Origin of the sequence: Actinocorallia longicatena (assembly GCF_039534125.1) — a bacterium.
Lineage (GTDB): Bacteria > Actinomycetota > Actinomycetes > Streptosporangiales > Streptosporangiaceae > Actinocorallia > Actinocorallia longicatena.
In genome coordinates, this window is the sequence record NZ_BAAAUV010000001.1 from 56,136 (window position 1) to 171,478 (window position 115,343).

Genomic DNA, 115,343 nt, shown 5'->3' on the forward strand with positions numbered 1-115,343 from the left:
TCGACTGCACGGGCCCGGCCCGCCGGGCCGTCGCGGACGCGGTGTTCGCCGTGGGTGCCGACCTCGTGACCCTGGCGGGCGACTCCGCGCACGAACGGGTGCGCTCCTGTGTCCCCGCCGGGCGGCGGGCGGTCCTGTCGGCCGGATCGCTGCCGGGGCTGGCCGGGCTGCTGCCGCTGCTGGCCGTCGAGGGGCTCGGGCAGGTCAGGCGCCTGCAGTGCCTGTCCGGCGGGCTCGCCCCGCTCTGTCCCGAGACCGCGCGGCTCTTCCTGCCGGGCGGTCCCGCCGACGACGGGGAGCCGTTCGCGGAGCGGCGCAACGGACGGCGCCGGTCGTGCGCCCTGTCCCCCGTCCAGGGGGTCGCGCTGCCCTGCTTCCCCGACGGGCTCAGTGCCTGTCCCCGGCTGCCGGCCGAGCTGGACCGGACCGCCGCGAGCCTCGGCGTCCCGGACGCCCGCTGGTACGACGTCCTTCCGTCCGGGCGGGCCGACGCGGTGCTCGCCCGGCTGTGGAGCCCCACGGCCGCGGCCGATCCCGCCGACGTCCTGGAGGAGCTCCGGACGGCCGTCCGGCTCGACGCGATCGGCAGGGCCGGGTACCACCGGCTGGTCGTCCAGGCGGAGTCCGCCGCGGGCGCCTCGCGGACCCTGGTCGTCGGCTCGGCCGACGGCCGCGAACCGGCCGCCGTGGTGACGGCGGCCGCGGTCACGGCCCTCATCGACCGCCGAGTCCCGGCCGGCGCCCACCGGGCCGCCGAGGTCGTCGACCCGGCCGAGCTCCGCGCGGCCCTGCTGGAACGGCCCGGGATCACCCTGACCGAGTCCGCCGACCGCCTCGCCGTGATCGAACCCCCCGGCTGGATGCGCCCCCGCATCGCGGGGTGATCCCTCCTCGTCGTCAGGGGATCAGGAGCGTGCGAACACCCTTCTGGTCGAGGTTCCAGACCTCTTCGACCCGCGACAGGGGGACGCGGCCGACCGGGACGTCCAGCGCGCCCTCGGCAAGCAGGGCCGTCAGCCCGGACAGGCAGCGGGCGAGTTCCCCGGCGGGCGGGGCGTTGCCCGTGCCGAATCCGACGACCTCCAGGCCGCTGCTGCGCAGGATCTCCGCGGGAAGGGCCACCTCCGCTCCCGCCATCGTCCCGATCTGGACCAAGCGGACGCGCGAGGAGCGCAGCCGCATGTCGGTGTGGCCGAGGGTGCTGATGAAGGCCTCGGTGGGAGGCCCCCACAGATAGTCCAGGACCACGTCGAAGGGGCCTTCGGCGCGGAAGGCCTCGCGCAGCTCCGCGCCCGGCCGGTCCAGACGGATCGTCGCGTCGGCGCCGAGGGCGGGCAGCGACGCGAGGACGCCGGGATCGCGTCCGGCCGCCACGACGCGGCCCGCGCCGAGGCGCCTGGCCAGCTGGACGGCGATCCGGCCGGCGACCCCGGTCGCGCCGAGCACCAGCACGCGTTCCCCGGGTGAGAGCCCCGCCCGCCACTCCAGCGCCGCCCAGGTCGAGACGCCGGGGTTCTGGACCGCCGCGACCAGGTCGGGATCCACTCCCTCCGGGATCGGGGTGCACAGCTCGGGACGCGTCAGCGCCCGTTCGGCCATCGTCCCGCCGGGCGAGCGGAAGAGCACGGGGGCGCCGTCCGCGCGTTCCCCGGCGGCCAGGGAACCGCAGATCGCGGGAAGCTCGCGCGGCAAGGCGAAGTGCGTGCCCGCGGCGAGGACCCGGTCGAGGTTGGTCAGCGGGCACGCGGTGACGCGCACCGGCTCCCAGCCCTCTCCCGGTACCGGCTCGGGAACGTCCTCGAAGCGGGGCGGTTCCCCGAGGGAGCGCAGGACCGCGGCCTTCACGCGAGCCCCGTCTCGGGTCCGTCCTTGAACAGCGTCCGCGGGTCCAGCGGCGCGCCGTAGGTGTAGCGGCGCTCGTCGCCCCAGGGCTCGACGTGGCTGCGGCCGAGGAGGTCGACGGTCGTGTGCCGGGAGGCGAGGGGCGCGCCCGCCGCCCGGTCGGCTAGCCAGTCGGCGACGGCGGGGAAGACCGCGGGGCCGAGCCTGCCCGAGGTGCGGGTCACCGGCGCGTGGTGCTCCCCGGTGTAGAACAGCAGTTCCTTGGGTCCGGGAACCTTGTTGAGATGGTCGTAGGTGTCGGCCGGGTCGCAGAGCGGATCGTCCTCCCCCATGACCACCAGGTAGGGCATCGTGATCCGCTCGCCGAGCCCCGCGACGGTCATGCTCGACAGCTTCGCCTCGAGCTCGGCGACGCTCGACGTCCCGGTCATGTACATGAAGCGCTGCCGGAAGGTCGGTGAGTGGGTGGTGAGCATGGTGACGTTGCCCGGATCGAAGCAGGTGAACATCACCGCGCAGGCGCTGTAGCGCGGCTCCGCGGCGGCCATCTGGGTCGCCCAGAACGATCCCTGGCTCACCCCGCAGAGCATGATCCTCGACGGGTCGATCTCCGGACGGTCGGCGACGAGGGCGTAGGCGGCGGTGCCGACCCTGCCGTAGTCGTCCGGGTCGTACCAGATCTCCCGCACCAGTGAGGTGCCCTGGCCGGGACCGTCGAAGGAGAGCACGGCCATCCCCCTGCGCAGGTACCGGTCGGCGGCGGCGAAGACGTTCATCTCCTTGAAGCCGTCCATCCCGGACAGCATCACCACGCAGGGCAGGTCTCCCGGTCCTCCGGCCGTTCCCGCGGGCAGATGGAGCCAGCCCGCGAGCGTCCTGCTCCCGTAGGGGATCTCGACGGGCTCGACATGGTGGTCGGCGCTCTCGGTGTAGGCGCTGTAGCAGTCGGTCTTCTTCTGCTCGAGGACCACGTTGAGCTCGGTGTTGGCGAAGATGGGCCACTGGGCGCCGCCGTAGAGGATCGCGGCGGTGAAGTGGTCGTCGCCGGCGGAGACGGCATGCCCCGAGCGGCGCTTCCCGTCGCCGCGGCGCTCGAAGTGGCGGGCCAGCCGGACCATCTCGCGCGTGAAGTCGTCGAGCTTGCGGATCGAGTTCCGCAGCCCGAGGATCGCGCCCTTGTGGTCGGCGCTGACCGGGGCGGAGAGGTAGTGCAGACGGTCCTGGTCCCACTCCGGGCCCAGGAGCTCGATCACGAGGTCGAGCAGCCAGCGCTGGTCGGCGAAGCGGGGATCGCGATGGGCCAGGGCATGGGGGTTCACCGGCATGGTCGGTCGCTCCGGTCGGTCGGGGGCGGATGTCGGGCGGATATCGGGCGGGGCGGGTCAGTCCTCGGTGTTCACCGAGACCGCCTGGTAGGGGAATCTGCGGCGCCAGCGCCGCACGAACTCGGCCACCGGCGGATGCCTCAGGTACTCCCGCAGGGACTCGACGTCGGCGTACCTGATCCGCGCCATCGCGGAGGGGACGAAGACCGGCGCGACCTCGGTCGACAGCGGGATGCCCGGCCGGTGCTCGTAGGACTCGACCAGTCCCGAGTCCAGGGCCATGGCGGTCCCCTCGCGGAAGAACTCCGCGCGGTCGGCTTCGGACATCTCGTCGGGGAAGGCGAAGAGGATCGTGTGCGTCACCATGTCGTCCTCGCCCACAGATCGGCGCCGAACCGGTGATAGTGGCCGGACTGAAAGACGATCATCAGCTCGAGCAGCTTCGCCTTGTCCCCGGTCACCGCGAACTGCCCGCTGACGAAGGCCGTCGCGGCGTGCAGCTCACCGGCCTGGAAGTCGACCAGGTCCCGGTAGGCGGCGGTGATGGCGAGGTCCGCGCCGGCGATCCGGCCGCGGCCCGCGCCCACGATGATCCCCTTCTCGATCACGAGGTGGTAGTCGACCGTTCCCTCGGGGGTGTCCGTCGCGTGGAACTGCACCCGCACGTTCACGTGCGGGATGGGAGGCTGGTTCGCCGACGACAGGCTCTCCATTTCCGCGAGGTACTCCCCGGACAGGAACCGCACGGTCGTCCTCGACGCCGTCGTGGGCTTGGTCATCGCTCCTCACCCGCCGGACGGAACCTCAGGTGGAGGGCCTCGATCTGCGGGAACGCCACCCGGGTCCGGGGTCGCACCGGCTCGGTGATCTCGAGGCCGGTGAACCGGTTGAGCATCGCCGCGAAGACGATCTCGGCCTGGAGGTTGGCCAGCCGCCAGCCGAGGCAGAAGTGGATTCCCAGCCCGTAGGCCATCGGCGAGCCACCGGTGCGGGTGATGTCGAACCGGTCCGGGTCGGGGAAGTGCTCGGGATCGCGGTTCGCCGCCGCGATCAGGACCATGACCCGCGCGCCCGCGGGGATCTCGACGTTCCCGAGCCGGACGGGAGCCGTCGTCGTCCGGGGGATCATGTGCGCCGACGGCGCGTAACGCAGCACCTCGGTGACGGCCTGCCCGAGCAGGCCGGGGTCGTCGCGCAGCAGGGCCGCCTGGTCGGGATTCTCGGTGAACAGCTGGAGCCCGTTGGTCATGAAGAAGGTGGTCGTCTCGCTGCCCGCCGCGATGATCATGTGGCACATCTGGACGAGCTCGTTGAAGTCCAGGCGGCCGCCCTCGTCGTCGACGGCGTCGATCAGCGCCGAGAGCAGGTCGTCCTTCCGTTCGGCCTGCCGCTGCCGCACGAGGTCGCCGAAGTAGTCGTCGAGGTAGAGCGCGGCCTGATCGGCGGTGTGGAGCTCCGAGGCGGTCATCCCCACCTCGAAGACGCGCTGGAAGTCCCGGATCTTGTCGCGCAGCCGTGGCGCCTCCTCCTGCGGGACTCCGACGAGATGGGCCATGACGCTCAGGGCGAGGGGAAAGCAGACGTCGTTGCACACGTCGCCGCCGCCCGCCTCGGCGAGGGGGGCTATGAGCTCGTCGAACCGGCTCTCGATGTAGGCCCTGTGCTCCAGCACGCGCCTGGGGGTGAAGGCGCGGTTCACGATCCGCCGCAGCCGGGAGTGGTCCGGCGGGTTGGTCCAGAGCATGTTCGAGGCCAGCTTGCTCAGGGCCCGATGCTGTTCCCACTCGCCGCTGAAGCGGCCCGCCATGAAGGTGTAGATGTCCTTGTTGACCTCCTTGCTGCGCAGGAACTCGTCGACGTCGTCGTAGCGGGTGAGCACCCAGGTCCCCAGGGTGCTGCGGTGCACGGGGACGGCCTCGCGGAGCCGGTGGTACCGCGAATGGGGATCGGCCAGGCCCTCAGGGGAGAAGAGGATCTCCGCCAGCGCCTCGTTCGCGGCGTGCCCGGCTTCGGCGTCCGGAGCGGTGGTGTCTACGGTCATCGTGGCTTCCTCGATCGTGTGGGTTCTCGGGCCCGCGTGAATGACGTCCATATCTCGGAATGGAATTCAGGACCAATGATGACGCCCTCGATTAGAGCGTCACTAAAGCCGCACTAATGGCCCGATCAAAGGGATGAAAATCTATCGCCGCACAGATCTCCGTGATAGCTTCGGGAAAATTCAATCCAGCGATGTCCGGAGGTTTTCCAGTGAATTCCCTGCTCCTGCGCAACGGATTGGTCATCGATACCGAACCGGCACCGGTCGCGCACCACAACTGCGACGTCCTGATCGAGAATGGCCGCATCGCCGCACTCGGCCCGGACCTGCCCTCGCCCGCCGGAACGCCCGTGCTGGACGCGACCGACCGCATCGTCATGCCCGGCTTCGTGGACACCCACCGCCACGTCTGGCAGGCCGTGCTGCGCTCCATCGCGGTGGACATGGACCTGCCCGACTACTTCAACCTGGTCCGCCAGCAGCTCGGGCCGCGGTTCCGGCCGGCCGACGTGCGTGCGGCCAACCTGCTGGGCGCACTGGAGTGCCTGGACGCCGGCATCACGACCGTCCAGGACTTCGCCTACGCCCGCGCGGACCGGATCACCGCCGACGGCTACGTCGCCGGTGAGTCGGACTTCGACTACGCCGAGGCGGCCCTGGACGGCCTGCGCGACGTCGGGATCCGAGCGGTCTTCGGCTATCTGCTCACCCCGCAGGACACCGCGGCCGTCCGCAGGGCCCACGCGCTGTTCGGCGCGGACACCCCGCTGCTGACCATGGCCGCCGCCTCGCTCGGGCCGTCGAACCAGAAGATCGACGCCATCACCGCGGACTGGCGTCTGGCCGACGAGCTGGGTCTGCCCCTGGTCACCCATGTGGCCAGCGGCCCGGTCAACGAGCGGCCGATCGAGCTGCTGCGCGACAACGGACTGCTCCGCCCGGACATCCTCTACGTGCACGGCAACTCCCTCGCCGACGACGAGCTGTCGATGATCGGCGACTCGGGCGGCGCGGTGTCCATCACCCCGGCCGTCGAGGCCAGGCTCGGCCACGGCGGCCCGCTGATCGGCAGGCTCCGCACCGCCGGAGTGACCACCGGCCTCGGCGTGGACGTCGTCACCACCGTCGGCGGCGACATGTTCTCGGTCATCCGGGCGGGACTGCTGACCAGCTACCTGGTCCCCGGCCCGCACTTCACCCCCGCCGACCTGCTGAAGATGGCCACGCTGGACGGTGCCGTCGCGCTCGGCCTGGGCGACCGGATCGGTTCGTTCAAGATCGGCAAGCAGGCCGACGTGGTGCTCCTGCGCGCCACCGACGTCAACCTCGCGAGCGCGCACGACCCGATCGGTGCCGTGGTCAGCGCCGCGCACCCCGGCAACGTCGACACCGTCCTGGTGGCGGGCCGGATCGTGAAGCAGGACGGCCGGCTGCTCGACCACGACCTCGCCGGCGTCCGCGAGCGGGCGCAGGAGGCGGCCGACCACGTCACCGCCGAGACGATCCGCGCTTGAGCACCGCTCTATCGGACGGTGCCACTCTCGGAGCCGAGCGTTCACGACCACTCCGCGGAAGAGACCATCGCCAATCCTGATGAGGTCATCATGGGACGATCAGAACCCTTCGTGCTGGAGCCCTCGGAGGCCCGGCCGAATTCCCAGGGCGGTCAGGGATTCACGACCGCGTTCAAACTCCTCGGCCGCGACACCGCCGGTGCGTTCAGCCTTCTCGAATGGGCGCTGGAACCCTGGCAGGAAGGGCCGGGGCTGCACCAGCACGATTTCGACGAGGCGTTCTACGTGCTGTCCGGGCAGGTGGCGTTCCAGGTGAAGGGCGAACGCCATGTCCTGGGTCCGCGCCAGCTGGCGTGGATGCCCCGCAACACCCCGCACGCCTTCTCCAACGCCGGCCCCGAGCCCGCCTCCGGGCTCACCGTCTCCACCCCGGGCGGTCTGGAGGACGTCTTCGCCGCGCTCCGCGCCGGTGAGGCACCGCCCGACCGGTTCCGGGTGGAGCACCTCGGCCCGCCGTTCCGCGCGGCCGGGGCGCCCGAGTCACCCTCCGCGTCCTGACCGACGCCCCGCTGGGGCGCGGCCCCGCGCTCCAGCGCCATCACCGGCCCACAGCCTCTCGGGCGACCCTGGAAGGGATCAGCGCGCATGTCCGCAACAGCCACGCTCAACCGGTTCACCGACTTCATGGTGGGACCAGCGCGGTTCATGAACCTGCTGAGCTGTTTCGAGCTCGGCCTGATCGACGCGCTCCGGCAGCGCGGAGGCCAGACCGCCGCCGAGCTCGGTACGGCGGTCGGCGCCACCTCGAACGCCGTGGAACAGCTCCTGCTCCTGCCGGTCAAGGAGGGCTTCGTCGCCCAGGACGAGGCCACCGGCCGCTACTCCCTCGACGCGCTCGCGGAGGTCCCCGAGGCCGACGTCCAGCGGGTCCTCACCCTGATGAACATGATCAAGGTCACCATGGTCCGGCAGGTGTTCTACCTGACCGAGAGCGTGCTGACCGGCACGCTCGTCGGCCTGGAGAAGCTCTACGGCTTCCAGGGCGGAACCCTCTACGACGCGGTGGCCGAGCACAAGGACCTGCGGGAGTCCTGGGCGACCCTCATGGACAACGTCACCGCCCACATCGACCCCTGGTTCTTCGACAACATCACCGTCCCCGCCGGGGCGCGCGTGCTCGACGTCGCCGGCAACACCGGTCTCGGCGCGATCCTCACCCACAGGCTGAAGGGATCTCCGGGGCTCCACGTTACCACCTTCGACCTACCGGAGAAGGAGAAGGAGGCGCTGGAGAACTTCCGCGCCCACGATCTCGAGGGGCGGTGCGGCTTCGTCGGCGGCGACGTCTTCGAGGGCGTCCCCGCGGGGCACGACATCGTGCTGATCAAGCATTTCCTGGACATGTGGGATAAGGACGAGGTGCGGCGGATCCTGCGGAGCGTCCACCGGTCGCTGGACCACGGCGGCCAGGTCAACATCCTGGTGCCCGTCTACCCGGAGAACACCAGGGAGTCCGCCGCCGTCGACGTCGACTTCTTCCCCGCCTTCTTCCTCGGCTGCACCATGGGCCAGGGCGGACCGCAGAAGATGTCGGCCTACCGCGAACTGCTCGAGGAGTGCGGGTTCACCGTCACGAACACCGTGACCCAGGACCCCGCGAGGCTCCTGCCCGGCACCTTCGTCGTCCACGGCATCCTGTCGGCGACGAAGACCTCATGACCCGGACCGTCCGGGTCGGCGCGCACATCTGGCCGGGAGGCGTGCGCGACTATCCGACCTGGCGTGCGGCGGTGCTGCGGGCCGAGGAGCTCGGGGCCGATCTCGTCTTCGGCTACGACCACTTCCACCGGCCCGCCGTACGCCGCACCGCCACCGGGATCGCGATCGAACCGGTGCAGCCCGACGTCGCCAACTTCGAGGCATGGACGTCCCTGGCGTCCTGGGCGGAGATCACGAAGCGTGCCGAGATCGGCGTCCTGGTCACCGGGATCGGCTACCGCAACCCCGACCTCCTCGCCGACATGGCCCGCACCGTCGACCACATCAGCGGCGGGCGGCTGGTCCTCGGTGTGGGGGCGGGCTGGTACGAGAAGGACTACCGGGTCTACGGCTACGACTACGGGACGCTACGCGCCCGCATGGATCTGTTCGCCGAGGGCGTCGCCCGGATCGAGCACCGGCTGGAGAACCTGACGCCGCCGCCCCTCCGGCGGATTCCGATCCTCATCGGCGGGGCCGGGGAGCAGCGGACGCTGCCCCTCGTCGGCCGGCACGCCCACATCTGGCACAGCGGTCTCGACCTGGAGACCTTCCGCCGCAAGAACGATCTCGTCAAACAGCACGCCGCGGCGGCGGGCCGCGATGACGGGCTGATCGAACGGGCCACCAACTGGACCACCGCGCCCGCGGCCGACTCCCTGCTCTCCGAGGGCGTCACCCTGCACGTCACCGAGCTCAAGCCCACCGACGCGGGCTACGACTTCACGACACTCACCGAGATGCTGGCCTGGCGCGACGCCTGCCGGTAGAAAGGACGGCCGCCATGGAGTACCGCCGGCTGGGCAGGTCGGGACTCAGGGTCTCCGTGCTGACGCTCGGAGCGCTGACCTTCGGCGGACGAGGCGTCTTCGCCAAGGTCGGCACCACCGACGTCGCCGACGCCACCCGCCAGGTCGATCGGGCCCTGGACGCGGGCGTCAATCTGGTCGACACCGCCGACGCCTACTCCGGCGGCGCCTCCGAGGAGATCGTCGGTCAGGCCCTGAAGGGACGCTGGAACCGCGCACTCGTCGCCACGAAGGCCCGGATGCCCACCGGTGCGGGACCGAACGACGCCGGGCTGTCGCGGTATCACCTGATCGCGGCGTGCGAGGCGAGCCTGCGCCGGCTGGGAACCGACCACATCGACCTCTACCAGGTGCACGCCTGGGACGGAGCGACGCCGCTCGAGGAGACCCTCTCGGCGCTGGACGATCTGGTCCGCGCCGGCAAGATCCGCTACGTGGGCTGCTCGAACTACTCGGGCTGGCACCTGATGAAGGCCCTGGCGACGTCCGACAGATGCGGTCTGGCGCGGTTCGTCAGCCAGCAGATCTACTATTCGCTCCAGGCCCGCGAGGCCGAGTACGAACTGGTGCCCGCGGCCGTCGACCAGGGGGTCGGGGTCCTGGTGTGGAGCCCCCTGGCCGGCGGCCTGCTGTCCGGCAAGTACCGGCGGGGCGAGGCGCCTCCGGAGGGGACCCGGCGTTTCGCGGGGTGGAACGAACCCCCGGTGCGCGACGAGGCGCTGCTCTACGACGTCGTCGACGCGCTGGCCGGAATCGCGGAGGAACGCGGCGCCTCACCCGCCCAGGTGGCGCTGGCCTGGCTGCTGTCCCGGCCCGCCGTGACCTCTCTGGTCATCGGCGCCAGGACCGACGGCCAGCTCGCCGAGAACCTCGGCGCCGCCGACCTCGTGCTGACCTCGGGCGAGCTCGACCGGCTGACCGCGCTGAGCGCTCCCGCCCTGCTCTACCCCTACTGGCATCAGGCGAAGCTGGCGGCCGACCGGCTCGGCCCGGCCGACGAGACCCTGCTCCGCCCGCACATCGGTACCTAGGTGCGCCCGGGGCCGGACCGAACGCATCACGCGAACGACACTGTGAGGAGAAACGTCATGACGGAAACGATCGCCCAGAGGACGGCCGCCGGGGAGCCCGCGGAGGGCCCGTCCCTCTACGAGCGCCTCGGTGGGATCTTCGGTATCGCCGCGGTGATGGACGTGCTCACCGACCGGCTCTTCGACAACGTCTCGGCCAACCAGAACCCTTACGTGGCGAAGATGCACGAACGCAACGGGCGTCCGGGGTTCAAGTTCATGGTCACGGCGTGGTCGGTCGAGGAGACCGGCGGACCCCGCTGCTACCCGGGCCGCGACATGCACCACGCCCACGTCGACATGGAGATGAGCGAGCACGACTACGACGTGGTGGCGCTCGAGATCGCCGCCACCCTGAGCTACTGCGGCGTCGGCGTGCGGGAGCAGAAGGAGTACATGGCGATCGTCGAGCGCATCCGACGCGAGATCATCGACGCTCCGGCCAACGAGCGGGCGAAGGTCCTGTGACGCCCCGGCTGATGATCGTCATCGGCTCGACGAGGCCGGGGCGCGCCGGGGCGTCCATCGCGGAGTGGTTCACCGGGCGGGCGCGGGACCACGGCGGTTTCGACACCACCGTGGCCGACCTCGCCGAGCTGGATCTGCCGCTGCTCGACGAGCCCGCCCTCCCCCGGCTGCGGCAGTACACACGGCAGCACACCAGGGAGTGGAGCGCACGCGTCGAGGCCGCCGACGCGGTCGTGTTCGTGACTCCGGAATACAACTTCGGCTATCCGGCGGCCGTCAAGAACGCGATCGACTACCTTCACGCCGAATGGCACCACAAGCCGGTCGGATTCGTCTCCTATGGCGGCGTCTCGGCCGGTACGCGGGCCGTGCAGCAGCTGAAGCAGGTCGTGACGACCCTGCGCATGCTGCCCGTGGTCGAGGGCGTGAACATCGCCTGGCATCCCCGCTTCATCAGCGACGGCCTGTTCCACGCCGACGAGGAGCTGGAGCGGGCCGCGGCGGCCATGCTCGACGAGCTGGTCCGCACCGAGGCCGCGCTGCGCCCGCTGCGCCCGCCGGGCGATCGGGCGGCCTCCGGCTCCAACGGCGCGAAGCCCGCCGCCCGCTGACCGTCCCCACGGACGGCCACCGGGCGGCGGACCTTCTCTTCGGGTCAGCGGCGCTCCCCCGCGACCTGGGTCCCCCGGCCCGGGTCCGGGGCGGGCGCCCCCCGGTCGACCTCCTCGAACAGCTCCGCGGCACGGGCCGCGGTGCCCTTGGCCCAGGCTCCGGTGCTGATCAGCCCCAGCAGCAGAATGCCGGCGCCGAGTCCGGCCACCATCCACCACACGCCCCGTTCGGAGTCGGTGAAGGCGGTCCCTCCGCTGACCGAGCCCACGATCGCTCCGGCGATCGCGACGCCCAGGGTGGTCCCGGTCTGCCTGCCGGCGGAGGCCAGCGAGGTCGCGACGCCCGCCATCGAGCGGGGCATGCCCGAGACGGCCGTGTTGGTGATCGGCGGATTGATCGTGCCCTGGAACACCCCGAAGAGGAGGTAGATCGCGAGCACGAGCACCAGCGGAGTGGCCGGCTCGATCAGGAGCGACAGGACACCGCCCGCGGCCAGTGCGGTACCCGAGACCACCAGCGGCAGCCGGGGACCGCGGGCGCCGACGAGCTTTCCGGTGTACGGCGAGAGCAGGGCGATCAGCGCGCCGACCGGAAGGAGGCTCAGCCCGGCCTGCAACGCCGACATGCCGCGCACGTTCTGCAGGTACAGCGTCGTCACGAACAGGAACGCTCCGAAGGCGCACAGCGCGAACAGCGCCATGAGGATCGCCGAGCTGAACGGCACGCTGCGGAACAGCCGCAGCTCCAGCAGCGGATCGGTCCTGCGGCTCTCGTAGGCGATGAGGACCGCCGCCGACAGCGCCGCGACGGCGAGAAGAACAAGGATCTCCGGCGAGGTCCAGCCGTACCTGTTGGCCTCGATGATCGCATAGACGACACCGCCCAGCACGAGCACCACGAGGAGCTGCCCCACCGGGTCGAACCGGCGTGCCCTCGGCGCCCGGGACTCGGGTACGTACAAGGTGGTCAGGACGGCCGCGATGATCACGATCGGCACGTTGATCCAGAAGATGGACCGCCAGCCGAAGGCGTCGACGAGGGCGCCGCCGAGGATCGGCCCGAGCGCCAGCGACAGGCCCGACATCGAGCCGAACACGCCGATGGCCTTGGCCCTCTCGGCCGGGACGGTGAACGTCGTGGCGATGATCGCCATCGCCACGGGGTTGAGCATGGTCCCACCGACCGCCTGGATCGCACGGGCCGCGATCAGCCATTCGGTGTTCGAGGCCAGCCCGCACAGGAGCGAACCGAGGCCGAACGCGACGAGGCCGATCTGGAAGACGCGCTTGCGCCCCACCCTGTCGGCGGTGGACCCGGCCAGCAGCAGGAAGCTGGCGAGGACCAGGGTGTAGGCGTCGACCGTCCACTGCAGACCGGTCACCGAGGCGTCCAGTGAGCGGTGGATCGTCGGCAGCGCGGTGTTGACGATGGATATGTCCATCACCACGACGATCATGCTGGCGCAGCAGATGGCCAGCACCAGCGATCTCTGGCGTGAGCTGAGTTCGGTCATGGGAATCCCATCTGGTGATTGGTCACGATGCTAGTTTTTAGAGCGTGCTCGAAGTCAATCCGCAGCAGCCGAGGAAGCCCGCTCCCGCCGAGGGCGAGATCGGCGTGAGCATCGCCGAGGCCGCCCGCCGCACCGGGCTCAGCGTCCACACGCTCCGCTACTACGAACGCGCCGGCCTCGTCATCACCGGTGTCGGCCGCACGAACGGGGGCCGTCGGCGCTATCACCAGGTGGACCTGGACTGGATCTCGGTCTGCACCAAGTTGCGGGCCACCGGCATGCCGATCAGGACCATCCAGCGCTACGCGCGTCTCGTGGCCGAGGGCCACGGCAACGAGGAGGAGCGGCTGGCCCTCATGGAGGCCCACAGCGCCGACGTGACCGCCAAGATCGCTGAGCTTCAGGAGAACCTGAGACTCATCGACCACAAGATCGACGTCTATCGGGGCAGGCTCGCGGCGGGTGACGCCGACCGGCTGTGGGCGTCGGGGATCCGGCCCACCGGCGGCTGAAGGCCGCCCGGCGGGCCGGACCGGGCCTCAGCCGCCCTCCGGTCCCGGCTCCTCGACGATCGCCACGACCCTGGTCCAGCCCGCGCCCAGCCCTGCGAGCCGGACGGGGAAGCAGGCCACGGTGAATCCGGTCGCCGCCGGCAGCGCGTCGAGGTTCGCGAGCTTCTCCAGCTGGCAGTAGGGGCGTTCACGGCCGTACAGGTGCGCGGGCCACAGCACGGCGTTGTCGCCGTGCTCGCGGTAGTCACCGAGCATCGAGGCGAACGGCCTGTCGAAGCCCCAGGCGTCGATGCCGACGACCTTCACACCGCGCTCGACGAGGTAGGCCGTGGACTCCCTGGTCATCCCCGGATGCTCGGTCCGGTAGGCCTCGGTCCCCCAGAGCCGGTCCGCTCCCGTCCAGATCAGGGCGATGTCGCCCGCCCGGAGCTCATGGGGGATCTTCGCCAGGGCGTCCTCGACGTCGGCGGCGGCGATTCCGGCACCGGGCGGGACATGGCGCAGATCGAGCCGGACACCGGGGGCCAGGCACCACTCCAGCGGGACACCGTCGATGGCGGCCGCGGCCTTTCCGCCGCTGAGCTCGCCGTAGTGCAGCGGCGCGTCCATGTGGGTGCCGGTGTGCGTGGTGAGGGTGATCGTCTCATTGGTGATCGCCTCGCCTTCGGGGAAATCAGCCGGCGTGAGACCCAGGGCGGCGGGCGCCGCCTTGTGGTCGATGACGGAGATCTCGACCGGCGTCGCCTCACTCGGGCCGTCGAGGACCGGCACGCTGAGATCGATCAGCCGTCGGCTCACGCGGGGCTCCCGACCGTTTTCGCCCGCTTCTCCGACTCCGCCCGCACCGCGTCGAGGTCGGCGTGGCTGTTGCGGTCCACCGCGGCCCGCAGCAGTTCGGTGGCCTGCTCCTGGGACGGAACGGCCTCGGTGGGACGCGCGGCGAAGTCATGGGTGATGACGAGCTGGGTGCGCCGGTCACCGAGCGGGAGCGCCCGCCATTCACCGCCCATGAACTCGATCATCGCGGCGTTCTCCAGCTGCCGGTAGGCGATGGTGCGGCGCTCGGGATAGAGATCGCGGCGGGTGACCCAGCTCTGGATCTGCCCGCTGACGTCGACCACGAGCCGTGCGATCTGGTAGGCGTCGGTCTGCTCGAGCATCGTCGAGGACTCGGTGGGCGGGAACAGGTCGGCGTAGCCCTCGATGTCCTCCAGCACGGCGTAGACGACGTCCGCCGGTGCCTCGACGGTCACGGTGTGCTCGGTGTGGAACATGGCGTTCACCCTTCCGCCGCCCGACGGCAGCAGCTCCTCGTGATTGGCGTAAGCGCACTCGTAATCCAGTTCTCCACGCCATTTCCCGATGAACTCATGCACGGCCGGCGTTTCGGAGAACTTCCGCAGGGTCGCGACGTCCGCGCAGGAGAACTGCGCGATGTGCGTCGCCGTCATTCCCCTGGACCGTTCGTCGACGGGGAACAGAAGATGGGGTCCCCAGCCGAAGCCCGACACGAGACCGGAACCGATCGTGATGTCGCGGAGGCCGTCGAAGAAGGCCCGTACCTTTTCCTCGCCGGCCTCCGGAGAGAACCGGTAGATGAGTGTGTGCACGATCATGATCCGAAGCTAGGAGGGCGGCCTAGAAGCCCTCTCAACCGCCGCTGAAACCCCAGCCCGGTGGGCGGGCTCAGGCCAGGAGCACGGGCTTGAGCACCTCCTCGCACCAGGTGCGATAGGAGGTCGGTGTGGCCGACCGAGCGGTGCGCGGCTCCAGGGTGTCCAGGCCCTCGTTCTTGGCCGACAGCATCTCCGCGGTGCCGCGCGCCATCGCCTCCGACATCCCCGCCCCCGCCATCGCGGCCGCGAACTCCCCCGCCGGAACCTGCTCATAGCGCACCGGGACTCCCGCCACCTCGGCGGTGATCCGGGCGACGGCGTCGAAGGAGAGGTCCTCGGGGCCGAGAACGGGAACATCGGCCCGGCCCCGCCAGGAACGGTCGAGCAGCCACCGGACGGCGACGGCCGCGATGTCCCGGGTCGCGACGACGGGCAGCGCGAGCCCGGGGGCGACGGGCGAGGAGAACACGCCGCGCTCCCTGATCGACCCGGCGTGGGTGAGCATGTTCTCCATGAACGCCGGCATCGTCAGGGCCCGGTGGGGCACGCCCGTGCCGGCCATCAGGTCGTCCATCGCCAGCGACGCCGTGACCAGGCCCGCCCTCCCCGCGAAGCCGCGGCCGAGGGCGGAGATCCCGACCACGTGGCCGACGCCGTGGCGGACGAGCGCGTCGCAGGCGGGACGGGAGAAACCCGAGTAGGCGTCGTCGGGATCGGCGGCGCGCGGATCCGGCGGGACCAGCCAGAAGACCGCGTCGGCCCCCTCGAAGGCACGGTCGACGACGGCGGGGTCCCCATGGGAACCGGGCACGACCTCGGCGCGCTCGCGGGTCCCGCCGGGAAGCCGGGACGGGTCACGGGCGATCACCCTGACGGTTCGGCCCGCGCTGAGTAGGCGGTCGAGGACCTGGCGGCCGATGGCGCCCGTGGGCGCGGTGACGACGATCATGCGGAACTCCTCTGGATGCCGGAAGCGGGCACACCTTAGGCACGGACGGCCGCGTGCCGGGCGGCCGCTCGAGTGCGCGTTGAGCCGGCGGCGCCACAGTTCCCGGAGACCGATCACGGACCCGGGAGCGCGGATGCCTACCGAGAAGGACCTCGCCGGAACATGGCGGCTGGTGGCCCACTTCTATCTGGAAGACGACGGATCGACCAGCGAAGGGCCGATGGGCGAGCGGGCCGACGGCCTGCTCATCTACCACGAGGACGGGTACATGGCGGCGAGCCTGATGCGCACCGCGCCGCCGGCGGAGGACGGCTCCCCGCCCCAGGCCTACCTGGGCTCAGCCGACGACTACCTCGGCTATTCCGGACGCTGGCAGGTCCGGGACGGCGTCGTCGTCCACCAGGTCCTCATCGGGTCCCACGCCCGGGTGGTGAACACCGAGCAGATCCGTGAGATCTCGCTGGAGGACGGCGTCCTCCGGCTGCTGCGACACCTCGGCGGACCGCACGACCATGTCGTCATGGACTGGCGGCGAGTCCCGCCAGAGCGACCGTTGAGTGGGAGTTGAGCCGCCGCGAATAGCTTCCGGAGACGAAGAGAACCGTCCGAACACTCGAGTGCGGAGGCCGCCGATGAATTGGCAGGAATATGCCGGAGGTGCATCGTGAATCGTCGGGTCGTCATCACCGGAATGGGAGTCCGGGCGCCGGGAGCCCTGGGCAGGAAACAGTTCTGGGATCTGCTGTCGTCAGGACGGACCTCGACCAGGCGCATCTCCTTCTTCGACCCCGCCCCCTACCGATCGCAGGTGGCCGCGGAGGTGGACTTCGACGCCGCCGCCGAAGGCCTCAGCCCGCGGGAGATCCGGCGGATGGACCGGGCGACGCAGTTCGCCGTGGTCTGCGCCAGGGAAGCGGTCTCCGACAGCGGCATCGACCTCGCGGCGGGATCACCTCACCGCGTGGGGGTGAGCCTGGGCAGCGCGGTCGCCGCGGCGACCAGCCTCGAGCGCGAGTACCTGGTGCTGTCGGACTCGGGCCGGCGATGGGAGATGTCGGTCGACCATCTGTCCCCGCACATGTTCGACCACATGGTCCCCAGCATCATGCCCGCGGAGATCGCCTGGGCGGTCGGAGCCGAAGGACCCGTCGCCATGATCTCGGACGGATGCACCTCGGGGCTCGACGCCGTCGGCCACGCGGCCGCGTTGATCCGGGAAGGCAGCGCCGACATCATGATCTCGGGTGCCACCGACACCCCGATCACCCCGATCGTGGTGGCCTGCTTCGACGCGATCAAGGCGACGACCACCTACAACGACGACCCCGCCCATGCCTCCCGGCCCTTCGACGGCACCCGCAACGGCTTCGTGCTGGCCGAGGGGGCGGCCGTGTTCGTCCTCGAGGAGCTGACCTCGGCGACGAACCGGGGAGCGCACATCTACGCCGAGGTCGGCGGCTTCGCGACCCGGTGCAACGCCTACCACATGACCGGCCTGAAGACCGATGGCAGGGAGATGGCCGAGGCGATCCGGGTGGCCCTCGGCCAGGCTCGGCTGAACCCCTCCGACGTCGACTACATCAACGCCCACGGGTCGGGCACCAAGCAGAACGACCGGCACGAGACCGCCGCGTTCAAACGCAGCCTCGGCGCGTGCGCCTACAAGACGCCGGTGAGCTCGATCAAGTCGATGGTCGGCCACTCGCTGGGCGCCATCGGCTCGGTGGAGATCGCCGCGTCGCTCATGGCGATGGAGAACCACGCCGTCCCCCCGACGGCGAACCTGCGCACCTCCGATCCCGAGTGCGACCTCGACTACGTTCCCAACACGGCTCGCGAGCACCACACCGACACGGTCCTGACGGTCGGCAGCGGCTTCGGCGGCTTCCAGAGCGCGATGGTCCTCACCCGGCCCTGGTCGGCATGCTCATGAGCGTGATCACCGGGCTCGGTGTCGTCGCGCCCAACGGCATCGGGGTCAAGGAGTTCTGGGCCGCGACGCTGTCGGGCCGCAGCGGTATCGCCGACCTCGACCGGTTCGACGCGTCCGGATACCCCGCCCGGCTCGCCGGGCTCGTGAACGGCGTCGATCCGGCCGCCCTCCTGCCCGGACGCCTCCTGCCCCAGACGGACGTCTCCACCCGGCTCGCCATGATCGCCGCACAGAGCGCCCTCGAGGACGCCTCGGTCGACACCACCGCCGTACCCGACTACGACATGGGAATCGTCACGGCCAACGCCTCCGGCGGGTTCGAGTTCACCCACCGGGAGTTCAAGAAGCTGTGGAGCCTCGGCCCCGAGCACATCAGCGTCTACGAGTCCTTCGCCTGGTTCTATGCGGTGAACACGGGCCAGATCTCGATCAGGCACGGCATGCGCGGCCCCTCGACCGCCCTGGTCGCCGACCAGGCGGGCGGCCTGGACGCCCTCGGCCACGCGCGGCGCATCGTGCGCTCCGGCGTTCCGCTGGTGCTGAGCGGCGGCGTCGACTCGGCGTTCGACCCGTGGGGCTGGGCCTCGCACCTGGCCAGCGGCCTGGTGAGCACCGATCCCGACCCCACCACCGCCTACCGGCCCTTCGACGTGCGGGCGGCCGGCTACCTGCCCGGCGAGGGCGGCGGCATCTGCGTGGTCGAGGACCCCGCCGCCGCGCACGCCCGTGGCGCCCAGATCTACGGCGAGATCGCCGGATACGCCGCCACGTTCGACCCCGCACCGGACAGCGGACGCCCACCGGGCCTGCGGCGGGCCGCCGAGTCCGCGCTCGCGGACGCCGGGATCGGCCCCGCCGACGTGGACGTCGTCTTCGCCGACGCGGCGGGCGTGCCCGAACTCGACCGCTTCGAGGCCGGGGCTCTGCGCGAGATCTTCGGTGAGCGAGGCGTGCCGGTCACCGCTCCCAAGGCGCTGACCGGACGGCTGCTGTCCGGTGGCGGCGTCCTCGACGTCGTCTCGGCGCTCATGAGCGTCCAGGAGCAGGTCATACCCCCGACCTTCGCCACCGGCGACGTCCCCGCCGGCTACGGCATCGATCTCGTGCTCGGCGAGCCTCGCCCGGCCGCGGTGGACACCGCGCTGGTCCTGGCCCGCGGCCGCTGGGGTTTCAACTCGGCCATCGTCATCCGCAACCACAGGAAGGAAAACTGACATGACCCAGACCATGGACATCGACGCCCTGCGCGGCATCCTGATCGACTGCGCCGGAGGCGATGACGTCGACGCCCTGCGCGGCGACATCCGGGAGTCCTCGTTCGAGGAACTCGGCTACGACTCCCTCGCCCTCATGGAGACCGCGGCCAGGCTGAAGCGCGACCACGGCGTCGTCATCTCCGACGAGCGCCTCACCGAGGTCCGGACCCCGGTCGAGTTGCTCGTACTGGTCAACGACCAGATCGCGGCCGTCGCCGGCCATGCCGCCGACGGCTGACCCGATGCCGCCACAGAGGTCCACCGCGCGCCGGCGCCGCGTCGGCCGGGCGGCCGCGCGGGCGGCGCGCTCGGCGGCCCGGCATCTGTTCGCCGGGCTCGCCCTGCTCGGGAACGCCGCGCTGCAGCCTCCTCTCGAGCCCTCCGAAGACCCGCGCACTCCCCCCGTGAAGCAGGAGAGATGATCCCATTCACCGACACCTCCCCCTCCGGCGACGAACTGATCGCCCCGGTGACCTCGCTGCGCGAACTCGCGCTCGCGGCCGCGGCCCCCGCCGCCCTGCGGGCCGCCATCAGGATCGGCCTCGCCGACGAGCTCGGTGACGCTCCTGTGCCCGTCGACCGGCTGGCCCTGACCCTCAAGGTCGAGCCGGCCCTCCTCGAACGCCTGCTGCGCAACCTCGCGTGCTACGGCGTGTTCGCCGGGACGGCCGCCGGAGTGGCGCACACTCCCGTCTCGGCGCTGCTGCGCGAGGACCATCCCCAGAGCCTCAGGAACTGGGTCCTCTGGGTCACCGAGCCGTGGACATGGGAGCTGTGGCCGCTTCTCGAGCGGGCGGTCCGCGACGGCGGGCAGGGCCTGTTCGAGGACAGGTACGGCGCGTCCTTCTTCACGCACCTGCACCGGGAGTGGCCGGAGTCGACAGAGGTGTTCAACCGCTCCCAGACCGAGCTGAGCCGGATCACCTCCGCCGCGATCGCCGAGGCGCTGGACCTGAGCGACGTCACGACGGTCGCCGACGTCGGCGGCGGCCGGGGCCACAACCTGTCCGTCCTGCTGGAGCGCAACCCGCACCTGAGAGGGTTTCTGGTCGACCTTCCCGCGGCGATCGCCGACCCCGACCCGCGGCTGCGCTCCGGTGGCGCCCTCGCCTCGCGCTCCAGCGTGCTCGCGGGCGACTGCCTGGAGGAGATCCCCGTCGAGGCCGACGTCTACCTGTTCAAGAGCATCCTCGAATGGGACGACGAACTCACCGTCACCGCGCTGCGCAACGCCGGGCGGGCGGGCCGCTCCGGCGGACGGGTCCTCGTCGTGACCAACCTCGTCGACGACAGCCCCGAGATCAGGTACGCCACGGGGATCGACCTGCTGTTCCTGCTCAACACCAACGGCAGGAGGCACACGATGAAGGGCGTCACGCGGCTCGTCGAACGGGCGGGGCTGCGGCTCGACCGGGTCTCTCCCGTCAGGCCGCTGCTCCACGTGATCGAGGCGTCCATCCCCTGACGGCCCCGCCCGGGCCGCCGGGGTACCGGACGTTCAGCCGCTCCTGAGGATCTCCTGCTGGACCTCCCTGGCCTCGGCGGAGGGTCCGATCCCGAGATCACGGTCGAGGACCGCGCGGAGCCGGTGGTAGACGGTCAGGGCGTCACCGCGACGTCCTGACCGGTGCAGGGCCTGCATGAGACGGATGTGGAAGGACTCGTTCAGCGGGTGGTCGGCGACCAGGCGCCGCAGCTCGCCGACGAGCTCACCGCACCTGTCGGTGGCGAGGTCCGCCTCGATCCGTGCGGAGACCGCCTCGAGGCGCTGTTCCTCCAGGTACACCGAGAGTCCCTGGAGATGCGGCCCCGCGGTGACGTCCGCCAGGGCCGGGCCCCGCCAGAGCGCGAGGGCCTCGCGAAGCAGCTCCGACGCGTGGTCGGGCCGGCCCAGGCGCAACGCGGTCAGGCCACGTCCCAGCAGATGCTGGAACCTGAAGACGTCGACGTTGTCGCGCGGCACCGTCAGCAGGTAGCCGCCCGGACGGGTGACCAGCAGGGTCGTGCCGTTCGCCGACCTCGGCGCCTCCCTGAAGAGCTTGCGCACCTGGTAGACGTAGGTCTGCACGATGGTCTTGACCGAGCTGGGCGGACTGCACGGCCACAGCTCGTCGATCAGCTGCTCCATGCTGACCATGGTGTTGGTGTTCGCCGCCAGCATCGCCAGCATCTGCCGCAGCTTCGCCGCGGTGATCACCGAGCGGCGGCCCGTCGTCATCCTGGAGGTGAAGCCCACCTCCAGCGTTCCCAGAAGATCGATCCGAATCTGCTCGCTCAGCATGGGGAGTCTCTCCGGTAGCGTTCGCTGTGATCTCGAGGTTAAGCGGGCGCCCCGGTTCTTGATCAGTGCACCTAAGTGGGCCCCGATCGGTGTTCCCTAAGTGACATCGTGGTCGATGAGACCCACCGCGAGCGCCTTGTTGACCGCGTCGATCCGGGACACGGCACCGAGCTTCTCGAAGATGTTCTGCATGTGGCGCTTCACGGTCCCCTCGGCGATCCCCAGCCGGCTGGCGATCTGCCGGTTGCTCAGCGCGGACGCCACGAAGCCGAGCACCTGCTGCTCCCGGTCGGAGAGCGGCGCGGGCGGCCGCTGCTGTGGGGCGGCCAGGCTCTGCCGGGTCACCGCGACCGTGACCTGCGGTTCCGGCTCGCCCAGCGCCCTGATCGTGGCCACCAGCGTGGCCCGGCTGACGCTTTTGTGGAGGTAGCCGCTGACCCCCTCCCCCAGCAGCTCCCGCACCTGAGACTGCTCGTCATGAGCACTCAGGATCAGGACATGGGTGGCGGGGCTCTCCTCGCGGATCCGCTGGAGGGTGGTCAGCGCGCTCTGGCCCGGCATCTCGAGATCGAGGAGGACCAGATGGGGCCGCTGGGCGGCCACGGCCGCCACCGCCGCCTCGCCGCTGCCGACCTGCGCGACGACGACGAAGCCGGACTCCGCCTCCAGCGCGTCCGCGAGCACCCCGCGCAGCAGGGTGTGATCGTCGGCCAGCACGATACTGATCGTCTTGTCATCCGTGTCCGCCACGGCCCGCCCCCATCGCCGCCCGTCCGGAAGCATGTTGTATTTGACCAAATCATTGGCTCCCGGACAACCGCCCGGAGCGGACCGTGATCACCGTTCTTCTCAGTGTCGTGCCGCCGATGGTGCTTTGGTGGCATAGGGCAGGGGGACCGTGAGGCGCACCTGGTTGCCGCCGTCGGCGCGCGGCTCCCACACCATCTGGCCGCCGAGCAGTTCCAGCCGCTCGCGCAGCGAGACGACCGCGAGGCCCAGGGGCGTGGCCGACGAGGCGTCCCCCCAGGCGACGCTGCCGCCCAGCAGGCACCTGACCTCGCGCGGGCCGACTCTGACCTGCAGTTCGACCGCCGACGTACGCCCGTACCGCACCAGTGCCCCGGCGGCCTCGCTCAGCGTCATCAGCAGCATGTCCCGGATGTCCTGGCTGAGCAGGCTCTCGTCGCCGGTCACCGACAGGCGGGCCTCGACCCCACCGGCGCCGAGCACCGGGGTGTTCTCCCGCAGCGCCGCTTCGAGTGACGCCCCCGACAGCCGGCGCCGCAGTTCGACGTTGACGTCCCTGATGGTCTCGAGCGTGCCGGCGAGCCCTTCGATCGAGGCCTGGAGGCCCGCGGGATCGGCGTCCCGCTCGAACCGTTCAAGGTCGGCGAGGGCGTCCCACAGCCCGGGTACGAGCCGGCCCTCCAGGTCGCGGGCGATCCGGAAGCGCTCGTCACGGTCGGCGGTCTCCGCCCGCACCCGCAGGTAGTCGATGTAGAGGGAGGACATCGCCATCGCACGGTTCACCAGGTCGGCGTGGATCCCGGCCAGCACGTCGGCGCTGCGCTCCGCCGACGCACCGGAGGACACCAGGACCTCGAGGACGGTCGGGGAGATCACATCGAACAGCCTGACCGCGATCTGGAAGGAGTCCTCCGGATGGACCTTGAAGCCTTCGGGGCCCGGCGGCGAACCGGGCTCGCCGCGGAGGCCCGCCAGCACGTTGTCGAGAACCGTCCCGACGAACGCGCGCACCAGATCGGGATCGCCGATGGTGAACGTGGCCCGTACGCAGTCGTCGAGGAAACGGGTCCTGCCCCGTTCCAGGGCCCCGGCCAGGTCCCCGCGATCCCCCGCCATCGTCCCCCTCGGTTCAGTCGGCCATGCCCGTGCTCAAGGGAGCCGAGACCAGGATGCGTGTTCCCCCGCCCGGTCGCGAGTCCACCGCGAGGTCCCCGCCGACGCTGTGGGCACGTTCCCGCATCGACAGCAGGCCGGTCCTGCCGGTGGAGGACTCCACCGTATCCGGCCGGAAGCCCGAGCCGTCATCGGTGATCGAACACACGACCGTGTCCGGATGCGCGCCGACCTCGATCGTCACCGCCGTCGCCCCGGCATGGCGCAGCGCGTTGCGCAGGGCCTCGCGGATGATGAGGAACAGCTCGGCCCTGATCCGGTACGGGATCGCCGACTCGTCCCCATGCAGGACGGCCGTGACCGTGGGACGGATCGGCCCGAGCACCTCCAGATAATGGTTGACCAAGGCGTGGAGGGAATCCTCGTCACGGGGCAGCACCAGGTCGCCGCTGATCTCCTCGAGCGCCGTCAGGCTCTCGGTGAAGGCCGACCTGGCCGCCTGGAGCCGTTCCGCGCCGTCGGTCCGGCCACCGCAGCCCGACAGCGCGTACAGCTCGAGGCCGCGATGGGAGGCGCTCACCCAGCTGGCCACCCTGTCGTGGATCTCGCGGGAGACCCGCAGCCGCTCCTCGACGTGCGTGGTCTGGATTCCGCTGATCAGATAGTCGAGGTATCCGGCGGTCGCGGTCATGATGCGCTCGACGACGGTGCGGTTGAGGGCGGAGAGCACGGGTGCGACCAGAATCGGCCAGCGTTCCCTGTCCTCCAGCCGGGCCAGAAGGATCCCGGTCGCCACCTCGAAGAAGATGAGGCTCGCCGCCTTGGACTCGTCCAGGCCGAGGCCTTCGGCCGCGCGCAGCCTGCCGATGGATCTGCTGAGGGCGTTCTCCCGGTCGGCGCCGGCGCCGGGCTCGCCCCTCAGCTCGGCGCAGACACCGTCGATGCAGGTCACGATGTGCTCGGTGAACAGTCGGCGGGCCCCCGGGTCGAGGGCGACCCGGTTGCCGCGGCGCCGCGCCTCGTCGAGAGCGGAGGCGACGATCTCCTTCTTGCAGGACTCCAGGTACTCGGCCGCGCTCTCGTGGCTCATAGAACTATGATCACACCCGCCGCCAGGTACTGCGTAGCCATGAAGATCCGGTAAGGGCGGCGACGGACGGCACGCCCGCCCTCCGGATCGGCGCCGAGGCTCGTCGCGGCCACTGCGGCACCGCCCACGAGGAGCACCAGCGCCGCGGGCAGGACCGCGGGAGCCCGCCACAGCGCCCAGCCGACGGTGACGAAGCCGAGCGCGAGGGCCGCCGCCGCCAGCAGGCTCTGCGCGCCCCGCTCGGTCAGCAGGATCGGCAGGGTGCGCCGGCCCGCTAGCAGGTCGCCCTCACGGTCGCCGAGGTCCTTGGTCTGCCCGATCAGGCCGGTCCACACGCCGAGGGCGACCATGCAGGTCCAGGCCGCCGCCGACGGCCAGGAGCGTTGCAGTGTCAGCCAGCCCACGAGGAACGCGCAGAAAGAGAAACAGAATCCGAAGACGAACGCCCCCGCGACGCTCTTCTTGAGGGTCACCGGCCTCGCGGAATAGAAATATCCCAGTACCAGCAGGACCGTGACGGGACCGAGCAGGAAAGGCTCCACGACCATCGGCACGGCGAGCGCCACGAGAGTGCAGCAGAGCACGAGCGCCTCGGCCGCGCGCACCGGGAGAGCACCGCTGGCCACCGGCCTCATGGAGCCGTTCGCCCGGTCTTCCACCAGGTCGCGGGTGCCGTTGAACACGTAGACCGCGATGCTCGCGGCGACCCAGGAACCCACCCCAGTCGAGACCCTGGTGGCTCCGTGGAGGGTCATCGGGGTCCTGGCCAGCGCCGAGCCGGCGACGACGCGCAGCACGCACATGACCTGGACGGTGGGACGCGCCTCCTTCCAGCACAGGAGGAGGGTGCGGATCAGACGCGGTGCGCGGAAATCGTCGCGGGCAGGACCGTGCTCTTCGCTGTCAATGTCCATTGATGCACATTCCTAAAGTCCGGCCGGAACAATATGAATAACGTAGGACATTAGTGATCGTATAACTACAGCTGAGGTCGGTGAACATTTCCATGGTGAACGCACCGGACGTCCCTCTCGTTCATGACTGGTCAACGCCCCGCCCGCTCCATTCCGTCCAGGTCAGTGACGAGTCACTCCGAGACGGCCTGCAGAGCCCCTCGGTCCGGCAGCCGCCGGTCGAGGAGCGCGTCGAGTTGCTCCGCCTCATGGCCGGGCTGGGGATCGACGCAGCCGACATCGGCATGCCCGGGTCCGGCCCGGTGGCCTACGGCGCCGTTCTGGCCCTGGCGGGGGCCGTCGCGCGGGAGGGGCTCCCGATCGCACTCAACTGCGCGGCCCGCACCGTGGAGGAGGACATCAGGCCGATCGCCGAGATCTCCGCGGCGACGGGCGTGCCGATCGAGGTGATGGCCTTCATCGGCGCGAGCCCGGTGCGGCTGCACGCCGAGGGATGGTCGGTCGAGCGGGTCACCGCGGAGGTCGCCGCCTCCGTGCGTTTCGCCGTCGCCCAGGGCCTTCCGGTCTGCCTGGTCACCGAGGACACCACCCGGTCGCGGCCCGAGCTGCTCGCGGCCCTCTACCGGACCGCGCTCGACGAGGGCGCCACCCGGCTGTGCGCCGCCGACACCGTGGGCCACGCGACGCCGGAAGGCACCGCCCGTCTGGTCTCCTGGCTGCGGACCGAGCTGATCGACCGGCACGGCTTCACCGGGACTCCGCTCGACTGGCACGGCCACAACGACCGGGGCCTGGCCCTGGCCAACAGCCTCGCGGCGCTCGAGGCGGGCGCCGACCGCGTGCACGGCACCGCGCTCGGCATCGGCGAACGCTGCGGCAACACCGCCATGGAGCAGATCCTGCTCAACCTCCACCTGCGGCACGCCCCGCGCGACCTCACCACCCTGGCCGCGTACTGCGCGAGGGCCGCGGAGGTCTTCGGCCGCCCGATCCGGGACGACGACCCCGTCATCGGCCACGACGCCTTCCGCACCGGCACCGGAGTGCACGCCGCCGCCATCAGCAAGGCCCCGGACGACCGCACCGCGGGCCTCGTCTACTCGGCCGTCCCCGCCGCGGACCTCGGACGGTCCCAGCAGGTCGTGGTCGGGCCGGTCAGCGGCCGCTGGAACCTGCGGAACTGGCTGCGCTCCCACGGCCTTCCCGAAGACCCCGGCTGTCTCGACCGCCTCGTCGAGATGGCACAGCATTCCGACGGGCCGCTGTCGGACGCGGCGCTCCTCGCCCTCGTCGCCGAGCACGGCGGCCAGGCGGTGCCCGGGCGAACCAGATGACAACATCACGAAGGTGACACTTTATCAACGCAGATGGTTGCATTGTTTCTGATTGTTTCCCTAGATTTCCGGGATGGCACTGAGGCGAGCTTCGCGAGCAGGCACGGCGGGACCCGTTCTGGTGGGGGGTTGCCCCCGTTCGGGGACGACTCTGCTGAGGACGATGCTCAACAGCCATCCGTCGCTGGCCGTCCCGCACGAGACCCGGTTCGTGGTGCCCGCCTGGCGCCGCAGGGACTCCTTCGGTGATCTGCGGGATCCCGAGCGCCGCCGCGACGTCGCCCGGTGGATCATCGAGACGCCCAGCAGCAGGTCCGAACGGCTGGGGATTCCGGCCGGTGAGCTGATCGAGCTCTTCGCGGAGGCGCCGCCGACCCTCGGCTCGCTCATGGCCGCCGCCTTCTCCCGGCACGCCGAGCGCAACGGCAAGGAGCGGTGGGGTGACAAGCGCCCGCACTACGTGAAGAACATGAACGCCGTCCTCGGGTTCTTCCCCGACGCCCGGTTCGTCAACGTCATCCGTGATCCCCGCGCCTGCGCCCTGTCCATGGGCCGCATCTGGGAGAACTTCGGCGACATCTACTCGGCGGCGGAGGTCTGGGAGCGTTCGGTGCTGGCCGGCGAGGCCGCGGCCAGGAAGCTGGAACCCGGCCGCTTCATGACGATCCATTACGAGGATCTCGTCACGAAGCCGGATGACACCCTCGACCGCGTCTGCCGCTTCCTCGACCTCGACACCGCCCACATCGGCAAGATGCTCGACTATCCCGAGGGCCCCGGCCTGCCGACGGGCCAGATCTACGAGAAGGCCACCCGCGCCCCCGACCCGGAAGCCATGCACCAGTGGCGCGGACGCCTGGACGGGGCCGCCCTCGGCTTCATCGAGCACGTCCTGGCCAAGCCGATGGCCAGGCACGGATACCTCCCCGAGGGCGACGGCCGCAGGCCCGAGGCCGCCATGCTCCGCGACTTCGCCTCCCTGCGCTCCACCCGTGACTGGGAGGACAGGCGCCGTGACCTGGTCGAACTCAAGCGCCGCTTCACCCACCGGCAGCCCCCCGCCTCCCTCGTCCCCGGGCCGCGCCCCGCCACCGACGATCTCCACCACGAGCCGGGGACGCCCTCGAAGAACCGGTGAGCGTTGGCCCCTCGTGGCCCGTCCGATACGATCACCTCCTAGGTGAGCCGGGAAGTCTGGTCGGCAGGTCCTCGTCAGACGAGCCCGAAAGCCACCGCCATGACCCTCACCTCCCGCCCCGCCGGCCCCGTGCCGATCGCGCCGCGCCATGAGCGCACCAGAGGTGCACGGGCCCTTCGCATCCCGCGGATTCCGGTCCTCTGTGAACGCGGTGAGCCGCCCGACCAGGCGGGCCCCCGTCTCGGACGAACGGCCGTGCGGCCTCGTCGACGGACGGGATGACCAGCCCGCGACTTGGTGTGACGCATCCCGGTGGGAAACAATCGCCACCCCCGGGGCGCATGACCGTCCTGCGGATACTTCGACGGTGAGGGGAAAGAGATGGACGTGGAGCAGACGGCGCTGCCCGGGATCGGGCTGCGTCACGAGTTCACCACCCAGTCGGGACGGCGGATCGGCGTCGTGTCGCACCGGTCCGGCCGGCGCGATCTGGTGATCTATGACAAAAACGACCCGGACCAGGCGTGCGAGACGGTCAAGCTGAACGACGAGGAGGCCGACGCCCTCGTCGAGCTGCTCGGGGCGCCGCGCATCGTGCAGCGGCTGAACGCCCTGCACCGCGAGGTCGAGGGCCTGGTCAGCCTTCAGGTACCCGTCACGGCCCGCTGGGACGCCCGTCAGATGGGCGACGCGCAGGTCCGTACCCGTACCGGGGCGTCGATCGTCGCGATCGTCCGCGCCGGGCAGGTCAACGCGAGCCCCGGCCCGGACTTCGTGCTGGCCGAGGCCGACGTGGTCGTCGTCGTGGGCAGCCCGGAGAGCACCGAGGCCGCCAGCCAGATCCTGACGAGCGGTTAAGGGGAGCGAGTGCATCACACAGCGGTTCTGTTCCTGGAGCTGGGCGCCGTCCTCCTCGGTCTCGGGGTGCTCGGCGCCTTCGCCCTCCGCGCGGGCATCTCCCCCATTCCCCTCTACCTCATCGCCGGGCTGGCGTTCGGCCAGGGCGGTCTCGTACCGCTCGCCACCAGCGCGGACTTCATCCAGATCGGCGCCGAGATCGGCGTCATCCTGCTCCTGCTCACCCTGGGCCTGGAGTACAACGCCAGTGAGCTCGTCACGAGCCTGAAGGGCAACGCCCGCGCGGGAATCGTGGACTTCGTCCTCAACGCGGCGCCGGGCGCGATCGTCGCGCTCCTGCTCGGCTGGGGCCCGGTCGCCGCGGTGGCGATGGCGGGCGTCACCTACGCGACGTCGTCGGGCATCACCGCGAAGGTCCTCTCCGATCTCGGCTGGATCGGCAACCGCGAGACGCCGGTCGTGCTGTCCCTGCTGGTGTTCGAGGACCTCACCATGGCGATCTACCTGCCGGTCCTCACGGCGCTGCTGGCCGGAGTCAGCTTCGCCGCCGGAGCCGGGACGGTCGCGATCGCCCTGGCGACCGTCACCGTGGTCCTCGTGGCGGCGCTGAAGTTCGGCCGCTACATCGAGGCGTTCGTGTCCAGCCCGAACTCCGAGGTCCTGCTGCTCAAGATCGTCGGCCTGGCCATGCTGGTCGCCGGGATCGCCCAGCAGCTCCAGGTGTCCGCGGCCGTCGGCGCGTTCCTGGTCGGCATCGCGCTCTCCGGTGAGCTGGCCCACGAGGCGCAGGAGCTGCTCAGCCCGCTCCGCGACCTGTTCGCGGCCGTGTTCTTCGTGTTCTTCGGCCTCAGCACCGACCCCGCCAAGATCCTGCCGGTCGCGGGGCTGGCGGTACTGCTCGCGGTGATCGGCATCGCGACCAAGCTCGGGACCGGCTACTACGCCGCCCGCAGGGCCGGGATCGGCCGCTCGGGCCGGGCCCGCGCGGGCATCGCGCTGGTCCCGCGGGGTGAGTTCAACATCGTCATCGCCGGTCTCGCCGTCACCGCGGGGGCCCATCCCGACCTGGGCCCGCTGGCGGCGGGATATGTCCTCATCCTCGCCGCGTTCGGCCCGCTCGCCGCCCGGCTCCTCCAGCCGCTCATCACGGCCCTCGCCGATCACCAGGACGGTCACGGGCCGTTCCGCCGGCTGCGGCCGCGCCTGCCCCGCCCCAGGTCCGAACGGGAGCCCGACAGTAAGCCCGGTAAGCCCGGGACCCATGAGGACCTGTCCCCCGAGGACAGCCGTCCCGCGCCGGGCTGAGGCCCCTCATTCCCCGGGGCCATGGCCGCGCCTCAGCCGGTCACGGCCCCCGGGGCTTGCCCGCCACGAGCAGGCCGACCTCCACGATGCCCGCGACGGACGGCACCCGCCGGACCGACGTCACGGTCAGCCCCCGGGCGCGCATGGCCCGGCCGAGCTCTCCCGGGCACATGACGTCGGCGATCATGATGAGCGCGCCCGGCCGGCAGACCCTGCCGATCTCCGCGAGCCCCGCCCCCGGGTCGTCCCAGTGCGACAGCGACAGCGTGACCAGCACCACGTCGAAGACCTCCGCGGCGAACGGCAGCCGTTCCGCGCGCCCGACGACCACCCGCGCCGTTCCCGCCGCCGTCCGGGCGCGCGCCGCCATCGCCGTCGAGGCGTCGAGCCCGACCAGGTCGAGGCCCTGACGCCGCCCGGCGAGATACCGCAGCAGCCGCCCGGTGCCGCATCCGATGTCCAGGAGGCGCCCCCGGCCGTCGATCCCGGCCGCGACCTCCCGGTGCACCGGCTCGTACAGCACCCGCTGGAGCTGGCTGGCGTCGTAGTGCTCCGCCCAGCGCTCGAACCGGACGGCGGTACCGGAGGCCGGGGGTCCGGAGGCTTCCATCCCCCCACACTGCCATCGCCGGGGACCGCCCGGCAGGCCCGAAAACCCGCGGTCAGCCGACCTTGACCCACTTGGCGACGGACGGGACGCCGTCGGCGTTGACGACGAAGAGCATGTACCAGCCGGGCGGGGTCAGGTTGCGGTTGGGATCGAGGCCGAGCCTCGGCGCCGTACCGTTGTTCGTGATCTTCAGATCGACGTACCGCTGGTTCGGGTCCGAGGAGTGGGTGACGGCCGCGGGGCGGATCAGGGTGGCGCGGGCGATCGGCCCGCTCGTGCGGATCTCCCGGGTCTGGCCGTAGCCCCAGGACGCCGGCGCCGAAGTGATCACCGGCCTGTTGGTCTTGTAGAGGTAGGACGGCGAGTAGATCGAGATGCTCGTGTCGAAGGTGTTGCTCGCGGGGTTGCCTCCCGCGGCCAGCACCCGGCCGTCCGGGAGGAGCATCGCGGTGTTGTGGTAGCCGCGGCCGACCGGGTCCGCGGGGATGTTCCGCTGGAAACGGCCCGTCTCCGGGTCGAGGATGCTCGCCTCGTGCACGTCGTCGCGGCGGGTGTACTCCGAGCCTCCGGTCTCGAAGACCTTGCCGTCGGGCAGCAGGACGGCCGAGGGGTAGATCTTGCCCGCGGGCAGGTTCTCCACGCCGGGGCGGTACTGGGGGTCGGCGGCCTTGAGGTCGATGACGTCGACGTTGTCGTGGGCGTGGGGCTCGTCGCCGCTGCCCGAGGGGGTGTTGCTGCGCTTGTTGACGTCGCCGCCGCCCATCGTCAGGACCCGCTGGTCCTGAGCCGGGGGCAGCAGGACGCTCATGGCCTGGTCGCGCTGCTTCGGCCTGCGCAGGCCGGGGACCTCGGTGATCGTGCCGTCGCGGTGGTCGTAGATCGCGGCGGTGGCGAACCCGGAGTCCTTCGGGCGGAACTTGGGATAGCTGAAGACGTAGCTGCCGGTGTAGAACAGGCGGCCGTCCTGCATGAGGATCATGCCGGGGTAGGTGCCCCAGTCCACGTACTGCTTGGTCGCCTCCGGGCCGAGCCACTTCCGCAGCGCCCAGGAGAACTGCTCGGTCTGGCGGGAGTTCTCGGTGTGGTCCATGAACTCGCGGTAGCCGCCGAAGCTGAGGATGTCCCCGTTGCCCATGGCCGTGGCCGACGGGTACCAGTGGCCGGTGACCATGTCCCCCGCCGGGGTGTACTTCTCGGTGGCCGGGTCGAAGACATAGGACGACTTCAGGCCCGCGTAGGCGCTCTTGCCGTCGCCCCTGGCGTAGTTGCCGGTGCCGCCCATGATCAGGATCCGGCCGTCGGGGAGGTGGGCGTGGCCCGCGCAGAACATGTCCGACGGGGTGTTGATCACCTTGAAGGCGCCGGTCTTCGGGTCGTAGATCTGGGAGGTGAACTTTCCGGCCTTGAAGTTCCGGTCGCTGTTGCCGCTGCCCGCGATCAGCAGGACCTTGCCGCTGCCGGGAAGCACGACGGCGTGCATGGCCCTGACCTCGTCGGAGGCCTGCTGGACCGTCCAGGAGCCGGTGGCGCACAGCGCGCCCTTGCCGGTCTGGCAGACCGACCGCGGGACCGGCGGCGGAGTCGGCTTCGGGGTCGGTTTCGAGGTCGGCCGCGGGGCCGGGGGGACGCGGGTGACGGTGTTGTCGTCCACGATCAGGGTGCCCCGGCCGGTCGCCTCGATGGAGTAGCGCAGCCGGGTGGTGCCGGGCGGGACGGCCGCGGTCCTGCCCTTGGCCTTGCGGAAGCCCTTGCTCTTCTTCAGCGTGCCGAGGGTGTACCAGCGCCGCCAGTCGCCGCCGCCGGACTTGCGCCACAGGACCACCCGGCCGGCCGCGGTGGACCGGTAGTAGAAGGAGATGTCGTACCGGGCCCCTGCCGCGGTCTTCGGAGCGCAGGAGGCCGCCTGGGTGAAGCCGCGCGTCCCCTTGACCTTCTTGACGACCTTCACCTGGAGGGCGCGCTTGCCGCCGTGGCGCTTCCTGGAGACGCTCACCTTCCCCTTGCCCTTGCCGGTCGTGAACCGGGTCCAGCACTGGGGGAACCCCTTCGACAGGGTCTCGAACCCCGGCACCCGCACCAGGTTGGTGACGGCGGCGGCCGGAGCGGCCGGGACGAGGGCGGCCGCCACCAGGGTCGCGGCGGCGAGGACCGAGGGGGTGCGGCGGGCGCGGTATCTCATGGGGGAACTGCTCCTGGAGGGGTTCGAGGGCACGAGGACGTCGGCGGGGGCGGGCTCAGCTCTCGCAGGCGAGGCCGTCGCGGTCGGGGTCGAGGCGGTGGCGGTCCGCGCCGCGGACGGACAGGCCGGGCTCGAATCCGGCGCCCTCCAGCCAGGCGCACTTGGCCGCCGCGCCCCTGACCGAGGAGGGGAAGTCCCAGGGCACGCACTGCCCGGGCGCCCCGTAGCCGTGGTCGCAGCCGTCGTAGCCGGGTTCCACGGTCGCCTTGTCCGTGGGACGGGGGCCGGGCCGGTGGACCCGCCCGGAAAGGCCGGTGGCATAGGGCCGGACGGTGGGTTCCGTCGCGTCCGGCACGGGCTTCCCTGCCGCCGGCTCGGGCGCCGAGGCGGACGGCACGGCGGCCACCTCGGCTCCGCCCTCGTCTCCGTCCCGCTGGAGGAGGACCAGGACCAGCGCGGCGGCGATCACCACCGCCAGCACGCCGACCAGGCGCGCGACCGGCAGGCTCCGGCCCCGTCCGACGTCGTTCACACGGTCCCCGTTCGCGGTGTCAGCACTCAGCGCAGGGACTTTACCCGCTCCTGACCGATGCTTGACATCACCAGGAATCCCCGGGGAGGACCTCCTCGCGGCGAACGGCCAGCACCTCGTGCTCAAGATGCTCGACGCCACCGGCCCCTGCTCGCGGCTCGGCGAGGCCGAGGCGGCCGCGCCCGCCTTCCTCGACGCCGGAACGACCGGGCATGGGACCGCGTTGGAGGGGTAGACGGCCTTCACCCGCCGTACACCCCTAGCAGAGGGACCGAACATGGCCTCGCTCATCGCCCGCATCCGACGGTTCATCAACAGCCCCCAGGGCCGCCAGGCGCGCACCCGCGCCGAGCAGCTCGCCCGCGACCCCCGCACCCAGCAGCGCATCCGCGGTCTCCGCGACCGTTTCGCCCGCCGCCGCCACTGATCCGCGGCGTCAGGGGCGCAGCACGTCCGGGAGCCCGAAGGCCGGGAAGAGTTCCGGGGAGTGGAAGGCGTGCACACACCGGATCCCCGCGGGCGTCACGGTGAGGACCTTCAGGGAGTGGGGGCGGTAGGCGCCCCCGCCGTCGAGCACGTACATCCCCGCGGCCGGCTGGGAGTTGGCCGTCGTCGGAAGCAGCCGCGCGCCGCCGGGGACGCCCGGCCAGCGGGACGCGACCAGGCGGAGGACGGCGTCACGGCCGGCGAACCAGGCGGGGTTCGGCGGCATCTCCCAGGTCACGTCCTCGGTCAGCAGCGCCGCCAGCGCGGTCAGATCGGCGGCCTCGAAGGCCGAGACGAACCGGTCGAGCAGGTCGCGGCCGCGTGGATCCGACGGCTCCGCCAGGTCGCCGGGGGCGGCGGAGAGGCGTTCGAGCCGGACCCGGGCGCGTTGCAGGCCGCTGTTGACCGCCACGGGCGTGGTGTCGAGGAACGTCGCGACCTCGGCCGCCGACCAGGACAGCACATCGCGCAGGATCAGGATCGCGCGCTGCCGGACGGGCAGGTTCTGGAGCGCCGCGACCAGGGCCAGCCGCAGGTCGGAGCGGGCCGCGACGATCACCGCGGGGTCCGCGTCCGTGAGCGCGGCGTCGGGGAACGGCTCGAGCCAGGGCAGGTCATGGGCGCGGGGCGGCAGCCTGTCCGGATCGCCGAGCGGCCCGGACAGGCCGGACGGCAGGACGCGGCGGCTGCTGTGCCCGAGCGCGTTCAGGCAGGCGTTGGTCGCGATGCGGTACAGCCACGTGCGCAGCGACGAACGGCCTTCGAAGGAGCCGTAGGAGCGCCAGGCGCGCAGGTACACCTCCTGGACGAGGTCCTCGGCGTCGTGCGCGGAACCCGTCATCCGGTAGCAGTAGGCGAGGAGCTCGCCCCGGTAGCCGCCGGTCAGGCGGGTGAAGTCGGACTGCTCCACCATGGTCATTCTTTCCTCCAAAAGGGTCTGCTTCCTGTACGGACCGGCCGGACCCGGTGGATTCATCGGTTCCGGGCCGACCGATCCGGGCGGCCTCCGGGGTCTGTCCTCACATGAACTCACACACGACGGACCGCGGATCGGGCCGGATCCTGGGCCTGGCCGCCGCCGGCTCCTTCATGGTGGCCCTCGACGCGACGGCCGTCACGACCTCCCTGGCCCGGATCCGCCTCGATCTCGGCGCCTCGGTCTCCCAGCTGGAATGGATCGTCAACGCCTACGCTCTGAGCTTCGCCGTCCTGCTCATGACGGGTGCGGCGCTCGGTGACCGGTTCGGCCGCCGCCGGATGTTCGCCGCCGGGATCGGCCTGTTCACCGTGGCGTCGGCGGCATGCGCGCTGGCCCCGGACGCCGGGTGGCTGGTCGCCGTGCGGGCCGTCCAGGGGTGCGGTGCCGCGCTGGTGATGCCGCTCGCGATGGCGCTGCTCAGCGCGGCCTTCCCACCGGAGCGGAGGGCCGCGGCCCTGGGGCTGTTCGCCGGGCTGACCGGGCTGGCCGTGACCGCCGGGCCTCCCCTCGGCGGGGCGATCACGCAGGGCCTGGCCTGGGAGTGGATCTTCTGGTTGAACGTGCCGGTCGGCCTGTTCCTCGTCCCCGCGGTCCTGCGGTGGGTGCCCGAGAGCCGCGGCCCCGGCGGCGCGCTCGACCTGCCCGGGGTGGCCCTGGCGACCTGCGGCGCGTTCGGTCTGGTGTGGGGCCTGGTCAGGGCGCCCGAGGCGGGCTGGGGCGGAATCGAGGTGCCCCTCGCGCTGGTCCTCGGCGCCGCGGGGCTCCTCCTCTTCGTCCGATGGGAGCGGCGGGCGCCGTCTCCGATGGTGCCGATGGGGCTGTTCGGGTCGCGTCCTTTCGCCGAGGGCAACGTGTCCGGGTTCTTCCTGTACGCCGCGCTGTACGGGGCGCTCTTCTACGTGGCGCAGTTCCTGCAGACCGCCCAGGGGCACGGGCCGCTCTCCGCGGGCCTGCGGATGCTCCCCTGGACGGCGACGGTGACCGTGGCCGCCCCGCTGGCCGGGCGGCTGGTCAACCGGATCGGCGCCCGGAGGCTCACCGTCACCGGCCTCTCCCTCCAGGCCGCCGGGCTGCTGTGGCTCGCGGCCGTCGCCGCTCCCGGGACCGGCCTCCTGTGGCTGGTCCCGCCGATGATCGTCGCGGGATGCGGCGTCAGCATGGCGATGCCCGCCGCGCAGGCCTCGGTCATCAACGCGGTGCCGCCGCCCCAGATCGGCCGGGCCTCGGGCGTGTTCAACACCCTACGCCAGCTCGGCGGCGCCTTCGGGGTGGCGGTCACCGTCCCCGTCTTCACCGCGACCGGCGGCTACTCCTCCCCCGCCTCCTTCGCCCGGGGCGCGGGCCCCGCCTTCGCCGTCTGCGCGCTCCTGTCGCTGGCCGGGGCCGTCCCGGGGGTCCTCGCCGCGCTGGTCTCCCGCGCCGGCGCTCCGCGGGCACGCGTCAGGAGCGCTGCTTCTTGATCTTCCCGGCGAGTTCGAGGAGGACGGAGACGTCTCCGGGGTAGGCGGTGAGGAGGTGGAGGGTGCGGCCGTCGGTCCAGACGAGGGAACCGTAGGTGGTGGGGACCGGGCCGCCGACCTCGAAGGGATTGCCGAAGGCCGCCAGGCCGAAGTCGATGTGGACGCCGCGGATCGCGGGATCGTCGAAGGAGACGGAGGAGGTGCTGACGGTCCGGCGCCCGTAGCCGTCGATGATGCCGTCGATCTCGCGGACGACCTCGGCGGGCTTCTCACGGGTGCGCAGCCTGGCGCTCACGTAGAAGAAGCGGTCGATGAGCCGGGTGCTGCCGGGCTTGGCGTAGTACCCGGCCTTGACGCCCGTCAGCCGGTCGCGGACCTTCCGGGGCAGGCCCGAGGCCAGCCGGGTGAAGTCGGCAGGCTTCTCCAGCTTGCGGTCGCGGGGCCATCCGGCCAGCTCACGCGGGCCGTTGAAGGTGTAGGGGTCCACCGTGGGAAGCGGATCGCCGATGACCTCCTCGGCGATCTCGGCCGCGTCGCGGGGCGGGACCCTCTCGGCGGAGCAGCCTGTCATCAGCACGAGCGCCGCCGCGGCGCCCACCAGGATTCGCATCATTCCGTCATGCTGGAGGGACGTCCGACCCCCCGTCATGAGGCAGATGTCCCGTGGTGCGCCGGCGGCGGCCCCGCCGTCAGCCGAAGGCGATCCTCGCGGCGGTCAGCGGGTCGTGCTTCTCGGACAGGGACGCCAGGTCGTCCAGGGCCCCGTCCTCTCGGTGCGGTGCGTACGCCTCGCCCTCCTCCTCACGGGCGCGCATTCTCGCGAAGAGCTCCTTCAACGCGTCGAAGCTGACTTCGGACTCTCCAGACCACGCCAAATTCCTCACATTTCCACCTAACGCCACAGGGAGAACTTTCGCCGCATGACTAGCGAGTAGCCCCGAATCGTGACGTGAAAGCGCGCCGGCCCCGGGAATCCGGTGGCCGGCGCGGACGGGTTCAGCGAGCCGAGGGGGTGCGGCGGGCGGCGCGCTTCAGGACCACGAGGGTCACGACGGTGCCGAGCGCGGCGGCGGCGCCCTGCGCCCTGGGCTTGGCCTCGGGGGCGGCGGCGGCCTCTTTGGCCTTGTCGATCGCCTTCTGGGTCAGCGGGTGCGCGGCGATCGTCGCCGCGGCCTGCCTGGCCTTCTCGACGGTCTGCTCGGTCGCCGGATGCTGGGCGACCTGCTCCGCCCGCTTGCCCGCTTCGTCCAGGGCATCGGCGACACTGGCGAGGGTCTTCTCCCACTGGGTGGACGGCTGGGCGGTGCGGCGGCGGATCGCCCAGACCACGGCCGTCAGCGCGGCGGTGCCCGCTCCGGCGGCGGCGCCGCCCTTGACCTTGGGCTGGTTGGCCGGGTCGGCGGCGGCCTGGCGCGCCTTGGCCACGGTCTCCGCGCCCTTGGCCCGGAGCGTCTGCGCCTTGTCCGCCGCGGTCTGCCGGGCGGTGTCGAAGCGGTCCTTGACCGTGGCGGGCTCCTCCGGCTTGCCGGGGCCCTGCGGCGGCGGCGCGACCGCCGCGTCCCCCGCGTGTCTCCCGGGACGGCCGGCGGCGACGGTATCGGGGGCGGGCTTCTTGTTCGGTGTCGTCATGGAATTCGCGTTCCCGGGCACAGCAGCCTAAACAGGCTCGCGCGGAGGCCGAGGTCAGCGCGGTGGGTCAGGCCGGGCGAAGCAGCTCCAGGACCGTCGCCGACGGGAGGCCTGCCAGGGCCTTGCCGGGGACCAGCAGCTTCGAGCGGCGCAGCCCGCTGCCGATGACGATCTCGGGCAGGTCCAGAACCGAGGCGTCGACCAGGACGGGCCAGTCCGCAGGCAGGCCGACCGGGGTGATCCCGCCGTACTCCATGCCGGTGAGGGAGGTCGCCTCGTCCATGGGGGCGAAGGAGACCTTCCTGACGTCGAGATGCCTGCGGATCACCCCGTTGACGTCGGCACGGCCCGTCGCCGGGACCATGCAGGCGGCGTAGCGGACGGCGCCGTCGCGGCGTCCGGCGACCACCACGCAGTTCACGCTGACGTCGAGGCCGACGCCGTAGTGCGCGCAGAAGGCGGCGGTGTCGGCCAGCTCGGGATCGATCGGCGCGACCCGCGCCCCCTCGATCCCGCCGACGGCGGCGGCGACCGGTGCGGCCAGCAGTTCCAGCCGCCGCCCTGCGGGCGCCCAGTCCAGTGTCCCTGTCATCCGCCCACCCTATGACGCGCACCGGCTGAGTGCGGAACGGTCCGCTTCTGTCACCGCGCCCCGTATCACCGCGGATGAATCCGAGCGATCCTCACGTACAGCGGGACGGCGGACTGGACTGGAGACCCGATGCGCATCACGGGCATGGCTTTGGCGGCACTACTGCTCCTCACGGGATCGGCGTCCGCAGGTCCCGGCTTCCCCGAGGGCCCACCGGACGATCCCGGCTACGCGGGGGCCGAGAAGCCGGGCGCGTGCACCAAGGTCGCGGGCGACGAGCAGCACAACCTCTACTCCTTCATGCCGCGCTGCACCCCGGGGGCCAAGGACCCCGAGAACGCCTCGGGCATGTCGGTCGACACCGCCTGGCGCGACTACACGACCGGCTCCCCCGACGTCGTGATCGCCTATGTCGAGGGCGGTGTCAACTGGCACAACGGCGACACGGCCGAGCTCGCCGACAAGGTCTTCCTCAACACCGGCGAGCTCCCGAAGCCGCAGGGGTCGGACGCCTACGACAAGGACGGCGACGGCGCCGTCACGGCGGCGGACTACGCCGCCGACCCACGCGTCGAGGACGCCAACGGCAACGACCGGATCGACCCCGAGGACCTGATCGCCGCCTTCTCCGACGGCAAGGACTCCGACGGCAACGGCTTCACCGACGACGTCTCCGGCTGGGACTTCTACGAGCGCCAGAACGACCCCGCGACCTACGACTCCACCTACGGCCACGCCAACGGCCAGATGAAGACCCTCGCCGCCCAGACCGACAACGGCATCGGCGAGGCGGGGATCTGCCCCAGGTGCCGGATCCTGCCGATCCGGGCGGGCCAGGAGGCCCTCGACCGCACCGACGACCTCGCGCAGGCCTGGCTGTACGCCGCCCACATGGGCGCGAAGATCATCGTCAGCACGACGGCCGACCTCGGCTACTCCTCCTACATGCGCCAGACGGTCGAGAAGCTCTGGCGCGACGGCGTCATCATGATCGAGGCCAGCAACGACTTCGACTCCACCGACCACCAGGGCGGCATGTACTGGCCGCACGTCATCCCCGGCAACGGGATCGTCGCCAACACCGTCGGCGTGCCCGAGCAGCTCGCCAACTCGCTGACCACGACCTACCGCGCCCGGTCCGGCCAGACCTCGTTCGGCTCCAAGGCGATGTTCTCGGTCTCGACCCAGGGCGGCTCGACCTCGGAGTCGACGCCGACGACCGGCGGGGTGTTCGGGCTGGTGCTGTCCTACGGGATCGAGCTGGGACGTCCGCTGACCAACGCCGAGGCGATCCAGGTCGTGCGCGCCACCTCCTCCGACATCGACGACCCGTCGCTGCCGTGGCCCGGCAGGCCCGGCTGGGACCGTCAGTACGGCTACGGGCGGCCGAACGTCGCCAAGGCGCTCCAGGCCGTCAAGGACGGCGCCGTCCCCCCGGTCGCCACGATCACCGCCCCCGACTGGTACTCCCTCTACGACCCTGAGGACACGGACGAGGTGAGGATCACCGGTCATCTGGAGGCGCCCCGGTCGAAGAGCTACCGCTACGACCTCCAGTGGGCGCCCGGCATCGAACCGGGCGAGAAGGACTTCGCCTCGGCCGGTTCGGGCACCGGTGAGCGGCCCTTCGACGGCGAGGTCGGCAGGCTCGACCTGGACCGCGTCCCCGCGTCGGTGTGGGACCAGGCCTACCGGCTGTCCTCCGACAAGGCCCTGTCGGGCAGCGAGCGGTACACCGTCACGCTGCGGCTGCGCGTCTGGGACGCCGAGGGCCGCATGGGCGAGGAGCGCCGCACGATCGCCGTCCACCACGATCCCGCGCTGCGCCCCGGCTTCCCGAAGAAGCTCGGGATCGGCAACGAGAGCCAGCCCGCGGTCGCCGACCTCCAGGGGGACGGGCGCCAGGACATCGTCTACGCCGACGGCGACGGCCGGATCCACGCCCTCGACGGGACGACGGGTGAGGAACTGCCCGGCTGGCCCGCCACCACCCGGGCGACCGAACCCGAGCGCTCCTACCCCGGGATCGCTCCCGGCCACGAACCGGTCGTCGCGCCGGTGGCCGTCGGCGACCTGTTCCACGACGGCACCCTCAAGGTCGTCGTCACCAGCAGCACGGGCCGGACCTACGTCTTCGACGCCCGGGGCGGGCTGCTGCCCGGCTGGCCCAGGGCCCTCGACACCGGGGTCACCGCACCGCCGATCCCGCGACCCGCGCTGAAGTACACCCGGCTGCCCGCCCGGGGATCGACCTCCTCCCCCGTCCTCACCGACCTGGACGGCGACCGGCGGCTGGAGATCGTCCAGACCGGCTGGGACGGCCGGATCCACGCCTGGCGCACCGACGGCTCCGATGTGCCCGGCTGGCCGGTCGAGGTGACCCTCGACCAGGCCCCGCCGTCCGGCTCCATCCGGATCGACGACCACAAGCTGCCCGGTACCGCCGCGATCGCCGATTTGGACGGCGACGGCAGGCCCGAGATCGTCGTCCGGTCGCAGCGCTTCGACAGCAAGGGCGCCGGCGAGCAGTTCTACGGCGCGAACTACGCCTTCGCCTACCGGGCCGACGGCCGTCCCTTCCCGGGCTGGCCGGTGCGCATGGCCTCCACGATGACGTTCTATGGCAGCGCCCAGGAGTTCGTCACCGAGGGCGTCAACCAGCCCGCCGTCGCCGACGTCGACGGGGACGGCAAGGACGAGGTCGCCACCGGCCCCTCGTTCTCCCCCACCTATCTCATCTCCGGCGCCGGAAAGATCATCAAGAACTTCGGGCCGCTGGAGAACCCCGCGACGCTGCTGTCCCCCGCCTCGGTCCTGCAGGGCGGGCTGCCGCTCGACGCTCCGCTGTCCTTCACCACCACGGGCGCGTTCGGCCGGTTCGGCCCGTTCAACCGGCTCGGCTACACCGAGGCGGGATCGGGGGCGGCCTCCCTCATCGCCTCGCTGCTGTTCCCCGGCAGCGGCAACGCGGTCGGCAACTACCAGCGCGGCTACGACGCGGCGACGTCACTGCCGATGCTCGGCTTCCCCCAGACGCGCACCGGCCTCGGCTTCCTGGGCAGCCCGATCGTGGTGGACGTCACCGGCGACGGCTCGGCCGAGGTCGTCGACGGCGGGGACACCTCGACGCTGCACGCCTTCGGAACCTTCGGCCAGGCGGCCGGATTCCCGCTGTTCACCGGCGGCTGGCTGCTGTGGTCGCCGACCGCCGCCGACCTCGACGGCGACGGGAGGACCGATCTGGTCGCCACCACCCGCGAGGGTCACCTGTTCGCCTGGAGGACCGCGGGCAGGGCCTCGGCCAACGGCGAATGGTGGACCTACCACCACGACGAGTGGCGCACCGGACGCTACGGCACAGACGCCCGCCCGCCGGGACCGCTGCTCGGCCTCACCCGCAAGGACGCCTCCGTCACCTTCACCGCGCCCGGCGACGACGCCAGGGCCGGACGGGTCACCTCCTACCTCGTCACCACGGCGACGGCCACGGTGAGCCTTCCCGCCACGGCCGCCGCGGGGGCGTCCCAGACCCTGGTCCTGCCCGAGGGCGCCCGTGCCGTCCAGGCGGTCGACGACGCGGGCAATCTCGGCCCCGCGGCCTCCGTCGCAGGCTGAGGCCGGGAGCCGTCAGAAGGAGCCGGAGCGGCGCGGCGACCGGGGACGGCCGTCGGGGTCGTAGAAGGCGCGGTAGAGCGGCGCCGCCCAGGCCAGGGTCGGCCGGGACACGCGGGGCACCTCGTAGGTCCTGAGCCGTCCCGGCGGGCGGGCGCCCCTCTCCCCCGTGGCGTGCCAGGCGTCGAGGGCGGCGGCCGAGCGGGCGCGCCCGAGGACCTTGAGGTAGCCGCGCGCGATGCTCCGCTCGCCGGCGGGGGCGAAGGAGTGGCCGTGCCGCCGGGCGGGATAGGTGCGCAGCAGCTGCACCGTGTGCGGACCGCGCGGCTCCGGGTCGGGGAGCCACTCCGGTCGGTGAACATGAGCACGTCGCCGGCCCGCTGGCGGCGGATCCCCTCGAGCAGCTCGGCGAAGTAGGCGGCACCGTGCACCAGCGGCCGCACCTCGTTCTCCGCGTTCCCCGCCGACCAGGCGGCGCCGTCCGGATGGCGCGCGTCGAGGCGCGTGGCGGGGTTGCCCCGCTCACGCGCCGTCAGCAGCCATTGTCCGCGATCCCTGGTCATCACCGGCCCCGTCCGATCCGTTCCGATGCCCGCTGCCCGGCCGCCGAAAGCGGTGTTCCCCGGGCCGGGGTCAGAGGGCCTTTCCGGGGTTGAGGACGCCCGCCGGGTCGAAGGCCTCCTTGATCCGGCCCATCAGGGCCCGTTCCACGGGGCCGACCATGGCCGTCAGGTAGGGGGTCTTCAGCGTTCCGACGCCGTGCTCGCCGGTGATCGTGCCGCCCAGGGTCAGGGCCGCGTGGACGATGTCGACGAAGGCGGCCCGCGCCGCGGCCTCGGTGTCCGGGGTGAAGACGATCGTGGGATGGAGGTTGCCGTCGCCCGCGTGCCCGAACGTGCCGATCGTGACCGCGTACCGCTCCGCGATCACCTGGATCTCAGTGATCATCTCGGCCAGCGCGGTCCGTGGGACGGCGACGTCGTCCAGCAGGGTGGAACCGAGCCGTTCCAGCGCGGGCAGCGCCTGACGGCGGGCCGCGAGGAACTGCTCTCCCTCGGCCGGGTCGGTCGTGTGGGCCAGATCGGTGGCCTTGGCGCAGGCCTCCGCGTAGCTCCGGAGCGCCGCGGCGGGATCCGGCTCGTCGGTCTGGACGATCAGGAGGGCGCCCGCGTCGGTGTCGAGCCCCATCCGGGTGGCGCGCTCGACCGCGCCGACGGTCGTGCGGTCCATCAGCTCCAGCAGCGAGGGTTCGCCGCGTGCCTCGATCGCGTCCACGGCCTCGGCCGCGTCCTGGACGGTGCCGAAGAACGCCACGAGCGTCGCGGGCGGGAGCGGTGCGGCCCGCAGCCGGAGCGTCGCCTCGACGATCACGGCGAGCGTCCCCTCCGAGCCGACGAGCAGCCGGGTCAGGTCGAGTCCCGCGACGTTCTTGCGCTGCCGTCCCCCGGTGCGGATCACCTCTCCGGACGCCAGCACGGCCGTGAGCGCCGCGACGTGGTCGCCGGTCACGCCGTACTTCAGGCAGCATCCGCCGCCGGCGTTGGTCGCGATGTTCCCGCCGATCGTGGAGAAGGCCTTGCTGGCGGGGTCCGGCGGGTACCACAGGCCCCGTTCCGCGACGGCCACCGCCAGATCGCCGCCGAGCACGCCGCACTGGACGGTCGCGGTCCGCAGCCCCTCGTCGATCGAGAGGATCGCGTCCATCCCCGCCACCGACAGCACGATCCCCCCGTCGACGGCGTTGGCCCCGCCCGCGAGGCCCGAACCAGCGCCGCGCGTCACGACCGGCACCCGGTGCGCGGAGGCGAGGGCGAGGACCGCCGAGACCTCCGCGACGCTCCCGGCCCGCACCAGCGCCAGCGGGGTGCCCGCGGTGCCGAGCGGCATCTGGTCGAAGCTGTATCCGGTGAGGACCTGGGGGTCGGTGACGACGTCGGAGGCGGTCCGCCGCAGCTCGGAGAGGAAGCTCATGACAGCGCCGAGGAGTAGAAGTCCCAGATGTGGGCCCGCATGAGCCCGGCGGCGCGCTCGCCCGACCCGTTCTCGACGGCCTCCAGGATGGCGGCGTGCTCGGCGGCCAGCCGGTCCAGGGTGGGGCGCGGATCCTCCAGGCCCTTGAGCGCGTCCAGGAGATGGCCGCCGATGGCCTCGCGCAGAGCGGTCATGACCAGCGCGAACGCGGTGTTGCCGCCCGCCCCCGACAGGCAGATGTGGAAGCGGACATCGGCGTCGTGGAACTCGGCCACGCCCACGCCGGGCGTGCGCATGGTCTCCAGCGCCGCCCTGGCGTCCTCGAGCGCCGCGGCGCCCGGCTTGGCGACGGCCGCGCCCTCCAGCACCAGCCGCAGCTCCACCAGGTCGCCGAGCGGGACGCTCCCCAGCCTCAGCGCGCTCTCCAGCGCCTCCGACGCGCTGCCCGAGGCGAGCGCGCCCGAGACCCGTGGCTTCGCCGTCGACACGGTGTCGCCGCCGCTGAGCAGCCCCTTCGCCTGAAGGATCCGGACCGCCTCGCGCACCGTCGAGCGAGACACCCCGAACTGGTCGGCCAGGTCCTTCTCACTGGGCAGCTCGGTTCCGACCGGCAGTTCACCGGACAGGATCAGTTCACGCACCTGCCCCGACACCAGCAGGCTGAGCGGAGCGCGGGTCACCGCGCGGAAGACAGTCGGGTCCATGACCACGATCGTAGCGCTTGCCCGCTTGTCTGATAAGTGGTTAAGTGAGGCACCTCACACCCTCGGAGGAACGCATGGCCATCGACCCGAAAACGACCGCCCTCGTGCTCATCGAGTACCAGAACGACTTCACCTCCGAGGGCGGCGTGCTGCACGGCGCGGTCCAGGAGGTCATGGACAAGACGAACATGCTCGGCAACACCCGCGAGCTCGTGGAGCGGGCGCGCGCGGCGGGTGTCACGATCATCCACGCCCCGATCACCTTCGCCCCGGGCTACTACGAGATCACCTCGCACCCGTACGGCATCCTCAAGGGCGTCGTCGACAGCTCGGCCTTCGTGAAGGGCGAGTGGGGCGCGGAGATCATCGACGTGCTCGCCCCGCACGAGGGAGACATCGTCGTCGAGGGCAAGCGCGGCCTCGACACCTTCGCCAGCACCAACCTGGACTTCATCCTGCGCAGCAAGGGCATCACCACGATCGCCCTCGGCGGCTTCCTCACCAACTGCTGCGTCGAGTCGACGATGCGCAGCGGCTACGAGAACGGCTACCGGGTCATCACCCTGGCCGACTGCGTCGCCGCCACCTCGCAGGAGGAGCACGACAACGCGCTCAAGTACGACTACCCGATGTTCTCCACCCCGATGACGGCGGCCGAGTTCGCGAGCGGCCTGGCCTGACCCGGCGGCGCGTCCCGGCGGGTAGCGTGAGACGGATCCCGCTCCCGGCCAGGAACCACGATGCCCGAATCGCCCTCGTCCGACGCCCGCGGGCCGCTCGCCCGGTACCGGCTGGTCCCGGTGGCCCTTCCGTTCCTCCTCCTGACGCCCCTGGTGCTGCTCTCCGGCGGCCGTCCCCTCGGCCCGGACCTGCACGTTCACGAGTGGTCGGTGGAGCGGCGGGCGTCGGCGGCGGTGACGGCCGCGCACTGGCTGACCGCAACCGGGATCGGGCCGATCGTGGTGGTCCTGACGATCGTCGCCGGGGTCGCCCTGGCCGGTCCGGGCGCGGCGATGGCGGCCCGGGTCCGCTCCGTGCTCTTCGCGCTCGGCGTCGTGCTCTTCGGCCCGATGCTGCGCCGGGTCGTCGCCGAGCTGGTCGAGCGGCCGCGGCCGCCGCTGTCGGACTGGGCGGCCGCACCGGGCGGCTGGGCGTTCCCGTCCGGCCACACGGCCAGCGCCACCGTCGTGGCCGTCCTGCTCGCCGCCGCGTTCACCCGGTGGGAGATCCGCGCGCTCATCGCGCTGTGGGCGGCCGGCGTCGGCCTCACCCGGATCTATCTGGGCGTCCACTGGTCCACCGACGTCATCGGCGGCTGGTCGTTCGGGCTCCTCTGGGCCGGTGCCGCGCTCCGGCTGCGACAGGCCCACCTGCGCTAACATCGCCCCTCATGACGGGGTCGGGAGAATGACGACGACGGATCCGCCGCGCAACTGGGCGGGCAACCTCCGGTTCGGTGCCGCCGCGATCCACCGGCCGGAGTCCGAGGCGGAGCTGGGGCGGATCGTCGCGGGGGCGCGGCGGGTCCGCGCGCTCGGCAGCGGCCACTCCTTCAGCCCCGTCGCCGACACCACGGGCGACCTCGTGCGGCTCGACGGGCTCCCCGCGACGGTCGTCGTCGACGCGGACGCGGGGACCGCGACCGTCGCGGCCGGGATGCGCTACGCCGAGGTGGCCGAGGCGCTCCAGCACGCCGGATGGGCGCTGCCCAACCTCGCCTCGCTCCCCCACATCTCGGTCGCGGGCTCGGTCGCCACCGGCACGCACGGCTCCGGCGACGGCCTGCGCTCCCTGTCGGCCTCGGTCCGGTCGCTGCGGATCGTCGGGCCCTCCGGGGAGGCGCGGACCGTGACCAGGGACGCCGATCCGGCCTTCCCCGGGACGGTCGTGGCCCTCGGCGCGCTCGGTGTCGTCACGGCCCTCACCCTCGACGTCGAGCCGTCCTTCGAGGTCGAGCAGCGCGTCCGGCTGGACGTCCCGCTGGCGGAGATCGCCGCGGACTTCGACGAGGTCTTCGGCGCGGCCTACAGCGTCAGCGCGTTCACCGGCTGGGCGGACGGGAACGCCGCCGTCTGGCTCAAGCACCGCACCGGGCGCCCGGCGGGCGGGTGGGCGGGGGGCCGCGCCGCCCCCGGCCCCGTCCATCCGGTGCCCGGGCAGCCGCCCGAGGCGAGCACCGGCCAGCTCGGCGTCCCCGGGCCCTGGCACCGGCGGTTGCCGCACTTCAGGCCCGAGTTCACGCCCAGCGCGGGCGACGAGCTCCAGTCCGAGTGGCTTCTGCCGCGCGAACGGGCCGCCGAGGCGATCGCGGCGCTGCGCGAGCTGGGCCCGCTCGTCGCCCCGGTGCTGCACATCTCGGAGATCCGGACGGTCCGCGGCGACGACCTGTGGCTCAGCCCGGCCTACGGAAGCGACCGTGTGGCACTGCACTTCACCTGGCACAAGGACCCCGGCGCGGTACGGCCGGTTCTGGCCGCGGTGGAGTCCGCGCTGACCCCCCTCGGCGGCCGTCCGCACTGGGGAAAGATCACCGGGACTCCCCCGGCCGCCCTCGCCGAACGCTACGAGCGCTTCCCCGCCTTCGCCCGGCTCGTGCGCGAGAGCGACCCCGAGGGGAAGTTCGGCAACGCCTTCCTGGACGCCCTCCTCGGCCGTCCCTGAAGAACCACCCGGGAATCACCGGGAACCGCGAACCGATCGGCCCCGCCCCGCGTCAGAACAGATGACGAAGGGCTGAGCCAAATGGATGGGCAGCCGGGTTCCAACCCCGGCCGAATGTAGGTTCGACTCCTACCGGCCCTGCTGAAGGGAGCGCGAGCTCCCCCGCGGATCAGGCGACGGTCGCCCCGGAGAGCTGGTCAACGGCACCGGGGACAGGCTCGGAGGGGTCGTCGCCGAGGGCGACGACCCGGTTGTCGCGGTCGACGTGCACGACGCTGGAGCGGTGCGTGCGGGCCTCGGCGTCGGCCACCTGCTGGAACGACATGATGATGACCAGGTCGCCCGGGTGGACCAGATGGGCGGCCGCGCCGTTGATGCCGATGACGCCCGAGCCCGCGGGGCCCTCGATCGCGTAGGTGACCAGGCGCGCCCCGTTGTCGATGTCGACCACGTGGACCTGCTCCCCTTCCAGAAGGTTCGCCGCTTCCATCAGATCCTTGTCGATCGTGATGGAGCCGACGTAGTGCAGGTCCGCCTGAGTGACGGTGGCCCGATGGATCTTGCCGCCCAGCAGAGTCCGCTGCATTTTCCCGACCTCCAGGTCATTGGATCATTGAAGTTAGGTAATGCTAACCTAACCATGCCTTCCCGATAAGGAGAACAATGATCCGCAACGCCCCCCTCAGATCCCGGGCACGCACCCGCCTCCTCGCCACCGCCGCGGCCTTCCTGCTCGGAGCCGCCTCGCTCACCGCGTGCGGCTCCTCCAGCGACGAGAAGAAGACCCCCGCGCCCGCCGCCGCCTCGGCGAGCGCCGCCGCCTTCCCGGTCAGCATCGACCACAAGTTCGGCACCACGACGATCCCGGCCAAGCCGGAGCGCGTCGTCACCGTCGGCTGGAGCGACCAGGACTTCGTCCTGGCCCTCGACGTCGTTCCGGTGAGCACCCGCGAGTGGTTCGCCGAGTACCCGACCTACCCCTGGGTCAAGGCCAAGCTCGGCGGCCAGAAGCTGCCGACCTTCTCCGCGGAGCTCAACTTCGAGGCCATCGCGGCGCAGCGTCCCGACCTGATCATCGCGATCTACGAGACGATCAACAAGGAGAACTACGAGAAGCTCTCGAAGATCGCTCCGACGGTCGTCCAGTCCGCCGACTACCCGGACGAGCAGACGCCCTGGGACGTCCAGACGCTGACCACCGGCAAGGCGCTCGGCAAGTCCGCCGAGGCCCAGGCCCTGGTCGACAAGGTCAAGACGAAGATCTCCGACGCCGTCAAGACCCACCCCGAGTTCGCGGGCAAGACCCTGGTCGTCGACTACGGGCCCGAGAAGCGCCAGCACTGGATCGTCCCGGCCAAGGATCCGCGCCGCACCCTCTTCGACGCCCTCGGCTTCACCGCCCAGGACGTCAAGGAGGACCTGAGCGAGGAGCGCCTCGATCTGATCGACAAGGACGTGCTGTTCGTCAACGGCGCGACCAAGTCCGCGATGCTCACCTCTCCGGTGTTCTCCCGTCTCGGCGTCGTCAAGGAGGACCGGACGATCTACACCGCGTTCGAGACCCCGCTGGCCGGAGCGCTGTCCTACAGCGGCCCCGACGCCCTGCTGTACGCCCTCGACGTCCTCGTGCCGCAGCTCGGCAACGCGGCCGACGGCGACCCGAAGACCGCCGTCCAGGACCTGTCGGCCCAGTCCTGATCCCGTCGGGGGGCGGTCCCGCGGAGCACTCCGCGGGACCGCCCCCTCGGCGTTTCCGGTCACCGGGCCAGCCACTGCGCGACCAGCGGGCCGAGCGTGTCCAGGGTACGGGGATCGAGCAGCTCGGAGTGGCCGCACGCGAGCGGATGAGCGCGCAGCTCGCCGCCCACCCGGCCGCGCCACTGCTCCGATGCCGTCCCGGTGAACCCCTGCTCCTCCACGGTCGCGTCCACGAAGTCGACGTCCCCGGGGAAGACCCCGAACTCCGCCTCCGCCGCCAGCCGGTCGCTGTCGAGGTAGTTCTCCACGACCCGGGCGATCTGCCCGGGCGACAGCATCGCCACCGCGTCGCCCGACCCCTGGATCAGCTCGACCGCCTCGGCGACCGTCGCGGTCTCCCCCGCGGCGAAGCCCAGCTCGGTGAGCAGCCTGGCGACGGACTCGGGCCCGTCCCATGGCCCGTCCCCCGCGAGAGCGACCCGGGCGTCGAGCATCCCGAGGAAGCCGATCTCCCGGCCTTCGCCGACCAGCTCCAGGGCCACCGCGTGCGCGACGGCACCGCCGAACGACCAGCCGAGCAGCCGGACCGGGCCCTCGGGCGCGGTCCGCCGGATGATCCCGGCGTACTCGGCGGCCAGTTCCCCGATCGTGCCGGGAAGGTCCGCCGTGCGGCTCAGCCGCGGCGCCTGGAGTCCGTAGAGCGGAATCTCCCCGGGAAGGTGCCGCTTGAGCCCGGCGAACTGCCAGCTCAGGCCGCTGGCCGGCGGCAGGCAGAACAGCGGGGGCTCCGTGCCCTCCGCGCGCAGGGTCAGCAGTGGCGCCATCGCGTCGCCCGCCGGAAGCGTCTCGCCGCTGATCCGGCGGGCCAGCGCCGCCGGGGTCGCCAGGGCGAACAGCTCCGCGACCGGCAGCTCGGCGCCCAGCTCGCGGCGCAGGGCCGCGGCCAGCCTGACCAGCAGCAGCGAGTGGCCGCCGAGGGCGAAGAAGTCGTCGTCGACGCCGACGGTCTCCAGCCCCAGCACGGCCGCCACGGCCCGGCAGACCTCGGCCTCGATCCGGGTGCGCGGCTCGGTGTGCGTGGCCAGCCCGGCGAAGTCGACGTCCGGCAGGGCCGCACGGTCGATCTTGCCGTTGGGCGTGAGCGGGAGCTCCTCGAGCACGGTGAGCGCGGCCGGGATCATGTAGGAGGGCAGGCGCTCGGCGAGATGGCCTGCGAGCGTCGCGGGGACGGTCCCGCGGGCCGCCGTCAGGTAGGCGAGGATCCGGCCGCCCGGGTGGGCCACGGCGACCGCCCTGGCCACCTCCGGGTGGGCGGTCAGGACCGACTCGATCTCCCCGAGCTCGATCCGGAAGCCGCGGACCTTCACCTGGTGGTCGCCGCGACCGAGGAACTCCAGGTCTCCGCCGGCCGTCCAGCGGGCGAGGTCGCCCGTCCGGTACAGGCGGGCGCCGCCGTCGTCCGCGACGAACCGTTCCGCGGTGAGCCCCGGACGGCCCCGGTAGCCCCGGGTGACCTGAGCGCCGCCCAGGTAGAGCTCGCCGACGACGCCGGGGGGCACCGGCCGCAGCCGGTCGTCCAGGACCCTCGCCTCCGTTCCGGGCAGGGGACGGCCGATGGTCGGCCGCTCGCACCAGGCGGCATCGACCGGCGCCGCCGTCGCCCAGACGGTCGCCTCGGTCGGGCCGTAGAGGTTGGTCACCGACCGCGCCCCGCGCACCAGCTCGCGGGCCAGCGGCACCGGCAGTGCCTCGCCGCCGACCAGGGCGGCCACCCCCGCCAGCTCAACGCCCTCGGTCTCGGTGAGCGCCGCCCACAGCGACGGCGTGGCCTGGAGATGGGTGATCCGCTCGGCCCTGATCAGCTCCGCGAGCAGCAGCGGATCACGGACCTCGCGCTCGGCGGCCAGGACCACCGTCGCCCCGGCCCTGAGCGTGGCCATCAGCTCGAGCACCGCGATGTCGAACGACAGGGTCGTCACGGCCAGCATCCGGTCGCCCGGGACGATCGGGACGGCCGTGGAGACGGCCGCCAGGAACGCCGCCACGTCGCGGTGGGTCACCGTGACGCCCTTGGGCCGTCCGGTCGACCCGGAGGTGTAGATGACGTAGGCCGTCGCGGAGGGCTCCGCCGCGGCCCGAGCGGGCCCTGCGGGGACGGGCGGGGTCGGCGCGTCGAGGTCGACGACCCGGGTGCCCTCGGGCGGCGACGGGAAAAGGCCCCTGGTCGAGGCGTCGACGACGAGCACCGCGGGCCGGGCGTCCTCGATCATGTAGTTCAGCCGGCCGGCCGGGAACGCCGGGTCGAGCGGCAGATACGCCGCCCCCGCACGGCCCGTTCCGGTCAGGACCGCGAGGAGCCGTTCCGAACGGGGCAGGGCGATCGCCACGAGCCCGTCGGGGCCGATCCCTGCGATCGTCGCGGCGAAGGCGTCCGAGGCCTCGGCGAGCTCGCCGTAGGTCGTCGCACGGCCGCCGGACACGCAGGCCACGGCGCCGGGATCGGCGGTGAGGGCGTGCCAGGGTTCGCCGGCCGCGGGGAGCGGGCCGCCGTGGCCCCAGTCCTCGAGGTCGGCGAGGTCGGCGGCGCAGCGCACGTCGAGGGAGCCGACGGGCAGGTCCGGCCGGGCGGTGACCGCTTCGAGCAGCACGACCAGGCGCTGGAGCAGCCGGCCGGCGGTGGTCGCGGTGAAGCGGTCCGCGTCGTATTCGAGGGTCGTCTCGACCGGGGCGCCGGGGCCGGCGTCGAAGAAGGTGAAGTTCAGGTCGACCTTGGGGTCGGCCTCGGGTTCGGGGGCCGTCCCGACCGGCAGGCCGAGCAGCGTGTCCTCGGCCCCTCCGTCGCGGTGCAGGTAGCCCATCATCACCTGGAACAGCGGATTCCGCCCGGCGACGCGCGGCGGGTTCAGCGCCTCGACGACCTGCTGGAAGGGCGGTTCGGCGTGGTCGAAGGCCGCCAGGTCGCCCTCCCTGACCCGCTCCAGGAGCTCGCCGAAGGACGGCGCTCCGGACAGGTCCGTGCGCAGGACCACGGTGTTGACGAAGAATCCGACCAGGTCGTGCAGCGCCGCGTCGACGCGGCCTGAGGCGGGCGCGCCGATCGGGACGTCCTCGCCCGCGCCGAGCCGCGACAGCAGGGCGGCGAGCCCGGCGTGCAGGGCCATGAACAGGCTGCCCGAGCGTTCCGCCGCGAGATCGCGCAGCGCCTGGGCCAGCGCGGCCGGGAGCTCGGCGGCGGCCCGGCCCGCGGGCTTCGACCCGTGGACGGTCCTCGGCCGGTCGGCGGGGAGCGCGATCTCCTCGGGCAGCCCGGCCAGCCGGTCCCGCCAGTGGTCGAGGTCGGCCGTGAAGCCCTCGCCGAGGCCCTGCCAGAGGGCGTAGTCGGCGTACTGCACGGGAAGCGGCGGGAGGGCGGGGTCGCGTCCCTCCCGCCGGGCACTGTAGGCGGCGTCCAGGTCGCGGAGCAGCGGCCGGTCCGACCACTCGTCCATCGCGATGTGGTGCAGGATCAGCACCAGCACGGACTCGCCCGTGTCCTCCTCCTCGATCAGCGCGGCCCGCAGCGGCAGGTCGGCGGCGAGGTCGAACGGGACGGCCAGCAGCCCGTCGACGACCGCCGCCGTCCGCTCCGCCGGGACGCCGATCACGGTCAGCTCGACCGGTTCCGGTGCGCCGACGCTCTGGACCGGTTCCTCCCCGAGGACGGGATAACGCGTCCTGAGGACCTCGTGCCGGGCCGCGACATCGGCCAGCGCTGCGCGGAGGGCGTCGTGGGAGGGGCGGCCGGCGAGGCGGACCAGCAGCGGGTAGCTGTAGGCCGTCGAGTCGGGTTCGAGCTGCTGGAGCAGCCAGAGGCGCTGCTGCGCCGCCGAGAGCGGCAGCCGGCCGGGGCGCGGTCCCGCCGTCAGCGCCGCGCGGCGCGGCCGGGCCGGTGCCTCGGTGAGGCGTCCGGCCAGGCGGGCCGGGGTGCGGGTGTCGAACAGGTCCCGGAGGGCGAGGTCGGTGTCCAGGGCCGTCCGGATCGCGCCGAGGAGCCGCATCGCGATGAGGGAATGGCCGCCGGCGTCGAAGAAGTCGTCCTCGACGCCGAACCCCTCGAGGCCGAGCGCCTCGGCGAACAGCCCGCACAGGGTCCGTTCGGTGTCGCTCTCCGGCTGCCGCGACACGGTGGTGACCGGGCGCGGAGCGGGCAGGGCGGCGGCGTCGAGCTTGCCGTTGACGGTCAGCGGCAGCACGTCGACGACCGCGAAGGCCGTGGGCACCATGTGCGCGGGCAGCACGGCCCGCAGGTCCCGCTGGACGGCCGCGGGCAGTTCCCCGGGGTCCGTTCCCGGCTTCGCGACCAGGTAGGCCACGAGACGGCGGCCGCCGGAGACGTCGGGCGCGGCCAGGACGGCGCACCGGTGCACGCCGGGCCCCGCGGCCACCGCAGCCTCGACCTCGCCGAGCTCGACCCGGTAGCCGCGGATCTTCACCTGGTCGTCGGTGCGGCCGAGGTAGTCGAGGTTGCCGTCGGGGCGGACGCGGACCAGGTCGCCGGTCCGGTAGAGGCGGCCGCCCGGCGTGAACGGGTCGGCGACGAACCGCTGCGCGGTGAGCGCCGGCCGGTCGAGGTAGCCGCGGGCCAGCCCGGTGCCGCTGATGTACAGCTCGCCGGGGACCCCCTCGGGCACCGGGCGCAGCCAGCCGTCCAGGACGTGGCCCGTGGTGTTCCAGATCGGCCGTCCGACGGTCGTGGTGCCGCTGTCCTCGGTGCCGCCGCCGAGCGTGTTGATCGTGTACTCGGTGGGCCCGTACAGGTTGTAGCCGAGGACGCCCTCGGTGTCGCGCAGGGCCGCCCAGAGCGTCTGGGGGACGTTCTCGCCGCCGAGCAGCACCAGCACGGGCCGGTGGGTCCCGGCCGGGCCGCCGTGCTCCTCGCCGTCGAGCAGGCCCTCGTCCAGGAGGTGCTGGGCGTAGGTCGGGGTGACGTTCACGACGTCGACCCGGTGCCGGTCGCAGTAGGCGACGAGGGCGCGGGCGTCGCGGCGCAGTTCCTCGTCGCAGATGTGGACGTGGTGGCCCTCGACCAGCCAGAGCAGCTCCTCCCACGACATGTCGAAGGAGAAGGAGACGGTGTGGGCGATCGTGAGGATCCGGCCGCCCGCCATCGCGACGGTCCGGTCGAAGATCTCCTCGCGGTGGTTGTACTGCATGTTGGTCAGGCCGCGGTAGGGCGTCACCACGCCCTTGGGCCGGCCGGTCGACCCCGAGGTGTAGATCACATAGGCGGGGTGGTCGAGACGGCCGGGGGTGCCGGGGGCGAACGCGCCCAGCTCACCGGGTGTCAGAGGCGCTCCATCCGTGGTCACCGGGGTGTCCAGGAGGAGCACGCGCACCTCGTGGGCGGCGAGCCGGGGGGCGACCGCGCCGGTGGTGACCAGGAGCACGGGGGCGGCGTCCGCGAGCATGGTCAGCAGGCGGTCGTCGGGGTTGTCGAGTTCGAGCGGCAGGTAGGCGGCGCCGGTGCGCAGGACCGCGAAGAGCGCGACGACGGTCTCGATGGAGCGCGGGACGGCGAGGGCGATGATCTTCTCGGGTCCTGCGCCCGCGGCCAGCAGGGTGCGGGCGAGGGCGTTGACCCGCGTGTCGAGGTCGGCGTAGCTGAGGGTGGTGCCGTCGAAGGTGAGGGCCGCGGCCCCGGGCGCGAGGGCGGCGCGCTCGGCCATCAGCTCGGCGATGGTCGCGGCGCCGAAGGACGCGCGCGGGCCGTCCAGGGGGGTGCCGGACATGACCGGAAGGGCGCCCACGGCCGCCCCGGGGTCGTCCGCGATGCGGAGCAGGACGTCCCTGAGCCGGGCGAGGAGGGATTCCGCCTGGCCGGGGTCGACGACGTCGGCCCGGTACTCCAGCCGCATCCGCAGCCGCCGTCCGGGCGTCGCCACCCAGGTCAGCGGGTAGTGGGTGGCGTCCACCGCGTCGACGTCGACGATGCCGTGCTCGCGTTCGAGATCGGTGAAGGTGTCGTCGCCGAGGAAGTTCTGGAGCACGTAGAGGCTGTCGAACAGGGGCCCGCGGCCCGCGGCGCGCTGGATGTCGCCCAGGCCGAGGTACTCGTGGGCCATCATCGCGACCCGGTCGTCCTGGACGCGCCGCATGACGTCGCGGACGGGTTCGGCCGGATCGAGGCGGACCAGCGCGGGGACGGTGTTGAGGAAGACGCCGATGACGGTGTCGATGCCGTCGAGGTCGGTCGGGCGGCCCGCGACCGTGGTGCCGTAGACCGCCTCGGCGCGGCCGGAGGCGTGGGCGAGGACGACGCCGAGCGCGGTGCCGAGCACCGCGTTGAGCGTGACCCCCGAGCGGCGGGCGGCGTCGGCGACCCTCGCGGTCTCCTCCTCCGAGAGCCGGAAGCCGAGACTGGTCGCCAGGACCGGCGCCGTCCCCGCCGCGGCGGGGAACAGGACGGTCGGTTCCTCCAGCGGGGCGAGCAGCGCGGCCCAGGCGTCCGCGGACGCCTGGGCGTCCTGGGCGGCGAGCCAGCGCAGGTAGTCGGGGAAGGTCGCCGCGGGCGGCTCCTGCGCGGCGATCGTGCCGGTGCGGGCCTGGGCGTAGGCGGTGAACAGCTCGCGCAGGACCAGCTCGCGCGACCATCCGTCCCACAGCAGCAGGTGGTAGGTGAGCAGGAGCCGGTCCCGGCCGCCGGGCAGCGAGACCACGGTCAGCCGGAGCAGCGGCGGTTCCGCGAGGTCGAACGGGGCGCGGCGGTCGGCGTCGGTGAGGGCGGCGAGCCGGGCGGCCGCGGCGTCCGGGTCGAGCCCGGACAGGTCGGCGGTGGCGACCGGTGCGGCCAGGTCCGTCCCGACGACGGCCAGGGGACGGCCCGAGCCGTCCTCGGTGAAGCCGAGACGGGTCGCGGCGTGCCGGTCGAGGACGGCGGCGACGGCCCTGCGAAGGGCGTCTGCGTCGAGGCGCCCGTCGAAGTCGAAGGCGTTCTGGGCGATGTAGACGTCGGACTCCCCCGCCAGCCGGGCCTGGAAGTACAGGCCCTCCTGGAGCGGTGACAGCGCCCACTTCTCCGGTCCCGCCGCGCCGCCCGCCAGCTCGGCCAGGGCCTCGGCCCAGGCGTCGGCGAGGGCCGCCACGTCGCCGGCGGGGATGCCGCCGTCGGCATAGGTGAGGACGGCGTGCAGCTCCGGTCCCGCCGGGGTGTCGTGGCAGGCCGCGTTGATCTCCAGGAGGTAGGGCGTGCCGAGCCCGGGGTCACCTGCGGCGTTGAGCGGCTCGGGAGCGCTCTCCCAGTCGCCCTCGCGGCCCACGGGGAACCGGCCGAGGTAGTTGAACAGCAGCTGGGGGGTGCCGAGCCTGGCCAGGACCGGGGCGGTGCGCGGGTTGCAGTAGCGCAACAGCCCGTAGCCGAGACCGGCGTCGGGTGCCGCCCGCAGCGCCCCGGCGACCTCCTGCGGCGTGGCCTCGCCCGGCAGCCTGACCGGGGCGATGGAGGTGAACCAGCCGACGGTCCGCGACAGGTCGGCGTCGCCGACGGGTTCGCGGCCGTGCCGCTCCAGATCGAGCAGAAGCGGTGCGTCCGGGTCGCCTCCGCGCGCCGCCCGCCACCGGGAGACCGCCAGCCGCAGGGCGGCGACCAGGGTCTCGGTGACGTCGATGCCGGCCGCGGCGGGAACGGTCGTCAGCAGCGGCGCGGTGATCTGCGCCGGAACGCGCAGCTCGTGGTCGCGGGTGGCGCCGACGGTCAACCCGAAGGCGTGGGCCGACGGGTCGAGCTCGCCGCCGGGCGCCAGGACCTCGCTCCAGTGGCCGAACTCGCCGAGGCGGCCCGCCTGGGCCGCGTTCTCGGCGAGGGTGCGGGCGTAGGAGCGCAGCGAGGTGCCGACGGGGTCGAGCGCGATCGGGCGCCCGGCGGACAGGTCGTCCCATCCCCGGCGCAGGTCGTCGGTGAGGATCTGCCAGGAGACCCCGTCGACCACGAGGTGGTGGGCGACCAGCAGCAGGCGCCCCTGCTCGGCTCCCCGGTCGAACAGGACGGCCTCGAGGACCTGCCCGGCGTCGGGGTCGAGGCGTCCGGCGGCGGCGTCGGACTCCGCCGCGACCAGCTCCGCCAGGTCACGGCCCGCCGTGTCGACGACGGTGACCCTGGCGCCGGGCCCGGTGGCCGTGGCCTCGAGGGACCACAGCAGCGGCGACGGGCGGTGCAGCCGCAACCGCAGGGCGTCGTGCCGGGCGGTCAGCGCCGCCAGGAGCGCGGAGACCCCCTCGGCCGTGAGCCCGGGCGGGGTGCGCAGCAGTTCGGCCTGGTTGTGGCGGCCGATGGGGCCGCCGAGCTCGGACAGGCGCTGCACGATCGGCATCGGCATGACCTCGCCGACGCCGTCGGAGGGCGCCTCCGGCGCTGCGGTGGCCTGCGGGGTGAGGATCCCGGACAGCGCGGCCGGGGTGCGGTGCACGAACACCTCGCGCGGCGACAGGCGCAGGGAGCGGCGGCGGGCCAGGTTGACGAGCTGGATGGCGATGATGCTGTCGCCGCCCAGGGTGAAGAAATCGTCGTCGGGGCCGACCCGGTCGAGGCGCAGGACCTCGGCGAACAGCTCCTGGAGGACCGCGCTCGCGGGGGCCTCCGCGGCGGCGGGGGCCGGGGCGGCCGCCGTCCGGCGGGACGGAGCGGGCAGCGCGTCGCGGTCGAGCTTGCCGTTGACGGTCAGCGGCAGCGCCTCCAGCGTGACGAAGGCGTGCGGGACCTCATAGGCCGGCAGGCGTCCCGACAGCCCGGTCCTGACCTCGTCGAGGTCGAGGGAGGCGCCTGAGCGGGCGACGAGGTAGGCGACCAGGCTGCGGCGGCCGGGCTCGTCCTCCCGGACGACGACCGCGGTGCCGGCGACCGCCTCGTGGGCCAGGAGGGCGGCCTCGATCTCGGCGGGTTCGATCCGGTAGCCGCGGATCTTGACCTGCCGGTCCGACCTGCCGAGGTAGACGAGATCGCCTTCGGGCGTCCAGCGGGCGAGGTCGCCGCTGCGGTACAGGCGTCCGCCGGGGGCGTCGCCGAACGGGTCGGCGACGAAGCGTCCCGCGGTCAGCCCCGGACGGTCGAGGTAGCCGGAGGCGACCTGTGCCCCCGCGACGTACATCTCGCCGGTCACGCCCGGCGGGACGGGACGCAGCAGGTGGTCGAGCAGGTGCACGCGCAGGCCCGGCAGCGGCCCGCCGATGACGCTGCCGCTGTCGGCGGAGGTCAGCGGCCGGAAAGAGACGTGGACGCAGGTCTCGGTGATCCCGTACATGTTCACCAGCGAGGGCGAGTTCTCGCCGTGCCGCCGGAACCAGCCCGCCAGCCGCGCCGGGTCGAGGGCCTCGCCGCCGAAGACGACGTACCGGAGCGCCAGCGCGTCGCCGGACTCCCGGTCGGCCTCGGTGAGCGGGTAGAACGCCGACGGCGTCTGGTTGAGCACGGTGACGCGCTCGTCGCGGAGCAGGTCGCGGAAGCGCCGCGGGTCGCGGGCGACGTCGGTGCCGACGACGACGAGCCTGCCGCCGTGCAGCAGCGCCCCCCACATCTCCCAGACGGAGAAGTCGAAGGCCGCGGAGTGGAACATGGTCCACACGTCGTCCGGGCCGAGGTCGAAGACCCGCCGGGCGCCGGCGAACAGCGCCAGCACGTTGCGGTGGGTCACCACGACGCCCTTGGGCAGCCCGGTCGAACCCGAGGTGTAGATCACGTAGGCGGCCTGGCCCGCGACCGGATCGGGCCGGTCGGCGGAGGTCAGCGGAGCCGTGGAACGCACCGCGACGGCCGGATCCTCCGGCCACAGCACCGGGACGGCCGCAGTGATCGCCCGGTCGGTGATCAGCAGGTGCGGGGCGGAGTCGGTGAGGATGTGGTGGAGCCGGTCGGCGGGGGCGTCGATGTCGAGCGGCACATAGCAGCCGCCCGCCTTGACGACGGCCAGCAGCGCGACGACCAGCTCGGCGCCGCGCGGAAGGGCGACCGCGACCCGGGCGGCCGGGGTGAGGCCCCGGGCGAGGAGCTCGCGGGCCAGCCGGTTGGATCGCTCGTCCAGCTCGGCCCGGGTGATCTGGGCTCCGTCCCAGGTGAGGGCGATCGCACCGGGTCCGGCCGGGGCCGCGGCGTAGGCGGACGCGAGCGAGGCGGACTCGTCGGTCTCCTCGGTCCGTCCGGAGGCGCCGAGGGCCCGTTCGGCTTCGGTCCTGAGGTCGAGCGCGGCGATCCGGCGGTCCGGGTCGCCGGTGAAGGCGGTGAGGATGAGGTCGATCCGTTCCAGGAGGGCGGCGGCCCGGCCGGGGGTGACCAGGTCGACGTCGTGCTTGAGTTCGAGGGTCAGCCCGTCGCCGGGGAAGGCGACCAGGGACGCCGGGTAGTGCGGGGCGTCGGTGCCGGTGAAGCCGCGGACGGTGAGCGCGCCGGGGGCGTCCTCCGCGGGCACGTCGGGGAAGTTCTCGACGACGACCATGGTGTCGAAGAACTCCCGGACGCCCGCCAGCCTGGCCAGTTCGCGCAGGCCGGTGTGCTGGACGTCGAGGAGGTCGGTCTGGACCCGCTGCACCTCGGTCAGCACCTCGGCGAGGGTCTGCCCGGGGTTCCAGGCCATCGGGACCGGGATCGTGTTGATCAGCAGGCCGACGATCGACTCGGTGCCGGCCAGGTCACCGCCGCGGCCCGACACGGTCGAGCCGAACACGACGTTCTCCCGGCCGAGGAGCTGCCCGACGAGCAGGCCCCAGGCGGCGTGGACCGCGGTGGACAGGGTGACGCCGCGTTCGCGGAGCGCGTCGGACAGGGCCGCGGTCGCCTCGGGCGACAGCCTCCGGAAGACGCTGTCGTGCCGCCCCGTGCCCTGCGCCTGCTCGAAGAGCCGGGCGGGTTCCGCCCCGGCCAGCGCCGTGCGCCAGGTCTCCTCGGCGGCGGCCCGGTCGCGGGAGGCGATCGCCTCCACATGGTCGCGGAAGGTCACGGCGGGCTCGGCCCGCTCGAAGCCGTCACCGGCCAGGCCCGCCCGGTAGGAGGCGATCACGTCGGTGAAGACCAGCGGGTAGGACCAGCCGTCGGCGAGGATGTGGTGCATCGTCTCGACCAGCCGGTGGTCGCCTTCGGCCAGGGTGACCAGGGCGTAGCGCAGCAGCGGCGGCCGCGCGAGGTCGAACGGCTCCGCCAGCTCGGCGGCGGTGAACTCCGCCAGCCGCGCCTCCGCGGTCTCGGGGTCGAGGCCGGTCAGGTCCAGCTCGCGCCAGGGGACGTCGACCGAGCCGGCGACGACCTGGACGACGCGGCCGTCCGCGGTCTCTCTGAACGAGGCGCGCAGGGCGTCGTGGCGGTGCACGGTGGCGGTGACGGCCGAGCGGAGCGCCGCGGGCTCCGCCGGGCCGGACAGCTCGGCGATCTGCTGGACGACGTAGGTGTCGGTCTCGCCGTCCTCGGCCGCCAGCCGGGCGTGGAAGTACATGCCCTCCTGGAGCGGCAGCAGCGGCAGGACGTCGACGACGCCGGTTTCGAGCCGGTCGGCGTCCTCGGCGGTGAGCTCCACCAGCGGGAAATCCGACGGGGTGTGCCCGGCGAGGTCGCAGCGCGACAGGCCGGTGAGCGCCTCCGCCCACAGCCCGGCCAGGACCGCGATCTCCGCCTCGGTCAGGACGCCCTCCGGCCAGGACAGGGTGGCCGTCAGCACGGTGCCGCCGGGGCCGTCCTCGGCGAGGGCGTTGACCTCGAGGTTCATCGCCGGGTTGTCCGGCGCGACGCCCTCGTTCAGCGGCGAGGCGGCCGTCCAGTCGGCGCCGTCTCCCGCGGCGAAGCGGCCGAGGTAGTTGAACAGGATGCGGGGCGGCTCCGGCCAGTCCGTTCCGGCCGGGCCCAGGTGGCGCAGCACACCGTAGCCGATGCCCTTGCGGGGCACCGACCGCAGCTGCTCCTTGACGGCCTTCGCCGCGCGGGCGAGCGCCGGTCCGCCGGAGACGACCTCGGCCCAGTCCAGCGGGCCCGGATCGACGGCGACGGGGTTGATGGCGGTGAACCAGCCGATCGTCCGGGACAGGTCGGCCTCGGCGCTCAGCGCGCCGTCGCGGCCGTGTCCCTCCAGGCTCAGCAGCACGGCCGAGCCGGCGTCGCGCCAGCGGCCCAGGGCGGCGGCGAACCCGGTCAGCAGGACGTCGTCCACGCCGCCGTACATCGCGGCGGGCACGGTCGACAGCAGCGCGGCGCTGACGTCGGAGGGCAGGGAGAAGGTCAGCGACCGCACGGTCGCGGCGGTGTCCACGGCCGGGTCGAGCGGCCGCGATCCGAGCACCGGGTCCGGGACGGCCAGCACCCCCCGCCAGTACTCCTCCTCCTGGGCGAATCCGGGCGCGGCGCCGGCGACGAGCCGCGACCAGCCGCGGAACGACAGCGGCACCGGGTCGAGCTCGGGGGCGCGGCCCGCGCGCAGCGCGGCCCAGCCCTGGGCCAGGTCGGCGGCGATGATCCGCCAGGAGACGCCGTCGACGACCAGGTGGTGGATCACCAGCAGGAGCCGTCCCCTGCCGCCGTCGGACGGGGCCCATTCGGCCCTGATCATCAGGCCCTCGTCGGGCCGCAGCTCGGCCGCGACCTCGTCCGGGCCCCGCAGGCGCGCGGCGACCGTCAGCACCGAGGCCGCGTCGGTCCTCTCCTCGGGCACGGTCAGCGACCAGCCGCCGTCGCTTCGCTCCGTGCGGGCGCGCAGCAGGTCGTGCCGGTCCAGCAGGGCCTGGAGCAGGCCGGTCAGCCCGGCGGCGTCGAGCCCGGCGGGGGTGTGGAACTCCATCGACTGGTAGAAGCGGTCGAGCGGCGTGGCCGCCCTGATCGTCTCGGCGAGCATCGGCGTCGGCTCGATCCGGCCCGTGCCGTCGTCCGCGACGGCCGCGACGTGCTTGGGCTCCTTCGGGAGGGCGGCCGCGATGGCCTGGACGGTCCGCCGCCGGAACAGGTCCCGCGGAGTCAGCGGGAATCCGGCGCGGCGGGCCCGCCCGGAGACCGCGATCGAGGAGATGCTGTCGCCGCCGAGGGTGAAGAAGTCGTCGTCGATGCCGATCTCGGGCAGCCCCAGCACCTCGGAGAAGATCGTCACCAGGGCGCGTTCACGGTCGTCGCGGGGGGCGCGGCGGCTGGTGCCGCCCGGCGCGGCGGGCTCGGGGAGCGCGGCGACGTCGAGCTTGCCGTTGACGGTCAGCGGCAGCGCGCCGACGACCCCGTAGAGGGCGGGCACCATGTAGGACGGGAGCCGTTCGGCCAGCGCGGTGCGCAGGTCGGCCGAGAGCCGGTCCGGATCCGCGGAGGGGTCGGCCGGGATCACGTAGGCGACCAGGCGCTTGAGGCCCGTCACCGCCGACTCGGTCCTGGCGATCACCGCGGCCTGCCGGACCTGCGGGAGGGCCGTCAGCGCGGACTCGATCTCGCCGGGCTCGACCCGGTAGCCGCGTATCTTCACCTGGTCGTCGGCGCGGCCGAGGAAGTCGATGACGCCGTCGGTGCGGCGCCTGACCAGGTCGCCGGTGCGGTACATGCGCTCGCCGGGCGCGAACGGGTCGGCCACGAAGCGCGACGCGCTCAGCCCGGGGGCGTGCAGGTAGCCCCTGGCCAGGCCGATGCCGGAGATGTACAGCTCGCCCGCCACCCCATCGGGGACGGGCCGCAGCCAGGCGTCGAGGATGTGGGCGCGGGTGTTCCAGATCGGCCGCCCGACGGCCGGGGTGGCGCTGTCTCCCGTGCCCGCGCCGAGCGTGTTGATCGTGTACTCGGTCGGCCCGTACAGGTTGTAGCCGACGGCGCCGCCGGGCTCGCTCAGCCGGGACCAGACCGCGTCGCTGACGGCCTCGCCGCCGAGCAGGACGAGGCGGGGCGGGTGGCCCGCGGGGTCGAGCAGGCCCTCGTCGAACAGGTGGTGGGCGTAGGTCGGCGTCACGTTGATGACGTCGATGCCGTGGGCCTGGCAGTAGGCGACCAGGGCCGTCGCGTCGCGGCGGAGCTCTTCGTCGCAGACGTGGACCTCGTGGCCCTCGACGAGCCACAGCAGTTCCTCCCACGACATGTCGAAGGAGAACGACACGGTGTGGGCGATGCGCAGCCGGGCCGTGCCCTGTGCGGCGGCGCGGGCCACGACCGGGTCGAAGATCTCGGCCCGGTGGTTGAGCTGCATGTTGGTCAGGCCCCGGTGCGGGGTGACGACGCCCTTGGGGCGGCCGGTCGAGCCCGAGGTGTAGATGACGTAGGCGGCGTGCTCCAGCCGTCCGGGGGTGCCGGGGGCGAAGCCGCGCAGCTCGGCGTCGGTGAGGGGGCCGCCCGGCAGGTCGCCGGGACGGTCGGCGGGGTCGTCGGTCAGCAGGACGGCGCCGCCGAGGCCGCGCTGGTGCTCGGCGACCTGGGCGCTCGCCCCGGTGGCCAGCAGGAGCCTGGGCGTGGCGTCGTCGAGCATCATCGCCAGCCGGTCCACCGGATGGTCGAGGTCGAGCGGCAGGTAGGCGGCGCCGGTGCGGAGCACGGCGAACAGCGCCACGACCATGTCGATCGAGCGCGGCAGGGCCAGGGCGACGATCTCGCCGGGGCCCGCGCCGAGTTCCAGCAGGGTCCGGGCGCGGCGGTTGATCCGCGCGTCGAGCTCGGCGTAGGTGAGCCGGGTCGTGCCGAAGACCAGGGCGGTCTCGTCGGGGATGGCGGCGGCGCGTCGGCCGAGCAGGTCGCCGATCGAGTCCTCGCCGATCGGGTGGTCGGCGGCCGACCAGCGTCCGGCGGTGACGGCGCGCTCCTCCTCGAGCGACAGGTCGAGCGCTCCGGCCGGGACGTCCAGCCCGTCGGCGAGCCGGGTGAGCAGCCCGACGAGCCGCCGGACGAGCCGGTGTGCCCGCTCCTCGGTGACGAGGTCGGGCCGGTACTCCAGCTTGATCCGGAGGTTGGCGCCGGGGGTGAGCACCCAGGTCAGCGGGTAGTGCGTGGTGTCGTTGTAGGCGACGCCGGTGATGCCCTGGGCGCGCTCCAGGTCGGAGAAGGTCGAGTCGCCGAGGAAGTTCTGCAGCACGAACAGGCAGTCGAAGAGCTGGTCGCTTCCGGCGGCGCGCTGGATGTCGCCGAGGCCGAGGTACTCGTGCGGGGCCAGGCCGAGCCTGCTCTCCTGGGCGGCGGTGGCGAGATCGAGGAAGCTCCGTCCCGGTGCGGGCGTGATCCGGGCCGGGACGGTGTTGAGGAACAGGCCGATGACGTCCTCGATGCCGGGCAGTTCGGTCGGCCGTCCCGCGACGGTCGTGCCGAACACGACGTCGGAGCGGCCGGTCTCGTAGCCGAACAGCAGGCCGAGGGCGGCCGTCAGCAGGGAGTTCAGGGTGATGCCGCCGCGCCTGGCCTGCTCGTCGAGACGGGCGGTGAGCTCGGCGGGCAGCGCCTCGTTGATCCGCAGCGACGGCACGGGCTCGCGGCCCGCCGCCTCCGGGACCAGGAGGGTCGGCTCGGTGAGGCCGGACAGCGCCTCCCTCCAGGCCGCGGTCGCCGCGTCCCGGTCGCGTGCGGCGAGCCAGTCCAGGTAGCCGGGGAAGGTCGACCTGGCGGGCTCGAGGGCGCCGCGCTCCCCTCGGGAGTCGTAGAACGCGAACAGCTCGCGCAGGACCAGCTCGCGCGACCAGCCGTCCCAGAGCAGGAAGTGGGAGGTCAGCAGCAGCCGGTCGCGGCCCTCGGGCAGCCGCACCACGGTCAGCCGGACCAGGGGCGGGCTCGCCAGGTCGAACGGCAGCTCGGCGTCCCGCGCGGTCACCTCCTCCAGGGCGTCGTCGCCGGAGGTGAGGTCGACGACGGCCACCTCGGCGGGCACCCGGGCCGCGACCCGCTGGACCACGCCGGAGGCGTCCTCCTCGAAGCCGACCCGCAGCGTCGGATGCCGGTCGAGCAGCGCCTCGAAGGCCAGGGTCATCGCGGCGACGTCGATCCGCCGGTCGAAGTCGAAGGCGTTCTGGGCGAGGTAGTTCGAGGCCGAGCCCTCGCCGAGCACGGCCTGGTAGTGGACGCCGGCCTGGAGCGGGGACAGCGGCCACACCTCGTCCCGCGCCGCGACCGCCTCGGGCACCGAGGCCGCGGGGAGGGCCGTGGAGAGTGCCGCGGCCTCCCGGGCGCCGATCGCCTCGGGGGTGCGGAGCCGGAAGACGTCGTGGGTGGTGAGGACCACGCCGACGCGGGCGAGCCGGTTGACGGCGCGGATCGCGGTGATGCTGTCGCCGCCGCGGGCGAAGAAGTCGTCGTCCACCGCGAAGTCCGGGACGTTCAGCACGGCCGCGAACTCGGCGCACAGCACGGCCTCGGCCGGGGTCGCCGGACGGGAGGCCGTCCGGCGCTCGGCCGTCTCCGGCAGCGGCAGGGCCGCCCGGTCGCGCTTGCCGTTGGGCAACAGCGGCAGGCTCTCCAGGACGGTCACCGTCGCCGGGACCAGGTAGGGCGGCAGCTCGGCGCGGAGCGCGGCGAGCAGGGTGGCGGGCATGATCTCCTCGCCCGGGACCGGGACGACGTAGCCGTGCAGCACGGCCAGGCCCGTGGTGGAGGCGCGGGCCGTGGCCGCGGCCTCGGCGACGCCGGGGCGGCGGAGCAGGGCCGCCTCCACCTCGCCGGGCTCGACCCGATGGCCGTTGATCTTGACCTGGGCGTCGGCGCGGCCCAGGAACTCGATCCCGTGCTCGGTCCAGCGGCCCAGGTCGCCGGTGCGGTAGAGGCGCTCGCCCGGCGCGAAGGGGCTGGCCACGAAGCGGGTCGCGGTGGCCTCCGCCCGTCCCAGGTAGCCCCGGGCGAGCTGGACGCCGCCGACGTAGATCTCGCCGACCGTGCCGCGTCCGGCCAGGCCCAGCGCGGAGTCGAGCAGGTGGACGGTGACGCCGGGGACCGGGCCGCCGAGGGTGACCGGACGGCCCGTCGCGACCTCGGTGACGAGCACGTCGCCCGCGACCTCGGACGAGCCGTAGGAGTTGACGACCGTCGCGTGCGGCGACGCGGCCGCGAGCAGGCTCAGGGTCTCCTCGCCGAGGGCCTCGCCGCTGAGGATCCAGCGCTCGATCCCGGCCAGGTCCTGGGGCGCGGTCTCGGCCAGCGCGGCGGCGAGGCTGGGCACCGCCAGGAGCTGGGTGGCGTCGCAGCGGCCGGTGAGCCGGGCGAGGGCCGTCCCGTCGGCGGCAACGGCGTCGTCGGCGATGACGAGGGTGGCGCCCGCGACGAGGCCGCCGAGCAGCTCGGTCGTCCCGTCGATGAAGCTCATCGAGCTCTTGGCGACGCGGACGTCGCGGTCGGGGCTCGACCACTGGGCCGCGGCCCAGGTCAGCCGGTTGGCCAGTCCCTCGTGGGTGCCGACGACGGCCTTGGGCCGTCCGGTCGAGCCGGAGGTGTAGACGACCGACACGGCGTCGGCGCCGGTCACGGTGACGGCGGGCGCCTCGCCGCCGGTCCGCGCGGCTCCTCTGACCGTCAGCGTCGGGAGGCCGTGCGGGGGCAGCGACCGCGCCGAGACGTCGTCGGTGAGGACGCAGACGGGCCGGGCGTCGGTGAGCATGAACTCGACCCGCGCCGCCGGGTATCCGGGGTCGACCGGCAGATAGGCGGCGCCGGCGCGGACCACGGCGAGCAGGGCGACGGCGAGGTCGGTGGAGCGCGAGGTGGCGACGGCGACGAGATCACCGCGCCGCACACCGGCCTCGGCCAGCGCGGAGGCGACCCTGCCGGCGCGGGCGTCGAGCTGGGCGTAGGTCAGGAAGGAGTCGCCGCAGATGACCGCGGTCGCGGCGGAGCGCTCGGCGACCGTGCGGGCGATCAGATCGTTGACAGTCCCGCCGATCCCGCCGGCCGCGCCGGACGCACCGGTGCCGTCGGCGACGAGGCTCCGGCGCGCCTCTCCCGTGACGGTCTCGATCCGGCCGCAGGGGGCGTCCGGGTCGGCGGTGATCGCGTCCAGGAGGGCGGTGTAGCGGTCGAGCAGGCCGGAGGCGTCGACGACGGCCCGGTCGTGGGTGAGGACCAGCGCCATCCGCTCTCCCGGCCTGGCCGTGAGCGTCACCGGGTAGTGCGGCGCCTCGACGGTGCGCATCGAGGTCACCCGCCCGGCGGGGACCGGCGGCTGGTTCTCGACGACCACGAGGGTGTCGAACAGCTCGGGCAGGCCGAGCTCGCGGTGCAGGGCCGTCAGCGGGACGTGCTCGTGCTCCATCAGGTCGGCCCGGTCGCCGGCGAAACGCCTGAGCACGCCGGTCACGGAGTCGGCGGGGTCCAGCCGGACGCGCGCGGGCACCGTGTTGATCAGCAGGCCGATCATGGAGTCGATGCCGGGCAGGTCGCCACCGCGCCCGGACACGGTCAGCCCGAAGGTGACGTCGCCGGAGCCGGTGATCCGGCCGAGCAGGACCCCCCACGCGCCGGTGAGGACCGAGCTCAGGGTGAGCCCGTGGCCCGTGGCGTAGGCGCGCACCCGCGCCTCGAGCTCCGCGGGCAGGAGGATCTCCTCCCGGCCGAAGCCCCGGCCGTGGCCGCCGGCGAGGATCCCGGCCAGCCGGGTCGGCCCGGTGACGCCCCGGAGGGAGCGCGTCCAGGCCTCGATCGCGGGCGCGGGGTCGGCGAGGGTCCGCAGGAACTCACCGAAGGGCACCGGCTCGGGCAGCGCGGCCGGGTCGGGGGCCAGCAGCTCGTCGAGCATCAGCGGCACCGACCAGCCGTCGGCGAGGATGTGGTGGACGGTGTGGACCAGCACGTGCCGGTCCTCGGCCAGCCTGACCAGCGCGAACCGCATCGCGGGCGGCTCGGCCAGGTCGAACGGCAGCTCCCGCTGCTCCAGGGCCAGCCGCTCGACGAAGCGCTCCGCCTCGTCCGGGGCGGCGGAGGTGAGGTCGTCGAAGCGCCACGGCAGTGCGGGGCGGCCCGCGACGACGGCGACGACCGATCCGTCGGCGGTGGTGCGGAACGCCGAGGCCAGGTGCGGATGCCGGTCGAGGAGCCGGGCCGCGGCCCGGTGCAGCGCGTCGGGGTCGACGGGCCCGGCCAGTTCGATGCTCTCCTGGACGACGTAGGGGTCGGCGCCCGCGGCGTGGGTGGCGTGGAAGTAGAGGCCGGTCTGGAGCGGCGAGAGCGGGAGGACCTCGCGCAGGTCCGGCCCGAAGGCCGCGACGTCCTCGGGCTCGACGGCCGCCAGCGGGAAGTCCGACGGGGTGTGCCCGGCGACGGATCCGTCCCGGGCGATCTCGGTCAGCAGCCGGGTCCAGTGCGCGGCGAGCCGCTCGACGTCCTCCGCCTCCAGAACCCCCTCGGGCCAGCTGAACCGGGCCTGGAGCACCGGGCCCGCCGGGGTGTCGGCCGCGACGGCGTTGATCTCCAGCACGCGGGGCAGCGGCATCCTCGGGTCGCGGCGCTCGACGACGATCTCCCGGCCGCCGACGGCCGTCCACGGGCCTCCGGCGTCGGCCTCGAACCGGCCGAGGTAGTGGAAGAGGACCTGTGGTGCGGCGTCGAGGTCGCGGCGCCCGGCCTGGTAGCGCAGGGCGCCGTAGCTCAGCCCGCGCCGGGGCACGGCCCTGAGCTGTTCCTTGACGGACTTCACCGCGGAGCCCAGGTCGCCGCCCGAGGGGTCGATCACGGCGGGGTAGAGCGTGGTGAACCAGCCGAAGGTGCGGGAGAGGTCGACGTCGCCGAAGGCGTCCTCCTCGCGTCCGTGGCCCTCCAGTTCGAGCAGGACGGGGGCGCCGGGGGTGCCGCGCCACTCGCCGACCGCGAGCGCGGCCGCCGTCACGAGGGCGTCGTCGACGCCGCCGTGGATCGCGGCAGGCACCGCGGCGAGCAGTCGTTCCGACACCTCCACGGGCAGCTCGACCGTCAGCTCGGCCTCGGTGGCCACGGTGTCGCGGCCCGGGTCGAGCGGGCGCGAGCCCAGCAGCGGATCAGGGGCCGCGACGGTCCGCAGCCAGTGGGCGGCGTCCTCGTCGAAGACGCCGTCGCGGGCCGCTCCCTCCAGCAGGGTGGCCCACTCCCGCAGCGAGACGGGGGCGGCGGGCAGGGCTCCGCCCTCCGCGGCGGCGGCGAGGTCCTCCAGCAGGACGCGCAGCGAGACGCCGTCCACGACCACGTGGTGGATCACGATGACGAGGCGGCCCTCGGCTCCGGTGTCCAGCCAGGTGAACTCGGCCATCCGTCCCGCGGCCGGGTCCAGGCGTCCGGCGGCCTCCAGCGTCGCCCGTTCGGCGGCGTCGGCCAGGGCCGGCGCGCCGAGACCGGTGGCGTCGAGCCGGGTGAGCGCGGGACGCCCTCCGGCGGGCTCGACGACGAGGGACCACGGCGTCGCGCCGTCGATCCTGGTCCGCAGGGCGTCGTGGGCGGCCAGCACGGCGGTGAGGATCCGCTCCAGCTCCTCGCCGGTGAGCCCGGCGGGGGTGCGGACCGTCATCGACTGGAAGAAGCCGTCCAGGCAGGGACCGTTCTCCTGGAGCCAGGAGATGATCGGCGTGCCCGGGACGGGGCCCGTCGCCTCGGCGGCGGGGACGGCCGAGGCGGTGGCCGTGCCGGTGACGAGGGCGAGCGCGGCCGGGGTGCGGCGCGCGAACAGGTCGCGGGGGCGCAGCGCGAGCCCGGCCCGCTGCGCCCTGCGGACCACGGCGATGGCGACGATGCTGTCGCCGCCCAGCGTGAAGAAGTCGTCCTCGGCGCCGACCTCCGCGACCCCGAGGACGGCCGCGAAGATCTCACAAAGGGACCGCTCCATCGGGGTGCGGGGGGCGCGCGATCCGGCCCGCTCCGGCTCGGCCGGCGCGGGCAGCGCCCGCCGGTCGACCTTGCCGTTGGCGGTGACGGGCAGCTCCGGCAGCACCGTCAGCGTGGACGGCACCATGTAGGCGGGCAGCTTCGAGGTGCACCACCGGCCCAGCTCGTCGATCTCCAGCGGCTCGGTGACGGTCACGTATCCGGCGAGCCGGTCGGCGCCCGCGGCGCTCCTGACGACCCTGACGGCCGCCTGCCGGACCTTCGGGCAGGCGGCGAGGACCGATTCGACCTCCTCCAGCTCCAGCCGCATCCCGCGGATCTTCACCTGGTTGTCGGCCCGGCCGACGAACTCCAGCGAGCCGTCCTCGGTCCAGCGGGCCAGGTCGCCCGTCCGGTACATCCGGGCGCCGCCGCCCGCGAAGGGGTCGGCGACGAAGCGCGAACCGGTCATCGAGGCGGCGTTCACGTAGCCGCGGCCGAGCAGGAAGCCCGAGGCGTACAGCTCGCCGGTCTCCCCCGCCGGCAGCCGCTCGAGGTTCTCGTCCAGCACGTAGAGGGAGGTGTGCGGGTTCGGGCGGCCGATCGAGGTGCCGATCCGCTCGGCGGTCTCCCGGTAGATCACGTGGGAGACGCCGATGGTCGCCTCGGCGGGGCCGTACCCGTGGTAGAGCGTGGTCCCGAGCTGGGAGCGGAACCGTTCGAACAGTTCGGGGGTCAGCACCTCGCCGCCGCACCACACGTGCTTCAGCCCGGCCAGCAGGGGGGTGTCCCGCGCCATCTCCAGCAGCACGTCGAGCATGGACGAGACCAGGTAGACGAAGGTGACGCGCTCCCGGGCGATCAGGTCGAGCAGGTACTGCGGGTCGCGTTCCCCGCCGGGCTCGGCGACGACGACCCGGCCGCCGCAGACCAGCGGCAGCAGGATCTCGTTGACCGAGATGTCGAACGACAGCGGGGCCTTGAACAGGGAGGCGTCGTCCGGTCCGAAACCGAGGATCGTGTTCACCTGCCAGAGCAGCCGCTCGCAGATGGCCTCATGGCGGATCATCGCGCCCTTGGGCGTACCGGTCGAACCCGAAGTGAAGATCACATAGGCGAGCTGGAGCCCGTCGATCACCGGACGCGGAGGCTCGGCGGGAAGGGCGCCGTACTTCCAGTCGTCCAGGTCCATCTCAACGACGTCGCCGGCGGGGGCGTCCGGTTCCCCGCCGGGGGCGGCGACGACCAGGCGGGCGCGGGCGTCGCCGCGCACCCCCCGGCGGCGCTCCACCGGCCAGGCGGGGTCGACCGGCACGAAGGCACCGCCCGCGACCATCACGGCGAGCACGCCCACGACCATCTCCGCGGAGCGCGGCGTCGATATCGCCACGACCTCCTCGGCCCGCAGACCCCGCTCCAGCAGGTGGTGGGCGAGCTGGGCGACCCGCTCCCCCAGCTCCCGGTAGGTGAGCCGGGTCTCCCCCGCGACCAGGGCGGTCGCCTCGGGAGTGCGGCCGACCTGCGCCAGGAAGAGCTCGGCGACGGTCGTGACGGTCGTGGGCGCGGTCATCGCTGTCCTTCAATCACTCGTGATTCCCAAGCCGACCAGAGACGGGCGTAGGGACCGCCCGCCGCGACCAGCAGTTCGTGCGGGCCCTCCTCGACGATCCGGCCGCGGTCCATCACCACGACGCGGTCCGCCGACGCGGCCTGGGTCAGCCGGTGCGCCACGACGAGCGTGGTCCGTCCCCGGGTGGCCGCAGCGGCCGACTCCTCCAGGATCCGGGCGCCGAGGCTGCCCGCCTCCGCCGTCGCCTCGTCGAGGACGGCGACCGCGGGATCGGCGAGCACCAGCCTGGCCAGGGCGAGCTGCTGGGCCTGGGCGGCGGTCAGGTCGTGCCCTCCCTCGCCGACCTCGGTGGCGAGGCCCCCGGGAAGGTCCTCGGCCCAGGCGAGGGCGCCGACCGTCTCCAGCGCGGCCGACGCCTCCTCCTCGGTGGCGCCGGGCCTGGCCAGGCGGAGGTCCTCGATGAGCGGTCCGGCGAAGACATGGGTCTCCTGCGTGACGATCGCCACGTGCCGGCGGAGCCGGTCGGCGCCCAGTTCGGCCGGGGAGACCCCGCCGATGAGGACCGTCCCGTCCTGGGCCTTCTGCGAGCCCGAGGCGATCGCGGCGAGGGTCGACTTGCCCGCGCCGGTCGAGCCGACGAGCGCGACCCGGGCGCCCGCGGGCACGTGCAGATCGACGCCGTGCAGCACCTCGGCGCCACCCTCGTAGGCGAAACGGACGCCCGACAGGGTGAGGGAGGCGTCGGCCGGTTCCCGTCGCCCGGCGGGCTCGGTCTCCGGCTCGTCCTCGAGGTTGACGACCCCGACGAGCCTGGCCAGGCTCGCGGCGGCGAGCTGAACCTCGTCGAAGACGTACAGCAGCATGCCGATCGGGTTGAACAGCCGGTGGAACACGATGGCCGCCGCGGCCGCCTCACCGACGCTCACCTCACCGGCGCGTACCAGGAAGAAACCGGCGACGAGGATCACCGACAGCCCGCCGAACTCGGCCCGGTTGACCCGGCCGACGAAACGGGTGAACAGGTCGAAGACCCACACCGACACGTCGCGGGAGTCGGCCGAGGCCGTCGAGATCGCGCCCAGGTGCCGCTCCTCCAGCCGGTAGGCGTGGACGGTCCTGACGCCCTGCATGCTCTCCACCAGCCGCTGCGAGGAGCGGGCGACCTTGACGCGCTGCTCGGCGTAGCGGGGCATCGCCCGCGGCAGGTACCAGCGCAGCGCGAGGACGTACAGCGGCACCGCGACGGCGCCGGCCAGCCCCAGCCGCCAGTCGAGCCCGAGCATCGCCACCAGGCTGAGGACGCCCAGCAGGAGGGAGGCGATGACCGTCGGGATGACGTCGGAGACGGCCTTGGCCACCTCCGCGGCGTCGGCGCTGACCCGCGACAGCAGGTCGCCCTTGCCGACGCGCTCCAGCCTGGTGACGGGCAGGGTCAGCGACCTGGCCACGGTCCGCTCCCGCAGCACGGCCAGGATCTGCCCGCCGAGCCTGGCCACCAGGTAGGAGGTCAGGCCGGTGGCGGCACCGCCCACGACGGCGGCCACCGCGATGACCACGGCCACCCCGACGATCGCCGAGGTGCCGTCGCCGCCGCGGACCCGGTCGACGAGGACGCCCAGCGCGTAGGCCGGAACGACCGCGGCGGTCGCCCCGGCCGTCCCGGCCAGCAGGGTGACCGCGACCGCGGCCTTGCGTTCCAGCAGCCGCGCCCCCAGCCACCGCCGGGTCTCCTCGGCGCTCGCGATGGGCAGCAGTTCGGTCTCGCTCATCGCAGTACCGCTCTCCGGTAGTCGTCGTCGGCCGCGCCCAGCCCGGCGTGGGTGCCCTCGGCGACGATCCGGCCGCCGTCCAGGACGATCACCCGGTCGGTCGCCGCGAGCATCGCGGGGCTGCTGGTCACGACCACGGTCGTGAAGGCCTCGCCGCCGTCGGGGTGGCGCAGCGCGCGCACGCCCTTGGCGATGGCCTGTTCGGTGACGGCGTCCACGGCCGTCGTCGGGTCGTGCAGCACCAGGATCGGCGGCGCCGCGAGCAGGGCGCGGGCCAGGGCGATCCGCTGCCGCTGGCCGCCGGACAGCGACGCTCCCCGCTCGACGATCCCGAGGTCCAGGCCGTCGGCGTGGGCGGCGATCACCTCGTCTGCCGCCGAGGCCGCCAGGACCTCCTCGAGCGCGGCCGGTTCGGCGGGCTCGACGGCAAGGTTGGCGGCCAATGTTCCCTCGAAAAGGTCGGTGCGGTGCGGTTCGACGAGCAGGACCAGCCGGGCGTCGGTGAACTCCCTGCCGCCGATCAGCACCCGGCCCTCGGGCTCGGGCACCCGCCCCGACAGCACCGTGACCAGGGCGTCGGCGTCGGCCGCCCGGTGGGCGACCACCCCGACGAACTCCCCGGGACGGACCGCGAGGTCCACCCCCTCGAGGGCGCCGTGCCGCAGGCCGACGATCTCCAGTTCGGGCGAGGGACCCTCGACGGCCTCCGCGGCCTCCCCCTCGGGAAGCAGCAGCGGGGCACTGATCACCCGGGCGACCCGGTCGGAGGACGCCCGCGCCTCGGCCACCCAGCCGGGGATCTGGGCGAGCAGCCCGACCGGCTCCATGAGGAACTGGGAGACGCCGATGACGGTCAGGAACTCCCCTATCGAGATGTCGCCGCGCAGCGCGAACCAGCCCGCGAGCACCGCGACTCCGCACGCGAGGAGCGCGCCGCTGGCGGTGGACACGGCGCTGTAGACGCCCTGGGTGCGGGCCGCGCGCAGCGCCGCGGCCAGCGAGACCCGGCTGACGTGCTCGTAGCGGCGGGCGGCGGCGGCCTCGGCGCCGAGCCCGCGCAGCGGCCGGACGCCGCTGACCAGGTCGGTGGCCAGGGAGGCGGCCTGTCCCGCGGTCGCCTGCTGATCGGCCACGTGGCGGGTGATGAACGGGCTGCCGAAGTGCAGTCCCAGCAGCGTCACCGGGGTGGCGGCCAGGACCGCGAGGCCGAGCCACGGGTCGATCAGCAGCAGGGTGACGGCGCAGACGGACGTCGCGACGACCGCGCCGACCGCCCGCGGCACGATGTCCAGCAGGTAGGACGTCTGGTCGGCGTCCGATGAGGAGATCGTCATCAGCTCACCGGCCCGCAGGTCGGTGTCGATTCCACGCGGGTGCAGGATCTTCCCGGCCAGCTCCAGGCGGAGCAGGTGCGCCTCGCGCGCGATCGCGCGCATGAGCGTGCGCGCGCCGTAGCGGTACACCAGGGTCAGCACGGTGAACAGGGCGGCGAGCGCGGCCAGCCAGGCCAGGAGCACCCCACCGTCGGACGGCTCGATCGCCCGGTCGACGATCACGCCGATGAGGATCGGCACCGTGGCCTCGCACACCTGGTGCGCGCTGATGAGGAGGGTCCCGTTGGTCAGCCGCCGGGCGTTGCGGGTCACGGTCCGGCGCAGGACCGCCGAACCGTCGAGAGCGGGGGTGGTCATGCGCTCTCGGCCGCCATCCGCTCGCGCAGGCTGCGGGGACGCAGGTCGGTCCAGACCCGCTCGATGTGGTCGAGGCATTCCTGGCGGCCCGCTCCCGCGCCTTCGCCGAGCACGATCCGCCAGCCCTGCGGCACCTCCTTGAAGGACGGCCACAGCGAGTACTGCTCCTCGTCGTTGACCAGGACGAAGAACCGGCCGTTGTCGTCGTCGAAGGGGTTACCGGACATGGGTGATCTCCTTGGAATTCGATCGGGGGATGACGAGGGGCGTGTGCGTCTCGGGGTCGTCGATGATCACGCAGCGGAGGCCGAAGACCTCCTCGACCAGCTCGGCCGTGACGATCTCACGGGGGTCTCCCTGGGCGACGATCCGGCCGGCCTTCATCGCGACGAGATGGTCGGCGTAGCGGCAGGCGTGGTTCAGGTCGTGCAGGACCGCGACCATGGTCCCCCGCTGCTCGCGGTTGAGCCGGACGCACAGTTCGAGCAGCTCGACCTGGTGGGCGATGTCGAGGAAGGTGGTCGGCTCGTCGAGCAGGACGATCGAGGTCTGCTGGGCCAGGACCATCGCCACCCACACCCGCTGGCGCTGCCCGCCGGAAAGGTTGTCGACCAGCAGGCCCGACAGCTCGGTGACGCCGGTCGCGGCCATCGCCTCGACCACGGCCGCCTCGTCCTCGGCCGACCACTGGCGGATCAGCTTCTGGTGCGGGTACCGGCCCCTGGCGACCAGGTCGGCGACCGTGATGCCCTCGGGGGCCGTCGAGGTCTGGGCGAGCAGGCCCAGCCGCCGGGCGACCTCCTTGGCGGGATAGGAGTGGATGTCCTTCCCGTCCAGGACGACACGTCCCGACCTGGGGCGCAGCAGCCGTGACAGCGCGCGCAGCAGCGTCGACTTGCCGCACGCGTTGGGCCCGACGATCACGGTGAACCGTCCGTCGGGGAGGGAGAGGCTCAGGTCCTCGCAGATGGCCCGCTGGTCGTAACCGATGGTCACGTTCTCGGCGAGCAGGCGGTCGGTCATGGTCAACCTCTGGAGTTTCGGGCGAGTAGCCAGGCGAAGTAGACGCCGCCGAGACTGACCGTCACGACGCCCACGGGGAGCTGGGTCGGGGCGAACAGCCGCAGGGCCAGGAAGTCCCCGGCGAGCAGCAGCACCCCGCCGGTCAGCGCCGAGGGCAGCAGGGCAATGCCGGGGGCGCGGGTCAGCCGGGCGGCGATCTGCGGGGCCGCGAGGGCGACGAAGGAGATCGGCCCCGCGGCCGCGGTCGCCACGGCCATCAGCGCGACGCCGATCGCCAGGTAGGCGATCATGACCGGTTCGCGCCGCACGCCCAGCGCGGCCGAGGTGTCGTCGCCCAGCTCCAGGGTCCGCAGCCGGGTGCCCAGGAGCACGAGCAGGACGCACAGGACGCCGCTCGCCGCCGCGACGGACGGCACCTGGTCCCAGCCGAGGTCGTTCAGGCTGCCCTGCCCCCACAGCGTCGCCGCGTAGGCGGCCTGGAGATCGACCTTGATGATGAACCACTCGTTCAGCGAGGCCAGCATCGCGCTGATGGCGATTCCGACGATGATCAGCCGGAAGCCCTGGACCCCGCGCCGGAAGGCCAGCACGTAGACCACCGCGGCGGTCAGCATGCCGCCGATGAGCGCTCCGGTCGCGGTCTGCCAGTAGCCCCGGCCGACGAAGACCATCGTGACGAGGACCCCGGTGAAGGCGCCGGTGTTGAAGCCGATCACGTCGGGGCTGCCCAGCGGGTTGCGCATGAGCGACTGGAAGATCGCTCCGCTCAGCCCGAGCGCCGACCCGATCAGCAGGGCGAGGAGCACGCGCGGCAGCCGCCACTCCACGACGATCAACCGGGCGGCGCCGTCCTCCTGCCCGAGCAGGGCCCGGACGACCTCGTCCGGCGGGATGGAGAACTCGCCGGTGCCGAGGGCGAACACGGCGATCACGGACGCGACCGTGACCAGCAGCGCGCAGGCCACGGCCGTGCGGAGCGCCAGCCGGAGCGAGAGCCCGCGCGAGGCCCTGACGACGAGGACCTTCCGGCCGAAGTCGACCTTCGGCGGGACGGTGTCCTTCACGTTGTTCACCGCGTCCGTCCTCATGTGCCCGCCGCCTTCGAACGGCGGACCATCCAGATCAGCACCGGCGCTCCGACGAACGCGGTGACGATGCCCACCTGGAGTTCCCCGGGCCGGATCACCAGGCGTCCGACGATGTCGGCGCTGAGCATGAGAATCGGCGCGCACACGACCGTGAACAGCAGGATCCACCGCTGGTCGGGGCCGACCATCCAGCGGACGGCGTGCGGGACCATCAGCCCGACGAACCCGATCGGCCCGACGGCCGCGGTCGCCGCCCCGGCCAGCAGCATCACCGACAGCACCGCCAGGGCGCGGGTGCGGGTGAGGTTCGCCCCCAGCGCGCGGGCCACGTCGTCACCGAGGGCGACGGCGTTGAGGGACCGCGCCACGACCAGGGCCAGGAGCAGCCCGGCCCCGATGAAGGGGGCCACGGCCAGGGCGATGTCGAGGGGGCGGCCGGCGAGCGTGCCGACGTCCCAGAACCTCAGGTAGTCGAAGGCGCGCGGCTTGACCAGGCGGATCCCCGCCGACAGGCCGTCCAGGACGGCGCCCAGCGCGACCCCGGCCAGCGTCAGCCGGATCGGGGTGGCCCCGCCCCGGCCCGACGACCCGAGCATGTAGACCGCGACCAGCGCGAACGCGACACCCGCGAAGGCGAACCAGACGTAGGACCAGATGCTGGTCAGCCCGAACACGCCGATGGCGATCACGACGAACAGCGCGGCGCCGGCGTTGACGCCCAGGATCTGGGTGTCGGCCAGCGGGTTGCGCGTCACGGCCTGGATCAGCGCGCCGCACACCCCGAGCGCCGTGCCGGTGAGCAGGCCGAGGACCGTCCGCGGGACCCGGAGGTCGCGCACGATGACCTGCTCGTCGGTGTCGCTGAAGTGGAAGAAGGCGTCCCAGGTCGTGTGCAGGCCGATGCTGCGGGTGCCGAGCGCGAGGCTCAGCACGCAGACCACGGCCAGCGCCGCGAGGCAGACCAGAAGCCAGCCCGTCCTGCGGGCGTTGGAGGCCGCGACGCCCGGCTCGGCCGGACGCCGCTTGATCTCAGCGGGAGAGAGCATGGGAGCGCGAGGCGATCGACCGCACGATCTCCCCGACCCGGACGGCCGTGTTGGAGAGCAGCGTCGAGGTGATGCCGTGCGTGTGCTCCGTGGCGCCCTGCACGTAGACGCCGCAGCGCATGCCGTCCCCGGTCGCGATCCGGTAGTCGCGCTCGATCCGGGCGGTGCCGTCGGCGAGCCGTTCGCAGTGCTCGGCGGCGGCGCCGAGCAGGCGCAGCGGGTCGCCCGGACGGTAGCCGGTGCAGTAGACGATGAGATCGGCCTCCAGGACGGTCTCCTCGGCCGTCGGCAGGAACCGGACGGTCGCCTTGACCCCCTCGCCGTCGGCCACGAGCTCGGTCAGCCGGGAGGCGTTGAGGATCCGCAGCCGCTCGCGGCCCGCGACCTTCTCCTGGTAGTGCCTGCGGTACAGCTCGTCGATGAGCTCGAGGTCGACCACGGAGTAGTTGGTGGAGGAGTGGTAGTCGCGCAGCATCCCCTTCACCTCGTCGGGCGCGGTGAAGTAGTGGTCGACCGCGACGGGGTCGAAGATGCGGTTGGCGAAGGAGCTGTCGTCGGCGGGCGTGTAGCCGTACTTGGCGAAGACCGCGCAGACCTCGGCGTCGGGGAAGGAACTGTGCAGGTGGTCGGTCACCTCGGCGGCGCTCTGGCCGGAGCCGACCACGATCATCCGGGTGGGGGCGTCGAGCGCGGGCAGGCGCTCCAGGAACTCGTCGCTGTGCCAGACGCGGTCACCGCCGGTGACGCCCTCGGGCAGGATCGGGTCGAGGCCGCAGGCGATGACGAGGTTGCGGGTGCGCCGGGTGGTCGTGCCCCCTTCGTGCCTGACCGTGACGTCCATGTACTCCACGACCCCGTCGACCGTGACGGGGTCGACGGCGACGACCTCCGAGCCGTACTCGACCTCCTCGGTGAAGGAGGCGGCGGCCCATTCGAGGTAGTCGTGGAACTCCAGCCGCGAGGGGAACATCGTCTTGTGGTTGATGAAGTCCAGCAGCCGGCCCCGGTCCTGGAGGTACTTCAGGAAGCTGAAGCCGCTGGCCGGGTTCCGCATCGTGACCAGGTCCTTCAGGAACGACACCTGCATCGTGGTGCCCTCGAGGAGCATCCCCCGGTGCCAGCCGAAAGCCCGCTGCTTCTCCAGGAAGACCGCGTCGATCCGGTCCCCGGTCGCTGACTCGTGCTCCCGCAACGCGATCGCCAGGGCCAGGTTGGACGGCCCGAATCCGATGCCTACGAGGTCGTGGACGTGCTGCCCGGCTGGGGACATGGGGGGCCTTTCATCAAGGGGACACGAAGGGTGGAGGGCCCGACCAAATCAGGTTAGGCTGCCCTAATTAAGGTGAGCCTAACCTGATTTGATCGCCTTCGACAAGGAGACACCATGCGGGTCGTTATGTTCGGTTACCAGACCTGGGGGCATCGCACCCTCCAGGCCCTCCTGGACTCCGAACACGAGGTCGCCCTGGTCGTGACGCACCCCAAGAGCGACCACGCCTACGAGCGGATCTGGAGTGATTCGGTGGCCGACCTGGCCGAGGAGCACGGCGTCCCGGTGCTCCTGCGCGACCGGCCCGACGACGAGGAGCTGATCGCCCGGCTCAAGGAGGCCGACCCCGATCTCATCGTCGCCAACAACTGGCGGACCTGGATCCCGCCGGAGGTGTTCAACCTGCCCCGGCACGGCACGCTCAACGTCCACGACTCGCTCCTGCCGGCCTACGCGGGCTTCTCCCCGCTGATCTGGGCGCTCATCAACGACGAGAAGGAGGTCGGGGTCACCGCCCACATGATGGACGACGACCTCGACGCCGGGGACATCGTCGTCCAGCGGGCCATTCCGGTCGGGGACCGGGACACCGTCACCGACCTGTTCCACCGCACGTGCGATCTGATCGCGCCGATCGTCACGGAGTCGCTGGACCTGATCGCCTCCGGGCGGGCGGTCCTCACCCCGCAGGACCGCTCCAAGGCCAGCTTCTTCCACAAGCGGTCCCTCCGGGACGGCGACATCGACTGGACCTGGCCGGCGGAGGACCTCGAACGCCTGGTCAGGGCGCAGTCGGACCCCTATCCGAACGCCTTCACCCACTACAAGGGCGAGCGCGTCCGGGTGATCAAGGCCTCGGTGTCGAAGGGGATCTACGGCGGGACGCCCGGCCGGGTCTTCATCCGCGAGGGCGACGGCGTGGTCATCGTCGCGGGTCCCGAGGCCCGGCGGGGCCGCGGCCACGGCCTGGTCATCGAGCGGGTCCGCACCGAGGACGACACCGAGCTGGCCGCCACCGACTACTTCAGGACGATGGGCGGCTACCTGGGCGCGTGACCGCATCCGGCGTCCCGGAGCCGGGCCTCGCGCTCGGCTTCGGACATGCCGTCGCCGAACAGCCACACCCCGGCGACGGCCTCCCGCTCCGGATCTCCGGCCAGGTGCCGGGCGATACGGCCGACGGTCCGCTCCGACGTCACGATGCGGACGGGGAGCGGGCCGGCGCCGAGTCCCCGGCCCAGCCGGTCGGCCACCTCGGCGGCCTCGCGCTCTCCCCCGCCTGCGGCGAAGAAGTCCAGGTCCACACCCACCGACGAGAGCCCCAGGACCTCGCCCACGGTCCTGGCGACCGCCTGCTCGAGCGCACTGCACGGCTGCACCATCGTCACCGGTCCTCCAAGATTCTTATTAGCTTAGGCTAACCTAATACACCTTCCGGGAGTCGTTTTGTCCAGCATCATAGGAACGCACGCGACGGCGATCGAGGCCCTGATCGACGCCGGCGCCCACGGCTACTGCGGCGGGCAGTTCGCCGACGTCGGCGACGGCTCCGGCGCGGTCGCCTCGACCGTGGCCGGGTGGGGCTTCACCGTGACGTCCCGCGACGGCTCCCAGGCCGTCGACCTGCCGGAAGGCGTCTACGACGTCGTCCACTCCTCCTGGCTGCTGGAGCGGCTCGCCGATCCCCTGCCCGCGCTCCGCGACATGGCGAAGGCCGTCGCACCCGGGGGGCTGCTGGTGCTCCAGTGGGATCCCGGGACGTCGGGGACCGCGAGCGTCAAGGATGAATTGGCCGAAACCGGACTCTCGATCTTCAGCGAGGAGCGCACCGGGCGGGGCGTCCGGCTTCTCGCGGGCTGTCCCGATCCCGATGACGGGCAGTCACCCGATCTGGTCCGCCCGTTTCCCCAGGCGGTCGGCGTCCTGGAGGTCGTCGAGGTCCTGGAGCCGACCCCGCTGATGCGGCGACTGGTCCTGCGGTGTGACGAACTGCACCGGATGGAGATCGCCGAACCGGGCGAGATCATCACCCTGATCTGGCCGATCGAGGGCGCAGGGGAGATCGTCCTGCCGGAACGCGGCAAGTGGAGCGCCACCCCGGGACAGCACTCGCGCAACTACACCGTCCGCGCCTTCGACCGGGCCGCGGGCCTGGTCACGGTCGACTTCTTCCTGCACGCGATCGACGGCCGCGCCTCCCGCTGGGCCCGCGCCGCGGTCCCCGGCGACCAGGTGGGCTTCGCGGGCTGCCGGGTCCACTGGGTCGGCGACCCGGCCGCCCGCTGGACGCTCCTCGTCGGCGACGAGACGGCCCTCCCCTCGATCGCCGCGATCGCGCTGAGCCGCCCCGAGGGCCACCGCACGATCGTGGTAGCCGAGGTCCGTGATCCCGCCGAGCACGCCTACCTCGAGGCCGACGGGGTCGAGATCCACTGGCTGGACCGGGGTGAGCGCGAACCCGGCCGGGGCCGCGAGCCCGAGGAACTCGTCCGCGGCCTCGACCTGCCCTCGACCCGGGGCCGGGTCTGGGCGGCCGGCGAGTCCCTCGTGATCCAGAGCCTGCGCGCCCACTTCCTGACCGAGCGCGGGCTGCCCAAGGAGACCGTCACGGCGCTCGGCTACTGGCACCACCCGCGCCGACCGCGCGTCCCGAAGGCCGGGTGACCGACCCCGGCCCGGGTCGCGGTCATTCGGTGCGGAGGGCGGTCGCGGTGCGGGTCCCGGCCGCCCAGGCCGCCGGGAACGCCGCGCCGAGCAGAGCGATCGCGATTCCGGCGAGACCGAGCAGGAGCAGCTTCGCCGCAGGGTAGACGTCCATCATGTGCGGGGTGAGCCGAACCCCGGCGCCCTCGGCCATGCGCGGCAGGACCTCGCCGTGCAGCAGCATCCCCGCGGGCACCCCGACCAGCCCGCCGACGGCTCCCAGCCCGGCCACCGATGCCAGCACCATGATCACGGTCTGCCGGGGCGACATGCCGATCGCCTTGCAGACACCGAGATCGTGGACGCGCTCGCGGGTGTCGAGGACGACCGAGTTCAGCACGCCGAGCCCCGCGACGGCGACCAGCATCAGGGTCAGCAGCGCGGCGATCGAGTCGAGGATCACGATCGTGCTGCTGCGGTCCCCCTCTCCGGGGACCGCCTCCTGGCCCATCGGCTTCAGCAGCGGATCCAGCCGGGCGACGTAGGCCGCGACGTCGGTGCCGTCCGTGAGCGTGACGAAGAAGCCGTCCAGGGAGACGGGCTCGGTGAACGAGGCAGCGTCCGCCTTGATCCGCAGTCCGTCGTCCGACAGGTCGAAGGCCTCTCCGACGATCTTGAGCCGGGCCGTCTCCCCCTCGCTGGTGACGGCGATGGTGTCGCCGACACGATGGCCGGTCGTCTCGAGGAAGCGGCTCGGCACGACGGCCTCGCCCGGCCCGGTGAACCAGCGGCCGGAGATCATCTCATAGGCCCCCGCGCCCGGGTCGCCCCGGTAGAACTCCGCGCTCACCGCGGTGAGGACACCCGCGACGGTCACCTCGGTGCCACGGGACTTGCCGTAGAAGGAGGCGGTGCCCGGCTGGGCGCGGACGGTGTCGCGGATCTTCGCCTCGTCCGCGGCGGTGGGCGGCCTCGGCTCTCCCCGCCCGTCGAAGACCGGATGGACGACGACCGCCGCCCGTCCCTCGGGCGAGCGGGCCTGGCCGACGGTGTTGAGGGTCGAGGCGAGCCCCAGCGCGAAGGTCGCCGCCAGCGTGCCGAAGACCAGCGCTCCCAGCATCGCGAGCGTCCGCACCGGCCGGGCGAACGGCGTCGCCAGGCCGAGGGTCACGCTGCGCGGCAGCGGCAGCCGGCCGAGCGCCCGGTGGGCCCGCTGCCCCCGGCCCGTGCTCGGGGCGCGCCCGACGGCGATCGCCTCGGCCGTGCGCAGACGGCCCGCCCGCAGCGCGGGCACCAGCGCGGCGATCACGACGACCGCCACCGCGGCGGCGGGCACCCCCAGGTCGACCTGCCAGGACACCGACAGGCCCGCCGAGCCGTAAAGGTCGCCGACCTCGCTCAGCAGCGGGATCGCCATGAGGTTCCCCAGCACGACGCCCAGCGCGATGCCCAGGGAGGCGGGGATGAGCGCCTGGGCGATGTAGGCCCGGACGACCTGCGCCGGGGTGAATCCGAGCGCCTTGAGGATGCCGATCCGCCGGATCCCCGCCCCGACGGCGCCGCTGACCACGCTGCTCACGATGATCACCGACATGAACAGGCCGAGCCCGCCGAACGCCACCAGGAACGGCACGAAGGTGGCCGTCTCGCGAGTGGCGGTGGCCTTGACGTCCAGATGGGACTGGCCGCCGAGCACGGCGCCCGCCGGCAGCGCCGCCGTGACGGCCGCCCTGGCCGCGTCCATCTCGGCCTTCGTGCCCGAGGCGGAGAAGCGGTAGAACATCTGCTCCGTCGCGGGGGCTCCCTTCGGCCGCAGCGCGCCGACCTGCTCGGGCACCACCCAGGCGTCGGCGCTCCTGCCGGCCGAGCGGCCCTGGCCGACGATCGTCAGCTCGGTGCCGCCCTCGTCGCTCAGCTTCGAACCGATCGAGAAGGCCCCCGGCGGCAGGTCCGCCGGAACCACGATCTCCCCCGTCCTCGCGGGCCATCTCCCCTTGACCAGGGTGACGCGGTCGAGCGCGCCGCCGGCCTCGGGCCTGCCCGCGACCGTCAGGGTGGGCAGCCTGTGCCCGTGATCGCGCGCAACGAAGGTCGTCACCGGGAAGGGGCCCGCGCTCGCGGTGACGCCCGGCAGCCTCGTGGTCGCCGCGATCTGCGCGGCGGTCGCCTTCGCCGGGTCGATCTGGACGGTGAGGTGCGCCCCGCGCTGGCGGGCGAAGGCCTGGTCGAAGGGTGCGTTCGACACGACGAGCAGCGTCCCCGCGACCACCGCGGAGGCGACGGCCATCAGCGTGGCGAGGACGAGGACGGCCGTCTGGAGCCGCCGCCTGCCGACGCCCGACCGGACGACCCCGCCCATGGCGCTCATCGCCGTCCCCCGACGGTCCGGTCCACCGCGATGCCGCCGTCGACGAGGTGGATCGTCCGGGTGGCGATGGCCTCCGCGAGCGCCGGGTCATGGGTGACGACGATGATCGTCTGGCCTCCACGATGCAGGTCGATCAGGAGTTCGCGGACGTCGTGGCCCGACGCCGTGTCCAGCGCGCCGGTCGGCTCGTCGGCCAGGAGCAGCGCGGGCTCGTTGATCAGCGCCCGGGCGATCGCGACCCGCTGGCGCTCGCCGCCCGACAGCCGCCCGGGGTAGGCGCGGGCGTGCCTCTGGATGCCGAGCGCCTCCATCAGGTCGCCGGTCCGTTCCTTCACTTTCGCCTTGGACATGCCCGCGAGCTGGGCGGGGAGGCCGATGTTGTCGGCGACGGTCAGATCGTCGAGCAGGTTGAAGAACTGGAACACCATCCCGACCCTGCGGCGCCGGTAGCGGGCCAGGGCGTGCTCGCCGAGCCGGTCGATCCGCCCTCCCTCCACGGTCACGGTGCCCTCGGTCGGCTTGTCCAGACCGGCGACCAGGTTCAGCAGCGTCGACTTCCCGCTGCCGGACGGCCCCGTGACGGCCAGCGCCTCGCCCTGCTCGACGGCGAGCGACAGCGGCCCGAGGACCGGCGTGCCGTCGTAGACCCTGCTCGCGTTCTCCAGCTCGATCACATTTCCCATGAGCGGAAGGTAGGCCGGGCCCCCGCGGGGGCGCGTCGGCCGTCGCGCCGAGATCGGGTCCTCCGCCGGGACGACGCGCTCCGGCGTCATCCTTGCGATGTACTCCTCGCAGCCGACGCCCTCCTTCTCCGCGGGGGGATGCCCGCCACCGCGCGGAGGGCGAGAATGAGACCGTGGAGACGGACGAACGGCGCATCCGGTGGCAGCAGGCGCGTGATCTGCTGAAGCCCGAGGAGCCGGGGCCGCTCCCCTCCCGGCGGGCCCTGCTCGCCGACGCCCTGCTCGCCTTCGCGCTGACCCTGATCGCCGTGGCCGTGGCGCACCGGACGGGCGACGCCGCCCACTTCATCCGGCTCGACGGCGACCATCCGTCGAGCGCGGAGCCGTCGATGATCCCGGAGGTTCCGGAGATCCCCGCCCCTCCGGAGGCGCCGGTCCATCCGGGGGCCGTGGAGACGCCCGAACGGCTCCTTCCGCCGGACACGCGCATGATGGTCCCCGGACGTCAGCCGGATCAGGCGCCCCTGCTGCTCACGATCATGACCACCCTGCCGCTCGCCGCCCGGCGCCGGTACCCGCTCAGCGCGTTCGGCGTCATGATCTTCGCGGCCGGGGTCAAGCTCGACACGGTCACCTGGTTCACCGTGTTCGCCTGCGTGATCGGGGCCTACAGCGCCGCCGCCTACAGCCGCTATCGCACCCGCGCCATCAGCGGGCTCCTGGCCGCCGCGCTGCTGGCCGGGGTCGCCTTCGAGGACTCGGGGCCCTCCCTTCCCGACTGGTCGGGCCCCTTCTTCATCCTGCTGGTGGCCGGGGTCATCGCGACGCTCGTCCGGTCGTGGCGGCAGCGGCTCAGCGACAGCCAGCGGCGGCTGGCCGACCTCGAAGACCGGCAGGAGGAGGCCACCCGCCGGGCCGTCGAGGTGGAGCGGGCCAGGATCGCGGCAGAGCTGCACGACGTCGTGACCCACAATGTGAGCGTGATGGTGATCCAGACGGGGGCCGCGCGCAAGGCGATGGACGCCCGGCCCGATCTGTCCCGGCAGGCGATGCTGGCGGTCGAGGCCAGCGGCCGGGCGGCGATGGCGGAGCTGCGGCACGTGATGGGGCTCCTGTCGGCCTCGGAGAACGAGCGGCTCGACGGTCTCGAACCCCAGCCGGGCCTGGAGCAGCTGGAGAAACTCGTCGAAAGGGTCCGGGCCGCCGGAACTCCGGTGACCGTCGAGGTGTCGACGCCCCCCGAGCCGCTGCCGCCCGGGCTGGAGCTGACCGCCTACCGGGTGGTCCAGGAGGCGCTGACCAACACGATCAAGCACGCGGCCGGGGCGTCCGCTGCCGTGCGGATCACCCATGACGCGGAGCGCCTGGAGATCGAGGTCACCGACACCGGCGGGGTCGTGCCCAGCCGCGGCACCGGCAACGGCCGCGGGCTGATCGGGCTGCGCGAGCGGCTGGCCGTCTACGACGGCACCCTGGAGGCCCGGCGCAGACCCGGCGGGGGCTACCTCGTCAGAGCTCAGGTCCCCTGGCCGGCGACATGAGCCTGCGCGCGGTGATCGCCGATGACCAGGCGCTCGTCAGGACCGGCTTCGGGATGATCCTCGCCGCCGACGGGATCGAGGTGGTGGCCGAGGCCGTCAACGGGACCGAGGCGGTGTCCGCGGTCCGCCGCACCCGCCCCGACGTCGTGCTGATGGACATCCGGATGCCCGAGATGGACGGCCTGGAGGCCACCCGCCAGATCATGGCGAGCGGCGACCAGACCCGGGTGATCATCCTGACCACCTACGATCTCGACCACTATGTCTACGGCGCCCTCACCGCGGGGGCCAGCGGCTTCCTGCTGAAGGACGTCACGCCGGAGCAGCTCGTTGCGGCGGTGCGCCTGGTCCGCGCGGGAGACGCCCTCCTCGCCCCGGCCATCACCCGCCGGCTGATCAAGCGCTTCGCCCCGCGCGACGAGGCCAGGGCCTCGCTCCACCGCGACCTGTCCGGGCTGACCCCGCGCGAGCTGGAGGTGCTGCGGCTGCTCGCCACCGGCCTGTCCAACGCCGAGCTCGCCGAGCGGCTGTCGCTGAGCGCCACCACGGTCAAGACCCATGTCGCCCGGATCCTGTCCAAGCTGGGGCTGCGCGACCGTGTCCAGGCCGTGGTCCTGGCCTACGAGACCGGGCTTGTCGCCCCGGGCGAGACTTCACCGTCGTAGGATCTGGGAACCCCGGACGCCGCAGGAGGAGCAGTGACGTTCTCGATCTATCTGCCCTGGCTGTGCTCGGTGGTCCTGGCGGCGGCGGCCCCGGTGATCGTCCGGCGGCTGGCGCCCCGGGCGGCGGTGTGGTCGCTGGTGACCGCGGCGGCGGCGTGCGCGGCGGGCACGACCTGGAGCCTGGTGCTGATGGCCGCCACCCTGCTGGGCCGGACGGCCGAGGTCGAGGCCGCGGCGCGGGCCCGCGGGGTCGACCTCGCCGAGCCCGTCCCCCGGCTGCTCGCCGGGGGTGCGGCGCTGCTGATCGGGCTGGCCGTCTGGCGGCTGGCCCAGGTGATCGCCACCCGGACGGCGGTCCGCACGGAACTGCGGCGGCTGTGCGAGGGGCACGGCGCCGAACTGGTGATCGTCGATCTCGAGCTCGCCCACGCCTTCGCGGTGCCGGGACCCGAGCCGCACATCGTGGCCACCCGCTCGATGCTGAAGGCCCTCACCGCCGCCGAACGCCGGGTGCTGCTGGAGCACGAGCGGGCGCACCTGCGGTTCGGGCACCACAGGTTCGAGGCGGCCGTCGCGGTGGCCGTGGCGGTCAACCCGCTGCTCGCGCCGGTGCGGAACGCGGTGGCCTTCCTGCTGGAACGCTGGGCGGACGAGACCGCGGCCAGCGAGGTCGGCAGCCGCCGTCTCGCCCTGCGCTCCCTGGCCAGGGCCGCGCAGGCGGCGACGGCGACCTCGCGCTCGGGCGTCCGGCTGGCCTTCGCCGAACTCGGGGTGATCCACCGGCTGGAGGCGCTGCGGGTCTCCCCGCCCCGCGCCGCCCGGATCCCGGCCCTCGCGGCGGCCCTGCTCTGCCTCGTGGTCGGGCTCGCCACCGCCGACGCCACATGGGACTTCGTGGGACTGGTCTCCTGGCTCGTCCCTTTCTGATCGGTTAATCTGCTGGATGTCAGGCGGGAGGAGTGGAGAATGTCCGCATCATCGAACCGCCGCGGCTGGGGAGCGCTCGAAGCCGAGATCATGGCCGCGCTCGCCGCCTCCGACACCGCTCTGGGCGCCGGGGAACTCCGCGAGATCCTCGATCCCCCACCGGCCTACACCACCGTGCTCACCGCGCTGTCACGGCTGCACGACAAGGGCGCGGTCACCCGTGACCGTAGTGGCCGCGGGCACGTCTACTCTTTCCAGCGGGACGAGGCGGCGCTCCGCGCCGTGCAGATGCGCAGGCTCCTGGAGGGCGGCAAGGACAAGGCCAGGGTGCTCGCCCGGTTCGTGGACGAACTGTCGCCCGAGCACGAGCGTCTTCTCCAGCGGTTGCTGTCAGATCTCGACGGGCCCTGATCTGCGACCCATCAGGTGCTTACTACTTCTTTCGTAGTATTTTGCTCTGATCGTCATTGGTTGATCGGAGCGAGTTGGCTGGCATGTCACGGGGAGAGGCTGGCGAAGACGTCGTCGAGCAGCGGACGCCGGGGTGTCCTGCCGTGCTCGACGAACCATTCGCGGCCCAGCGCCCAACGATAGATCGGCCGGGGCAACCGCAGGAGAACGGCCAATGTACGGGTGTCGGCGCTCGCCTGGCTGGCATGTGCCGCCATCGAGGCGCGCTTGTGGTCGATGAAGTCCCGGACGTCCACCCGATGGGTGATCGCTTCCGGCGCGGAGTAGGCGTGTTCGAACTTACGGGGGTCGAAATCGGCGGGGATACCGGGCAGGCGTCGTATCAGGCGCAACGCCCTGAGAAGCAAGGTGCGGTCCACGGTCGCCTCGAGGACCACGGGGGTTCCGGCGATCTCGGCCGCACGGGTCCCGACGTGATGGACCCGCACGTGGTCGGGGTGCCCGTACCCGCCGGCCGGGTCGTAAACCGTGAGCACGTCGGCGTTCTCCTCCTTCAGGAGGGCGGCCAGCCGCTGGGCGGTCTCCTCGGCGTCGACCCGGGAGAAGGCCTTCTCCCCGCCCGAGGCCACGGCCAGGCCGGAGTCGGCGTACCCGAGGCACTCGACCCGGGCGCAGCCGAGGGCCTCGGCCGACTCGGCGAGCTCGGCCAGCCGGGTGTCGCCCAGGTTCCCGGTCTCCCCTGCGGCCAGCCCCGCCTCGCCCGCGGTGGCGACGACCAGGACCACCCGGTGCCCGGCCGCGGCGGCGCGCGCCATCGTGCCCGCGGTCAGCAGGGCCTCGTCGTCGGGATGGGCGTGGAAGGACACCAGCGTGTACGGCATGGGGCCAGTGTGCCAGCAGGAGCGGGTGCCCCGTGAAGATCGCCCATGTGACGGACTTCTACCTCCCCCGGCTCGGCGGCATCGAGATGCAGGTCCGTGACCTGGCGATCCGCCAGGCCCGGGCCGGGCACACCGTCGAGGTCATCACCTCCTCACCGCGGCCGAAGGGCCAGCGGGTCTCCGGCGGCGAGGAACTGCGCGTCCACCGGCTCACCGAGAAGTCGATCTTCCCGGCGGCGCTGAACCCCGCGGGCCTGCGGCCGGGACGCGACCTGCTGCGCAAGGGCGGCTACGACGTGGTGCACGTCCAGGCCGCTCCCTTCTCCCCTCTCGCCTTCTCCGCGGTGGCCCTCGCCTCTGACGCCGGGCTGCCGACCGTGCTGACCCTGCACTCACTGATCTCCTACCTGGAGACGCCGTTCCGGCTGCTCGACGGCCTCGTCGACTGGAGCTCCCAGCCCGTCACCTGGACGGCCGTCAGCGACGTCGCGGCCGAACCGCTGCACCGGCTGGTGGCCCCCGCGCCGGTCCACATCCTGCCCAACGGGATCGATCCGACGCGATGGCGGGTCGAGCCGCTGCCCAGGGACGCCGAGGAGGTCGTCGTGGTCGCCGTGATGCGGCTCGCGCGGCGCAAGCGTCCCCTGCACCTGCTGCGAACGCTCCGCGAGGCCAGGGCCGCGCTCAAGCCGTCCGTGCGGATGAAGGTCGTCGTGGTCGGCGAGGGTCCGGAACGGCCGCGGATGGAGCGCTATATGCGCCGTCACGGCATGACCGGCTGGGTGAGCCTGCCGGGACGCCTGCCGCGCCAGGAGATCAGGACCCTCTTCCGGCGGGCCGACGTGTTCGTCGCGCCCGCGACCCTGGAGTCGTTCGGGATCGCCGCCCTGGAGGCCCGCTGCGCCGGGATCCCCGTGGTGGCGCGCGCGGAGGGCGGGGTCGGCGGCTTCGTCGACGACGGGCTCGGCGGCATCCTCGCCTCGAGCGACACGGCGATGGCGGAGGCGATCACCCTGCTGGCGGCCGATCCGGGACTGCGCACGAGCATGGCCGCCCACAACCGGGCGGTGCAGCCCCCGATGGACTGGCCCGCCGTGCTGGAGCGGACCCACCGGATCTACGAGATCGCCGCCGGGCGGCCGAGCCATGTGATCTCCAAGGCGGTGCGCTGATGAACCGCAGGATCCGCCCGAACCTGATCGGCGAGCTGCTGATCGTCCTGGCGCTGGTGAAGGTCTACGACTACATCCGCTCCTTCGCGGACGTCCGGGAGGGCCCGGCGCTGGCCCACGGCAAGGAGGTCCTGGCCGCGGAGCGGTTCCTCCACATCGACGTCGAGCACGCCGCGAACCACTGGCTGACCCGGCACGAGCCGCTCTCCCTCGCCTCGGCCTACTGGTACCAGTTCGCCCACATCCCGGTGACGATGGCCGTCCTCGCCTGGTGTTACATCAGCGCGCCCGGCGTCTACCGCTCGGCCCGCAACTCGCTGGTGATCACCAACCTCGTCGGGATGACGGTGTTCTTCCTGATCCCGGTGATGCCGCCGCGGCTGCTGCCGGGGGCGGGCTATGTCGACACCGTCGCCGAGGCCGGGTTCGGCAGCGACCACGGCGGGCCCGTCCCCGCCGACCAGTACGCCGCGATGCCGTCACTGCACCTGGCCTGGGCCGTCTGGACGGCCATCGTCGCCGTCCGGATCCTCGGCGGCCGCCGGTTCCCCTACGCCTATCCGGTGGTCACCGGGGTGATCGTGGTCGTCACCGCCAACCACTACGTCCTGGACGTCGTGGCGGGGGTGGCCGTCGCGCTGCTCGCGACGGTTCAGATGACCTTCCTGTGGGCCAGGAAGGCCAGCACGGCGGCGCCGGGCGCGAACGGCAGCCAGACCGTCAGCAACCGGTACCCGAGGACGGCGGCCAGGGCGGCCGAGGAGGGCACGCCGATGGCGGGGAGCGCCGCGACCAGGGCGACGTCGAGGCCGCCGATGCCGCCGGGCGAGGGGACGACGGCGCAGAGGGAGGAGACCACCACGTAGACGGCGACGACGCTGACGGCCGCGACGAGCACGCCGAGGCCGCGCAGCAGCGCGAAGAGGATCACGCCGTGGATCACCGGGACGGTCGCCGAGCCCAGCCACAGGGCGGCCGCCCGGATCGGATGCCTGAGCACCGCTCCGAGCGGCGCGAAGTCCCTGGCCAGACGGCTCCTGAGCGTCCGCCACCAGCCGCGCTTGACGCCCGTCCAGGCCAGGACCGCCACGAGGGCGCATGTCACGGCGGCGATCGCGCCGATGCTCACCGGGTTCAGGTGCCTGCTGAACGACTCGAACTTCACCACCGCCGAGGGGACCGCGGCCAGCGCGACCACGAGCAGCAGCAGATGGGTGATCAGTCCCGCGAGCGAGTTCAGCCCGATCGAGCCGACCGCCATGGCCTTGCTGAGGCCGTGCCGCCGCAGGAACCGCAGGTTCACCGCGATGCCCCCCGCTCCGGCCGGCAGCAGGTGGTTGGCGAAGGACGCCGCGACCTGGACCGCGAAGACGCGGGCGGCGGGCGGTGTCACCGGCATCGAGCCGAGCTGGGTGATCGTGCCGACCACGAGCAGGAACAGCGAGGCGACCAGGGCGGCCACCAGCCATTCGCGATCGCTGTGGATCAGGCTCTCGGCCCCGGTGGCGACCGCGTCGCGGTTCATGACGGCGATCACCACGACGGCCGCGGCGACCCCGAAGCCGACCAGCAGCCGGGAGATCGACAGGCCCGCCTTCCTGGCCTTCTCCACGGGGGAGTCCGGCGGGGACTCCAGGGTGGGGGCGCTCATCGCGGGTCCAGGACGGTGCGGGGGTGGGGCCCGGCTGGCGCGACCGGGTTCTGGGCGGTGATGGCGGCGAGTCCCTTCAGCGTGACGTTCCCGTAATGTCCGCTTGTGACGGCCGGGAAGAAACGAGCGTAGTGGTACTCCGCCGCCGATCGGTGGCCGACCGGCCGATTCACCCTGACTCGTCGAACAGGACGAAGTAAGGAGTGGCCATCGCCATGGCGATCAGAGCGGGCAGCAGGTACGGAGCGAGAGTCCTCGCCCGGCGTCCCACGAGGGCCGCGGCCCCCGCCATCAGCGGAAGCGCGAGCCACCACAGAGAGACGCCAGGATAGCGCCAGGCGAGGGCGTGGGAGTCCGGCCGCGCGCCGGCGAGCCACTGGACCCCGCCGAGCAGCAGGCCCGCGGCCAGGGCCGCCGGTACCGCCCGGTTGCGCCAGCGCGGGGCGGCCAGGAGCGCGGCGAACAGCGGGAGACCGAGCCAGAGGGCCTCCGACGGCCGCATGACGGCCGTCAGCGCCGCTCCCCCGGCCAGGCCGATGACCGCCTCGGCGTCCGAGGGGTCGCGGGCGACGCGCAGGAAACCGCCGACGGCCGCCACCGCCCCCAGCGCGCACCACAGGTCGGGCAGGCTCTGCGGCCGGTAGGCCAGGGTGATCCACGACCAGGCGATGAGGCCGCCGGCCACGGCCAGCGGGCGCAACGGGTGGATCCCGCGCCACAGCCAGAGCGCGAGGGAGAGGCCGCAGCCCGACAGGACGGCCAGGTAGGTGCGCAGCACGGCGGCGGAGGCGGAGAACAGCGCCGCGGGGGTCACCAGCAGGGAGATTCCGGGGCTGAGCCGCACCGCTTCTCCCCAGGCCGGTCCGTACCGGGGCACGACCAGGACGAGCTGGCCCGCCGCGAGCCCCGCGCCGACGACCGCGAGCCCGGCCCCGCCCAGCCGCGACGCCTTCGGCCGGCGTGACGACACCGCCACTCTCATCCCCGCCTCCTGCTCCAAGGGAGTCGAAGCTTAGCGAAACACTTCGGTAAGGACCGCGGCATCCCTTTCGCGGACGTGCGGCCCCGGCGGAGCCGTATGCTGAACCGGTCGGCGTACATCGGCGTACTCCATTCACCTCACTGCTGCTGATGCATCTAGGGAGACCGATTCTTTGACGCCGACCATCGTCGTGGCCCACGAGAGCGGCACCGTCCACGCCCGCCGTCCACGCACCCGGCGCTCCCGGCTCCTCCTCGCGGCGCTTCCGCTCGTCACGGTCCTCGGCTGCTGGCTGGCCTGGGACTCGCTGGTGGAGGTGCCGTGGCAGGCGGTGCCCTTCCTCATCCTCCTGTCGGCCCTGCACTACGCCTGCGCGGCCGTGGCGATCGAGGCGGCGTCGGGGCATCGGCTGCGGTTCACCGAGTCGCTGCTGGCCCAGACGGCCGCGGCCGCCGCGGCTCGGATCATCCCCGCCGGGCTCGGCGGCATGGCCGTGAACGTGCGCTACCTGACCAGGTGCGACGTGCCCGCGCCGCAGGCGTTCACGGCGGTCGGCCTGCTGAAGCTCGTCGGCGGAGGAGTCCACGCGCTGCTGTTCCTGGCCGTCGTCGCCACCGAGCACCGGGCGGGAACGGAGCTGGCGGGACGCCTCGATCCCGGCCGGTTCGGCGCCTACCTCCCCCACGTCGGTGTCGCGGCGGGGATCCTCGCCGTCCTCGCGATCGTGGGGGCGGTGCGCTGCGCGACCGCGCCCGGATGCCGGACCGCGCGGTACTCGCTTGCCGCGGTCCGGGCCGCCGCGGCCTCCTGGCGGGCGCTGCTCGCGGTCGCCCGGGATCCGCGCGCGCTGGCCAAACTCGTGCTCGCCGCCGCCGGCACCCCCGTCGTGCTGGGCTGCGCCTTCGCGGTGAGCCTCATCGCCGTTCCCGACGGCGCCCCCGTGAGCGCCGTCGGAGTCCTGCTGCTCGCCTATCTGACCGGCAGCGCCCTGGGCGCGGGAGTCCCCGTCCCCGCGGGCATGGGCACCACCGAGGCCGCCCTCACCGCCGCGGCCATCGCCGTCGGGGTCCCCGCGATCCCGGCCCTGCAGGGCGTCCTGCTCTTCCGGGTCACCACCTTCTGGCTCCCCGTCCCGGCCGGAGTCCTGGCCGCCCGCCGCCTGCGCCGCACCGGCCGTCTCTGACCGTTCCGCGCCTCAGACGTCCGGCGCCGGGACGGTCGCGGCCAGGCGCTTCGGCGCCGACAGGCGCCAGCCCTCGGTGACCAGTTCGGCGAGCTCCTCCGGATCGACCCTGGTCAGGTCGATGTTCACCCAGGCGAACCGGCCCGCGGACCAGGACGGCGAGAACACCTCCGGATCCTCGGAGACGAGCGCCTCCTGCTCCTCGCGCAGGGCCTTGAGCATGATCGTCTCTTCGGCCTCGTCGAGATAGCAGAAGCCCTTGCCGCGCACCCGGAACCCGCTCAGGGTCGGGTGGCCCTCGGCCCGCGCGACCTCCGGCAGCCCTTCGACGATCTTCAGAAACACCTCGACGCCCATCCCCCAGGTCTACCAACCGGGTCGGACATTCTCGACAGTCACCCACACAGTGATATCGGTCGATCACATTAAGTGATATCCCTGTCGCTCGACAGACCGCACCGACCCGAACGGAGCAGCATGACGAGCAGCACCGATGGCGCCGTCCCGATCATGATCGTCGGCGACTCGATCAGCCATGGCAGCAGCGGCGACTGGACCTGGCGCTACCGGTTCTGGACCCACCTGCGCGACCAGCGCGTGGCCATCGACCTCGTCGGACCCAAGGCCACGCTGGACGACATCAGGACCGCCGAGGCCGGCGACGACGACTCCACCTACGCCGACCCGGAGTTCGACCGCGACCACAACGCCCAGTGGGGCCGTCCCTACCTCACCGAGAAGAGCCTCATCGAGGCCAAGGTCGCCGAGTTCCGCCCCGCCTACCTGCTGGTGCTGCTCGGCATCAACGACCTGTTCTGGTACGGGGTCGAGCCCGGGCAGTTCGAGGACAACCTCCGCGAGTTCGTCGCCAACGCGCGCCGCGCCGCGCCCTCACTGCGGTTCGTCCTCGGGAGCATCCTGCAGACGCAGCGCGCGGTCGAGGACGAGGAGTTCGCCGCCCGCGTCGCGGCGTGCAACGCCCGGATCAGGGCCGTCGCGGCCTCCATGACCACGCCGGAGTCGCCGATCGTGCTGGCCGACACCGCCCGCGAGTTCGTGGCCGCCGACCACACCTGGGACGGCACCCACCCGAACCCGCGCGGCGAGCTCCGCATCGCGGCCGCCTTCGCGGACGTGCTGGCGGGCGCCTTCGCCCTCGGCGCCCCGTACCCGCGGCCCTTCACCGAACCGGCGGACATCCCGGCGCAGGCCAAGGCGCCCCTCGGCGAGCCCGCGGCGCGCCCCGTGTGAGAGGCGCCGGTGCTTGACGGCCCCCTCCCGCGCTCCCATGATCACGAACAACGGGAAAAGCGCAGGTGAGGGGGCACGGGCATGGCTTTGAAGAACTACGGGGTGCTGGCCGGGAGAGCGGTCGGCAAGCGGCGCGAGGGCGGCCGGGACACGCCGCACTTCCAGATCCACCTCGTCGACGAGGACGCGGTCTCCTACCGGATCGCGGTGAACGTCCTGTCGAAGGAGGAGCCGTCCCAGCTGCTCTACCTGGCCGACGAGGACTTCGCGCACCCGATCACCGACGACCTGCCCGAGGCCGGCTCCGGCTGGACGCCCCTCGACCGCGGGCTCGACTTCGTCCGCGGCGGCCTGGTCGACCGCACGAGCATGATCGCGCTCCCGCCGGAGGTCCCGGGGCCCGGCAACGATCTCGCCGACCGGCTCGAGACGCACATCGACAAGGCCGTCGCCGATCCCGCGGTCGCCGTCTACGTGTTCGGGGAGCGCTGGGGCCCGGAGGGCAAGGCCGACAAGATCTTCGGATTCGCGCCCGGCAACGGCGTCCACGACGTCCACATGAACCAGGGCAACAGCCCGGCCTTCCGGCGCGACGACGGCGTCTGGCAGGACGGTGGGATCCTGCTCCGTTTCCCGGGCGACGAGCCGCACTGGGTCGCGATCTTTCTCGCGTTCCAGTCGCAGAGCTGGCACACCGACGACCTGACCGGCCACACCCGCTCCGACGTGGCATCCCTCGCCGAGGCCGTGCCCGCGCAGGCCGCTCCGGCTCCCCGGACGGTCCCCGCTGGATGATTTGTTAGTTAATTCAAGTCTTGACATAAGAGGTGAACAAGTTCAGTCTCTGCTTCGAGATCCCCCCGGCGCCGCCGAAAGGAGCCGCGCATGGTGCTCGAAGCCCGCAGGAGGGCCCGCCCTCCCCTACTGAGATCGTTGTTCGCCGCACTGGTCCTGACGATCGGCTGTGTCACGGCGATCCCTGCGGCAGCGGCCGACGGCCTGCTGTCGCAGGGCAAGACCGCGACCGCCTCCTCCACCGAGAACACCGGCTCCCCCGCCTCCGCCGCCGTCGACGGGAACGCCGGCACCCGCTGGTCCAGCACGTTCGCCGACCCCCAGTGGCTCCAGGTCGACCTGGGGTCCGGCGCCCGGATCAGCCGCATCGTCCTGAACTGGGAGGCCGCCTACGGGAAGGCCTTCAAACTCCAGGTCTCCGACAACGCCTCCACCTGGACCGACGTCTACTCCACCACGACCGGGGGCGGCGGCGTCCAGGACCTGAACGTCACCGGGACCGGCCGCTACGTCCGGATGCTCGGCACCGCCAGGGCGACCGGCTACGGCTACTCGCTCTGGGAGTTCCAGGTCTACGGCACCGCCGACGCGGCCTGCCAGACCTCCGACGCCGCGCTCAACCGGCCCGCCACCGCCTCCTCGGCCGAGAACGCGGGCACCCCCGCCTCCGCCGCCGTCGACGGCAGCTCAGGCACCCGCTGGTCCAGCGCGTTCGCCGACCCCCAGTGGCTCCAGGTCGATCTCGGCGCGACCCTGACCGTCTGCCGGGTCTCGCTCAGCTGGGAGGCCGCCTACGCCAGGTCCTACAAGATCCAGATCTCGGGTGACGGGTCCGCCTGGACCGACCTGTACTCCACGACCACGAGCGCCGGCGGGAACCAGACCCTGAACGTCACGGGTTCAGGACGGTACCTGCGGGTCCACGGCACCGAGCGCGGGACGGCCTACGGCTACTCGCTCTGGGGCCTCACGGTCAACACCACCGGGGGCGGCCCCACCGACCCCGACCCGTCCGGCTTCTGGGGCGACACGAGCACGATCCCCCCGGCCCAGAACGTCGTCATGATGAAGATCCTCAACCGGACGAACGGCCAGTACCCCGACAGCCAGGTCTACTGGAGTTACAACGGCCAGTCCCACTCGATCGCCGAGCAGCCCTACTTCGACCTGCCGGTCAACACCGCCGGGCGGATGTACTTCCATCTCGGCTCGCCCGACAGCCGGTACTCCGACTTCATCGAGTTCACCGTCGGGCCCTCGGTCTTCAACGGCAACACCACCCGTGTCGACGGCTTCGGCCTGAAGCTCGCGATGCGGCTGCACTCCCACGACGGCGACGACGTGTCCGTCGGCGAGGACCTCGCGACGTTCCAGGAGGACCGCGCGGCCACGTTCGCGAGGTTCCAGAACGAGGTCCCGGCCGAGTTCAAGGGCCTGGCCACCGTCGAGGCCCCCTACCGGATCCCCGCGCCGGGCAACTCCCCGGCCTTCCAGCCGGGCGGAGCGTACGCGAACTACTTCACCGCCTACGCGGCGTCGGCGGGCGTCACGGCCACCACCTCCCAGGTGACGGGCTGCGCCGGTCCCCTGTCCGAGGCGCCGAAGCTGTGCGCCGCGCTCAACCGGCACGTCGTCGGCCAGACCGACGCCCAGCAGGACGACGCGGCGAACTACTACAAGGCCGCGCCTGCCAACTACTACGCCAGGTTCTGGCACGACCACGCCATCGGCGACCTGTCGTACGGCTTCCCCTATGACGACTACGCGGGCCACTCCTCGTTCATCGCCCACCAGGGCCCGCAGTACCTGCTGATCGCGGTCGGCTGGTAAGTCCGCAGTCCCTCCGGCCGCCGTCTCAGCACTGCGGCGGCCGGAGCCCACCCCCGCTGTAACCACCCCCCGTTTGGAGCAGTGATGCGCCCTGCCGCACGTCCACCGTCCCTCCGAGTCCTCAGGCCACCCGCCCTGCTCATCGCCGTCCTGCTCGTCGCGGCGGCCCTCGTCGCGCCCGCCAGGGTCGCCCATGCCGCGACCCTGCTGTCGCTGAACAAGCCCGCCGTCGCCTCCTCCTCGGAGAACGCCACGGTCAACCCCGCCTCCGCGGCGTTCGACGGCGACACCGGCACCCGGTGGGCGAGCACGTTCAGCGACCCGCAGTGGATCCAGGTCGACCTCGGCACCAGGTCGGCGATCTCCCAGGTCCAGCTGACCTGGGAGGCCGCCTACGCCACCGGGTTCAAGATCCAGGTCTCGGACGACGCGACCTCCTGGTCCGACGTCTACTCCACGACCACCGGCAACGGCGGCGTCCAGGCGCTGAACGTCACCGGCTCCGGCCGCTACGTCCGGATGCTCGGCACCGCGCGCGCCACCGGTTACGGCTACTCGCTGTGGGAGTTCGGCGTCTTCGGCGACGGCCCGGTCGTCGACCCGGGCACCTGCGGCACCAACGCCGCGCTCAACAAGACCGCGACGGCCTCCACCACCGAGAACGGCGGAACCCCGGCCTCCGCCGCCTTCGACGGCAACACCGGCACCCGCTGGTCCAGCGCGGCCGCCGACCCGCAGTGGATCCAGGTCGACCTGGGCGGCACCACCGCCGTCTGCAAGGTCACCCTGAGCTGGGAGGCGGCCTACGCCGGCGGCTTCCGGATCGAGGTGTCCGACAACGGCACCACCTGGACGTCCATCTACACCACGGCCACCGGCCCCGGCGGGAACCAGACCCTGAACGTGACGGGTTCAGGGCGCTACGTCCGCATGTACGGCACCGCCCGCGCCACCGGCTACGGCTACTCGCTGTGGGAGTTCGGCGTCTTCACCGGCGGCACCGTTCCGCCGACCGAACCGGGCACCACCCCGATCTCCGCCTACAAGCAGGTGACGGCCTCCTCGTTCGAAGGCGGAAACGCCCCCGCCGCCGCGCTCGACGGCCGCACGACCACCCGCTGGTCGAGCGAGTCCAGCGACGCGCAGTGGCTCCGCGTCGACCTCGGCGGAACCTCCACGATCACGGGCGTCACCCTCAACTGGGAGTCCGCCTACGCCACCGGCTACCGGATCGAGGTCTCCTCGAACGGCACCGCCTGGACACCGATCTTCACCACGACGACCGGCAAGGGCGGCGTCGAGAACCTGGCCGTCTCCGGGACCGGCCGCTACATCCGCTTCACCGGGACGGCCCGTGCCACCGGCTACGGCTACTCCCTGTGGGAGTTCCAGGTGTTCGGCACCGTCGACACGACCGACGCGACCGCGCCCCTGCTGTCCGGCCCGACCAGGGCCCCGGCGACGACCGGCCAGTTCGCGCTGGCGGCCCCGGCGGACAAGGCCATGGTCACCGACACCCGCCGGCCCGCCCTGTCCTGGGCGCCCGTCGCCGGTTCGGTCCGCTACGAGGTCTGGCTGAACGTCAGCCGGACCGACTACGACTTCACCGCCTCGGGCAACCTGCTCGACCTCTACACCAAGGTCGCCGAGACGCCCGGCACCACCTACACCCCGACCTGGGACATCACCGACCGCTGGACCTACAAGTGGTACGCCGTGGCGGTCAGCGGCTCCGGCGCGAAGACCACGTCGAACATCCGCACGTTCAGCCTGTACCTGCCGGACATCGAGGCCGTCGCGGACGGCGTCAGCGTCGTCAACGGCGCCCGCGACCTGAACAAGAACGGCACGATCGAGCCGTACGAGGACTGGCGGCAGCCGGTCGAGACCCGCGTCAACGACCTGCTCTCCCGGATGACCCCGGAGGAGAAGGCCTACCAGATGTTCTACAACGCCCAGTCGTTCAACCTGTCGGGCTGGCACTTCGGCCCGGCCCAGCCGGGCGACCTGCACCAGGTGCTGCTCAGCGGGGCGGGCACCCGGCTCGGCATCCCGGCCGTCTCGGCGGGCGACACCATCGCCGGCTACAAGACCACCTATCCGCTGCAGAGCGCACTGGCCGCGGGCAAGGACTACGCCCTCGACTACAAGCTCGGCGACATGCAGCGCAAGGAGGAACTGGAGGTCGGGGCGCGCGGCGTCCTCGGCCCGCTGGCCGAAGTCGGCACCAAGGTCCTCTACCCGCGCATCCAGGAGGGCAACGGAGAGAACGCCGACGTCGCCGCCGCGCAGGTCAGGGCGCTGGTGTCCGGTCTCCAGGGCGGTCCCGAGCTCAACCCGCACTCGGTACTCGCGACGGTCAAGCACTGGCCGGGCGAGGGCGCGGGCGGCGAAGCCCTGATCACCTACGACGCGGTCACGATCAAGTACCACATGATCCCGTTCCGGGCGGCGATGGAGGCCGGCGCGGTCAACATCATGCCGGGCTACGCGGGCAGCTCCTACCTCGACCCGGGCGGTCCCGGCGCGGGCGACAGCGCGAAGATCCTCGCCTACCTCCGCACGAACCTGGGCTACACCGGAATGATCACGACGGACTGGCTGCCGTCGGCGAACTGGCCGGGCGCGGCGAAGGCCGGCTCGGACGTCATGGGCGGCGCCGACCCCGGCGCTCCCGGCTTCACGATGGCGAGCTTCATCAACAGCGTGCCGATCGCCAGGATCGACGACTCGGTGAAGCGCGTGCTGCGGCTGAAGTTCCAGCTCGGCGTCTTCGACCACCCCTACGGCGACCCGGTCAACGGCCCCTACCGCCAGCACCAGCCCGCCTACGCGGACCTGGCCAACCAGGCCGCCCGCAAGTCCATCACCGTCCTGAAGAACTCCAACGCGGTGCTGCCGCTGAAGCTCAAGTCCGGCGACAACATCATCGTCACCGGGCCCCGGGCCACCGACGGCGACGCCTGCTGCATCTGGACGAGCTACTTCCACCAGGAGCTCGGTTCGCTCACCCTTCTCGACGCCATCAAGAAGCGGGCGGCCAAGGACGGCGTCAACGTCTACCAGGACACCGGCCCCTCGCCCAAGCTGGCGGTGATCGCGGTCGGTGAGCCGACCTACACCCACGCCACCAACTGGGTGAAGGAGCAGCCCTATCTGCCCGCCGACCAGCTCGCGCTGATCCAGAACTTCCATGATCAGGGCATCCCGGTCGTGGTCGTGATGGACCTGCCCCGGCCGACCGTCATCACCGAGTGGAACGGCATCGCCGACGCGATCGTCATGACCTACCGCGGTGGCGAGGAGGTCGGGCCCGCCACGGCGAGCCTGCTCTTCGGCGACTACGCGCCGCGCGGGAAGCTGCCCTGGCAGCTGCCGCGCACCCTCGACCAGGTCCTCAAGCCCGGCGGCACCGACACGCTCGCCGACGCCAACGAGGACTGGAACATCCCCTACGACCTCGGGGCGACCGCGGCGGAACGCGCCGACATCCGCGCCAAGATCGACGCCGGGCAGACCGTGCCCGGCACCTACGGGAACCCGCTCTACCCCTACGGAGCCGGCCTCCAGGGCTGGTAGCCCCGCGAGGACAGGACGCCCGGCCGGTGGAACGGCCGGGCGTCCGCTATCCGCCGAGCTCTTTCAGCAGGTCGAGGACGCGTTCGGCGGTCGGTTCCCGCATGTCGCTGACGATCCTGCCGTCGGCCAGGAACACCACGTGGTCGGCGTAGGCCGCCGCGGTCGGCTCATGGGTGACCATGACGATCGTCTGGCCGAACTCGTCGACCGACCGCCGCAGGAACATCAGCACCTCGGCACTGGCCTTGGAGTCGAGGTTCCCGGTCGGCTCGTCGGCGAACACGATCGCCGGCCGGGCGACCAGGGCCCTGGCCGCCGCGATCCGCTGCTGTTCCCCGCCCGACATCTCCGACGGCCTGTGCCGCAGCCGGTGCCCGATCCCGACGGCCTCGACGACCCGCTCGAACCACGGCTCGTCGGGACGCCGCCGCGCGATCGCCGCGGGAAGCGTGACGTTCTCCGCACCCGTCAGCGTCGGCACCAGGTTGAACGCCTGGAACACGAACCCGACCCGGTCGCGCCGCAACCGGGTGAGCTCCTTGTCCGACATCCCGGTCAGCTCGTCCCCGCCGATCCACAACCGCCCGGACGTCACCCGGTCGAGCCCCGCCATGCAGTGCAGCAGGGTCGACTTCCCCGAGCCCGAAGGGCCCATCACCGCGCTGAACCGCCCGGCGGGGAAGTCGATGGAGACCCCGTCCAGGGCCCGGACCTCGGCGTCCCCCGTTCCGTAGACCTTGCTGATCTCCTCCGCCCGCGCCGCGGGCGCCGCCTCGTCCTCACCGCTCATCCGTCCAGCACACCCCAGATCCCGCGGCTTGCCCAGACCCGGAGAGGGAACTTCCGGCCGTTGGCGATCCGTGACCTGACCCCGGGACCGGACGATCCACCGGCCGTTAGAGTGCGGTGCGTGACGGATGGTCCGGGTACGGTAATCGGTGGGCGTTATCGGCTGGAGACCCTCATCGGCGAGGGCGGGATGGGGCAGGTCTGGAGCGCTGAGGACGAGATGCTCCGGCGCGAGGTCGCCGTGAAGGTCCTGCGGATCCCCGAGTCGCTCGGCGAGCGGCAGCGGGAGCTGCTCAGGAAGCGGGCACTGCGTGAGGCGAGATCGGCGGCACGGCTCGGCCATCCCGGGATCGTGACGGTGCACGACATCATCGAACGCGCCGACGGCGGCCCCGCCATCGTGATGGAGCTGATCGACGGCGAATCGCTCGAGGACCTGATCCGGCGGAACGGGAAGCTGCCCGTCGAGCGGGTCGCCGCGCTGGGGACCGCGATCCTGGCGGCGCTCACCGAGGCGCACCGGGCGGGGGTGGTGCACCGCGACCTGAAGCCGGCCAACGTGCTGCTGAGCGGCCGGCGGGTGGTCATCACCGACTTCGGCATCGCGAGCCTGCCCGGCGACCCCGCGCTGACCGGGACGGGCGATCTGATCGGCACCCCCTCCTACATGCCTCCCGAACAGGCCCGTGGCGAGGAGGTGTCACCGGCCGGCGATCTGTGGTCTCTCGGCGCGACCCTCTACCACGCGGTCGAGGGACGGCCCCCGTTCACCGGGGACGGCGCGCTCGCCGTGCTGTCGGCGCTGATCAACGAGCCGCTCCCCGCGCCCGGGCACGCGGGCCCGCTCACACCGCTGCTCACCGAGCTTCTGCGCAAGGACCCCGGTGCCCGGGTCAACGCGGCCGGAGCGGCGGTCCTCCTGGGCGACGTCGCGGGGCCTCCGTTCCCTGTCGAGCGCCCTCCGGCGGCCGAGCCGGCCGTCGAGCTCTCCGGCCCGGGACGACGGGACGAGCGTTCACGGCGGGACGTGCTCCTGGCCGCGGGCGGCGCCTTCGCCGTCGCGCTCTGCGGGCTGACGATCTGGGTGCTGAAGGACGACGACGAACAGGGCACCGCCGCTCCGAAGCCGCTACCGCCCTCCCCCGCGGTCACGACGTCCACGCCCCGGCGCGTCATCAAGGGCTTCGGCGACGCCGTGACCGGCCTTTCGATCAGCCCGGACGGCGCCGCCCTCGCGATCTCGAGCAGCGACAGGACCGTCCAGCTCTGGTCCATGACGGCCGACACCCCGCCCATGATCCTCAAAGGGCACACCGCGCGAGTGCGGGCCGTCGACCACTCCCCCGACGGCCGTTACCTGGCGAGCGCCGGCGACGACCGGACGATCCGGATCTGGGACGCCCGCACCGGAAAGCGGCTCGAGACCCTCACCGGCCACACCGGCCCGGTCGGCTCCCTGCACTTCAGCCACGACGGCTCCCTGCTCGGCAGCGGCGGCGCCGACCAGCGGGTGATCCTCTGGTCGACCTCCTCCTGGGACCGGGTCGTGACGCTCGGCGACGACCGGGCCCCGGCCAAGTCCCTCCGGTTCAGCCCCGACGACCGGATCCTGGCGACCGCCAACGACAGCGAGATCCGCCTCTGGAACGTCGCCACCCGCACGCCGGGCTCCCCGATGCGCGGTCACGGAAGCTGGATCGGCGGCGTGCTGTTCACCCCCGACGGCCGCACGCTGATCTCCGCGGGCGGCGACCGCGACATCCGCTTCTGGGACGTCGCCTCGGGCGCCTCCACCTCCGTCGTCAAGAGCGGAATCGGCCCGATCTACGCCACCGCGATCAGCGCGGACGGCCGCCTGCTGGCCACCGGCAGCGATGACGGCCAGGTCGTCGTCTGGGACCTGGCCACCCGCGCGCCCGTCCGTGTCGTGAAGCCGGGCTCGTCGGTCTGGACGGCCGCCTTCACCGCGGACGCCGCCACCCTGATCACCGGCGTCAACGAGAAGGAGACGGCGTTCTGGGACCTGCGCTGACCCCTTCTCGGTGACGGCCGGATCAGTGGTGACGGCCGATCGGGATGACCAGCGGGGTGCCGCTCACCGGGTCGGTGGTGATCTGGCAGCGCAGGTCGAAGACGTCCTCGACGCTCTCCACGGTGATCACGTCGGCGGGCGCGCCCTCCGCGACGATCCGGCCCGCCTTCATCGCGATGACGTGGTCGGCGTAGCGGCAGGCCTGGTTCAGGTCGTGCAGGACCATGACGATGGTCCTGCCCTCATCGCGGTTGAGGTCGGTGACCAGGTCGAGGACGTCGATCTGGTGGGCCAGGTCGAGATAGGTGGTCGGCTCGTCGAGCAGCAGCACCTCGGTGCCCTGCGCGACGGCCATCGCGATCCAGGCCCGCTGCCGTTGGCCGCCGGACAGCTCGTCGACCGCGCGGTCGGCGAGATCGGTGATGCCCGTCGCGGCGAGGGCGGCGTGCACGGCGCTCTCGTCGGCCTTCGACCACTGCCGCCACCAGGTCTGGTGCGGCGATCTGCCCCGGTTGACCAGGTCGATCACGCTCAGGCCGTCCGGTGCGGTCGGAGTCTGCGGCAGGATGCCGAGCCGCCGTGCCAGTTCCCGGCCCGGGATCGAGGCGATCGACCGGCCGTCCAGGCTGACGGTCCCCTTCTGGGGGTTCAGCAGCCGGGCGAGCGCCCGCAGCAGGGTCGACTTGCCGCAGGCGTTCGCGCCGACGATCGCGGTGATCCGGCCGGGCGGCACCCGCACGTCGAGGCCGCTGACGACCTCGCGGTCGCCGTAACCGAGGCTCAGCCCTGACGCGCTCAGCTCGGGTGCGGATGTCTGCATGTGTTCAGCCTCCTGAGCCCGCGTTGTTCGCGCGGATGAGCAGCCAGAGCAGCACGGGCGCGCCGAGCACGCCGGTGACGATCCCGACGGGCAGCTCCGTGCCGGGGATGAGGGTCCGGGCGATCAGGTCGGAGCCGACCACGACCAGCCCGCCGGTCAGTGCCGAGGTCACCGGCGGCGGCCAGGCGGTGCCCGCCAGCCGCTGCGCGATCTGCGGGGCCATCAGTGCGACGAAGGCGACCGGGCCCGCCGCCGCGGTGCCGAAGGCGATCAGCCCGACGCCGCACAGCATCAGGGCGAACCGCACGAGCTGGACGGGCGTGCCGAGCCCGGCGGCGACGTCGTCGCCGAGCTGGAGGACCCGCAGGTGCCTGCCGAGCATCAGCGCCGCGGGCACGAGCACGAGCAGCGCGAGCGCCAGCGGCCTCGTCTGCTCCCAGTCGCGGCCGTTCAGGTTGCCGACGAGCCAGCCGAGGGCCGACTGGGCCTGGAACCGCCCGCCCTGGGCGATCAGGTAGTCGCTGGCGCTCGTGCACATCCACGACACCCCGATGCCGACCAGGATGATCCGGTAGCCGGTCGTCCCGCCCTTCCAGGCGAGCAGGTAGACCACGAGGGCGCTGAGGAGGCCGCCGAGCAGGCCGATGGCCTGGAGCCCGAGCCCGCCGTCCCAGCCGAACATGATCGCGGCGACGACCGCGGTCCCGGATCCCTCGGTCAGCCCGATCACGTCGGGGCTGGCCATCGGGTTGCGGGTCATCGTCTGGAACAGCGAGCCCGACAGGGCGAAGGCGATCCCGACGAGCAGCCCGGTCACCACCCGCGGCAGCCGCAGCTCCTGGACGACGAGGACCGTCCCGGGGTCGCCGGTGCCGAGGACGGCCTTGACGGTGTCCACGAAGCCGATCTCGAAGTCGCCTGTGGCGACGCTCAGGCAGACCAGGACGAAGGTCAGGAGGGCCAGCACCGCGCAGACCAGGAGGAGCCGGGGCCTGACGACGAAGGAGACGGGCGGCCTGGCCAGCCGCAGATGGGTCGGCACGCTCACACCTCCGCCAGCCGTCGGCGGCGGACCATGGCGATGAAGAACGGCCCGCCGAGGAAGGCGATGATCACACCGGCCTGGATCTCCAGCGGACGGCGCAGCATCCGTCCCAGCAGATCGGCGGCCAGCATGAGGTCGGGGGCCAGCAGCGCCGACAGCGGCAGCAGCCACCGGTGGTCGGGGCCGATCCCGGCCCACTGGGCGAGCGATCTGGCCAGATGCGGGACGATCAGGCCGAGGAAGACGACCGGGCCGATCACCGCGACGGCCGCACCGGTCAGCAGCATGATGGCCGTCACTCCCTGGAGGCGGATCAGGCCGAGGCGCCGTCCGAGCGAGGCGGCGACGTCCTCGCCCAGGGCGAGGCTGTTGAGCGCGGGCGCGCACGCCAGCGTCAGGACCGTGCCCACGACGATGAACGGCAGGATCCGCAGGACTGCGTCGGCGTCGGCGTCGGCGAGCGAGCCCGCCGACCAGAACCGGTAGCGGTTGAGCGCCTCCGGCTCGGTCAGGACGATCGCGCTGGTCAGCGACGACAGCAGCGCGCTGACCGCGACGCCCGCCAGCGCCAGCTTCACCGGGGTCAGTCCGGCCTTGCCGAGCCGGCCCAGCAGATACACCGCGACGCTCGCCACGAGCGCCCCGGCGAAGGCGAACCACACGTACTCGTACAGCAGGCTCAGCCCGAAGACGCCGACGGCGACCACGACGCCCAGCCCGCCGCCCGCGGTGACGCCCAGCAGCCCGGGGTCGGCGAGCGGGTTGCGGGTGAGGGCCTGCATGAGCGCGCCGGACAGGCCCAGCGCGATTCCGGTGACCAGCCCGAGCGCGGTCCTCGGCACCCGTACCGACCAGACGAGGTCGTGCACGAGGCCGTGGGAACCACCGGTCAGCGCGCCGAGGACCTGGTCCGGCGGCACGCTCTTCGCGCCGAGCGCAAGCGACAGCAGGCACAGCACGACCAGGAGAAGGGCCGGCCCGGCGAGAAGGATCGCCGGGCGCGGCCTGGAGACCGCCTTCATCAGGAGGCGGGCTGCTCGACCTTGGTGGCGGGGTCGCCGTCGACGGCCGCCTTCAGCTGCGGGACCAGCCGGTCCAGCAGGAACGGCAGGCTGAGCACGGTCACGAAGGAGTAGGCGACGCCGTAGGGGGCGGTCTCGTCGATCGCGATCTCGCGGCCCTGCTTGACGACGTCGAGGCCGTTGTAGAGCTTGTCGGCGTGCAGCTTGTCCATGTCCTTGGTCACGTCGCCGACGCTCCACACCGCGACGCTCTGGTTGAGCAGGTCGGTGCGCTCCTTGCTGATGCTCGCGCCGAACTGGCCGCCGAGGGCGGTGTCGAGGTCGGTCGGCAGGGAGAAGCCGAGGCGGGCGAGGGTGCGGGTGCGGGCGTCCTGGCTGCCGTAGACGAAGTAGCCCTCGTACGGGGTGGCCGTGATGGCGGTCTTCCCGGTGAACTCGGGGTTGTCGGCCTTGAGCTTCTCGAACTTCTGCTCGACCTCGCCGACCAGCTTCCCTGCCTCGGCGGACTTGCCGAGCGCCTTGCCGATCGTGAGGGTCTGCTCCTGCCACGGAATGCCGTAGTCCTGGTAGGCCTTGGGCTGGGCGATCACGGGGGCGAACTTCGAGAGCGTCTGGTACTGCTTCTCGGTGAGGCCGGCGTAGAGGGCGAGGATCAGGTCGGGCTTGAGCGCGGCGATCTTCTCGACCTGGGGGCCGGTCCCGGTGTCCTTGAGCAGCGTCGGGACGGGGGCGCCGTTGAGCTTGGCGGTCGCCCACGGGCCGATGGCGCCGGGGAACCCGCCGAACCAGTCGGTGGTGGCGACGGGGACCTTGCCGAGCGCGAGGACGGCGTCCTGGTCGGTGAGGCCGACGGCGACGATCCGCTGCGGCTCGGCCTTGACGACGGTCTCGCCGTACTTGTGGGCGATCGTCACGGGGTAGGCGTTCGCCGCGGCACTCGTCGCGGCGGGGGCCGGGGTCTTGTCGCCGCCGTCCGACCCGCAGCCGGTGAGGGCACCGGCTGCGAGGACGAGGGTGGCCAGAGCCGCGGTGAGCCGCGCGCCCGAGGGGATGGCGAACATAGAGGTCCTTCGATCACGCCAACAAAGTTAGCCTTGCCTAACAAGATGCAGGTAAGGCTAACCTAACCGGACATTCAGGTCCAGTTGGGGTGACTCATCGGTATGTTCTCCGGCGAGATGGGCGTGTCTTCGGAACCATCGGCCCGGATCGCGTAGACGCGAACCTTGTCCAGGGCGCCCTTCACATATGAGATCCACTTTCCGTTCCTGGACCAGTAGGGGTCCATCTCACGGCCCGGAGCGCTCGTGACGGCACGGGCGTCGGTGCCGTCCGCGGCGATCGACCAGATGTCGTGCTCCTCGCCCTCGTTCTTCGCCACGCTGCTGCGCGTGTAGGCGAGGCGGGCGGAGTCGGGCGACCAGGCGGGGTCGCCGGCGCGGTGGGTGTCCTCATGGGTGACCTGGGTGACGGCGGAGGGGTTCGCCACGTCGAGGTAGAAGATCTGGTTGCGCACGCCCTCCTTCGCCCAGAAGGCGATCTTGGTTCCGTCCGGCGACCAGGCGGGATCGTCCTTCTCGGCCTTGCTCGTGGTGAGCTGCCTGATGTCCGAGCCCGTCGCGGTGGCCGTGTAGATCTGCGGGACCCCGGCGGTGTCCAGGCGCATGAACGCCAGCCGGTCGCCGTCCGGAGACCACGCGCTGCGGGTGCCCGTCTTCATCGGCAGGTCCAGCGAGCTGCGCGATCCGTTCTTCGGATCGATGGTCTGGAGAGTCGAGGACCTGTTCGGGTCGGTCCCGGTGGTGTGCGTGTAGGCGATGATCCCCGTCTTCGCGGAGTACTGCGGCAGGGAGTCGCAGGTCCCGGCGGTGATCTTGTCGTACTCGCTCTTCCCCGGGGTGAGCCGGACGACGATCGAGGAGCACTCGCCCTTGCCCACCGCGACCAGGTCCATCCGGCCGTAGATCGGGCTCGTCGGCAGGACGTCCGGCGAGGCGACCGTATCCGTCGGCTCGTCCTTCTTCCCTTCCGGCCAGAACGCGAACACCGACACCCCGGCGGCGACCAGCACCAGGGCCGCGACCGCGGCGATCGCCGCCTTCCGCCGCCCGTTCCCGCCCGGCTGGATCTGGGTCCACTGCTGCCCGGGGACCGGCGGCGGGGGCGGGTAGGCCCCGTGAGGCTGATGGGGCCGGAACGGCTCGGGCGTCCGCCCCGGCGGCGGCGTCTGCACCGGCTGCCAGTTCTGTGCGACGGTCTCCTGAGCCGCGGCGGCCAACGGCGCGGGAGCCTGCGGGACGTTGCCGCTGACCAGGGTGAGCAGCAGGTCCTGTGCGCTCGGACGCGACCGCGGATCCTTCTGCAGCGCGGCGCGCACGAGCCCGGCCAGCGGTTCGGGCAGCGGGCCGATGTCCGGTTCGGCGTGCAGCAGCCGGGCGGACAGGACCGCGAGGTTGCCGGTGCCGAACGGATGCCGGGACGTGCCCGCCTGGGCGATGAGGCAGCCCCAGGCGAAGATGTCGACCGCGGTCGTGATCTCGGTGTGCAGGATCTGCTCGGGCGCCATCCAGCCGGGGCTGCCGACCAGCATGCCCGTCGCGGTGTGGGCGGTGGTGGCGTCGAGCGCGCGGGCGATGCCGAAGTCGATGACCCGCGGCCCGGTCAGCGACAGCAGCACGTTGCTCGGCTTCAGGTCGCGGTGGATCAGCCCGGCGGAGTGGATCGCGGTCAGCGCGGTCGCGACCCCGACGGCCACCCCGTGCAGCAGGCCCGGCGACAGGGCTCCGTGCCTGGTGACGTGGTCGGCCAGCGACCTGCCGTCGATGTACTCGGTGACCATGTAGGCGAGACCGTCGCGCGTCCCCTGGTCGAGGACCTGCGCGGTCGCGAAAGAGGCGACCCGGCGCGCGTTGGCGACCTCGTCCTGGAAGCGCGCGAGGAACTGCGCGTCACCGGCGAGGTCGGCGCGGATGACCTTGACGGCCACCTGCTCCCCGTTCGGGGAGGTGCCGAGATAGACGGTGCCCATACCGCCCGAGCCGATGCGCCCCTGGAGTTCGTAGGGGCCCACCACCCGGGGGTCTGACGGCCCGAGGGGGCTCAACGTGACCACGCCTGGACGGTACCAGTTTCAACCAGCTTGATCCCACCTCCCGGATAACGATGCCGCAGGTGACGACGGGCGGACGACTCCTCTCCCCCGGACCTCTCCTGAACTTCCACAGGACTTCCCTGGACTTCGGTGACCGGCGCGGGCCCGCTCCCACAAGTCCTGACCCGCACCGGCACGCACTGGTCGATCGGGAGCGCCGGAAGGTTGCCGCCGTCTCAGAAGTTTCCGGAGATTCCCGCTGCCGTGTAGGAGTCGGCCACGGGGCGGGGTCCGGGCAGGCGTTTGAACTGGGCGCTGAGCTGGTACGACCCGGCCCGGATCGTGCGGCCGGGCCGGAGCGTCCAGCGGTAGACGATCGTCGTGCCCTGGGTCCGCCTGGTGAAGTCGAGCTCCTCGGTGGACAGGGTCGAGAACGATCCCGCGAACTCCTCCCCCGCCCCCGCGCCGATCCTGATGGTGGCGCTGAAAGCAGTCAGCGGCCGTTCCACCGTCACCGTCAGGTTCCGCTGCGCCCAGTACTCCCCGCTCACCGGGTCGGTCCAGGCCCGCACCGTCACGCCCGGCGCGGCCCCGGCGGTGGAGTCGTGCGAGCCGGGGGTCGACGGCGGCGGCGCGCCCTCGGCCACCGGCCCGGTCGGTGACCCGGTCGGCGGTTCGGTCGCGGTCTTGGGCACCGGGACGGGCTCCGCGGGCCCGGTGACCGGCGGCACCGCCTCGGCGCTCGTCGGGCTGGCGACCGTGCGCGGCGCCCGCTCGGACAGGCTCCATCCGGCCAGCGTCGCGGTGACCAGCACGGACGCCGCGGCGGCGGCGACCACGAGCGGCCGGAACCGTCCCGGGCGCGGCCGGACCTCCTCGACCCTGGCCAGGATGAGATCCCGGTCGGGCTCGTGCCGGGCCGCGTCGGCGCGCAGCGCGGCCCACAGGTCGTCGTTCATCGGCCCTCCCTCCCACCGGCCGGGGCGGCGGCGCGCAGCCGTTCCTGCAGTTCGGAGACGCCCCGCGAGGTCTGGCTCTTGACCGTGCCGACCGAGATGCCGAGCACCTCGGCGGTCTCGGCCTCCGACAGCTCCAGCACGTGCCGGAGCACCACGCAGGCGCGTTTGCGCAGCGGCAGCGCCTGCAATGCGGCCCGCAGGTCGACCAGCGCGGCGACGTCGGGTTCGTGGCCGTGCTCACGGGCGAACACGCCCAGGTCACGCCCCCTGCGGCGGTCGCGGACCAGGCTCCGGACGCGGGTGGCCGCCAGGTTCACGACCATCCGCCGCACGTAGGCGAGCGGTTCCGCGGCCGCGCTGACCCTGTCCCAGTGCCGCCAGGCGTCGGCGAAGACGTCGGCCACCAGGTCGTCGGCCTCGTGGGGGTCGCCGGTCAGCAGGTAGGCGAACCGGCCGAGGGGCCGGTAGTGGAGCTCGAAGAACTCCTGGAACTCCGCCCTCTCCCGGTCCGACCGCACGAGGGCGAAAGTATCAGAGGACAGGCCCTTCCCCCCTTTCGAGAGGAAGGGCCCATGTGTCATTCGCCGAAGAGGCGGCCGTAGTCCGCCATCGCCAGCGCGATGTCGGCCTGCGCCCAGAACCGGTGGTAGGTGAAGGACGGGACCTTCGACGGGTCGTCGAGGTAGGCCTGGACCTTCGGCCACGACGGGTCCTGCTTGTACCAGGAGCGCAGCGAAAGGAACGTCGAGGAGGAGTCGACCTTGTCGCCGTTCGGCATGGTGCCGGTGAAGGACGGCGGCACGTAGACCGGGTCGTCGAACCGCTCGAAGTCCCTGCGCTCCTCGCTGACCGCGATGCCCTTGGCGTCCTGGCCGTTGTTCCACATGGCGTCGAGCAGACCCTTGGCCGCGGTCCTGGCCGGGACGTCCCCGGACTTGGCCGCGTAGTAGCTGAGGGTCTTGACCAGCGCCGCCGTGGTGCCGACGTCGTTACCGGTCTCGGTGACCGTCACGTGCAGGCCGGTGTTGGCGGGCGGCGAGCCCGTCCCGCCGTTCCAGTTCGCGCCGGGCTGGCCGGTCCAGTTGAGCGTCGCGGGGATCTGCCAGCCGGTCGCGCTGATCGTCGTCTTCGACAGCGCCCACGGCACCCACTTGTCGAGCAGCGCCTTGGCCTTGGCGTCGCCGCTGGCGAAGTAGTACTCCGCCACCCGCTCCATCGACCAGACCTGCATGCCGAACCAGTTGTTGCTCGGCGGGTCGTGGTAGACCGGCTGCCAGTCGTAGGCCATCCCGTAGAACTTGGGCAGGCCCGCCGGGGGCTGGCTGTAGCTGCCGCCCCAGCTGTTGGTGACACCGCCCGCGATGGCCCCCTCGCTCGACTGGAGCCACTGGTAGAGCTCGATCTGGCGGCCCAGGCTGGTCGACCAGTCGCTCTTGGCCGTCGCGCCCTTCGGCGCCAGCGCCGGGTCGGACGTCAGCGCGTAGGCCGCCATCGGGTTCTGGTAGCCGAAGTGGTTGTGGCTGGAGCCGATCCGCCACGCCCAGCCCGCGGAGGTGTCGGTCGCGCCGCCCCACGCGTAGTACCAGGACAGCAGGTAGTGCATGGAGTTCTTGCCGGTGCCCGCCGGGCAGGACGACGCCGGGTAGCAGTCGCCGATCTTCTTGAAGTACTTGTCGAACATCGCGTACCGCAGGTAGTCGCCCATCTTGCCGGCCTTGGCGACGGTCGCCGAGATGTCACCGGCCTTGTTCTGCTCCTTGGCCCAGGTGTTCGCCCAGTAGGCGGCCTGGATCACGCGGGCGTCGGCGTCGGGGGCGTTGGTGAACTTCCACTGCTTGGCGTAGCTCGAGTCCTTGATGAACAGGTCGAGGAAGCCGTTCTTCCCGCCGTACTTGAAGGTGTCGCAGGTCGGCTGCGGGATGGTCTCCCACACCGACTCCTGCTCCCCGCGCTGGAAGGTGTTGATGTAGGACGGTCCCGGCGTGGCCGGGCCGCCCTCACAGGTGCCGGGGGCGTTGCCGAAGCCGTACTTGTTGTCGACGTCCTGCAGCCAGTGCATCCCGTAGATGTCGTCGGTGCCGTAGGCCGTCTTCAGCTCACCGGCGATCGGGTCGCTGCCGGTCGGGACGCTCGAGTCGATCTGGGACGGGTACCCGGTGGGCTGCGGGTGCTCCGAGGCGTAGGTCGCCACCTTGGACGGGTTGTAGAAGGCGTTGGTCGGCTGGTCGGCGTGGGTGGGGATCATGTACTTCTCCATGATCGCCCAGGAGGCGTTGAAGGGCGCCCAGTTCCTGGTCACCTTGCCGTACATCGCCTCCAGCCAGATGAAGTAGCTGTAGGCCTCGGATGTCGTCTCGTGGCCGTAGTCCGGTGCCTCGACGATCAGGGTCTCGACCGAGTGGTAGGGGACGCCGTCCGGGCTGAAGTAGCCGTTCGCCGGGTTCTTGATCTTGTCGTAGAGGCTGAGGAAGCGCTGCTCGTAGACGCCCGCCTTCGGCGCCTGGGTGACCGTGGCGGTGGCCGTCGTGTAGCCGGAGGCGGTGGTGGTGAAGGTGGCGTCGCCGGTGCCGGTGGCGGCGGCGGTGATCGTGACGTCCTGGGCGGTGCTCCAGTTCGCCGGGGTGAAGGTGAGGGAGGCTCCTGCCGTCACGGACAGGCCGGTGTTGCCCGCGGTGCGCGCGGTCGTGACGGTCACGTTCGCGGCGGGGGCCTTGGAGAGCTTCACCGCGAGGGTCCCGGTGCCGCCCTGCGGGACCGTCAGGGAGGCGGGGGTCACCACGACGCTCGCGGCCGCCGCGACGGTGACCCCGGCGGGGGCGGACTCGGCGACGCCGCCCTGGCTGTCGTGGACCTTGGCGTAGAGGGACTTGGCTCCCGCCGTCGCGGTCGTCCAGGCGAAGGAGTAGGGGGCGGAGGTGTCGGTGGACAGGAGGGTGGTGTCGTCGTAGAACTCGACCTTGGTGATGGTCGCGCCGTCGAAGGCGGCGGCGGTCGCCGCGAGCGGGATGGAGTCGCCGACGGTGTAGGTCGAGCCCGCGGCCGGGCTCGTCAGGGTCGCGGTGGGGGCCTGGTGGTCACCGCAGGCGATGCCGTTGACGCTGAAGGCGGTGGGGTCGGTGTTGGTGCCGGTGTAGGTGAACTGGCCACCGGGCGAGACCGAGGCACCCGCTCCCACGGAGCCGTTCCAGGACTCGTTGACGACCGTGACGTCCTTGCCCGACTGGCTCCACTTCCCGTTCCAGCCACCCGAGAGCGCCTGGCTCCCCGCATAGGAGTACTTCAGCGTCCAGGCCGTCCAGGCGACGCCGCTCAGGTTAGTGATCTTGATTCCTGCCGTGAACCCCGAACCCCAGTCGTTCTTGGTGTACTCGGCCTTGCAGTAGGGGGCGGCCAGGGCCGGTGGGCTCACGACGGCGGTCAGGCCGAGCACCAGCCCGACCCCCGTTCCGAGCGCGGTGAATCTTCGGACTCTCATCTCACTCCTTCTAGGCGGTTTCACGGACGATCAACTTGGTGCGCAGGACGCTCCGCGCGGCCCCCGCCTGGCCGGCGACCCTGGCCAGCAGGTCTCCCGCCATCCGGGCGCCCATCTCCTCCACGGGCTGGCGGACCGTGGTCAGCCGGAGCTTCTTGGCCATCGGGCCGTCGTCGAAGCCGATGACGGCCACGTCCTCCGGGACCCGGCGGCCCGCCCGCCGCAGGGCGCGCAGCGCGCCGAGGGCCATCAGGTCGGAGGCCGCGAGCACGGCGTCGAGGTCGGGGT

General features: G+C 72.4%; 91 protein-coding genes, 1 tRNA gene and 1 pseudogene (2 of these 93 cut by a window edge). 42 read left to right on the forward strand and 51 right to left on the reverse strand.

Features of this window, described 5'->3' with window-relative positions; genetic code table 11:
* A protein-coding gene (locus tag ABD785_RS00270; protein ID WP_344821041.1) for an SDR family oxidoreductase crosses the window boundary here: on the forward strand, positions 1-884 show its 3' portion. Its footprint begins 193 nt before the window's first position; the window shows 884 of its 1,077 coding nt (coding positions 194-1,077); the start codon falls outside the window, past its left edge; it ends in the stop codon at positions 882-884.
* Between the two features lie 13 nt (positions 885-897).
* Here ABD785_RS00270 and ABD785_RS00275 read toward each other — a convergent pair whose 3' ends face one another.
* The 5 genes from ABD785_RS00275 to ABD785_RS00295 are packed head-to-tail and all read right to left on the reverse strand — an operon-like array spanning position 898 to position 5,208.
* Positions 898-1,845: a quinone oxidoreductase family protein gene (locus tag ABD785_RS00275; protein ID WP_344821042.1), complete on the reverse strand. Its 948-nt coding sequence runs from the start codon at positions 1,843-1,845 to the stop codon at positions 898-900.
* Complete coding sequence (locus ABD785_RS00280; protein WP_344821043.1) at positions 1,842-3,167, reverse strand: alpha/beta hydrolase family protein; 1,326 nt, start codon at positions 3,165-3,167, stop codon at positions 1,842-1,844. The genes ABD785_RS00275 and ABD785_RS00280 overlap by 4 nt, the downstream gene beginning before the upstream one ends.
* A 57-nt stretch (positions 3,168-3,224) precedes the next feature.
* Entirely contained in the window at positions 3,225-3,533 is a 309-nt protein-coding gene (locus ABD785_RS00285) for an antibiotic biosynthesis monooxygenase family protein (protein WP_344821044.1), read from the reverse strand.
* The gene (locus tag ABD785_RS00290) at positions 3,527-3,946 is read right to left on the reverse strand and encodes an SCP2 sterol-binding domain-containing protein (RefSeq protein ID WP_344821045.1); all 420 of its coding nucleotides are present in this window, start codon (positions 3,944-3,946) and stop codon (positions 3,527-3,529) included. The genes ABD785_RS00285 and ABD785_RS00290 overlap by 7 nt, the downstream gene beginning before the upstream one ends.
* Positions 3,943-5,208 (reverse strand): cytochrome P450, encoded by a 1,266-nt coding sequence (locus tag ABD785_RS00295; RefSeq protein WP_344821046.1) that lies wholly within the window; start codon positions 5,206-5,208, stop codon positions 3,943-3,945. The genes ABD785_RS00290 and ABD785_RS00295 overlap by 4 nt, the downstream gene beginning before the upstream one ends.
* A gap of 209 nt (positions 5,209-5,417) precedes the next feature.
* On the opposite strand from ABD785_RS00295, the gene ABD785_RS00300 reads away from it, so the two are divergent.
* The 7 genes from ABD785_RS00300 (at position 5,418) to ABD785_RS00330 (ending at position 11,438) form a co-directional block, all read left to right on the forward strand.
* Complete coding sequence (locus ABD785_RS00300) at positions 5,418-6,722, forward strand: amidohydrolase family protein (protein WP_344821047.1); 1,305 nt, start codon at positions 5,418-5,420, stop codon at positions 6,720-6,722.
* A gap of 90 nt (positions 6,723-6,812) precedes the next feature.
* Positions 6,813-7,280 carry a cupin domain-containing protein gene (locus ABD785_RS00305; RefSeq protein WP_344821048.1) on the forward strand — a complete coding sequence of 156 codons (468 nt, stop codon included), beginning with the start codon at positions 6,813-6,815 and terminating at the stop codon, positions 7,278-7,280.
* Positions 7,281-7,367: 87 nt separating this feature from the next.
* Positions 7,368-8,441 (forward strand): methyltransferase, encoded by a 1,074-nt coding sequence (locus tag ABD785_RS00310; RefSeq protein ID WP_344821049.1) that lies wholly within the window; start codon positions 7,368-7,370, stop codon positions 8,439-8,441.
* Positions 8,438-9,250: an LLM class F420-dependent oxidoreductase gene (locus ABD785_RS00315; protein WP_344821050.1), complete on the forward strand. Its 813-nt coding sequence runs from the start codon at positions 8,438-8,440 to the stop codon at positions 9,248-9,250. Before ABD785_RS00310 ends, ABD785_RS00315 begins: the two co-directional genes overlap by 4 nt.
* Before the next feature lie 14 nt (positions 9,251-9,264).
* Complete coding sequence (locus ABD785_RS00320) at positions 9,265-10,320, forward strand: aldo/keto reductase (protein WP_344821051.1); 1,056 nt, start codon at positions 9,265-9,267, stop codon at positions 10,318-10,320.
* Between the two features lie 57 nt (positions 10,321-10,377).
* A complete protein-coding gene (locus ABD785_RS00325) occupies positions 10,378-10,827 on the forward strand; it encodes a group I truncated hemoglobin (protein WP_344821052.1) in 450 nt (149 codons plus the stop codon).
* On the forward strand, positions 10,824-11,438 hold the full coding sequence (locus tag ABD785_RS00330; protein ID WP_344821053.1) for an NADPH-dependent FMN reductase: 615 nt from the start codon (positions 10,824-10,826) through the stop codon (positions 11,436-11,438). The genes ABD785_RS00325 and ABD785_RS00330 overlap by 4 nt, the downstream gene beginning before the upstream one ends.
* 44 nt (positions 11,439-11,482) lie before the next feature.
* Here ABD785_RS00330 and ABD785_RS00335 read toward each other — a convergent pair whose 3' ends face one another.
* A complete protein-coding gene (locus tag ABD785_RS00335; protein ID WP_344821054.1) occupies positions 11,483-12,952 on the reverse strand; it encodes an MFS transporter in 1,470 nt (489 codons plus the stop codon).
* Between the two features lie 44 nt (positions 12,953-12,996).
* Between ABD785_RS00335 and ABD785_RS00340 the strand changes: the two genes are divergently transcribed.
* The gene (locus ABD785_RS00340) at positions 12,997-13,464 is read left to right on the forward strand and encodes a MerR family transcriptional regulator (protein ID WP_344821055.1); all 468 of its coding nucleotides are present in this window, start codon (positions 12,997-12,999) and stop codon (positions 13,462-13,464) included.
* A gap of 27 nt (positions 13,465-13,491) precedes the next feature.
* Here the strand turns inward: ABD785_RS00340 and ABD785_RS00345 are convergent, their stop codons facing one another.
* The 3 genes from ABD785_RS00345 to ABD785_RS00355 form a co-directional block, all read right to left on the reverse strand.
* Complete coding sequence (locus ABD785_RS00345; protein WP_344821056.1) at positions 13,492-14,262, reverse strand: cyclase family protein; 771 nt, start codon at positions 14,260-14,262, stop codon at positions 13,492-13,494.
* On the reverse strand, positions 14,259-15,080 hold the full coding sequence (locus ABD785_RS00350; protein ID WP_344821058.1) for an aromatase/cyclase: 822 nt from the start codon (positions 15,078-15,080) through the stop codon (positions 14,259-14,261). Before ABD785_RS00350 ends, ABD785_RS00345 begins: the two co-directional genes overlap by 4 nt.
* Before the next feature lie 70 nt (positions 15,081-15,150).
* Positions 15,151-16,029 carry an NmrA family NAD(P)-binding protein gene (locus ABD785_RS00355; RefSeq protein WP_344821059.1) on the reverse strand — a complete coding sequence of 293 codons (879 nt, stop codon included), beginning with the start codon at positions 16,027-16,029 and terminating at the stop codon, positions 15,151-15,153.
* Between the two features lie 133 nt (positions 16,030-16,162).
* On the opposite strand from ABD785_RS00355, the gene ABD785_RS00360 reads away from it, so the two are divergent.
* The 6 genes from ABD785_RS00360 (at position 16,163) to ABD785_RS00385 (ending at position 20,683) form a co-directional block, all read left to right on the forward strand.
* Positions 16,163-16,597 (forward strand): lipocalin-like domain-containing protein, encoded by a 435-nt coding sequence (locus ABD785_RS00360; protein WP_344821060.1) that lies wholly within the window; start codon positions 16,163-16,165, stop codon positions 16,595-16,597.
* 96 nt (positions 16,598-16,693) lie between these two features.
* Positions 16,694-17,962 carry a beta-ketoacyl-[acyl-carrier-protein] synthase family protein gene (locus ABD785_RS00365; protein WP_344821062.1) on the forward strand — a complete coding sequence of 423 codons (1,269 nt, stop codon included), beginning with the start codon at positions 16,694-16,696 and terminating at the stop codon, positions 17,960-17,962.
* The gene (locus ABD785_RS00370; RefSeq protein ID WP_344821065.1) at positions 17,959-19,176 is read left to right on the forward strand and encodes a ketosynthase chain-length factor; all 1,218 of its coding nucleotides are present in this window, start codon (positions 17,959-17,961) and stop codon (positions 19,174-19,176) included. The genes ABD785_RS00365 and ABD785_RS00370 overlap by 4 nt, the downstream gene beginning before the upstream one ends.
* A 1-nt stretch (position 19,177) precedes the next feature.
* Positions 19,178-19,456, forward strand: coding sequence for an acyl carrier protein (locus ABD785_RS00375; RefSeq protein ID WP_344821066.1), 279 nt, complete (start codon positions 19,178-19,180; stop codon positions 19,454-19,456).
* A gap of 4 nt (positions 19,457-19,460) precedes the next feature.
* A complete protein-coding gene (locus tag ABD785_RS00380) occupies positions 19,461-19,640 on the forward strand; it encodes a hypothetical protein (RefSeq protein ID WP_344821067.1) in 180 nt (59 codons plus the stop codon).
* Positions 19,637-20,683 carry a methyltransferase gene (locus ABD785_RS00385; RefSeq protein ID WP_344821068.1) on the forward strand — a complete coding sequence of 349 codons (1,047 nt, stop codon included), beginning with the start codon at positions 19,637-19,639 and terminating at the stop codon, positions 20,681-20,683. Before ABD785_RS00380 ends, ABD785_RS00385 begins: the two co-directional genes overlap by 4 nt.
* Positions 20,684-20,716: 33 nt before the next feature.
* On the opposite strand, the gene ABD785_RS00390 is transcribed toward ABD785_RS00385, so the two are convergent.
* The 5 genes from ABD785_RS00390 to ABD785_RS00410 all read right to left on the reverse strand — a co-directional run bounded on the left by ABD785_RS00390 (position 20,717) and on the right by ABD785_RS00410 (position 25,363).
* Positions 20,717-21,499 (reverse strand): AfsR/SARP family transcriptional regulator, encoded by a 783-nt coding sequence (locus ABD785_RS00390; RefSeq protein ID WP_344821069.1) that lies wholly within the window; start codon positions 21,497-21,499, stop codon positions 20,717-20,719.
* A 96-nt stretch (positions 21,500-21,595) separates the two neighbouring features.
* Positions 21,596-22,249 carry a response regulator gene (locus tag ABD785_RS00395; protein ID WP_344821070.1) on the reverse strand — a complete coding sequence of 218 codons (654 nt, stop codon included), beginning with the start codon at positions 22,247-22,249 and terminating at the stop codon, positions 21,596-21,598.
* A gap of 99 nt (positions 22,250-22,348) precedes the next feature.
* A complete protein-coding gene (locus ABD785_RS00400; RefSeq protein ID WP_344821071.1) occupies positions 22,349-23,362 on the reverse strand; it encodes a sensor histidine kinase in 1,014 nt (337 codons plus the stop codon).
* 13 nt (positions 23,363-23,375) lie between these two features.
* Complete coding sequence (locus ABD785_RS00405; protein WP_344821072.1) at positions 23,376-24,449, reverse strand: sensor histidine kinase; 1,074 nt, start codon at positions 24,447-24,449, stop codon at positions 23,376-23,378.
* Positions 24,446-25,363, reverse strand: coding sequence for a UbiA family prenyltransferase (locus ABD785_RS00410; RefSeq protein ID WP_344821073.1), 918 nt, complete (start codon positions 25,361-25,363; stop codon positions 24,446-24,448). The genes ABD785_RS00405 and ABD785_RS00410 overlap by 4 nt, the downstream gene beginning before the upstream one ends.
* Before the next feature lie 92 nt (positions 25,364-25,455).
* Here ABD785_RS00410 and ABD785_RS00415 point away from each other — a divergent pair, with 92 nt between their 5' ends.
* The 4 genes from ABD785_RS00415 (at position 25,456) to ABD785_RS00430 (ending at position 29,998) form a co-directional block, all read left to right on the forward strand.
* Positions 25,456-26,697, forward strand: coding sequence for a LeuA family protein (locus tag ABD785_RS00415; protein ID WP_344821074.1), 1,242 nt, complete (start codon positions 25,456-25,458; stop codon positions 26,695-26,697).
* A gap of 73 nt (positions 26,698-26,770) precedes the next feature.
* Positions 26,771-27,835 (forward strand): sulfotransferase family protein, encoded by a 1,065-nt coding sequence (locus ABD785_RS00420; RefSeq protein WP_344821075.1) that lies wholly within the window; start codon positions 26,771-26,773, stop codon positions 27,833-27,835.
* A gap of 381 nt (positions 27,836-28,216) precedes the next feature.
* Positions 28,217-28,693 (forward strand): cation:proton antiporter regulatory subunit, encoded by a 477-nt coding sequence (locus tag ABD785_RS00425; protein WP_344821076.1) that lies wholly within the window; start codon positions 28,217-28,219, stop codon positions 28,691-28,693.
* 9 nt (positions 28,694-28,702) lie between these two features.
* A complete protein-coding gene (locus ABD785_RS00430; RefSeq protein ID WP_344821077.1) occupies positions 28,703-29,998 on the forward strand; it encodes a cation:proton antiporter in 1,296 nt (431 codons plus the stop codon).
* Positions 29,999-30,038: 40 nt separating this feature from the next.
* On the opposite strand, the gene ABD785_RS00435 is transcribed toward ABD785_RS00430, so the two are convergent.
* From ABD785_RS00435 to ABD785_RS00445, 3 genes are read right to left on the reverse strand one after another with little or no spacing between them, the layout of a single operon-like run.
* Positions 30,039-30,608 (reverse strand): class I SAM-dependent methyltransferase, encoded by a 570-nt coding sequence (locus ABD785_RS00435; protein ID WP_344821078.1) that lies wholly within the window; start codon positions 30,606-30,608, stop codon positions 30,039-30,041.
* Positions 30,609-30,660: 52 nt separating this feature from the next.
* Complete coding sequence (locus ABD785_RS00440) at positions 30,661-32,787, reverse strand: galactose oxidase early set domain-containing protein (protein ID WP_344821079.1); 2,127 nt, start codon at positions 32,785-32,787, stop codon at positions 30,661-30,663.
* A gap of 55 nt (positions 32,788-32,842) precedes the next feature.
* Entirely contained in the window at positions 32,843-33,319 is a 477-nt protein-coding gene (locus ABD785_RS00445) for a hypothetical protein (RefSeq protein WP_344821080.1), read from the reverse strand.
* 61 nt (positions 33,320-33,380) lie between these two features.
* Between ABD785_RS00445 and ABD785_RS00450 the strand changes: the two genes are divergently transcribed.
* Positions 33,381-33,554, forward strand: a complete 174-nt coding sequence (locus ABD785_RS00450; protein ID WP_344821081.1) for a hypothetical protein — start codon at positions 33,381-33,383, stop codon at positions 33,552-33,554.
* Positions 33,555-33,596: 42 nt separating this feature from the next.
* Complete coding sequence (locus ABD785_RS00455) at positions 33,597-33,746, forward strand: hypothetical protein (protein WP_344821082.1); 150 nt, start codon at positions 33,597-33,599, stop codon at positions 33,744-33,746.
* Positions 33,747-33,755: 9 nt separating this feature from the next.
* Here the strand turns inward: ABD785_RS00455 and ABD785_RS00460 are convergent, their stop codons facing one another.
* Positions 33,756-34,781, reverse strand: a complete 1,026-nt coding sequence (locus ABD785_RS00460; RefSeq protein ID WP_344821083.1) for a sigma-70 family RNA polymerase sigma factor — start codon at positions 34,779-34,781, stop codon at positions 33,756-33,758.
* Between the two features lie 47 nt (positions 34,782-34,828).
* Here ABD785_RS00460 and ABD785_RS00465 point away from each other — a divergent pair, with 47 nt between their 5' ends.
* Positions 34,829-36,244, forward strand: a complete 1,416-nt coding sequence (locus ABD785_RS00465) for an MFS transporter (protein WP_344821084.1) — start codon at positions 34,829-34,831, stop codon at positions 36,242-36,244.
* Here the strand turns inward: ABD785_RS00465 and ABD785_RS00470 are convergent.
* From ABD785_RS00470 to ABD785_RS00485, 4 genes are all read right to left on the reverse strand, one after another.
* A complete protein-coding gene (locus tag ABD785_RS00470; RefSeq protein WP_344821085.1) occupies positions 36,225-36,857 on the reverse strand; it encodes a hypothetical protein in 633 nt (210 codons plus the stop codon). The genes ABD785_RS00465 and ABD785_RS00470 overlap by 20 nt on opposite strands.
* Positions 36,858-36,933: 76 nt before the next feature.
* A complete protein-coding gene (locus tag ABD785_RS00475; RefSeq protein WP_344821086.1) occupies positions 36,934-37,059 on the reverse strand; it encodes a hypothetical protein in 126 nt (41 codons plus the stop codon).
* A 181-nt stretch (positions 37,060-37,240) separates the two neighbouring features.
* Positions 37,241-37,873: a hypothetical protein gene (locus ABD785_RS00480; RefSeq protein WP_344821087.1), complete on the reverse strand. Its 633-nt coding sequence runs from the start codon at positions 37,871-37,873 to the stop codon at positions 37,241-37,243.
* Between the two features lie 67 nt (positions 37,874-37,940).
* Positions 37,941-38,465 (reverse strand): YbaK/EbsC family protein, encoded by a 525-nt coding sequence (locus ABD785_RS00485; protein WP_344821088.1) that lies wholly within the window; start codon positions 38,463-38,465, stop codon positions 37,941-37,943.
* A gap of 129 nt (positions 38,466-38,594) precedes the next feature.
* Between ABD785_RS00485 and ABD785_RS00490 the strand changes: the two genes are divergently transcribed.
* The gene (locus ABD785_RS00490) at positions 38,595-42,080 is read left to right on the forward strand and encodes a S8 family serine peptidase (RefSeq protein WP_344821089.1); all 3,486 of its coding nucleotides are present in this window, start codon (positions 38,595-38,597) and stop codon (positions 42,078-42,080) included.
* Between the two features lie 12 nt (positions 42,081-42,092).
* On the opposite strand, the gene ABD785_RS00495 is transcribed toward ABD785_RS00490, so the two are convergent.
* The 3 genes from ABD785_RS00495 to ABD785_RS00505 all read right to left on the reverse strand — a co-directional run bounded on the left by ABD785_RS00495 (position 42,093) and on the right by ABD785_RS00505 (position 44,752).
* A complete protein-coding gene (locus tag ABD785_RS00495; protein ID WP_344821090.1) occupies positions 42,093-42,386 on the reverse strand; it encodes a hypothetical protein in 294 nt (97 codons plus the stop codon).
* 324 nt (positions 42,387-42,710) lie between these two features.
* A complete protein-coding gene (locus ABD785_RS00500; protein WP_344821091.1) occupies positions 42,711-44,048 on the reverse strand; it encodes an FAD-binding oxidoreductase in 1,338 nt (445 codons plus the stop codon).
* The gene (locus ABD785_RS00505) at positions 44,045-44,752 is read right to left on the reverse strand and encodes a FadR/GntR family transcriptional regulator (protein ID WP_344821092.1); all 708 of its coding nucleotides are present in this window, start codon (positions 44,750-44,752) and stop codon (positions 44,045-44,047) included. The genes ABD785_RS00500 and ABD785_RS00505 overlap by 4 nt, the downstream gene beginning before the upstream one ends.
* Positions 44,753-44,826: 74 nt before the next feature.
* On the opposite strand from ABD785_RS00505, the gene ABD785_RS00510 reads away from it, so the two are divergent.
* The 4 genes from ABD785_RS00510 to ABD785_RS00525 all read left to right on the forward strand — a co-directional run bounded on the left by ABD785_RS00510 (position 44,827) and on the right by ABD785_RS00525 (position 47,554).
* A complete protein-coding gene (locus tag ABD785_RS00510; RefSeq protein WP_344821093.1) occupies positions 44,827-45,432 on the forward strand; it encodes a cysteine hydrolase family protein in 606 nt (201 codons plus the stop codon).
* A gap of 60 nt (positions 45,433-45,492) precedes the next feature.
* On the forward strand, positions 45,493-46,131 hold the full coding sequence (locus tag ABD785_RS00515) for a phosphatase PAP2 family protein (RefSeq protein ID WP_344821094.1): 639 nt from the start codon (positions 45,493-45,495) through the stop codon (positions 46,129-46,131).
* Between the two features lie 28 nt (positions 46,132-46,159).
* On the forward strand, positions 46,160-47,413 hold the full coding sequence (locus ABD785_RS00520; protein WP_344821095.1) for an FAD-binding protein: 1,254 nt from the start codon (positions 46,160-46,162) through the stop codon (positions 47,411-47,413).
* A gap of 68 nt (positions 47,414-47,481) precedes the next feature.
* Positions 47,482-47,554: transfer RNA gene (locus ABD785_RS00525), tRNA-Trp, on the forward strand.
* A gap of 28 nt (positions 47,555-47,582) precedes the next feature.
* Here ABD785_RS00525 and panD read toward each other — a convergent pair.
* Positions 47,583-47,999: an aspartate 1-decarboxylase gene (gene panD, locus ABD785_RS00530; RefSeq protein ID WP_344821096.1), complete on the reverse strand. Its 417-nt coding sequence runs from the start codon at positions 47,997-47,999 to the stop codon at positions 47,583-47,585.
* Positions 48,000-48,076: 77 nt separating this feature from the next.
* Between panD and ABD785_RS00535 the strand changes: the two genes are divergently transcribed.
* Positions 48,077-49,111, forward strand: coding sequence for an ABC transporter substrate-binding protein (locus ABD785_RS00535; RefSeq protein ID WP_344821097.1), 1,035 nt, complete (start codon positions 48,077-48,079; stop codon positions 49,109-49,111).
* A gap of 59 nt (positions 49,112-49,170) precedes the next feature.
* Here the strand turns inward: ABD785_RS00535 and ABD785_RS00540 are convergent, their stop codons facing one another.
* Genes ABD785_RS00540 through ABD785_RS00575 form a run of 8 tightly spaced genes read right to left on the reverse strand, consistent with a single transcriptional unit; the run spans position 49,171 to position 79,260 of the window.
* On the reverse strand, positions 49,171-71,373 hold the full coding sequence (locus tag ABD785_RS00540) for an amino acid adenylation domain-containing protein (RefSeq protein WP_344821098.1): 22,203 nt from the start codon (positions 71,371-71,373) through the stop codon (positions 49,171-49,173).
* On the reverse strand, positions 71,370-73,142 hold the full coding sequence (locus ABD785_RS00545) for an ABC transporter ATP-binding protein (RefSeq protein WP_344821099.1): 1,773 nt from the start codon (positions 73,140-73,142) through the stop codon (positions 71,370-71,372). The genes ABD785_RS00540 and ABD785_RS00545 overlap by 4 nt, the downstream gene beginning before the upstream one ends.
* Positions 73,139-74,833 carry an ABC transporter ATP-binding protein gene (locus tag ABD785_RS00550; protein ID WP_344821100.1) on the reverse strand — a complete coding sequence of 565 codons (1,695 nt, stop codon included), beginning with the start codon at positions 74,831-74,833 and terminating at the stop codon, positions 73,139-73,141. Before ABD785_RS00550 ends, ABD785_RS00545 begins: the two co-directional genes overlap by 4 nt.
* Entirely contained in the window at positions 74,830-75,060 is a 231-nt protein-coding gene (locus tag ABD785_RS00555) for an MbtH family protein (protein WP_344821101.1), read from the reverse strand. Before ABD785_RS00555 ends, ABD785_RS00550 begins: the two co-directional genes overlap by 4 nt.
* The gene (locus ABD785_RS00560) at positions 75,050-75,856 is read right to left on the reverse strand and encodes an ABC transporter ATP-binding protein (protein WP_344821102.1); all 807 of its coding nucleotides are present in this window, start codon (positions 75,854-75,856) and stop codon (positions 75,050-75,052) included. Before ABD785_RS00560 ends, ABD785_RS00555 begins: the two co-directional genes overlap by 11 nt.
* A gap of 2 nt (positions 75,857-75,858) precedes the next feature.
* On the reverse strand, positions 75,859-76,944 hold the full coding sequence (locus ABD785_RS00565; RefSeq protein WP_344821103.1) for a FecCD family ABC transporter permease: 1,086 nt from the start codon (positions 76,942-76,944) through the stop codon (positions 75,859-75,861).
* Positions 76,941-77,990, reverse strand: a complete 1,050-nt coding sequence (locus ABD785_RS00570) for an iron chelate uptake ABC transporter family permease subunit (RefSeq protein WP_344821104.1) — start codon at positions 77,988-77,990, stop codon at positions 76,941-76,943. The genes ABD785_RS00565 and ABD785_RS00570 overlap by 4 nt, the downstream gene beginning before the upstream one ends.
* On the reverse strand, positions 77,974-79,260 hold the full coding sequence (locus ABD785_RS00575; RefSeq protein ID WP_344821105.1) for a lysine N(6)-hydroxylase/L-ornithine N(5)-oxygenase family protein: 1,287 nt from the start codon (positions 79,258-79,260) through the stop codon (positions 77,974-77,976). The genes ABD785_RS00570 and ABD785_RS00575 overlap by 17 nt, the downstream gene beginning before the upstream one ends.
* 114 nt (positions 79,261-79,374) lie before the next feature.
* Here ABD785_RS00575 and ABD785_RS00580 point away from each other — a divergent pair, with 114 nt between their 5' ends.
* Entirely contained in the window at positions 79,375-80,316 is a 942-nt protein-coding gene (locus ABD785_RS00580; protein ID WP_344821106.1) for a methionyl-tRNA formyltransferase, read from the forward strand.
* Here ABD785_RS00580 and ABD785_RS00585 read toward each other — a convergent pair.
* On the reverse strand, positions 80,301-80,648 hold the full coding sequence (locus ABD785_RS00585) for a phosphopantetheine-binding protein (protein ID WP_486303538.1): 348 nt from the start codon (positions 80,646-80,648) through the stop codon (positions 80,301-80,303). The genes ABD785_RS00580 and ABD785_RS00585 overlap by 16 nt on opposite strands.
* Before the next feature lie 58 nt (positions 80,649-80,706).
* Between ABD785_RS00585 and ABD785_RS00590 the strand changes: the two genes are divergently transcribed.
* On the forward strand, positions 80,707-81,924 hold the full coding sequence (locus tag ABD785_RS00590) for an SIP domain-containing protein (protein ID WP_344821107.1): 1,218 nt from the start codon (positions 80,707-80,709) through the stop codon (positions 81,922-81,924).
* Positions 81,925-81,946: 22 nt separating this feature from the next.
* On the opposite strand, the gene ABD785_RS00595 is transcribed toward ABD785_RS00590, so the two are convergent.
* Together ABD785_RS00595 and ABD785_RS00600 are read right to left on the reverse strand one after the other, a co-directional pair.
* Positions 81,947-84,271: an FtsX-like permease family protein gene (locus tag ABD785_RS00595; protein WP_344821108.1), complete on the reverse strand. Its 2,325-nt coding sequence runs from the start codon at positions 84,269-84,271 to the stop codon at positions 81,947-81,949.
* A complete protein-coding gene (locus ABD785_RS00600; RefSeq protein WP_344821109.1) occupies positions 84,268-84,954 on the reverse strand; it encodes an ABC transporter ATP-binding protein in 687 nt (228 codons plus the stop codon). The genes ABD785_RS00595 and ABD785_RS00600 overlap by 4 nt, the downstream gene beginning before the upstream one ends.
* 173 nt (positions 84,955-85,127) lie before the next feature.
* Here ABD785_RS00600 and ABD785_RS00605 point away from each other — a divergent pair, with 173 nt between their 5' ends.
* The 4 genes from ABD785_RS00605 to ABD785_RS00620 are packed head-to-tail and all read left to right on the forward strand — an operon-like array spanning position 85,128 to position 88,498.
* The gene (locus ABD785_RS00605; protein ID WP_344821110.1) at positions 85,128-86,495 is read left to right on the forward strand and encodes a sensor histidine kinase; all 1,368 of its coding nucleotides are present in this window, start codon (positions 85,128-85,130) and stop codon (positions 86,493-86,495) included.
* The gene (locus ABD785_RS00610; protein WP_344821111.1) at positions 86,492-87,160 is read left to right on the forward strand and encodes a response regulator; all 669 of its coding nucleotides are present in this window, start codon (positions 86,492-86,494) and stop codon (positions 87,158-87,160) included. Before ABD785_RS00605 ends, ABD785_RS00610 begins: the two co-directional genes overlap by 4 nt.
* Positions 87,161-87,193: 33 nt before the next feature.
* Positions 87,194-88,087, forward strand: coding sequence for a M48 family metalloprotease (locus ABD785_RS00615; protein WP_344821112.1), 894 nt, complete (start codon positions 87,194-87,196; stop codon positions 88,085-88,087).
* Positions 88,088-88,126: 39 nt separating this feature from the next.
* Positions 88,127-88,498 carry a BlaI/MecI/CopY family transcriptional regulator gene (locus ABD785_RS00620; RefSeq protein WP_344821113.1) on the forward strand — a complete coding sequence of 124 codons (372 nt, stop codon included), beginning with the start codon at positions 88,127-88,129 and terminating at the stop codon, positions 88,496-88,498.
* 86 nt (positions 88,499-88,584) lie between these two features.
* Here the strand turns inward: ABD785_RS00620 and ABD785_RS00625 are convergent, their stop codons facing one another.
* On the reverse strand, positions 88,585-89,379 hold the full coding sequence (locus ABD785_RS00625) for a PIG-L deacetylase family protein (protein ID WP_344821114.1): 795 nt from the start codon (positions 89,377-89,379) through the stop codon (positions 88,585-88,587).
* A 32-nt stretch (positions 89,380-89,411) separates the two neighbouring features.
* On the opposite strand from ABD785_RS00625, the gene ABD785_RS00630 reads away from it, so the two are divergent.
* Both ABD785_RS00630 and ABD785_RS00635 read left to right on the forward strand, forming a co-directional pair.
* Positions 89,412-90,551, forward strand: a complete 1,140-nt coding sequence (locus ABD785_RS00630; protein WP_344821115.1) for a glycosyltransferase family 4 protein — start codon at positions 89,412-89,414, stop codon at positions 90,549-90,551.
* Positions 90,551-91,189, forward strand: a pseudogene (locus tag ABD785_RS00635) (phosphatase PAP2 family protein); the annotation flags it as partial. The gene ABD785_RS00630 and the pseudogene ABD785_RS00635, both read left to right, overlap by 1 nt.
* A 14-nt stretch (positions 91,190-91,203) precedes the next feature.
* On the opposite strand, the gene ABD785_RS00640 reads toward ABD785_RS00635, so the two are convergent.
* Together ABD785_RS00640 and ABD785_RS00645 are read right to left on the reverse strand one after the other, a co-directional pair.
* Positions 91,204-92,202 (reverse strand): lysylphosphatidylglycerol synthase transmembrane domain-containing protein, encoded by a 999-nt coding sequence (locus tag ABD785_RS00640; protein ID WP_344821116.1) that lies wholly within the window; start codon positions 92,200-92,202, stop codon positions 91,204-91,206.
* Between the two features lie 169 nt (positions 92,203-92,371).
* Positions 92,372-93,184: a hypothetical protein gene (locus ABD785_RS00645; RefSeq protein ID WP_344821117.1), complete on the reverse strand. Its 813-nt coding sequence runs from the start codon at positions 93,182-93,184 to the stop codon at positions 92,372-92,374.
* 172 nt (positions 93,185-93,356) lie between these two features.
* On the opposite strand from ABD785_RS00645, the gene ABD785_RS00650 reads away from it, so the two are divergent.
* Positions 93,357-94,367 (forward strand): lysylphosphatidylglycerol synthase transmembrane domain-containing protein, encoded by a 1,011-nt coding sequence (locus tag ABD785_RS00650; RefSeq protein ID WP_344821118.1) that lies wholly within the window; start codon positions 93,357-93,359, stop codon positions 94,365-94,367.
* A gap of 12 nt (positions 94,368-94,379) precedes the next feature.
* Here ABD785_RS00650 and ABD785_RS00655 read toward each other — a convergent pair whose 3' ends face one another.
* Positions 94,380-94,724, reverse strand: a complete 345-nt coding sequence (locus tag ABD785_RS00655) for an MmcQ/YjbR family DNA-binding protein (protein ID WP_344821119.1) — start codon at positions 94,722-94,724, stop codon at positions 94,380-94,382.
* A gap of 120 nt (positions 94,725-94,844) precedes the next feature.
* On the opposite strand from ABD785_RS00655, the gene ABD785_RS00660 reads away from it, so the two are divergent.
* From ABD785_RS00660 to ABD785_RS00675, 4 genes are all read left to right on the forward strand, one after another.
* On the forward strand, positions 94,845-95,618 hold the full coding sequence (locus tag ABD785_RS00660; RefSeq protein ID WP_344821120.1) for a GDSL-type esterase/lipase family protein: 774 nt from the start codon (positions 94,845-94,847) through the stop codon (positions 95,616-95,618).
* 81 nt (positions 95,619-95,699) lie between these two features.
* Positions 95,700-96,413 carry a DUF2278 family protein gene (locus tag ABD785_RS00665; RefSeq protein ID WP_344821121.1) on the forward strand — a complete coding sequence of 238 codons (714 nt, stop codon included), beginning with the start codon at positions 95,700-95,702 and terminating at the stop codon, positions 96,411-96,413.
* A gap of 90 nt (positions 96,414-96,503) precedes the next feature.
* Positions 96,504-98,243, forward strand: a complete 1,740-nt coding sequence (locus tag ABD785_RS00670; protein ID WP_344821122.1) for a discoidin domain-containing protein — start codon at positions 96,504-96,506, stop codon at positions 98,241-98,243.
* 84 nt (positions 98,244-98,327) lie between these two features.
* Positions 98,328-101,822: a discoidin domain-containing protein gene (locus ABD785_RS00675; RefSeq protein WP_344821123.1), complete on the forward strand. Its 3,495-nt coding sequence runs from the start codon at positions 98,328-98,330 to the stop codon at positions 101,820-101,822.
* Between the two features lie 46 nt (positions 101,823-101,868).
* Here ABD785_RS00675 and ABD785_RS00680 read toward each other — a convergent pair whose 3' ends face one another.
* Entirely contained in the window at positions 101,869-102,612 is a 744-nt protein-coding gene (locus ABD785_RS00680) for an ABC transporter ATP-binding protein (RefSeq protein WP_344821124.1), read from the reverse strand.
* A gap of 120 nt (positions 102,613-102,732) precedes the next feature.
* On the opposite strand from ABD785_RS00680, the gene ABD785_RS00685 reads away from it, so the two are divergent.
* Positions 102,733-104,643 (forward strand): protein kinase domain-containing protein, encoded by a 1,911-nt coding sequence (locus ABD785_RS00685; protein ID WP_344821125.1) that lies wholly within the window; start codon positions 102,733-102,735, stop codon positions 104,641-104,643.
* Positions 104,644-104,665: 22 nt separating this feature from the next.
* Here the strand turns inward: ABD785_RS00685 and ABD785_RS00690 are convergent, their stop codons facing one another.
* The 9 genes from ABD785_RS00690 to ABD785_RS00730 all read right to left on the reverse strand — a co-directional run.
* On the reverse strand, positions 104,666-105,463 hold the full coding sequence (locus ABD785_RS00690; protein ID WP_344821126.1) for an ABC transporter ATP-binding protein: 798 nt from the start codon (positions 105,461-105,463) through the stop codon (positions 104,666-104,668).
* A 4-nt stretch (positions 105,464-105,467) separates the two neighbouring features.
* Positions 105,468-106,505, reverse strand: coding sequence for a FecCD family ABC transporter permease (locus ABD785_RS00695; RefSeq protein WP_344821127.1), 1,038 nt, complete (start codon positions 106,503-106,505; stop codon positions 105,468-105,470).
* Positions 106,506-106,507: 2 nt separating this feature from the next.
* The gene (locus ABD785_RS00700; protein WP_344821128.1) at positions 106,508-107,530 is read right to left on the reverse strand and encodes a FecCD family ABC transporter permease; all 1,023 of its coding nucleotides are present in this window, start codon (positions 107,528-107,530) and stop codon (positions 106,508-106,510) included.
* A complete protein-coding gene (locus ABD785_RS00705) occupies positions 107,530-108,591 on the reverse strand; it encodes an iron-siderophore ABC transporter substrate-binding protein (RefSeq protein ID WP_344821130.1) in 1,062 nt (353 codons plus the stop codon). Before ABD785_RS00705 ends, ABD785_RS00700 begins: the two co-directional genes overlap by 1 nt.
* A gap of 74 nt (positions 108,592-108,665) precedes the next feature.
* Entirely contained in the window at positions 108,666-110,642 is a 1,977-nt protein-coding gene (locus ABD785_RS00710; RefSeq protein WP_344821131.1) for a protein kinase domain-containing protein, read from the reverse strand.
* Between the two features lie 215 nt (positions 110,643-110,857).
* Entirely contained in the window at positions 110,858-111,580 is a 723-nt protein-coding gene (locus ABD785_RS00715) for a hypothetical protein (RefSeq protein ID WP_344821132.1), read from the reverse strand.
* Positions 111,577-112,098 (reverse strand): SigE family RNA polymerase sigma factor, encoded by a 522-nt coding sequence (locus ABD785_RS00720; protein ID WP_344821133.1) that lies wholly within the window; start codon positions 112,096-112,098, stop codon positions 111,577-111,579. The genes ABD785_RS00715 and ABD785_RS00720 overlap by 4 nt, the downstream gene beginning before the upstream one ends.
* Before the next feature lie 59 nt (positions 112,099-112,157).
* Entirely contained in the window at positions 112,158-115,055 is a 2,898-nt protein-coding gene (locus ABD785_RS00725; protein WP_344821135.1) for a glycoside hydrolase family 48 protein, read from the reverse strand.
* 10 nt (positions 115,056-115,065) lie between these two features.
* Positions 115,066-115,343 carry the final stretch of a LacI family DNA-binding transcriptional regulator gene (locus ABD785_RS00730; RefSeq protein WP_344821136.1) on the reverse strand. The gene runs 712 nt beyond the window's last position, so the window shows 278 of its 990 coding nt (coding positions 713-990); the start codon falls outside the window, past its right edge; it ends in the stop codon at positions 115,066-115,068.

Bases quoted from the DNA above. Each gene is read 5' to 3' on its own strand.
- ABD785_RS00550 (WP_344821100.1), bottom strand. From the start codon at position 74,833: ATGACCACCCCCGCTCTCGACGGTTCGGCGGTCCTGCGCCGGACCGTG.
- ABD785_RS00535 (WP_344821097.1), top strand. From the start codon at position 48,077: ATGATCCGCAACGCCCCCCTCAGATCCCGGGCACGCACCCGCCTCCTC.
- ABD785_RS00435 (WP_344821078.1), bottom strand. From the start codon at position 30,608: ATGGAAGCCTCCGGACCCCCGGCCTCCGGTACCGCCGTCCGGTTCGAG.
- ABD785_RS00655 (WP_344821119.1), bottom strand. From the start codon at position 94,724: ATGGGCGTCGAGGTGTTTCTGAAGATCGTCGAAGGGCTGCCGGAGGTC.
- ABD785_RS00390 (WP_344821069.1), bottom strand. From the start codon at position 21,499: ATGCTGAGCGAGCAGATTCGGATCGATCTTCTGGGAACGCTGGAGGTG.
- ABD785_RS00665 (WP_344821121.1), top strand. From the start codon at position 95,700: ATGGCTTTGAAGAACTACGGGGTGCTGGCCGGGAGAGCGGTCGGCAAG.
- ABD785_RS00520 (WP_344821095.1), top strand. From the start codon at position 46,160: ATGACGACGACGGATCCGCCGCGCAACTGGGCGGGCAACCTCCGGTTC.
- ABD785_RS00295 (WP_344821046.1), bottom strand. From the start codon at position 5,208: ATGACCGTAGACACCACCGCTCCGGACGCCGAAGCCGGGCACGCCGCG.
- ABD785_RS00515 (WP_344821094.1), top strand. From the start codon at position 45,493: ATGCCCGAATCGCCCTCGTCCGACGCCCGCGGGCCGCTCGCCCGGTAC.
- panD (WP_344821096.1), bottom strand. From the start codon at position 47,999: ATGCAGCGGACTCTGCTGGGCGGCAAGATCCATCGGGCCACCGTCACT.
- ABD785_RS00675 (WP_344821123.1), top strand. From the start codon at position 98,328: ATGCGCCCTGCCGCACGTCCACCGTCCCTCCGAGTCCTCAGGCCACCC.
- ABD785_RS00325 (WP_344821052.1), top strand. From the start codon at position 10,378: ATGACGGAAACGATCGCCCAGAGGACGGCCGCCGGGGAGCCCGCGGAG.
- ABD785_RS00700 (WP_344821128.1), bottom strand. From the start codon at position 107,530: ATGAAGGCGGTCTCCAGGCCGCGCCCGGCGATCCTTCTCGCCGGGCCG.
- ABD785_RS00485 (WP_344821088.1), bottom strand. From the start codon at position 38,465: ATGACAGGGACACTGGACTGGGCGCCCGCAGGGCGGCGGCTGGAACTG.
- ABD785_RS00555 (WP_344821101.1), bottom strand. From the start codon at position 75,060: ATGTCCGGTAACCCCTTCGACGACGACAACGGCCGGTTCTTCGTCCTG.
- ABD785_RS00280 (WP_344821043.1), bottom strand. From the start codon at position 3,167: ATGCCGGTGAACCCCCATGCCCTGGCCCATCGCGATCCCCGCTTCGCC.
- ABD785_RS00315 (WP_344821050.1), top strand. From the start codon at position 8,438: ATGACCCGGACCGTCCGGGTCGGCGCGCACATCTGGCCGGGAGGCGTG.
- ABD785_RS00400 (WP_344821071.1), bottom strand. From the start codon at position 23,362: ATGGCGGGGGATCGCGGGGACCTGGCCGGGGCCCTGGAACGGGGCAGG.
- ABD785_RS00415 (WP_344821074.1), top strand. From the start codon at position 25,456: ATGGTGAACGCACCGGACGTCCCTCTCGTTCATGACTGGTCAACGCCC.
- ABD785_RS00375 (WP_344821066.1), top strand. From the start codon at position 19,178: ATGACCCAGACCATGGACATCGACGCCCTGCGCGGCATCCTGATCGAC.
- ABD785_RS00595 (WP_344821108.1), bottom strand. From the start codon at position 84,271: ATGAGCGCCATGGGCGGGGTCGTCCGGTCGGGCGTCGGCAGGCGGCGG.
- ABD785_RS00460 (WP_344821083.1), bottom strand. From the start codon at position 34,781: ATGAATCCACCGGGTCCGGCCGGTCCGTACAGGAAGCAGACCCTTTTG.
- ABD785_RS00440 (WP_344821079.1), bottom strand. From the start codon at position 32,787: ATGAGATACCGCGCCCGCCGCACCCCCTCGGTCCTCGCCGCCGCGACC.
- ABD785_RS00565 (WP_344821103.1), bottom strand. From the start codon at position 76,944: ATGAGGACGGACGCGGTGAACAACGTGAAGGACACCGTCCCGCCGAAG.
- ABD785_RS00610 (WP_344821111.1), top strand. From the start codon at position 86,492: ATGAGCCTGCGCGCGGTGATCGCCGATGACCAGGCGCTCGTCAGGACC.
- ABD785_RS00600 (WP_344821109.1), bottom strand. From the start codon at position 84,954: ATGGGAAATGTGATCGAGCTGGAGAACGCGAGCAGGGTCTACGACGGC.
- ABD785_RS00690 (WP_344821126.1), bottom strand. From the start codon at position 105,463: ATGCAGACATCCGCACCCGAGCTGAGCGCGTCAGGGCTGAGCCTCGGT.
- ABD785_RS00305 (WP_344821048.1), top strand. From the start codon at position 6,813: ATGGGACGATCAGAACCCTTCGTGCTGGAGCCCTCGGAGGCCCGGCCG.
- ABD785_RS00660 (WP_344821120.1), top strand. From the start codon at position 94,845: ATGACGAGCAGCACCGATGGCGCCGTCCCGATCATGATCGTCGGCGAC.
- ABD785_RS00425 (WP_344821076.1), top strand. From the start codon at position 28,217: ATGGACGTGGAGCAGACGGCGCTGCCCGGGATCGGGCTGCGTCACGAG.
- ABD785_RS00625 (WP_344821114.1), bottom strand. From the start codon at position 89,379: ATGCCGTACACGCTGGTGTCCTTCCACGCCCATCCCGACGACGAGGCC.
- ABD785_RS00670 (WP_344821122.1), top strand. From the start codon at position 96,504: ATGGTGCTCGAAGCCCGCAGGAGGGCCCGCCCTCCCCTACTGAGATCG.
- ABD785_RS00570 (WP_344821104.1), bottom strand. From the start codon at position 77,990: ATGCTCTCTCCCGCTGAGATCAAGCGGCGTCCGGCCGAGCCGGGCGTC.
- ABD785_RS00360 (WP_344821060.1), top strand. From the start codon at position 16,163: ATGCCTACCGAGAAGGACCTCGCCGGAACATGGCGGCTGGTGGCCCAC.
- ABD785_RS00490 (WP_344821089.1), top strand. From the start codon at position 38,595: ATGCGCATCACGGGCATGGCTTTGGCGGCACTACTGCTCCTCACGGGA.
- ABD785_RS00310 (WP_344821049.1), top strand. From the start codon at position 7,368: ATGTCCGCAACAGCCACGCTCAACCGGTTCACCGACTTCATGGTGGGA.
- ABD785_RS00385 (WP_344821068.1), top strand. From the start codon at position 19,637: ATGATCCCATTCACCGACACCTCCCCCTCCGGCGACGAACTGATCGCC.
- ABD785_RS00370 (WP_344821065.1), top strand. From the start codon at position 17,959: ATGAGCGTGATCACCGGGCTCGGTGTCGTCGCGCCCAACGGCATCGGG.
- ABD785_RS00575 (WP_344821105.1), bottom strand. From the start codon at position 79,260: ATGTCCCCAGCCGGGCAGCACGTCCACGACCTCGTAGGCATCGGATTC.
- ABD785_RS00640 (WP_344821116.1), bottom strand. From the start codon at position 92,202: ATGAGCGCCCCCACCCTGGAGTCCCCGCCGGACTCCCCCGTGGAGAAG.
- ABD785_RS00505 (WP_344821092.1), bottom strand. From the start codon at position 44,752: ATGGACCCGACTGTCTTCCGCGCGGTGACCCGCGCTCCGCTCAGCCTG.
- ABD785_RS00620 (WP_344821113.1), top strand. From the start codon at position 88,127: ATGTCCGCATCATCGAACCGCCGCGGCTGGGGAGCGCTCGAAGCCGAG.
- ABD785_RS00705 (WP_344821130.1), bottom strand. From the start codon at position 108,591: ATGTTCGCCATCCCCTCGGGCGCGCGGCTCACCGCGGCTCTGGCCACC.
- ABD785_RS00475 (WP_344821086.1), bottom strand. From the start codon at position 37,059: ATGCGCGCCCGTGAGGAGGAGGGCGAGGCGTACGCACCGCACCGAGAG.
- ABD785_RS00645 (WP_344821117.1), bottom strand. From the start codon at position 93,184: ATGAGAGTGGCGGTGTCGTCACGCCGGCCGAAGGCGTCGCGGCTGGGC.
- ABD785_RS00380 (WP_344821067.1), top strand. From the start codon at position 19,461: ATGCCGCCACAGAGGTCCACCGCGCGCCGGCGCCGCGTCGGCCGGGCG.
- ABD785_RS00420 (WP_344821075.1), top strand. From the start codon at position 26,771: ATGGCACTGAGGCGAGCTTCGCGAGCAGGCACGGCGGGACCCGTTCTG.
- ABD785_RS00290 (WP_344821045.1), bottom strand. From the start codon at position 3,946: ATGACCAAGCCCACGACGGCGTCGAGGACGACCGTGCGGTTCCTGTCC.
- ABD785_RS00410 (WP_344821073.1), bottom strand. From the start codon at position 25,363: ATGGACATTGACAGCGAAGAGCACGGTCCTGCCCGCGACGATTTCCGC.
- ABD785_RS00540 (WP_344821098.1), bottom strand. From the start codon at position 71,373: ATGACCGCGCCCACGACCGTCACGACCGTCGCCGAGCTCTTCCTGGCG.
- ABD785_RS00680 (WP_344821124.1), bottom strand. From the start codon at position 102,612: ATGAGCGGTGAGGACGAGGCGGCGCCCGCGGCGCGGGCGGAGGAGATC.
- ABD785_RS00350 (WP_344821058.1), bottom strand. From the start codon at position 15,080: ATGATCGTGCACACACTCATCTACCGGTTCTCTCCGGAGGCCGGCGAG.
- ABD785_RS00545 (WP_344821099.1), bottom strand. From the start codon at position 73,142: ATGAGCGAGACCGAACTGCTGCCCATCGCGAGCGCCGAGGAGACCCGG.
- ABD785_RS00725 (WP_344821135.1), bottom strand. From the start codon at position 115,055: ATGAGAGTCCGAAGATTCACCGCGCTCGGAACGGGGGTCGGGCTGGTG.
- ABD785_RS00405 (WP_344821072.1), bottom strand. From the start codon at position 24,449: ATGAGCCACGAGAGCGCGGCCGAGTACCTGGAGTCCTGCAAGAAGGAG.
- ABD785_RS00355 (WP_344821059.1), bottom strand. From the start codon at position 16,029: ATGATCGTCGTCACCGCGCCCACGGGCGCCATCGGCCGCCAGGTCCTC.
- ABD785_RS00500 (WP_344821091.1), bottom strand. From the start codon at position 44,048: ATGAGCTTCCTCTCCGAGCTGCGGCGGACCGCCTCCGACGTCGTCACC.
- ABD785_RS00580 (WP_344821106.1), top strand. From the start codon at position 79,375: ATGCGGGTCGTTATGTTCGGTTACCAGACCTGGGGGCATCGCACCCTC.
- ABD785_RS00455 (WP_344821082.1), top strand. From the start codon at position 33,597: ATGGCCTCGCTCATCGCCCGCATCCGACGGTTCATCAACAGCCCCCAG.
- ABD785_RS00715 (WP_344821132.1), bottom strand. From the start codon at position 111,580: ATGAACGACGACCTGTGGGCCGCGCTGCGCGCCGACGCGGCCCGGCAC.
- ABD785_RS00320 (WP_344821051.1), top strand. From the start codon at position 9,265: ATGGAGTACCGCCGGCTGGGCAGGTCGGGACTCAGGGTCTCCGTGCTG.
- ABD785_RS00560 (WP_344821102.1), bottom strand. From the start codon at position 75,856: ATGACCGACCGCCTGCTCGCCGAGAACGTGACCATCGGTTACGACCAG.
- ABD785_RS00480 (WP_344821087.1), bottom strand. From the start codon at position 37,873: ATGACGACACCGAACAAGAAGCCCGCCCCCGATACCGTCGCCGCCGGC.
- ABD785_RS00285 (WP_344821044.1), bottom strand. From the start codon at position 3,533: ATGGTGACGCACACGATCCTCTTCGCCTTCCCCGACGAGATGTCCGAA.
- ABD785_RS00470 (WP_344821085.1), bottom strand. From the start codon at position 36,857: ATGATGCGAATCCTGGTGGGCGCCGCGGCGGCGCTCGTGCTGATGACA.
- ABD785_RS00335 (WP_344821054.1), bottom strand. From the start codon at position 12,952: ATGACCGAACTCAGCTCACGCCAGAGATCGCTGGTGCTGGCCATCTGC.
- ABD785_RS00510 (WP_344821093.1), top strand. From the start codon at position 44,827: ATGGCCATCGACCCGAAAACGACCGCCCTCGTGCTCATCGAGTACCAG.
- ABD785_RS00465 (WP_344821084.1), top strand. From the start codon at position 34,829: ATGAACTCACACACGACGGACCGCGGATCGGGCCGGATCCTGGGCCTG.